Source organism: Thiovibrio sp. JS02 (assembly GCF_053485635.1).
Window position 1 is genome coordinate 1,652,947 of record NZ_CM130715.1, and the last position, 115,343, is coordinate 1,768,289.

97 protein-coding genes, 3 pseudogenes and 2 riboswitches (2 of these 102 only partly in view) are annotated in these 115,343 nt (G+C 60.8%); of the genes and pseudogenes, 36 read left to right on the forward strand and 64 right to left on the reverse strand.

Annotated elements, in window-relative coordinates; translation table 11 throughout:
* The 4 genes from mfd to recO form a co-directional block, all read left to right on the forward strand.
* Window positions 1-3,127: the 3' portion of a transcription-repair coupling factor gene (gene mfd, locus ACUUL3_RS07705; RefSeq protein ID WP_448556100.1), read on the forward strand. It extends 362 nt beyond the left edge of the window; only the last 3,127 of its 3,489 coding nucleotides appear in the window; its start codon lies beyond the left edge, outside the window; it ends in the stop codon at window positions 3,125-3,127.
* Window positions 3,128-3,196: 69 nt separating this feature from the next.
* Window positions 3,197-4,186 carry a peptidylprolyl isomerase gene (locus tag ACUUL3_RS07710; protein ID WP_448556102.1) on the forward strand — a complete coding sequence of 330 codons (990 nt, stop codon included), beginning with the start codon at window positions 3,197-3,199 and terminating at the stop codon, window positions 4,184-4,186.
* A 44-nt stretch (window positions 4,187-4,230) separates the two neighbouring features.
* Entirely contained in the window at window positions 4,231-5,385 is a 1,155-nt protein-coding gene (locus tag ACUUL3_RS07715) for a helix-turn-helix domain-containing protein (protein WP_448556104.1), read from the forward strand.
* A 12-nt stretch (window positions 5,386-5,397) separates the two neighbouring features.
* Entirely contained in the window at window positions 5,398-6,144 is a 747-nt protein-coding gene (gene recO, locus ACUUL3_RS07720; RefSeq protein ID WP_448556105.1) for a DNA repair protein RecO, read from the forward strand.
* A gap of 4 nt (window positions 6,145-6,148) precedes the next feature.
* Here recO and ACUUL3_RS07725 read toward each other — a convergent pair whose 3' ends face one another.
* The 8 genes from ACUUL3_RS07725 to ACUUL3_RS07760 all read right to left on the reverse strand — a co-directional run bounded on the left by ACUUL3_RS07725 (window position 6,149) and on the right by ACUUL3_RS07760 (window position 16,223).
* A complete protein-coding gene (locus tag ACUUL3_RS07725; protein ID WP_448556107.1) occupies window positions 6,149-6,727 on the reverse strand; it encodes a flavodoxin family protein in 579 nt (192 codons plus the stop codon).
* A gap of 191 nt (window positions 6,728-6,918) precedes the next feature.
* Window positions 6,919-8,310 (reverse strand): peptide-modifying radical SAM enzyme CbpB, encoded by a 1,392-nt coding sequence (cbpB, locus tag ACUUL3_RS07730; RefSeq protein WP_448556109.1) that lies wholly within the window; start codon window positions 8,308-8,310, stop codon window positions 6,919-6,921.
* On the reverse strand, window positions 8,310-8,438 hold the full coding sequence (locus ACUUL3_RS07735) for a hypothetical protein (protein WP_448556111.1): 129 nt from the start codon (window positions 8,436-8,438) through the stop codon (window positions 8,310-8,312). The genes cbpB and ACUUL3_RS07735 overlap by 1 nt, the downstream gene beginning before the upstream one ends.
* Before the next feature lie 135 nt (window positions 8,439-8,573).
* A riboswitch (cobalamin riboswitch) is annotated at window positions 8,574-8,711 on the reverse strand.
* A gap of 117 nt (window positions 8,712-8,828) precedes the next feature.
* A complete protein-coding gene (locus tag ACUUL3_RS07740) occupies window positions 8,829-11,303 on the reverse strand; it encodes a glycogen/starch/alpha-glucan phosphorylase (protein WP_448556113.1) in 2,475 nt (824 codons plus the stop codon).
* Between the two features lie 115 nt (window positions 11,304-11,418).
* Window positions 11,419-12,888, reverse strand: coding sequence for an HDIG domain-containing metalloprotein (locus ACUUL3_RS07745; protein WP_448556115.1), 1,470 nt, complete (start codon window positions 12,886-12,888; stop codon window positions 11,419-11,421).
* Complete coding sequence (locus ACUUL3_RS07750; RefSeq protein WP_448556117.1) at window positions 12,885-13,793, reverse strand: GTP cyclohydrolase, FolE2/MptA family; 909 nt, start codon at window positions 13,791-13,793, stop codon at window positions 12,885-12,887. Before ACUUL3_RS07750 ends, ACUUL3_RS07745 begins: the two co-directional genes overlap by 4 nt.
* On the reverse strand, window positions 13,790-14,593 hold the full coding sequence (locus ACUUL3_RS07755; protein ID WP_448556119.1) for a glycosyltransferase family 2 protein: 804 nt from the start codon (window positions 14,591-14,593) through the stop codon (window positions 13,790-13,792). The genes ACUUL3_RS07750 and ACUUL3_RS07755 overlap by 4 nt, the downstream gene beginning before the upstream one ends.
* A gap of 193 nt (window positions 14,594-14,786) precedes the next feature.
* The gene (locus ACUUL3_RS07760) at window positions 14,787-16,223 is read right to left on the reverse strand and encodes a tetrathionate reductase family octaheme c-type cytochrome (RefSeq protein WP_448556121.1); all 1,437 of its coding nucleotides are present in this window, start codon (window positions 16,221-16,223) and stop codon (window positions 14,787-14,789) included.
* 222 nt (window positions 16,224-16,445) lie between these two features.
* On the opposite strand from ACUUL3_RS07760, the gene ACUUL3_RS07765 reads away from it, so the two are divergent.
* On the forward strand, window positions 16,446-16,604 hold the full coding sequence (locus ACUUL3_RS07765) for a hypothetical protein (protein ID WP_448556122.1): 159 nt from the start codon (window positions 16,446-16,448) through the stop codon (window positions 16,602-16,604).
* Between the two features lie 71 nt (window positions 16,605-16,675).
* Here the strand turns inward: ACUUL3_RS07765 and ACUUL3_RS07770 are convergent, their stop codons facing one another.
* The 3 genes and pseudogenes from ACUUL3_RS07770 to ACUUL3_RS07780 all read right to left on the reverse strand — a co-directional run.
* Window positions 16,676-17,431, reverse strand: coding sequence for a hypothetical protein (locus tag ACUUL3_RS07770; RefSeq protein ID WP_448556124.1), 756 nt, complete (start codon window positions 17,429-17,431; stop codon window positions 16,676-16,678).
* Window positions 17,428-18,069, reverse strand: coding sequence for a RibD family protein (locus ACUUL3_RS07775; protein WP_448556126.1), 642 nt, complete (start codon window positions 18,067-18,069; stop codon window positions 17,428-17,430). The genes ACUUL3_RS07770 and ACUUL3_RS07775 overlap by 4 nt, the downstream gene beginning before the upstream one ends.
* A gap of 148 nt (window positions 18,070-18,217) precedes the next feature.
* Window positions 18,218-18,448: pseudogene (locus ACUUL3_RS07780) on the reverse strand (transposase); the annotation flags it as partial.
* Between the two features lie 560 nt (window positions 18,449-19,008).
* Between ACUUL3_RS07780 and ACUUL3_RS07785 the strand changes: the two are divergent.
* Complete coding sequence (locus ACUUL3_RS07785; RefSeq protein WP_448556128.1) at window positions 19,009-21,069, forward strand: c-type heme family protein; 2,061 nt, start codon at window positions 19,009-19,011, stop codon at window positions 21,067-21,069.
* Between the two features lie 23 nt (window positions 21,070-21,092).
* Here the strand turns inward: ACUUL3_RS07785 and ACUUL3_RS07790 are convergent, their stop codons facing one another.
* The gene (locus ACUUL3_RS07790; RefSeq protein WP_448556130.1) at window positions 21,093-21,875 is read right to left on the reverse strand and encodes an RluA family pseudouridine synthase; all 783 of its coding nucleotides are present in this window, start codon (window positions 21,873-21,875) and stop codon (window positions 21,093-21,095) included.
* 347 nt (window positions 21,876-22,222) lie between these two features.
* Between ACUUL3_RS07790 and ACUUL3_RS07795 the strand changes: the two genes are divergently transcribed.
* Both ACUUL3_RS07795 and ACUUL3_RS07800 read left to right on the forward strand, forming a co-directional pair.
* Entirely contained in the window at window positions 22,223-22,840 is a 618-nt protein-coding gene (locus ACUUL3_RS07795) for a 3'-5' exonuclease (protein ID WP_448556132.1), read from the forward strand.
* Window positions 22,837-23,070, forward strand: a complete 234-nt coding sequence (locus ACUUL3_RS07800) for a VF530 family protein (protein WP_448556134.1) — start codon at window positions 22,837-22,839, stop codon at window positions 23,068-23,070. Before ACUUL3_RS07795 ends, ACUUL3_RS07800 begins: the two co-directional genes overlap by 4 nt.
* On the opposite strand, the gene ACUUL3_RS07805 is transcribed toward ACUUL3_RS07800, so the two are convergent.
* From ACUUL3_RS07805 to ACUUL3_RS07840, 8 genes are read right to left on the reverse strand one after another with little or no spacing between them, the layout of a single operon-like run.
* Window positions 23,067-24,794 (reverse strand): complex I subunit 5 family protein, encoded by a 1,728-nt coding sequence (locus tag ACUUL3_RS07805; protein ID WP_448556136.1) that lies wholly within the window; start codon window positions 24,792-24,794, stop codon window positions 23,067-23,069. The genes ACUUL3_RS07800 and ACUUL3_RS07805 overlap by 4 nt on opposite strands.
* Window positions 24,791-26,287, reverse strand: coding sequence for a complex I subunit 5 family protein (locus tag ACUUL3_RS07810; protein ID WP_448556138.1), 1,497 nt, complete (start codon window positions 26,285-26,287; stop codon window positions 24,791-24,793). Before ACUUL3_RS07810 ends, ACUUL3_RS07805 begins: the two co-directional genes overlap by 4 nt.
* Window positions 26,284-27,786, reverse strand: coding sequence for a complex I subunit 5 family protein (locus ACUUL3_RS07815; RefSeq protein ID WP_448556140.1), 1,503 nt, complete (start codon window positions 27,784-27,786; stop codon window positions 26,284-26,286). Before ACUUL3_RS07815 ends, ACUUL3_RS07810 begins: the two co-directional genes overlap by 4 nt.
* Window positions 27,787-27,789: 3 nt before the next feature.
* Window positions 27,790-28,107, reverse strand: coding sequence for a cation:proton antiporter subunit C (locus ACUUL3_RS07820; RefSeq protein WP_448556141.1), 318 nt, complete (start codon window positions 28,105-28,107; stop codon window positions 27,790-27,792).
* A gap of 4 nt (window positions 28,108-28,111) precedes the next feature.
* Window positions 28,112-29,089 carry a hydrogenase subunit MbhD domain-containing protein gene (locus ACUUL3_RS07825; protein WP_448556143.1) on the reverse strand — a complete coding sequence of 326 codons (978 nt, stop codon included), beginning with the start codon at window positions 29,087-29,089 and terminating at the stop codon, window positions 28,112-28,114.
* Window positions 29,086-29,388, reverse strand: coding sequence for a monovalent cation/H(+) antiporter subunit G (gene mnhG, locus ACUUL3_RS07830; RefSeq protein ID WP_448556454.1), 303 nt, complete (start codon window positions 29,386-29,388; stop codon window positions 29,086-29,088). The genes ACUUL3_RS07825 and mnhG overlap by 4 nt, the downstream gene beginning before the upstream one ends.
* The gene (locus ACUUL3_RS07835) at window positions 29,378-29,665 is read right to left on the reverse strand and encodes a monovalent cation/H+ antiporter complex subunit F (protein WP_448556145.1); all 288 of its coding nucleotides are present in this window, start codon (window positions 29,663-29,665) and stop codon (window positions 29,378-29,380) included. Before ACUUL3_RS07835 ends, mnhG begins: the two co-directional genes overlap by 11 nt.
* Window positions 29,658-30,173, reverse strand: a complete 516-nt coding sequence (locus tag ACUUL3_RS07840) for a Na+/H+ antiporter subunit E (protein WP_448556147.1) — start codon at window positions 30,171-30,173, stop codon at window positions 29,658-29,660. The genes ACUUL3_RS07835 and ACUUL3_RS07840 overlap by 8 nt, the downstream gene beginning before the upstream one ends.
* 193 nt (window positions 30,174-30,366) lie before the next feature.
* Between ACUUL3_RS07840 and ACUUL3_RS07845 the strand changes: the two genes are divergently transcribed.
* Entirely contained in the window at window positions 30,367-32,028 is a 1,662-nt protein-coding gene (locus tag ACUUL3_RS07845) for a cation:proton antiporter domain-containing protein (RefSeq protein WP_448556149.1), read from the forward strand.
* Between the two features lie 143 nt (window positions 32,029-32,171).
* On the opposite strand, the gene ACUUL3_RS07850 is transcribed toward ACUUL3_RS07845, so the two are convergent.
* The 10 genes from ACUUL3_RS07850 to ACUUL3_RS07895 form a co-directional block, all read right to left on the reverse strand.
* The gene (locus ACUUL3_RS07850; RefSeq protein ID WP_448556151.1) at window positions 32,172-32,585 is read right to left on the reverse strand and encodes a MerR family transcriptional regulator; all 414 of its coding nucleotides are present in this window, start codon (window positions 32,583-32,585) and stop codon (window positions 32,172-32,174) included.
* Between the two features lie 155 nt (window positions 32,586-32,740).
* Window positions 32,741-33,727, reverse strand: a complete 987-nt coding sequence (locus tag ACUUL3_RS07855) for a tetratricopeptide repeat protein (protein ID WP_448556153.1) — start codon at window positions 33,725-33,727, stop codon at window positions 32,741-32,743.
* A gap of 268 nt (window positions 33,728-33,995) precedes the next feature.
* Window positions 33,996-35,438: a NapC/NirT family cytochrome c gene (locus ACUUL3_RS07860; RefSeq protein ID WP_448556154.1), complete on the reverse strand. Its 1,443-nt coding sequence runs from the start codon at window positions 35,436-35,438 to the stop codon at window positions 33,996-33,998.
* 119 nt (window positions 35,439-35,557) lie between these two features.
* Window positions 35,558-37,027: a NapC/NirT family cytochrome c gene (locus ACUUL3_RS07865; RefSeq protein ID WP_448556156.1), complete on the reverse strand. Its 1,470-nt coding sequence runs from the start codon at window positions 37,025-37,027 to the stop codon at window positions 35,558-35,560.
* 334 nt (window positions 37,028-37,361) lie between these two features.
* Window positions 37,362-39,215, reverse strand: a complete 1,854-nt coding sequence (ftsH, locus tag ACUUL3_RS07870) for an ATP-dependent zinc metalloprotease FtsH (protein ID WP_448556158.1) — start codon at window positions 39,213-39,215, stop codon at window positions 37,362-37,364.
* 343 nt (window positions 39,216-39,558) lie between these two features.
* A complete protein-coding gene (locus ACUUL3_RS07875; RefSeq protein WP_448556160.1) occupies window positions 39,559-39,774 on the reverse strand; it encodes a hypothetical protein in 216 nt (71 codons plus the stop codon).
* A gap of 379 nt (window positions 39,775-40,153) precedes the next feature.
* Window positions 40,154-41,389: an ABC transporter permease gene (locus ACUUL3_RS07880; RefSeq protein WP_448556456.1), complete on the reverse strand. Its 1,236-nt coding sequence runs from the start codon at window positions 41,387-41,389 to the stop codon at window positions 40,154-40,156.
* A gap of 18 nt (window positions 41,390-41,407) precedes the next feature.
* Entirely contained in the window at window positions 41,408-42,631 is a 1,224-nt protein-coding gene (locus tag ACUUL3_RS07885; protein WP_448556163.1) for an ABC transporter permease, read from the reverse strand.
* A 33-nt stretch (window positions 42,632-42,664) separates the two neighbouring features.
* Window positions 42,665-43,441, reverse strand: a complete 777-nt coding sequence (locus tag ACUUL3_RS07890; RefSeq protein ID WP_448556164.1) for an outer membrane lipoprotein-sorting protein — start codon at window positions 43,439-43,441, stop codon at window positions 42,665-42,667.
* On the reverse strand, window positions 43,438-45,678 hold the full coding sequence (locus ACUUL3_RS07895) for a peptidase U32 family protein (RefSeq protein ID WP_448556166.1): 2,241 nt from the start codon (window positions 45,676-45,678) through the stop codon (window positions 43,438-43,440). Before ACUUL3_RS07895 ends, ACUUL3_RS07890 begins: the two co-directional genes overlap by 4 nt.
* A gap of 115 nt (window positions 45,679-45,793) precedes the next feature.
* Window positions 45,794-45,868, forward strand: a riboswitch (cyclic di-GMP riboswitch).
* A gap of 73 nt (window positions 45,869-45,941) precedes the next feature.
* Here ACUUL3_RS07895 and ACUUL3_RS07900 point away from each other — a divergent pair.
* On the forward strand, window positions 45,942-46,526 hold the full coding sequence (locus ACUUL3_RS07900) for a hypothetical protein (RefSeq protein WP_448556167.1): 585 nt from the start codon (window positions 45,942-45,944) through the stop codon (window positions 46,524-46,526).
* A gap of 27 nt (window positions 46,527-46,553) precedes the next feature.
* Here ACUUL3_RS07900 and ACUUL3_RS07905 read toward each other — a convergent pair whose 3' ends face one another.
* The gene (locus tag ACUUL3_RS07905) at window positions 46,554-47,768 is read right to left on the reverse strand and encodes an IS256 family transposase (RefSeq protein WP_448550836.1); all 1,215 of its coding nucleotides are present in this window, start codon (window positions 47,766-47,768) and stop codon (window positions 46,554-46,556) included.
* Window positions 47,769-47,809: 41 nt separating this feature from the next.
* On the opposite strand from ACUUL3_RS07905, the gene ACUUL3_RS07910 reads away from it, so the two are divergent.
* The gene (locus tag ACUUL3_RS07910; protein ID WP_448556169.1) at window positions 47,810-50,911 is read left to right on the forward strand and encodes an RHS repeat-associated core domain-containing protein; all 3,102 of its coding nucleotides are present in this window, start codon (window positions 47,810-47,812) and stop codon (window positions 50,909-50,911) included.
* A gap of 275 nt (window positions 50,912-51,186) precedes the next feature.
* On the opposite strand, the pseudogene ACUUL3_RS07915 reads toward ACUUL3_RS07910, so the two are convergent.
* Window positions 51,187-51,327: pseudogene (locus tag ACUUL3_RS07915) on the reverse strand (IS481 family transposase); the annotation flags it as partial.
* Window positions 51,328-51,403: 76 nt separating this feature from the next.
* On the opposite strand from ACUUL3_RS07915, the gene ACUUL3_RS07920 reads away from it, so the two are divergent.
* Together ACUUL3_RS07920 and ACUUL3_RS07925 are read left to right on the forward strand one after the other, a co-directional pair.
* Window positions 51,404-52,393, forward strand: a complete 990-nt coding sequence (locus tag ACUUL3_RS07920; protein ID WP_448556171.1) for a transposase — start codon at window positions 51,404-51,406, stop codon at window positions 52,391-52,393.
* A 21-nt stretch (window positions 52,394-52,414) separates the two neighbouring features.
* A complete protein-coding gene (locus tag ACUUL3_RS07925; protein ID WP_448556173.1) occupies window positions 52,415-52,852 on the forward strand; it encodes an RHS repeat-associated core domain-containing protein in 438 nt (145 codons plus the stop codon).
* A gap of 417 nt (window positions 52,853-53,269) precedes the next feature.
* On the opposite strand, the pseudogene ACUUL3_RS07930 reads toward ACUUL3_RS07925, so the two are convergent.
* The 4 genes and pseudogenes from ACUUL3_RS07930 to ACUUL3_RS07945 all read right to left on the reverse strand — a co-directional run.
* Window positions 53,270-53,857: pseudogene (locus ACUUL3_RS07930) on the reverse strand (IS256 family transposase); the annotation flags it as partial.
* A gap of 115 nt (window positions 53,858-53,972) precedes the next feature.
* Window positions 53,973-54,629: a hypothetical protein gene (locus tag ACUUL3_RS07935; protein WP_448556175.1), complete on the reverse strand. Its 657-nt coding sequence runs from the start codon at window positions 54,627-54,629 to the stop codon at window positions 53,973-53,975.
* Between the two features lie 86 nt (window positions 54,630-54,715).
* Window positions 54,716-55,300, reverse strand: a complete 585-nt coding sequence (locus ACUUL3_RS07940; RefSeq protein ID WP_448556177.1) for a hypothetical protein — start codon at window positions 55,298-55,300, stop codon at window positions 54,716-54,718.
* A gap of 310 nt (window positions 55,301-55,610) precedes the next feature.
* Window positions 55,611-55,892 carry a hypothetical protein gene (locus ACUUL3_RS07945; protein ID WP_448556179.1) on the reverse strand — a complete coding sequence of 94 codons (282 nt, stop codon included), beginning with the start codon at window positions 55,890-55,892 and terminating at the stop codon, window positions 55,611-55,613.
* A gap of 82 nt (window positions 55,893-55,974) precedes the next feature.
* On the opposite strand from ACUUL3_RS07945, the gene ACUUL3_RS07950 reads away from it, so the two are divergent.
* From ACUUL3_RS07950 to ACUUL3_RS07975, 6 genes are all read left to right on the forward strand, one after another.
* Window positions 55,975-56,409 carry a CGGC domain-containing protein gene (locus ACUUL3_RS07950; RefSeq protein ID WP_448556181.1) on the forward strand — a complete coding sequence of 145 codons (435 nt, stop codon included), beginning with the start codon at window positions 55,975-55,977 and terminating at the stop codon, window positions 56,407-56,409.
* 145 nt (window positions 56,410-56,554) lie between these two features.
* A complete protein-coding gene (locus ACUUL3_RS07955) occupies window positions 56,555-56,980 on the forward strand; it encodes a hypothetical protein (protein WP_448556182.1) in 426 nt (141 codons plus the stop codon).
* Between the two features lie 94 nt (window positions 56,981-57,074).
* Window positions 57,075-57,908 carry a hypothetical protein gene (locus ACUUL3_RS07960; RefSeq protein ID WP_448556184.1) on the forward strand — a complete coding sequence of 278 codons (834 nt, stop codon included), beginning with the start codon at window positions 57,075-57,077 and terminating at the stop codon, window positions 57,906-57,908.
* 36 nt (window positions 57,909-57,944) lie between these two features.
* Window positions 57,945-60,542, forward strand: coding sequence for an ATP-binding protein (locus ACUUL3_RS07965; RefSeq protein ID WP_448556186.1), 2,598 nt, complete (start codon window positions 57,945-57,947; stop codon window positions 60,540-60,542).
* A gap of 45 nt (window positions 60,543-60,587) precedes the next feature.
* Window positions 60,588-61,079 carry an HAD family hydrolase gene (locus ACUUL3_RS07970; RefSeq protein WP_448556188.1) on the forward strand — a complete coding sequence of 164 codons (492 nt, stop codon included), beginning with the start codon at window positions 60,588-60,590 and terminating at the stop codon, window positions 61,077-61,079.
* 134 nt (window positions 61,080-61,213) lie between these two features.
* A complete protein-coding gene (locus ACUUL3_RS07975; RefSeq protein ID WP_448556190.1) occupies window positions 61,214-62,164 on the forward strand; it encodes a hypothetical protein in 951 nt (316 codons plus the stop codon).
* On the opposite strand, the gene ACUUL3_RS07980 is transcribed toward ACUUL3_RS07975, so the two are convergent.
* From ACUUL3_RS07980 to ACUUL3_RS08050, 15 genes are all read right to left on the reverse strand, one after another.
* Window positions 62,161-63,723 carry a DUF3369 domain-containing protein gene (locus ACUUL3_RS07980; protein ID WP_448556191.1) on the reverse strand — a complete coding sequence of 521 codons (1,563 nt, stop codon included), beginning with the start codon at window positions 63,721-63,723 and terminating at the stop codon, window positions 62,161-62,163. The genes ACUUL3_RS07975 and ACUUL3_RS07980 overlap by 4 nt on opposite strands.
* Window positions 63,724-63,833: 110 nt before the next feature.
* The gene (locus ACUUL3_RS07985) at window positions 63,834-65,771 is read right to left on the reverse strand and encodes a PAS domain-containing sensor histidine kinase (protein ID WP_448556193.1); all 1,938 of its coding nucleotides are present in this window, start codon (window positions 65,769-65,771) and stop codon (window positions 63,834-63,836) included.
* Between the two features lie 18 nt (window positions 65,772-65,789).
* Window positions 65,790-67,973: a TSCPD domain-containing protein gene (locus tag ACUUL3_RS07990; RefSeq protein ID WP_448556195.1), complete on the reverse strand. Its 2,184-nt coding sequence runs from the start codon at window positions 67,971-67,973 to the stop codon at window positions 65,790-65,792.
* Between the two features lie 288 nt (window positions 67,974-68,261).
* Entirely contained in the window at window positions 68,262-70,343 is a 2,082-nt protein-coding gene (locus ACUUL3_RS07995) for a PAS domain-containing sensor histidine kinase (RefSeq protein WP_448556197.1), read from the reverse strand.
* Entirely contained in the window at window positions 70,336-71,676 is a 1,341-nt protein-coding gene (gene der / locus ACUUL3_RS08000; protein WP_448556199.1) for a ribosome biogenesis GTPase Der, read from the reverse strand. The genes ACUUL3_RS07995 and der overlap by 8 nt, the downstream gene beginning before the upstream one ends.
* A 21-nt stretch (window positions 71,677-71,697) precedes the next feature.
* The gene (locus ACUUL3_RS08005; RefSeq protein WP_448556201.1) at window positions 71,698-72,726 is read right to left on the reverse strand and encodes an aminoglycoside phosphotransferase family protein; all 1,029 of its coding nucleotides are present in this window, start codon (window positions 72,724-72,726) and stop codon (window positions 71,698-71,700) included.
* 10 nt (window positions 72,727-72,736) lie between these two features.
* Window positions 72,737-73,633: a nucleotidyltransferase family protein gene (locus ACUUL3_RS08010; RefSeq protein WP_448556203.1), complete on the reverse strand. Its 897-nt coding sequence runs from the start codon at window positions 73,631-73,633 to the stop codon at window positions 72,737-72,739.
* Window positions 73,634-73,720: 87 nt separating this feature from the next.
* Window positions 73,721-74,560 carry an LpxI family protein gene (locus ACUUL3_RS08015; protein ID WP_448556205.1) on the reverse strand — a complete coding sequence of 280 codons (840 nt, stop codon included), beginning with the start codon at window positions 74,558-74,560 and terminating at the stop codon, window positions 73,721-73,723.
* Window positions 74,544-75,350, reverse strand: coding sequence for an acyl-ACP--UDP-N-acetylglucosamine O-acyltransferase (lpxA, locus tag ACUUL3_RS08020; protein WP_448556206.1), 807 nt, complete (start codon window positions 75,348-75,350; stop codon window positions 74,544-74,546). Before lpxA ends, ACUUL3_RS08015 begins: the two co-directional genes overlap by 17 nt.
* A gap of 68 nt (window positions 75,351-75,418) precedes the next feature.
* On the reverse strand, window positions 75,419-75,865 hold the full coding sequence (gene fabZ, locus ACUUL3_RS08025) for a 3-hydroxyacyl-ACP dehydratase FabZ (protein ID WP_448556208.1): 447 nt from the start codon (window positions 75,863-75,865) through the stop codon (window positions 75,419-75,421).
* 69 nt (window positions 75,866-75,934) lie between these two features.
* Window positions 75,935-76,999, reverse strand: coding sequence for a UDP-3-O-(3-hydroxymyristoyl)glucosamine N-acyltransferase (gene lpxD, locus ACUUL3_RS08030; protein WP_448556210.1), 1,065 nt, complete (start codon window positions 76,997-76,999; stop codon window positions 75,935-75,937).
* A gap of 161 nt (window positions 77,000-77,160) precedes the next feature.
* Window positions 77,161-77,445, reverse strand: a complete 285-nt coding sequence (locus ACUUL3_RS08035; protein WP_448556212.1) for an integration host factor subunit alpha — start codon at window positions 77,443-77,445, stop codon at window positions 77,161-77,163.
* Between the two features lie 59 nt (window positions 77,446-77,504).
* Window positions 77,505-78,797: a phosphopyruvate hydratase gene (gene eno, locus ACUUL3_RS08040; protein ID WP_448556214.1), complete on the reverse strand. Its 1,293-nt coding sequence runs from the start codon at window positions 78,795-78,797 to the stop codon at window positions 77,505-77,507.
* Between the two features lie 59 nt (window positions 78,798-78,856).
* A complete protein-coding gene (locus tag ACUUL3_RS08045; RefSeq protein WP_448556216.1) occupies window positions 78,857-80,068 on the reverse strand; it encodes a type II secretion system F family protein in 1,212 nt (403 codons plus the stop codon).
* 94 nt (window positions 80,069-80,162) lie between these two features.
* Entirely contained in the window at window positions 80,163-80,351 is a 189-nt protein-coding gene (locus tag ACUUL3_RS08050; protein ID WP_448556218.1) for a hypothetical protein, read from the reverse strand.
* 45 nt (window positions 80,352-80,396) lie between these two features.
* Between ACUUL3_RS08050 and ACUUL3_RS08055 the strand changes: the two genes are divergently transcribed.
* Entirely contained in the window at window positions 80,397-80,660 is a 264-nt protein-coding gene (locus ACUUL3_RS08055; RefSeq protein ID WP_448556219.1) for a PxxKW family cysteine-rich protein, read from the forward strand.
* A gap of 88 nt (window positions 80,661-80,748) precedes the next feature.
* Here the strand turns inward: ACUUL3_RS08055 and ACUUL3_RS08060 are convergent, their stop codons facing one another.
* On the reverse strand, window positions 80,749-81,291 hold the full coding sequence (locus tag ACUUL3_RS08060; RefSeq protein WP_448556221.1) for a hypothetical protein: 543 nt from the start codon (window positions 81,289-81,291) through the stop codon (window positions 80,749-80,751).
* A 62-nt stretch (window positions 81,292-81,353) separates the two neighbouring features.
* A complete protein-coding gene (locus ACUUL3_RS08065; RefSeq protein WP_448556223.1) occupies window positions 81,354-81,641 on the reverse strand; it encodes a transcriptional regulator in 288 nt (95 codons plus the stop codon).
* Between the two features lie 131 nt (window positions 81,642-81,772).
* Here ACUUL3_RS08065 and ACUUL3_RS08070 point away from each other — a divergent pair, with 131 nt between their 5' ends.
* The 3 genes from ACUUL3_RS08070 (at window position 81,773) to ACUUL3_RS08080 (ending at window position 85,939) form a co-directional block, all read left to right on the forward strand.
* Complete coding sequence (locus ACUUL3_RS08070; protein ID WP_448556225.1) at window positions 81,773-82,585, forward strand: AAA family ATPase; 813 nt, start codon at window positions 81,773-81,775, stop codon at window positions 82,583-82,585.
* A gap of 15 nt (window positions 82,586-82,600) precedes the next feature.
* Window positions 82,601-84,871, forward strand: a complete 2,271-nt coding sequence (locus tag ACUUL3_RS08075) for a VWA domain-containing protein (protein WP_448556227.1) — start codon at window positions 82,601-82,603, stop codon at window positions 84,869-84,871.
* A gap of 144 nt (window positions 84,872-85,015) precedes the next feature.
* Window positions 85,016-85,939 carry a hypothetical protein gene (locus ACUUL3_RS08080; RefSeq protein WP_448556229.1) on the forward strand — a complete coding sequence of 308 codons (924 nt, stop codon included), beginning with the start codon at window positions 85,016-85,018 and terminating at the stop codon, window positions 85,937-85,939.
* 86 nt (window positions 85,940-86,025) lie between these two features.
* Here ACUUL3_RS08080 and ACUUL3_RS08085 read toward each other — a convergent pair whose 3' ends face one another.
* Both ACUUL3_RS08085 and ACUUL3_RS08090 read right to left on the reverse strand, forming a co-directional pair.
* Window positions 86,026-86,742, reverse strand: a complete 717-nt coding sequence (locus ACUUL3_RS08085) for a Bax inhibitor-1/YccA family protein (protein ID WP_448556230.1) — start codon at window positions 86,740-86,742, stop codon at window positions 86,026-86,028.
* Between the two features lie 274 nt (window positions 86,743-87,016).
* Complete coding sequence (locus tag ACUUL3_RS08090; protein ID WP_448556231.1) at window positions 87,017-87,784, reverse strand: MBL fold metallo-hydrolase; 768 nt, start codon at window positions 87,782-87,784, stop codon at window positions 87,017-87,019.
* 256 nt (window positions 87,785-88,040) lie between these two features.
* Between ACUUL3_RS08090 and ACUUL3_RS08095 the strand changes: the two genes are divergently transcribed.
* From ACUUL3_RS08095 to ACUUL3_RS08140, 10 genes are all read left to right on the forward strand, one after another.
* Window positions 88,041-92,183, forward strand: a complete 4,143-nt coding sequence (locus ACUUL3_RS08095) for a DEAD/DEAH box helicase (RefSeq protein WP_448556233.1) — start codon at window positions 88,041-88,043, stop codon at window positions 92,181-92,183.
* Between the two features lie 211 nt (window positions 92,184-92,394).
* Window positions 92,395-93,300: a MotA/TolQ/ExbB proton channel family protein gene (locus ACUUL3_RS08100; protein WP_448556235.1), complete on the forward strand. Its 906-nt coding sequence runs from the start codon at window positions 92,395-92,397 to the stop codon at window positions 93,298-93,300.
* On the forward strand, window positions 93,297-94,187 hold the full coding sequence (locus ACUUL3_RS08105) for a flagellar motor protein MotB (protein WP_448556237.1): 891 nt from the start codon (window positions 93,297-93,299) through the stop codon (window positions 94,185-94,187). Before ACUUL3_RS08100 ends, ACUUL3_RS08105 begins: the two co-directional genes overlap by 4 nt.
* Window positions 94,188-94,298: 111 nt before the next feature.
* Entirely contained in the window at window positions 94,299-94,520 is a 222-nt protein-coding gene (locus ACUUL3_RS08110) for a two-CW domain-containing protein (protein WP_448556239.1), read from the forward strand.
* Between the two features lie 101 nt (window positions 94,521-94,621).
* Complete coding sequence (locus ACUUL3_RS08115; protein ID WP_448556240.1) at window positions 94,622-96,376, forward strand: carbon starvation CstA family protein; 1,755 nt, start codon at window positions 94,622-94,624, stop codon at window positions 96,374-96,376.
* 1 nt (window position 96,377) lies between these two features.
* On the forward strand, window positions 96,378-97,466 hold the full coding sequence (gene mutY / locus ACUUL3_RS08120) for an A/G-specific adenine glycosylase (RefSeq protein ID WP_448556242.1): 1,089 nt from the start codon (window positions 96,378-96,380) through the stop codon (window positions 97,464-97,466).
* Window positions 97,467-97,556: 90 nt separating this feature from the next.
* On the forward strand, window positions 97,557-98,303 hold the full coding sequence (locus tag ACUUL3_RS08125) for a GGDEF domain-containing protein (protein ID WP_448556243.1): 747 nt from the start codon (window positions 97,557-97,559) through the stop codon (window positions 98,301-98,303).
* A 146-nt stretch (window positions 98,304-98,449) separates the two neighbouring features.
* Window positions 98,450-99,172, forward strand: a complete 723-nt coding sequence (locus tag ACUUL3_RS08130; RefSeq protein ID WP_448556245.1) for a flagellar brake protein — start codon at window positions 98,450-98,452, stop codon at window positions 99,170-99,172.
* Between the two features lie 82 nt (window positions 99,173-99,254).
* Window positions 99,255-100,628, forward strand: coding sequence for a c-type heme family protein (locus tag ACUUL3_RS08135; RefSeq protein ID WP_448556247.1), 1,374 nt, complete (start codon window positions 99,255-99,257; stop codon window positions 100,626-100,628).
* Window positions 100,629-100,638: 10 nt separating this feature from the next.
* Window positions 100,639-103,284: a cation-translocating P-type ATPase gene (locus ACUUL3_RS08140; RefSeq protein ID WP_448556249.1), complete on the forward strand. Its 2,646-nt coding sequence runs from the start codon at window positions 100,639-100,641 to the stop codon at window positions 103,282-103,284.
* 18 nt (window positions 103,285-103,302) lie between these two features.
* Here the strand turns inward: ACUUL3_RS08140 and ACUUL3_RS08145 are convergent, their stop codons facing one another.
* The 7 genes from ACUUL3_RS08145 to ACUUL3_RS08175 all read right to left on the reverse strand — a co-directional run bounded on the left by ACUUL3_RS08145 (window position 103,303) and on the right by ACUUL3_RS08175 (window position 109,891).
* Complete coding sequence (locus ACUUL3_RS08145; RefSeq protein WP_448556251.1) at window positions 103,303-104,391, reverse strand: two-component system sensor histidine kinase NtrB; 1,089 nt, start codon at window positions 104,389-104,391, stop codon at window positions 103,303-103,305.
* A gap of 44 nt (window positions 104,392-104,435) precedes the next feature.
* On the reverse strand, window positions 104,436-104,864 hold the full coding sequence (locus ACUUL3_RS08150; RefSeq protein ID WP_448556252.1) for a hypothetical protein: 429 nt from the start codon (window positions 104,862-104,864) through the stop codon (window positions 104,436-104,438).
* Window positions 104,865-104,898: 34 nt separating this feature from the next.
* A complete protein-coding gene (gene floA, locus ACUUL3_RS08155; protein WP_448556254.1) occupies window positions 104,899-105,882 on the reverse strand; it encodes a flotillin-like protein FloA in 984 nt (327 codons plus the stop codon).
* Window positions 105,883-105,884: 2 nt separating this feature from the next.
* Window positions 105,885-106,373 (reverse strand): NfeD family protein, encoded by a 489-nt coding sequence (locus tag ACUUL3_RS08160; RefSeq protein WP_448556255.1) that lies wholly within the window; start codon window positions 106,371-106,373, stop codon window positions 105,885-105,887.
* The gene (locus tag ACUUL3_RS08165; RefSeq protein WP_448556257.1) at window positions 106,370-107,848 is read right to left on the reverse strand and encodes an NfeD family protein; all 1,479 of its coding nucleotides are present in this window, start codon (window positions 107,846-107,848) and stop codon (window positions 106,370-106,372) included. Before ACUUL3_RS08165 ends, ACUUL3_RS08160 begins: the two co-directional genes overlap by 4 nt.
* Window positions 107,849-108,164: 316 nt before the next feature.
* Entirely contained in the window at window positions 108,165-108,380 is a 216-nt protein-coding gene (locus tag ACUUL3_RS08170) for a hypothetical protein (RefSeq protein ID WP_448556259.1), read from the reverse strand.
* Between the two features lie 125 nt (window positions 108,381-108,505).
* Window positions 108,506-109,891, reverse strand: coding sequence for an integron integrase (locus ACUUL3_RS08175; protein WP_448556261.1), 1,386 nt, complete (start codon window positions 109,889-109,891; stop codon window positions 108,506-108,508).
* 133 nt (window positions 109,892-110,024) lie between these two features.
* Between ACUUL3_RS08175 and ACUUL3_RS08180 the strand changes: the two genes are divergently transcribed.
* Window positions 110,025-110,843, forward strand: coding sequence for a hypothetical protein (locus ACUUL3_RS08180; protein ID WP_448556263.1), 819 nt, complete (start codon window positions 110,025-110,027; stop codon window positions 110,841-110,843).
* A gap of 91 nt (window positions 110,844-110,934) precedes the next feature.
* Window positions 110,935-111,423, forward strand: coding sequence for a hypothetical protein (locus tag ACUUL3_RS08185; protein ID WP_448556265.1), 489 nt, complete (start codon window positions 110,935-110,937; stop codon window positions 111,421-111,423).
* Window positions 111,424-111,500: 77 nt separating this feature from the next.
* Here ACUUL3_RS08185 and ltrA read toward each other — a convergent pair whose 3' ends face one another.
* Window positions 111,501-112,850 (reverse strand): group II intron reverse transcriptase/maturase, encoded by a 1,350-nt coding sequence (ltrA, locus tag ACUUL3_RS08190; RefSeq protein WP_448553455.1) that lies wholly within the window; start codon window positions 112,848-112,850, stop codon window positions 111,501-111,503.
* Window positions 112,851-113,463: 613 nt separating this feature from the next.
* A complete protein-coding gene (locus ACUUL3_RS08195) occupies window positions 113,464-113,676 on the reverse strand; it encodes a hypothetical protein (RefSeq protein WP_448556267.1) in 213 nt (70 codons plus the stop codon).
* Between the two features lie 547 nt (window positions 113,677-114,223).
* On the opposite strand from ACUUL3_RS08195, the gene ACUUL3_RS08200 reads away from it, so the two are divergent.
* On the forward strand, window positions 114,224-115,343 hold the 5' portion of the coding sequence (locus ACUUL3_RS08200) for a transposase (RefSeq protein WP_448556268.1). It continues 284 nt past the right edge of the window; the window shows 1,120 of its 1,404 coding nt (coding positions 1-1,120); its start codon is at window positions 114,224-114,226; its stop codon lies off the right edge, out of view.

The window sequence follows — 115,343 nt, forward strand, 5'->3', positions numbered from 1 at the left end:
TTCCAGCCTTGCCGAACTGATCATCCGCGGCGAAGAAACAAGCCAGGAGGGGCTGGCGGCAAATCTTGCCGCCGCCGGCTATGAAGCAGCGGCCCTGGTCCAGTCCGTCGGCGAGTTCAGCATCCGGGGCGGGATCATGGATATCTTTCCGCCCGGCTTCGACGCGCCGGTACGGCTCGATTTTTTCGGAGACACCGTGGAATCGATCCGCAAATTCGACCCCATCAGCCAGCGCTCCATTGAAGAAGTCGAGGAGATTGTCCTGCTGCCGGTCAGCGACATCCTCTTCCCGCGAGAATCCCGGGATCTGGCGTTGCTGGTCGACCGTTTCCGCGCCTGCGCCGAGAAATTCGCCTGGGATGAGGAGCGCGGCGAGGCGATAATGGATCGTCTCGCCCGCAGACAGCGCTTTCCCGGCATTGAGTTCTTTCTCCCTCTTTTTTATGACACCCCACCCACCGTTCTCGACTACCTGCCGGAAAACACCCTGATCTTTCATTGGGCGCCCGGCGAAATCAAGAAAAGCCTCGATCTCTGCCGGGAGCGGATCAGCGCCAACCACGAAGAAGCGGTGGCGACGAAAACCCCGGCCCTGGCCCCGGAGGCGATCTTCCTGCCGGAAGCGGCGCTCAGGGAGAAGCTCGCCCCTTTTCAGCAGGCCCGCTTCTACGACTTCGCCCACCCGGACATGGAGGCGGGGGAAGGGCTGGAAATTTCCTGCGGCCCGCACACCCTGCTCAAGCAACAGCTGGAGCTGCAGCGGAAAAAACACGGCATGCTGCCGGAACTGGCCCGGCAGGTGCACGCTTGGCTCGCAGCCGGCGAGCAGGTGGCCTTCGCCTGCCGAACCCGGCGACATGCCGAACACCTTGCCGAGCTGTTGCGCCAGCACGACCTGCCGCTCACGGTTGCCGAGGCCCCGGCCTCCGAAGAAAGCCTGCCCGCGGGACGGCTTATCCTCTTCGACTCTCCGCTGAGCGCCGGCTTTGACCTGCCCGAGGCGAAACAGCACTGGTTGTCGGAAAGCGAGCTTTTCGGGGAAATGCGCCTGGGGGTCGGCAAAAAGAAGAAGGCAGCCAGAAGCCGGGCGGCCGTCAATTTTGAAGAACTCAACCCCGGTGATATCGTGGTGCACACCACCCATGGCCTCGGGGTCTACGAAGGCATCGTCAATCTGGTGCTGAACGGCCTGGCCAACGATTTCATCCAGCTCACCTACCGGGACGGCGACAAGCTCTATGTGCCGGTGGATCAGCTCAAGGTGATCAGCAAGTACAAAGGCCTGTCCGACACGGAACCGAAACTGGACAAGCTGGGCGGCAAGGCCTGGCAGACCAGGAGGGAAAAGGTCAAGGAGGAGGTCTGGAAGGTCGCCCAGGATCTGCTCAATCTTTATGCCCGCCGCTCTCTGGCGGAAGGCCACGCCTTTTCCGGACCCGACGAGATGTACCATGAGCTTGAGGAGTCCTTTCCCTATGACGAGACCCCAGGCCAGCTCAAGGCGATCACCGAGGTCCTCGACGATCTCACCTCGCCCCGGCCCATGGATCGCCTGGTCTGCGGCGACGTGGGCTACGGCAAGACAGAGGTCGCGGTGCGCGCCGCCTTCAAGGTGCTCACCGACGGTTTTCAGGTCGCCATCCTGGTTCCCACCACGGTTTTGGCCGAACAGCATGCCGCCACCTTCCGGGAACGGCTGCAGGGCTTCGCCGTCCGCACCGAGAGCCTGACCCGCTTCCGTTCGGCCGCGGAGCAGCGCCGGATCGTCCAGGATCTTGCCGCCGGCAGGATCGACATCATCATCGGCACCCACCGCCTCCTCTCCCAGGACGTGGTCTTCAGACGCCTGGGCCTGTTGATCATCGACGAGGAGCACCGCTTCGGGGTGGCGCATAAGGAAAAGCTCAAAAAACTGAAGACCAGGGTGGATGTCCTCACCCTCACCGCCACCCCGATCCCCCGCACCATGCAGCTCTCCCTGCTCGGCATCCGCGATCTCTCGGTGATCAGCTCCCCTCCCGAATATCGCCGGCCGGTGAAAACCTTTGTGGCCCGGGATGACGATCTGGTCGTCAAGGAGGCGGTGGTGCGGGAACTGCAACGGGGCGGCCAGGTTTTCCTGGTGCACAACCGGGTGCATTCCATCCAGGAAGTGGCGGCGAAGATCCATGCCCTGGTGCCGGAGGCGCGCCTTGCCGTGGCCCACGGCCAGATGCCTGGCAAGGCCCTGGAGGAGATCATGGTCAAATTCGTCAACCGGGAGGTTGATGTCCTCATCTGCACGACCATCATCGAATCCGGGCTCGACATCCCCAATGCCAACACCATCGTCATCACCCGGGCGGACCGGCTCGGGCTGGCCGAGATCTACCAGCTCCGCGGCCGGGTCGGCCGGGGCCGGGAGCAGGCATACGCCTATCTGCTTGTCCCCTCCCTGGACGGATTGTCCAAGGATGCCCAGCAACGATTGCGGGCCCTCATGGACTACAACGAGCTGGGCGGCGGCTTCAAGCTGGCCATGAGCGACCTGCAGATCCGCGGCGGCGGCAATATCCTGGGTATTTCCCAGAGCGGCAACATCGCGGCGGTGGGCTACGACCTCTACCTGGATCTGCTGCAGCAGACCGTCATGGACCTCAAGCACCGGGGCACGGCCGAGGCGCCGGCGGCCGAACAGATCGAGCCGGAAATCAACTTACGCATCTCCGCCTTCCTGCCCGAACGCTACATCCCGGCCACCGAACAGCGCTATGTCGCCTACCGCCGGCTCACCTCGGCGGAAAACGAGGACGAACTCCTCGACCTCAAGGATGAGTTCGCCGACCGCTACGGGCAGCTGCCCCCAGAGGCGGTAAATCTTTTCGAGGTCATGGCCTTGAAAACCCTTCTCCGCAGGCTGTGGATAACCCGTCTGGAGCAGGGACCGGCCAATCTTGTCTTCAGCTTCCATGAAAAAACCCCGGTCCGGCCCGAAAAAATCCTGAAAATGATCGAAAGCCACGGGAAGAAGGTGCGCTTCACTCCCGAGGCCAGACTGATCGTCGGCGGCGAATCGCACTCGGATCCGGCCCAAACCCTGCGCGACGCGCAAAAAATCCTCCTTTCACTCATGGAAGATGACAATTGAACAAGACTGTGGTAAAAAAGATGAGATATTCTTCGCCCTCTACAAAAAAATAAATATTATCAGAGGATTATGAATAAAATTAAAAAAATCTTTTCCAGTATCTTTCTGATCCCCTTCTTTTTGTTCACCCTGCTCACCCCTTCCTTTGCCGAAGCCGAACTTGTCGACCGCATCGTCGCCATCGTCAACGATGACGTCATAACCTTCTCCGATCTCAGTCGGGAAGGCGCGGCCCTGTTCCGGAAAATCACCCAGCAGGCGCCACCCGAGCAGGTGGAGACGGCCTTGCTCCAGGCCAGGGAAGAGATGCTCTCCAATCTCATCGACAAGCTCATCGTCGAGCAGCGCGCGGCGAAGATGGGTGTTTCCGTCGGCGACGCCGAGGTGGACGGCGCGATTGAGCGGATCATTGCCAGAAACAACATCACCCCGGAGAAATTCCGGCAGCAGATCGAACTGATGGGCACCACGGAACAGGATTACCGCGGCCTCATCAGAAATCAGATCCTGCAGGACCGGCTGGTGGACTACGAAATCCGTTCGCGGGTCGTGATAACCGAAGAGCGGATGAAGGAATATTACGAAAAACATTACGCGGATAAGACCAGGGATGAGGCCTACCACATTCTGCAGATGGGCTTCGCCTGGAAGGATGATTCCCCCGCAGCCAGGGCCGAGGCCAGGCAGCGCGCCGAGGAAGTGCGCGAACAGGCCGCCGGCGGCCAGGATTTCCGCACCCTGGCCCGGCAGCATTCCGAACTGCCTTCAGCCGCCGACGGCGGCGACATCGGGGTTTTCAAAAAGGAAGAACTGAACGCCGCCATGAAACAGAGCATCCTCAGCCTGCGGCCCGGCGAAATCAGCCCCATCGAAGAGACGCCGGCGGGCTACCAGTTCTTCAAGCTTCTTTCCGACCACGGCGATATCCGTCTGCAGGGCTCCTACGAATCGGTCAAGGAGGAGATCCGCAAACGTCTTTATGAAGAGGATCTCAACAACCAGTTTCAGAAATGGGTGAAAGAGCTCCGCGACGAGGCGTACATTAAAAAGATGCTGTGATCGGCCCGGATCGGCAAACCATCCACTGAGAGGGGAATGGCGTTATGACCCACCATGCAGAACAGACGGAAAACAGCCCGGGACCGGAAGCGCATCTTTCCAAGTCCGGCGAAACCCTGGGCAGTTATCTGAAAAAACACCGCCTGCGCCAGAGCAAGGATCTTGAACAGATCGCCAAGGAAACACGGATCCACGCTTCCACCCTGCTGGCCATCGAGGAAAACAACAAGAAGGCGCTGCCGGCCGAGGTGTTCACCCGGGGCTTCATCAAGATCTATGCCCAGTACCTCGGCGTCGATCCCAACGAGGCGCTCTCCTGGCACATCCAGCAGTCCGCCGGCGGCCCTCCCCCGGAAGAGAAGATCAATGCCCAGGAGGTTCTCTCCTCGGAAACCCTTGCCGAGTCGCCGGCCATACCGGCCAGCCGCTTCATAACCTATGCCCTCGTGGCGGCCTGCCTCATCCTGGTCGGCTACTGGCTGATAAACGCGTTCAACGGGGCAACGCCAACGGAGCAGGAAGTTCCGCCCCTGGTGAACAGAAGCCAGAGCCAGCCGCCCGCGCCACCGGTGGAAATCACCCCGCCCGCCGAGCAAGGCGTGGGCGCGGACGACGACGCCGAAACCATCCTGCCGGAAGGCGCCCTGACGCCGGCAGAGGAAAGCGCGCAGGCGCTCTCCTCCACCTTGCAGGATGCGGCCCCCCCTGCCCCGCTTGAAACCGCGGGCAAGGAGGGGCCAGCCGCCGCTCCGGAAAAAGCCCAGGCTGCCGGCGCCGATACCGGCAAGCCGCAATCCTCGCCGGCGGAAAAAAAGGTCGAGGAAAAACAGCCCGCCCCTGGCAAACCGGCAACCAGCGGAACGGAGTCGGAAAAGCAAGAGACCGGCAAGCCCGCCACCCAGGCGGCGGCAACGCCCGCCAAGAGCGCCGCAGCCTCTTCCGCAGCCCTGGCCGAGGCAACCTATGTCCTGGAGGCGGATTTTACCCTGACCACCTGGCTCAAAATCCAGATCGACGATGAAAAGCCCCGCTCCTTCACCTACCGTCCCGGCGACCATCCGGTCTGGCAGGCCAGGGAGAAGATCAATCTCTTCGTGGGTAACGCCGGCGGGGTTGCCCTCACCCTGAACAACAAAGCGCTGCCGCCCATGGGCAAACCCGGGAAAACCGCACGGCTCGTGATCCCCACCCAAAACTGATCCTTTCCGGCCATGCCCCAGCAGCGAAACCTGGCCGTGGTGCTCCAGGTCAAGGACCATGGCGATTCCGACAAGATCGTCATTCTCTACACCAGGGAACAGGGCAAAATCGCGGCGATCGCCAAGGGCGCCAAACGCAGCAAGAAACGATTCGTCAACAAACTCGAGCCGTTTTCCCTGCTCGCCACCCACCTCGCCCCCAGCCGCACCAGCTCCCTCATGCGCCTGGACGAGGCTGACCTCCTCGCCCCCTATCCGATTCTACGCGAAAGCTATCCGCAGTATATCGCCGCCTCCCTGCTCTGCGAACTGGTCCTCCACTGGACCCGCGAACACGACAGCGACGAAGAGCTGTTCGACCTGCTCACCTGGGCACTGGAAGGGCTGGCCGCCGGCGGGGACGGCCCACGCACGGTAATTTTTTTCCACATCAGGATGCTGGACATCCTCGGCTACCGGCCCTTTCTCTCCGGCTGCCTCGATTGCGGCAGCCTTGCCGCCGGGAACGGCCCTTACCGTTTCAGCCCCTTGCGCAACGGCCTGGTCTGCAGCCGTTGCGAGCCGCCATTTTCCGCAAGCTCCCTGCCCATCTCCATCCAGACCGTGCAACTGCTTCGCAGGGCCCAGGACCTTACCCAGGGCAAACTTGAACGTTTGCGGTTTTCGCAGGGAGCGCTCACCGAGGCCCTGGCCCTGCTCAAACGCTACGACAGCCACCTGCTGCAGCGCGAACTGCAGTCCTGGAACTTTCTTTGCTGAACCGTCAATCCCCTTTAATCCTGTGCAGCAGCCAGGCCATGTTCCTTCCCAGATCACGCATGGTTTTCATGCCCTCCTCGTCGCCCGCCACCTCGCCGGGCTCGCGGCCGATGCCGATATTCCAGTAGGAGGAGCCGACCACGATCATCTGGCCGATGAGAAAAAAGGCGTTCAAGGAATTGAACACCTGATAGGCGCCGGCCCGGCGCACCGCCACCACGCCGGCCCCCACCTTGCGTCGGAAAAGATCGCCATTGGCCCGGGAAACCATGCCGCAGCGTTCGATCAGGGCCTTCATTCCCGCGGAAACATCGGCGAAATAGGTGGGGGAGCCGAGGAGGATGCCGTCCGCCTCGATCATCTTCCGCAGGCAGTCGTTGATGATGTCGTTTTTCACGGCGCAACGGCTGTTCTTCTCCTTAAAGCACTTGTAGCAGGCAATGCAGCCGCCTGGCGCCTGGCCGGCCAGCTCGACCAGCTCGGTCTCCATCCCCTGGGCCGCGAGTTCCTCAAGCACGGTATTCAACAGCTTCGCGGTGTTCCCGCCCTTGCGGGCGCTTCCACTAAAGGCCACAACCTTCATAACGATCTCCCTCCTTGGTATTGACAAAAGCGCAAAAGCGGGCCGAGGCGGCCCGACGTCGGGGCAAGGCCACGGCCAGAAAATCTCTGCTCATTGTACCTCAAGAATACAAAGGGGAAACAGGAAAAGGCAAAAAAGGCCGATCATGTCCGAAGATGACCGGCCCCTTCACAACGGGTTTTCCAGACCGGTTATTTCCAGCAGTAGGAGACCTCGGTTTCCTCCTGCCAGGAATCCCAGAGAAAGGCCTCTTCCATGCCCCGGGCGATGACCCGGAAGGCATAGCGCACCTGCTCCTCGAAAAAACCGCAATAGGGACTCGGCGCATTGATGTCGCCGGCCAGCTTATAAATCTCCGCCGGACACGGCGCCCCGCAGAAGTGGCGGATGGCGCAGCCCGCGCAGGGCACGATCTTTTCCACCTTCCTGCCCGTCACGGCCAGAAAGGGCTTGCTGGCCAGAATCGTCTCCGGGCCATCGCTGAAGATATTGCCGCCGGCAAACTCCCGCATGCCGATGAACTCGCTGCAGGGCACCACCGATCCGTCCGCTGCCACGGCGAAAAAGCAGCGGCCGCCGCCGCAGGGCGAGATGTCGCACATGAGCCTGCGGCCGGTGGGCCCCACCACTCCGGCGAGAACATTGGCAAAATTGGCGATGACCACCTTTCGGCCCGTCTGCCCGTAGAGCTCCAGGGAACGGTCCAGGGCACGGAAGAAGGCATCAGCCAACTGCGCATTGTCCGGCTTCAATGCCAGGCCGCCTTTCCGGGTGCAGCGCACCGGGTTCAGCATGACCACCCTGACCCCGAGCCCATGGTAGAACTCCACCATCTCGCGCAAGGTATGGACATTCGCCGTGGTCACCGTGGTGATGACGTTGAGCGCCGGATAATCGACGAGCTTCCTGATCACTCCGACCACCCTGTCAAAATACCCGGCGCCCTGCCAGTTCTTCCTGGTGGCGTTGGCCACCTCGGCAGTGGGAGCGTCCAGGGAAAGGCCGATGCCCACCTGATGCTGCCTGAGAAAAGCTATGGCCGAATCATCGAGCAGGGTGCCGTTGGTCTGGATGCCGAAACGGAAGTCGTCCGCAAAAGCCGCGATCCCGGCAAACATCGCCTCCCTGGCCACCATGGGCTCGCTGCCGTGAAAAATAAGCTGGGGTTTTACCCCCGCCGGCAGGATCTTGTTAAAGTGGGCCTTTAAGGTGGCAAGAGCGGCAAACAAGCGCTCCTCGCCCATGTCGATGCCGTTTTTCCGCATCTCGTCCGGGAGGTAGCAGTAGCTGCAGTTGAGATTGCAGCGCTCGGTGGGGTTCAGGTACACGGCGGAGAGGGTGAGCCCGCCGCGCAGATGCGCCATCTCCCCGGCGAACTCGCCGGCCCTGGCGCGGAAATCCTCCACCAGGCCGCCGGCCAGGGCCTCCCCCAAATCGCCGCGCGCGACCAGGGCCCAATAGGCCGTGTCCGGTTCGACAACCGCGACCCGATCCGGGTCTCCTATTTCGAGAACGGAAAAATTCGGACCATAGCCGGTGTTGGCGAAACGCGACGCCTGATTGTGCTGTTCTGCCTGTCCCATCACTTGCCCGCGCCCTTGCCGTTGTTCTCCGCCTTCGGGGTGAGCAGGATGTAGTGGGAAAGACCGGTTCCCTGGCCGATCAGGTTGCAGCGCCGACGATAGGAAATAATTTCTTTTTTCTCTTTCATGACAAGCCTCCATGGCTGTTCGTGGTTTTCCCCCGCCGCCCCGGGCGAAGGGCATAAAAAAACCCGGAGCGGCCGCACAAAGGCCACTCCGGGTTCCGTTTCCATGAGAATACCCAGCAATACATCTCTCATCAGGTCTTCTGGCTCTCGGATCAGCTGCCGGCCGACGGCCTTCCCCCCGGAGTATGCTCCGGAAGTGACCGGGAATCTTCCCATGTCGACCAGCATCCCCGATTACAGCGGCGGGACCGCCACGGATTTACACCGTGTTCCGGGATGATGAAAAATGCGCACTTGAATTTTTTGCTATAAAACCCTTTCTCCGCGAACTTGTCAAGGCAGGGAAGAAGAAAAAGCTCTCAACCCGGGAACGCCGCGGCAAAGGCGGCCTCAATCAACCGGGATCCCCCAGATGTCCCGGGCATATTCCCTGATGGTCCTGTCGCTGGAGAATTTGCCCATCCGGGCCACGTTCAGGATGCTCTTCCGGGTCCAGGCGGCTTGATCGTGATAGAGTTGGCCCACCTCCTGCTGGCAGCGCAGATAATCCTCCAGATCGAGGAGCTGGAGGTAAGGGTCCTGCGGAGAAAGGAGGCTGTCCGCCAGGGGGGCGAAAAGAGCGGTATCGCCCTTGCTGAAGTAGCCGTTCTTGATGCTGTCCACCGTTCGTTTCACCTCCGGGTTGTCGCGGTGGACGTCGGCGGCGGTGCGCCTGGGGCTGCGGCGCGCCTCCTCGACCTGCTCGGCGGTCATCCCGAAGATGAAGATGTTTTCCGGACCCACCTCCTCCCTGATTTCGAGGTTCGCCCCGTCCAGGGTGCCGATGGTCAGGGCGCCGTTCAGGGAGAATTTCATGTTGCCGGTGCCGGAGGCCTCGGTGCCGGCGGTGGAGATCTGCTCGGAAAGCTCCGAGGCCGGGAAGATCTTCTCGGCCAGGGAAACCCCGTAGTTGGGGATGAAAACCACCTTGAGCCGGCCGGCCACCCTGGAATCGTTGTTCACCACCTCGGCCACGGAGTTGATCAGTTTGATCACCAGCTTGGCCTTCAGATACGAGGGCGCGGCCTTGCCGCCGAAGATCACGGTGCGGGAAGGAGAATCAGAGTCCTCCCCGCGGACGATGCGGTGATAGAGCGTGACGACATGCAGAATATTGAGCAGTTGCCGTTTATACTCATGGATGCGCTTGACCTGCACGTCAAAAAGGGTATTGGGGTCCACCGCCACTCCGCACTCCTTCCTGATGAAGGCGGCCAGGCGCTTTTTGTTGGCCAGCTTCACCCTGGCCCATTTTTTCTGAAAGCCCTTGTCGTCGGCATGGGCCTCAAGGCCGCGCAGATGGTAGAGATCGGTCACCCATTCACCGCCGATGGCGTTGGTGATGAGCCCGGCCAGGCCGGGATTGCACTTGAGCAGCCAGCGCCTCTGGGTGATGCCGTTGGTCTTGCAGTTGAAGCGGCCCGGGAAAAACTCGTGGAAATTCCTGAAAATCCTGGTCTTCAGAAGGTGGGTATGCAGCTCGGCCACCCCGTTGACGGAATGGCTGCCGACAATGGCCAGATGCGCCATACGCACCTTTTTCACCGGCGTTTCCTCGATGAGGGACATCTCCCGGAGCAGATCGGGGTTGCCGGGATGCCGGGCCGCCACCTCGTCGAGAAAGCGCCGGTTGATCTCGTAGATGATCTCGAGATGCCTGGGCAGCACCCGGCCCAGCAGATCCACCGGCCAGGTTTCCAGGGCCTCCGGCATCAGGGTGTGATTGGTGTACGCAAAGGTGTCGACGCAGATCCGCCAGGCCATGTCCCAGGCGAGGCATTCCTCGTCAAGCAGCAGACGCATCAGCTCGGGGATGGCGATGGCCGGGTGGGTGTCGTTGAGCTGGACCGCGATCTGGTCGGCAAAGGCGTTGAAGGTGTTGTTCTTCTTCTTGTAGCGGCGGAGGATGTCCTGAAAGGTCGCGGCCACGAAAAAGTATTGCTGCTTGAGGCGCAGCGTCTGTCCTTCCCTGATATCGTCCGAGGGATAGAGAACCTTGGAAATGGTCTCGGACTGCACCTTGCTCTGCACCGCGGTGATATAATCGCCGCGATTGAAAAAGGAGAGGTCAAGCTCGCGGGAGGCGCGCGCCGTCCAGAGCCGCATGTTGATCACGTAGTCGTTGTTGAATCCCGGCACCAGGACATCACAGGCCATGGCCATCACCTCGTCGGTGTCCACCCATTCGGTGCGGGTTCTCCCCAGATTGTCGGTGAATCGCTGCACCCGGCCGTAGAAATAAACCGGGTAGAGGTTCTGCGGCCGCTCGTATTCCCAGGGCGTGCCGTAGCGGAGCCAGTTGTCGGGATGCTCGACCTGAAAACCGTCGATGAGGCGCTGGTAAAAAAGACCGTATTCGTAACGGATTCCGTAGCCGTAGGCCGGGATCCCCAGGGTGGCCAGGGAGTCGAGAAAGCAGGCGGCAAGCCGGCCGAGGCCGCCGTTGCCCAGGGCGGCGTCCTCCTCCTCTTCCCGGACCTCTTCGAGATCGTAGCCCATCTGCTTCATGACCTCGCCCATCTCGTCGTAAAAGCCCAGGTTGATGAGGGAATTGCCCAGGGAGCGGCCGATGAGAAACTCCAGGGAAAGGTAGTAGACCCGTTTCCTGTTGTGCGCGTAATAGCCCTTCTGGGTGGCGATCCAGCGCTCGATCAGAAAATCGCGCAGGGTGTAGGCCAGCGATTTATAGACTTCCCTCGCCCCGGCCCGGAGCGGATCGCGGCCGAGAAAGCTGAGCATGTGGTGGTTGATGGTGTTGAGAAAATCGTTCTGGGTGAGCGACTTGAACAAGGTGCAATAAGGGCCTTTCGGGATCTTTTCTTTCATAGGGCCTGGCCGGTCTTGGTTGAGGTGAGCATGTCCAACAAACAGCGCGGGAAGCGAACGCGGGGGCATCACCTTTCCAGGGTACTCCGGGGCGGGAATGCGAGTCAAACTTATTTTATTCCCGTTTTTCCCCGTCCAGAAAGGCCCGCACCCAGGCAAGGGCCTGACTCCGCTCACGAACCTCCCCTTCCACCTGCGCCCGCTCAAGACCGTCGAGGATCTCCCGGAAGACCGGCCCGGGAGCCAGGGAAAACTCCCGGATCAGGTCATGGCCGCTGAGCAGCGGCGGCCGTGAGAAGAGCGGCTTGATGTGTTCCTCGTATACCCCGTTGACCTCGGCAAAAAGGTCGGCCAGGCGTTCCTCCATCCGTTCCGGCCGTCCCGGCCCCTGGCCGGCGAGGCTGTCGGCCATGGCCAGCAGGAAAAGCCCGGCCAGGTCATCCTCCGCAGCCTTGACCAGGCGCAGGCAGGCCTTCCGGGTGATGCCGGTCTTCAGGCGGGCGTTGCACAGGTGAAATGGCCACATGTGCAGATCGATCAGCCGCGTCACCCGCTGCCGATCGTCCCTGCGCCAGCGCAACCGTTCGGCAATGGCGGCGAAAAGCCCGGCGCCGGCCCGGTCGTGGTTGTAAAAGGTGATGCGCCCGGCAACGGTTTCATGGGTGGCGGGCTTGCCCACGTCATGAAAAAGCGCCGCCCACTTGAGGAGCACCCCGGTTCTCGGTTGCGCCAGGTATCGGGCGAAAAGCGGCCCCTGACCAGGGAAGAGGCCGGCCGGGTTCCCCAGCAGCTCCTCCATGCGGCGCAGGGCCTCGAGGTTGTGGGCAAAAACGTCGAGATGATGGCTGGCGGGCTGGCCCAGCCCCTCTCCGGCCCGAAGCTCCGGAAAAATCAGCCAGAGCAGGCCGCTTGCCGCCAGAGCGGCAACGGTGGCGGCAGCCCGCGCCGAGGCCATGATCAGGGCAAGCTCATAGGCGATCCGCTCCATGGCCGGCCGCAGGATAAGCTCCCTATGGCGGGCGATTTCGGTCAGGGTTCCGGGCTCGATGGCAAAAGCAAGGGTGGCGCTGAAGCGATAGGCGCGCAGGAGGCGCAACGGGTCGGCAAGCAGGCTGGCGGGCGAAGGGATGCGGATACGCCTCGCGGCAAGATCGGCCACCCCGCCGGCGGGATCGATGACGGCGAGGGAGGCCAGGCCGGGCTTTGCGCCGGAAACGGCGACGGCCAGGGCGTTGATGGTGAAATCGCGCTGGCCAAGGTCCTCTTCAATGCTGCCGCACCCGTTGCGAAAGGAGGAAAAATCGATGCTCAAGCCCTGCCAGACAACCCGGGCCACGTCTTCATCGGCGTCGAGGAGCACAAAGGTTCCCCCCAGATCCCTGGCCAGCTGCCGGGCGGCGGCCACTGCCCCGGAGGCGACGGTGAGGTCGAGATCGCAGGGAACCCTGCCCAGCAGCCAGTCGCGGACCGGCCCACCGGCAACATAGAGGCGGTTTGCCGGCATGCTCCGCGCCATGGCGCAAAGGGCCCGGCGCAGCGGCTCCGGATACTCCTCAAGAAAATCGCGGGGCAGCAAAGCGTTCATGGCGCTTCCGGCAGACAGGCGCGGATCTCGGCCAGGGTTGTCTGGAGGCGGCAGCAGACATCGTGGATGTGGATGCTCTCAAGGCTCAGGGACTCGATGATCACCGGCGTTTCCGCGGGCAGGCGGGGGCCGAAGTACAGGCCGGCCTGCCGGGCCACCTCCCGCACCGCATCCTCGGCAAACTGCGGAGCGGCGTGCGACTTGAAGACCAATTCCGCCTCATCGGGCCTCTTCAGCAGATCCTGCGTTACGTGCAGGGCCTTCTCCAGGCAGGCGCGGATCTCCTCCAGCTCCGGGGCGCGGGCGTCGGCGCCGATCTGCAATCTGGTGTGCGACCGCTGCGAATGGGTGGAAAGGGGGCAGGGGTCGCCGCCCGTCTTGTTGAAAAGCACCTGATTGTAGGCCTGGGTGCAGGGACAGGCGGTGATATGGTTGACCCCCACCCCGTAGAGCAGGGAGAGGGCGGACCCATCAGCCCCCGCCTTCAGACGCAGATCGACGCCGACCTCGATGGAATCGAGGGATTGCCGCTTGCTCGCCGTGGCGGTGCGCAGGAGCGGCAATTGGCCGCGCAGGCGCACCCTGCCCTGCTCCGCTCCCTGCCTGGCCAGCATCTCGCCGCCCAGGGCGAGGGCATACTCACGGAGATCGGCGAATTCCCGGGCATGGAGGCCGGTAATCACCTCTTCCAGCCGGGACATGTGGATGCCGCGCGCCAGGGCGCCCAAGCTCACTTCGAGCCTGGCGGCAAAGGGAATGGTCCCGGCGGGCAGGCGCACCCAGACGGTTTTGCCGCTGATGCCCACCTCGGGCAGCGGCATGGGGAAAGACGGCTTCTGCTGCGGAATGTCGAGGCAGCGTTTTATTGCCCGCGCATGCTCGGAAAGGGAAATATGCAGTGTCACACCAGATCCTCCTGACGCAATGACGAATACCATTCCTGTACCGTCCGCCAATCCGTTTCCTGCCGCCTGGTCCAGGCGGCCAGGGCCTTGAAGGAGGCGAGACCCTCCTCGGAAACCGAGGTGGCGGCAAGGCTGGCCTGAACCGCCGCAAGGGCACGGTCGAGCCGCCCGCCGCTTGCCTGGCTGCAGAGGCTGCCCGCATGGAGATAGCGGATGGTGATGGGGGCGGGGCCGCAGAACCCGAAGGGAAAGCGGTTGGCCAGCCGGATGAAAAAGGCCCAGTCCTCGCCCAGGACGGAGGCGGCAAAACCGCCGCAGGCAACAAAGGCTTCCCGGCGCAGGGCCAGGGCGGAGGGCAGGAGAAAACACCAGCGGGCAAGGGCTTCCAGGCAACGCCCTTCATGGCCCTTCCCTGCCTCGGGAATCAGGAACTCGCCGCCTGAGACCTCATCGATGGTCCGGCTCACCCCGTAGGCCACGGGATAACCGCGGGCCAGGGCGGCGAGCAGGGCGCCGGCATGGCCGGGCAGCCAGACGTCGTCGGAATCAAGAAACATGACAATCTCGCCGGAAGCGGCGGCCACCCCGGCGTTCCGGGCAGGACCGGGGCCGAGGCCGGGCAGGCGGAGCAGGCGGCAATCCGGAAAGCGCCGGGCAACAATGGCGCCGGTATTGTCCGTCGAGCCGTCGTCCACCACGATCAGTTCGGAAACCGGAGTATCCTGGCCGCAGACGCTGGCAATGGCCCGGCAAACCAGCTGGGCCCTGTTTCGCGTGGGAATGACGCAACTGATCCGCATGGCTTCAGATCCCTCCCTCTCAATAGTTTTGCCAAAAGCACGCGGGAATTCCCAGCTTTTTCGCAGCCGGAACGGCAATTAAAAATCAGCGCCCCATTCTCCTGAGCCAAAACAAGGGGAATAAGCACGAAAAAAAGCCCTCTTCCAAGGGAGGGAGGAAGAGGGCTTCGGGATGGTGCTTGACCAGAAAGGATTATTTCGTCCTGGCCGCGCCTTTTACTTTCATGGGATCACCAGCATAACCAAGCGCGGCCCAGTCCAGGCGGCCGCTCTTGCCATGGCAGTCGGCGCATTTCAGCGCGTCCTTGGCCGGGGCCACCATGTGATTGATGCGCCAGTACATGACGGTGGGGGCAAAATCGTGCTTGCCGCTGAAGGCAAGGCCTTTATGCTTGGCGCCGGCCGCGAGGGCCCGGGTCCAGTCAAAGCTCTTCCAGTAGGCCTCCTCGGCATCCGGGCCGGCCGGCCAGACCTTGGGGGCCAGGAAGTACTTGTACTCGGCATCATAGGGCTGCTTGCCCTTGTGCACCTTGAAGGGGTAGATCTTGGCGGTCATGTCCTTGATGTCGCCCACCGGGTAGTTGAACTCGGTCACCTTGCCCGGGTCGATCTTCTCGCCGAAGAGATAGGCGCCGGCCTTGCCGTTGTACCAGCGGTAGGTGGGCACCACGTTCTTGGCCCAGACAAAGTCGCCCTTCATCTTGTCGTAGCTGTGCGCCTTGTCCTCGCCGAATTCCTGATCCGGTTTCTTGATATCCTGGCCGGCGGTGGACCAGTCCCACTCGACCTTGGTGGGCTTGCCCTTGGCAAAGACCGGGATATGGCAGGTCTGACAGGCCACGGAAGCGGTGTGCTTGTTCAGGCGGTCGTTCTTATGGGGCTTGGCGTCATGGCACTGTTCGCAGGAGAGATGATTGGCGCCCTCCGGGGAAACCACCATGGCGTTGCCCTTGATCTGATGCTTCTCGGTGGTATGGCACTGCTGGCAGTTGAAGTTGAGGCCGTCCTTGGCCATGTGCACGTCGATCTCCTTGCTCGGATCGGCGATGGTGGAATCGATGTCGCCGTGCTTGACGTTGTTGCCGCCGCCGCCAAAGCCATGGCAGGCCACGCAGTTTGCCCGCTGCGGCTTGCCGACGCTCTTTGCCACGGCCACCAGATCAACCGGCTTCTCGTCCAGTTTTGGGTTGCCGGTATAGCCGAAGGGCATGCCCGCGCCCGGAGGCGCCTTCTTGTATTTGCCCGTGGTGTCATGGCAGACCAGGCAGTCCACCCTGGTCTTGTCGGTCATGTCAAAGCCGGCGTCCTTCCAGCCGTAGCTGATATGGCAGCTGGTGCAGCGGGGCCAGTTGCCGGAAACCGAGATGCAGAAATTGTTGATGGCATTGTTCTTGCCCATGGCCACCTTGCCCTTGCCGGCAACGTCCTGCTCGACGGCCCAGGTCCAGTGGGTGGTCTTCATCACGTCCATGGCCGCGTCCTCATGGCACTCCAGACATTTCTTGGTCACGTCCATGGGGGTGGCAAACGGGCCGGTAAGGTCCTTGTGGGCGTCATTGGCAAAAGCCTGCGCACTCACCATAAATGCGGAGGCAGCCACCAGGGCCGAAAGTACACTGTATTTCTTCATGCCTCTTCCTACTCCTTCTTTCGCTTAAAAATTAATAAAATATCCTTTCCCCTCCCTTTCCCGAACCCCGCTTCATCGATCCGGCCCTGTCCGGGCAACTTACCTGCGGCAACAAGTAAAGAACAGGACCGAAACAACGATGGCGATCATCCGGGAAAAGCGGTTGTGCAACGCAAGGTCAAACACAACTCGGCAAAGCTAAAGCAAGTTAGGTGCCACAAAATGAGGCAAAAAGAGAAGGAAGCGATCTGGCGGGAAAAATTACCGACCGGAGGACGAAAAATGCGTCGCCGATGGGGAGCAACCTACCTTGACGGCGCATTGCAAAAATCAGCACAACATCTTGATCTTAAAAAAGAAAAATGTGCAAAAATATCTTGAGCAGGCAAAGATCTTTGCAGGGGAAGCGCTGGCAGACAAGAGCGCAAAATGCGCGCAAGCAACCCGCCCGACTAAGGGCGGTTTCCGGGGGGAAAGCAGAGGGCGGCCTCCTTCACCCGGCCGGCCAAGCGATGTTCGAGATAGTCGGCAAGCCTTACGAGCATGTCGTCGAGATAACTGCCGATCTCCTTCTCCGTGGCCGTGGTCCTGGTCTGGCAGAAAAGGCACTTGCGCTCCCCGCCGCCGGTGGAGGGCAGGCCGAAATCCTCAAGCACATGCCGGGTGATCATCTGATCGTCGAACTCGTCATAGACCGGGAAGGCGGTGCGCACCCCGAAGCGGGAGGAAAACTCGGCCACCTTGCTCATGAAGACATCGGTCTGCTCCGGGTAATGGCCCTGTTTCTTGGTGTAGCCGGCCACCAGCAGGGGGACGAAATGCTCGATGCAGTAGAGAAGGGCCCGGGTGTGCATGCCGAGCTTGCAGGCCACGCAGACCAGATTCTTGCCGCCGTAGCGGGGCATGTAATCCTCGTAGACGTCGAGCCAGAGCCCCTGGAACAGCCTCCCCATGTCCAGCTCCACCATTTGGGCCGGGGGCACCTTTTCGGGCTCCGGCGCGTTGGCGATCAGGATCCGTCTCGCCACCTCGAAGCGGTTGCGGGGGAAATCGTGAAAACGACTCATGCCGTTCAGCATGTGCAGGAGGTGGATATGGGAGGGCTTGCCCATGCCCGGATGGGTGCCGGCGCTGGCCAGGGCATACAGGGCCAGGGAGTCGGTGCCGCCGGAATACAAAATCGCCAGTTCCTGCTTCTCCATGCTCATACCTCTTTCCGCACCCGGTAACGGGTAAAGATTTCGCCGCTCTCGGCAACCTCGCAGGACAGCAAATCCAGGTTCAGAAACGGATCGCCAAGCCCTGATTTGCCCACGCAAAAGAGAGGGGCCGCCTCGTCGCCGGAAAGCTTCGGGGCAATGGTGAGGAGCACCTCGTCCACCACGCCCTCCCAAAAACAGGCATGGTTGAGCCGCCCTCCCCCTTCGATAAGTAAAGATTCCACACCCAAGCCGGAGAGATGATCAAGGGCCGCCGCAATGGATAGCCCGCCAGGCCCTTCGGGCAAGGCCACCACCCGGCCGCGCCCGCCAAGAAGCACTGCAAGGCTCTCGGCAGCCTGCGCCGAAGTGAAGACCATGGGCGCTGGCCCCACGCTGAAAAGCCTTTTGCCGGCCACCGGAATATCCCCGGATCTGCTGATGACAGCCCGGATCCGCTTCTCAGGCAACAGCCCGCCCGGCCCGCGCATCTCCGGATCCCAAACCCGCAGGGTTTCCGCCCCCATGAGGCTAGCATCGGTTTCGGAGCGCATCTTCTCAAGGAAGGCCCGGTCCAATGGACCTCCGACAAGCCCCGGCCCGATCCGCCCGCAGACGGTGCTGGCTGCAATTACTGTTACCTTCAAAAATCCCTCATTTGCTCGACATTCCTGCTTTCGGGAGCCCCAAAAACAACTGACACTTACCTTATAATAAAGCCGTGGCAAAAAGAACATCAGGAAATGGGTGAGGAAGGGGGGCGTGTAAAGAATTTTGTGTAAATGTTTTTTGTGATCAAAATTCCGGCAGCCTGTCTTCAAACATGATGCTGAATTGATTCAGCGCCGATTTCCAGTTTTTGATCGGCATCGTCCATCGTTTCGAAATATTCGTCAGCGCCAGATAGAGCAGCTTGAACATCGACTCGTCATTCGGAAAAGAGCCCCGGTTCTTAGTGACCTTGCGCAGGGACATGTTCAACGATTCGATGGTGTTGGTCGTATAGATCACCCTGCGGATCTCCGGCAATTCCGGGGACATCCATGATAAGTAAAGTCAAGGGGAAAACGGAGATTTCCCACAACCTCGCGGAGTACTCCGGCGGCTTTATCTAAACTCGCGAACCCTTCAACCTTTCCGACCTTTTTTCTCTGTTCTTGTGGTCCGCCGGTCAGGCGACCAGACATCCATTTGCCGTCTTTGGGGAAATTCCCCATCAAAAAGGGGTCAAAAAGGGGTCAAGTCTTTGCTTGAAAAGGGGTCAAGTCTTTGCTTGACTCTTATCTCTCGAACTCGGTCCTGCACACCAACAAAATGTCTCTCTGCATCATCAACCAAGACGACGTGGTGCCGGGAAATTTCTGACAGGGATTTGCCACTGATCTGGACGCAGATTTCGCCGAAAAAATAATTCCGCAAATACCAGCTTTCCCTTGTTGCAAAAGCAAAGCCGGGCCGTTACGGTATTGGTATCCTCTGCGGCTCTGCTTCTTCGCAGGGAACAGGCTTCGGGCCGGCGCCCTTGAGTGACTCTCTTCCGCCGCCGACCCGGAAGGTCCGCCAACATTGCGCTAAGGATGTTCCGCATGGAATCCCCCACCCACCTCCCACGGCTTCTCCACGGACGCGGCGGCCCCTGGCGGTATCTCGCCTACGGGCTGATCATCGGGCTGCTCGCCAATCTGAGCGCCCTGATCAACCTCCTGCTCCATCCGGAAATTCCCTATCTGAGCGGCGCCAACGGCATCATCGGCGGCATCCTCGCCCTGCTGGCCGCCATCCTCTGTTTCCTGCTGGAAAGCCACATCCGCCGAACCGCCCTTTCCACCTCCCCGGCCCGGTTCGGCTTTTACCCGTGGATACTCGTGGTGTTCTGGACCGTGCTCGCCGGCGCCTCCCTGACCTGGTCCATCTACAACAAACACCAGGAAACCCTGGCCGTGGCCAAGAACGAGGCCAGGACCATCTTCGAGAAGGATCTCCTCTACTACCGCTGGGCCGCGAACCAGAACGGCGTCTTCGTGCCGGTTACCGAAACCACAGGCCCCAACCCCTATCTCAAGAATCTTTCCGACACCAGCGCGCTCACCGACTCCGGTAATGCCCTCACCCTGGTCAATCCCGAGTACATGATCCGCCAGGTGTACGAGATGAAGACCTCGGTCAACGACGCCCGGGGCCACATCACCAGCCTCGACCCGGTCCGGCCCGGCAATGCGGCGGACCCCTGGGAGGCCGAGGCGCTGCGGGCCTTTGAGGACGGTGAGCTTGAGGTTTCGGCCATTCAGGAGATGGACGGCCAGGAGTATTTTCGGCTCATGCGGCCGATGATCACCGAACAGGGCTGCCTCAAGTGCCATGCCGACCAGGGCTACGACGTGGGCGATATCCGGGGCGGCATCTGCGTTTCGGTGCCCATGACCCTGCTGAACGGCTTGATGCGCAAGGATATTCTCACCATGGGCCTGGCGCACGGCGCCCTCTGGCTGCTGGGCCTGCTCGGCATCCTTCTCGGCGCCTACCAGATCACCGGCTCCATCCGCGAAAAGGAACAGGCGGAAACGCGGCTCAGGGCCATCATCAACAACATGCTGGACGGCCTGATCACCATGGATGCCAACGGCACCATCGAATCGCTCAACGCCTCAGCCGCCGCCATGTTCGGCTACTATGCCGAGGAGGCGGTGGGTCGGCCGCTCAACTTCCTGATCCGCTTTTCCGTGACCACCACCGGCAAGGAGCTGCCCACCGCCCTGCGCGAGGCCATCGCCGCCGGTCGCCCCCTGCAAGGGCTGCGCAATGACGGCGATTCCTTTCCGGTGGCTGTCTCCTTAAGCGAGATGCGCCTCGACACCAGGCGGATCTTCATCATCATGGTCCGGGACATCACCGAGGAGGAGCAGCGGCGCAGCGAGGCCCTGCGGGCCGGGCAGCTGGCGGCCATCGGCGAACTGGCGGCCGGGGTCGCCCACGAGATCAACAACCCGGTAAACGGCATCATCAACTACAGCCAGGTACTTCTGGATGTTTCCGAAGACAACGGGGATCAGACCTTTCAGGATATCCTGAAGCGGATCATCCGCGAGGGCGAACGGGTGGCGGCCATTGTCAGCAACCTCCTCGCCTTTGCCCGGCAGCGCGACGAGATCGTCGGCGATGTCAACCTCAGGGTGGTGATCGACGACTGCGTCGCCCTGCTCCTCTACCAGCTCGACAAGGACCAGATCAAGCTGAGCGTGGATATCCCCGAGGATCTGCCCCTGCTCAAGGGCAACCCCCAGCAGCTGCATCAGGTCTTTCTCAATCTGCTCTCAAACTCCCGCTACGCCTTGAACCAGCGCTTCCCCGGCCATGATCCGGACAAGCGCATCGAGATCTCGAGCCGGGAGGTCAGCGTGGACGGGCGGCCCTTTATCCGCACCACGGTCACCGACCACGGCATCGGCATCCCCCAAGATCTCATCGACCGGATCTTCGATTCCCTCTTCACCACCAAGCCGCCCGGCGAGGGCACCGGCCTGGGACTGAGTATCAGCAAGGGGCTGGTCCGGGATCATGCCGGCCAGCTCACCCTGGAAAGCGTGCCCGGCGACCACACCGTGGCCATCGTCGACCTGCCGGCGGCCGCCAACGGCGAGCAGGGCTGAGGCCCGGCAGGAAGACAGCCAGGCTACGACAAGGTCCTGAGCAGCCTGGCGAAATCCTCGGGCATCCCGAGTTCAAAGTGCATCCGCCTGCCGCTGACGGGGTGGATGAAGGAAAGGGAGCGGGCGTGGAGGGCGAGCCTTTTGCAGGCCGGCTCGCGGTCGCCGTATTTTCTGTCCCCTGCCACCGGATGGCCCTTTTCCGCGAAATGCACCCGGATCTGGTGCTTGCGGCCGGTGAGGAGATGGATCTCCACCAGGCTGAAACCTTTCCTCTCCTGCAACACCCGGTAGGCGGTATGGGAGAGCTTGCCCTTGGCGGGGTCCGGTGTCGAATAGACCTTCCGGGCGGAGTTTTCGGCCAGAAAGGTGGAGATGGTCCCCTCCTTCGGGGTCAGGGCGCCGTGGACGATGGCCAGATAATGCTTCTCGCTCTGGTCCCAATGCTCCTGGAGGAACTTCTTGGCCTGTTCGCTCTTGGCAAAAACCAGGAGGCCGGAGGTGTCCTTGTCCAGACGGTGGACCACATAGACCCTGTGCCGCGACTTCGGATCGCCCTTGCGCACGTAATCATTGAGCAGATAATGGGCGGTTCTCTCCTTCTGCCGCTCGGTGCCGACGGTGAGCAGGCCGGCGGGCTTGGCGACCACGAGAATGTCCTTGTCCTCATGGAGGATCGGCAAGCCCCGCGGTTGCCGCTTGCCTCCCTCCGGCCGGTTGCCGAGCCGTTTTCCGTGTTCGGCCTTCCCGGCCTGTTTTTTTCTGGCCGGCCCGGCCTTGAGAAGCTGGTCCTGCAATGGGTTTCCCATGCTCTTTCCCTCGAAAGATTATGCCGCGGTCAGCACCGGCCTCCGGTTTTTTCCGGGTGCGGCTCTTTTCCCCTGCCCGGAACGGGCAGATTACCGCCCGCCATTTGACCATATTCACCATGGAATTCATAGGGATATGATGGAGGGGGAAGGGCCGGGCGTTTCCCCTTGAATAAGGCCCCTGCCGGGAAGGGCAAAAAACCATTGGCGCTGGCGCGGAAATATGACTACAAAGGCAACCATGGACCAACATCAGGAAATCATCGCCCAGGAGCAGGGGGATCTCCCCCGCTCCCCCGGGAAAACGACAATTCCGCATTCTTCATTCTGAATTCATTACAAAGGCCATGAAACACAACGATAGAGAACGGCCCGGCTTTGACCGGCCCATGACCAGGGAGGAGATCAACCTATGCCCCATCGGGAAATGGGAGGGGCCGATCCGGCTGATCCGGAACAGGGAGGAGCTGAGCGAAGCCCTGGAGCGGCTTGCCGGCGAGAGCCTGCTCGGCTTTGATACCGAAACCCGGCCCGCCTACACCAAGGGGGTGAGCTATCCCCCTTCCCTCCTGCAGCTGGCCGGCGCCGAGGAGGTGTTTATCTTCAGGCTCAAGCATCTGGGCCTGGCCGGGCCCCTGCGCGAACTCCTGGCCAATCCGGCCGTGACCAAGGCCGGGGTGAGCCTGGCCTACGATCTCCGCGAACTCGGCAAGCTCTCCTCCTTTACGCCGGCCGGATTCGCGGACCTTGGCCTGCTCGCCAGGAAGGCGGGGATCAAAAACCACGGCCTGCGGGGTCTGGCCGCGGTGCTCCTCGGCTTTCGCGTCAGCAAGGGAGCGCAGACCACCAACTGGGCCAAGGACGAGCTCACGCCCCAGCAGATCCGTTACGCGGCCACCGATGCCTGGGTGGGCCGCCAGCTCTATCTGAGCCTGGCCAAAATCATGGCAGCGGAGGCGCCATGAGCACGGAGCAAACGAACAACCCCCTGCACGGCGTCACCCTGGAGCTGATCCTCACCCGGCTGGTGGCGCATTACGGTTGGGAAAAACTGGGCGAGAAAATCGCGATCAACTGCTTCAGCAAGGAGCCTTCCCTCAAATCGAGCCTCAAGTTCCTGCGCAAAACGCCCTGGGCCAGGAAAAAGGTGGAGAGCCTCTATCTGCACACCCGGCTCCGCAAGGACATCCCCTAGCCAAGAAGGGAGATGAGCAGAATCAGGGCGAGGTAGCAGACCCCCACCACGCTCCAGCGCTTGAACACCCGCTCGTAATGGCCGAGGCGGCCGCTGATCCCCGCTGCCCCGGCGACGGCGGCGGCAAAAAGCCGTGTCGCCCCCAGCCGTTCCGGCGCCCCGGGCCGGAGCAGCCCCAGGCCCGGGACGAAAAGCCTGGCGACCCACGGCGAAACCCGCTCGAACAACCGCACGATATCGCCGGCCGGAATCCGCGGCCAACTCCGCAGCCAGCCTTTTTTCGCCAGAATCCGGCAGCCCCAGCCGATCGTCGCGCCCACCGCCACCGGCCAAAGACCGTGCAGGGCAAAAATTCCGGCCTGCTCCCCGACCCACAGCCAGGGCAGGAGGGGCAGGAGAAGCAGCAGGCCGGCCCAGACAAGGCCCAGCCCCAGAACCCCGCCCTCCTCTGTCGCCCGTCCTGCCCGGCAGAGGGCAAGGAAGCGGGCCATGAGCAGGGCGGTGCCCATTGCCGCTCCGGAAAGCAGGGGCGGCAGCAAAACCGGCCAGGGGGCGGGCAGCGGGGCGGCAAGCCCGGCAAGCCCATGCTTGGCAAGGGCGCCCGCGGTGAGAGGCAGGCCGGCCAGGGAAAGGGCGGGAAAAAGAAGACCCCCGAAAACCAGAAAGCGAGCCGGCCCCCGCGGCCTGACCCGCGCCATGACTCCGGCCCCCAGAAAGAGGGCGCCCTTGCTCAAGGCATGGTGCAGGCTGGCGAAGGCGAGCACCGTCAGGGCCGAAGACCAGGCCGGGGGAGCAAGCAGGCCGCAGCCAAGGCCCACGGTGAGCAGGCCCATCTGACTGATGCTCGAATAGGCCAAGACCGTCTTGGCCTCATCCTGGCACACCCCGACCACCACGGCGGCAAAGGCGGCAAAAAGCCCCAGGCCGAGCAGAATCGGACCCCATTCCGGCATGACCCCGCCGGCCAGGGGAAGAAAACGCAACCAGCCCAGGAGTCCCGCCTTGAGCATGGCCCCGCTTAAAACCGCGCTGGCCGGGGCCGGCGCCACCGGATGGGCCAGGGGCAGCCAGAAATGGAGAGGCAGGGCGCCGGCCTTGATCCCGAAGCTGATCAGCAGGAGGACGATGACTTGATCGGAGCCGGACGTCCCGCCCGGGCCGGCCAGCTTCAGGGTGCCGGCGTTGTCGGCCAGCATGGCCAGGGCCGCGAAGAGAAGCACCTCGCCCAGCACCGCCAGGGTCAGGTAGACCCGCCCCGCCCTTTTCGCCTCGGTATCGTTGCAGTGAACGACGAGGCCGTAGGCGGCAAAGCTCATCAGGCTGTAGAAGAGATAAAAGGAAAGCATGTCCTCGGCCAGGATCAGCCCCAGATTGCCGCACTGGCTGAGGAGAAAAAAGCCGGCGAACTGATCGAAGCGGCGGTCGCGGGCAAAATAGAAGAGTGCGTAGAGGCCGGCAACCAGCCAGAGCAGGCTGGTGAAGAGAAGAAATACCCGGCCCAGGGGGTCGATGCCGAAACTGCCGCCGAAAAAGACCCAGGCGATCTCCAGGGAATCGCCGGGGACAAGGAACAACGCGGCCAGAAACGCGGGCAGCGGCCCGATGGGGAAGAGCCAGAAGCGCGGCCGGCCGCCGAACCGGCAGAAAAAGACGATGGCGAGCAGACAGGGGAAAACGGTGCTTGCCGTCAGCAGGCAGTCTCCGAGGAGGGCGTGGGCGTTCATGGCAGATACTCCCGGTCGACAATGAGCCTGGCCCAGGCCAGGGGGCTAACGGGCGCATGGGCGAAAAGGCCGACCAGCAGGACGAGCAAAGCGGTGACAAGGGGCGGCAGCAACAGCATCCAGTGGGTTTCGAGCCGGCCCTGGGATTGGTCCGTCGGCCAGGGCTCCTCCTGCTCCTTGAACCAGGCCAGATAGACAACGGGCAGAAAGTAGGCGGCGTTCAGGACGGTGCCGGCCGCCAGAACCCAGATGAGCCAACCCTGCCCCACGGCCAGGGCGCCCGCCCCCAGATACCATTTGCTGACAAAGCCGGCCAGGGGCGGAATTCCGATCATGCCGAAGGCGGCAAGGGTGAAGGCGGCCATTGTCCAGGGCAGGCGGCGGGCCACCCCGGCCATCCCGCTGATTTTGTGCAAGCCCAGGGTTTCCGCCAGATTGCCGGCGCAGAAAAACAGGGTGATCTTCATCAGCCCCTGGTGGACCAGATGGACCAGGCCGCCCACCATGGCAAGCGGGTTGTCCAGGCTGGCGCCCAGGATCACGTAGGAGACCTGGCTCACCGTGGAAAAGGCCAGACGATGCTTGAGGTTGTCCTGACTCAGGGCCCGGAGCGAGCCGTAGACGATGGTCACGGCGGCAAGAACGGTCAGCGGCGTCAGCAGGCCCAGGTCGCCGGCCAGCCCGACCCCGTAGACATTGTGGATCAGACGGAAAAAGCCGAAGGCCCCGGCCTTGACCACGGCCACCGCATGCAGCAGGGCGCTCACCGGCGCCGGCGCCACCATGGCGGCGGGCAGCCAGCCGTGCAGGGGGACCAGGGCCGCTTTGACTCCAAGGCCCAGGACAAAGAGGGCGAAAATGCGGATCAGGGCTTCGCGGTGTTCGCCGGCCAGGGCCGCCACGGTTCCGGGCGCGGCAAAACTGATCTCCCCGGCCAGGACCGAGAGCCAGACCACGGCCAGGAGCAGCACCGCGCCGCCGGCCACGGTGAAGAGCAGGTAGCGGCGGCCGGCGGCCAGGGCCGCCGGGGTGCCGCGGTGGATGACCAAGGGATAGGTGGTGAAGGTGAGCAGCTCATAGAAAATGAAGAAGGTGAGGAGATTGCCGGCCAGGGCGATACCCACGGTGACGCTGACGCAGAGGCTGAAGAAGCCGAAAAACTGGCTGCGGTTGGGCGAATCCTCCAGGTAGCCGACGGCATAGAGGGTGGTGAGCAGCCAGAGCACCGCGGAAAGGGTGACAAAGAGCAAGCCCAGGGAATCAGCCCGCAGGACCAGATGCAGATCGCGGGCAAAGGGCAGGCTTGCCTCGAAATGCCGGCCCTGGGCCACGCCGATCAGGAGCAGCACCACCAGGCAGACCTTGAACAGGGCGCCGCCCAGGTTCAACACGATGCGCAGCCGGTGGTTCGCCTCCGGAACAAAGAAGATGACCAGACCCGGCACAAAGGAGCTGAGCGGAATCAGAACAAGGAGCAGGGTGGACGGGTTCATGGACCGCCCCCCGCCATGACGGCGGTTTCCCGGAGGAACAGGGCAAGGCCCGGAGCCAGAAAGCCGAGGCAGAGGGCGAGCAGGGCCAGGCCCATGGGAAGCCAGTGCAGAAGCCAGTGGCAGTCAGGTGCCACGGCCGTCCCCCCGCCCTCCCGGTTGAACCACGGTCTGATGAGCCGGTAGATATAGAAGGTGGTGAGCAGGCTGCCGCAGATGATTGCCAGGCCTGAAAACCAGGAGCCGCCTGCCACGGCAAGGGACAGCATGGACCACTTGGCGACGAAGCCGCCGCCGGGCGGCAGACCGATGAGGGAAAGGCCGGCCAGGGCCAGGGCAAAGGTGACGATGGGCAGCTGTCTGCGGGCCGGGGCCAGGCGACTGATCAGATCATGCCCCAGGCTCAGCCAGATGGTGCCGCTGGCGAGAAACATGGCCGCCTTGGCGCAGGCATGGGCGACCATGAAGAGAAGCAGGACGAAGAGGGCCTCGGCCGGCGAGGCGGCAAAGGCGGTCAGGGACAGGGCAATGGGCAGCAGACCGAGCTGGGCCACGGTGGAATAGGCCACCAGCATTTTAAGCCGCTGCTGCCGCAAGGCCTGGATGCTCCCCCAAAGCATGGCGCAAACTCCGAGGGCGGCCAGGAGCGAGGCCAGGCCCGGGTTGACCAGCGGGGCAAAGAGGCCGAACCAGAACCGCAGCACCAGAAAAAAACCGGCTTTGACCACCAGGGCGGAGAGCAGGGCGCTCACCGGCGCCATGGCGTTGGCATGGGCCGGCGGCAGCCAGAAGTGCAGGGGAAAGATGGCGGTTTTGAGGAGAAGTCCGACGATAATCAGGGCGAAGATGAAGCGGGCCGCGCCGCCCGGCACCAGGAGGCTGCGCAAGGCGACGAGATCGAGAACGCCGTAGGCGGCATAGAGCAGGGCTATCCCCAAAAGAAAGCAGAGGGAGCCCGCCATGCTGACCAGCAGATAGCGCATGGCCGCAAACCTGGCCGGGGCTTTGCCGGAGAGGGCGGTGAGGGCCACGCTGGCAAGGCCGATGAGCTCCAGGGAGACATACTGGTTGAAGATGTCGGCGGCCAGAAACAGGTTGTTGAGCCCGGCCCAGAGCAGAAACCAGAGGGGCCAGAAGAAACGGCGCTGCTCCGTGTGCAGGCCGCGGCGCTTCTTTTTTTTCAGGCGTTCGCCAAAATAGGCCTCGGCGTAGAGGGAGACCGCGGAGCCGACCACCGCCGTCATCATGAGCAGGATCAGGGCCGGACCGTCCACCGCCTGGTCGATGCCCAAAGGGGCGCCCCAACCACCGACGGCATGGCGGAAGGAACCGGTCGCGCAAAAGCGCCCGGCGAGGCCGGCCAGGCAAAGAAGCGCGCCGCCGCTGCCCGCCAGGGCCACGAAACGCAACCGACCCGGCAGGAGAAAACCGGCCAGTGCCGCGGCCAGGGGCAGGACGATGAGGCCCAGCTGCCAGGGGGCATGGAGGACGAATTCGGGCATGGCCTAGGCTCCTCTTCCCTTGTCCGCGTCTTCCGGGCCGCTCTCCTCCCTGCGCCCGCCCAGGATCGAACAGGCCAGGGCCAGGGCCAGGGCGGTGGTGCTCACCGCGATGACGATGCCGGTAAGGACCAGCGCCTGGGGCAGCGGATCGGCCCCGCCCTGCCTGCCGGCGTTGCCGGCGATGAAGATCAGGAAAACGCCGCTGCACATGATGTTGGCCGCGATGATCTTCCTGAGCGGATGCCACGCAACGAACAGGGCATGCAGCCCCATGCCGAAGAGGATGAGACCGGTCAGAGAGAACAGAAAGGCCGGATGCACCGTTTCAATCCCTCCCCTTTTCCCGGCCCGCCGGCAGCGCCTGCACGAAAAGGACAAAGAGACAGGCGGCGATGGAAATGACGGCCGCCGTCTCGATCAGGAAGATGCAGGCGCCGGCAAGATCTTCTGGATATTCGAGAAAATTCTTCCCCTGCCGCAGGGGCTGGCAGGCGCAAGCAAGAAAGACGGCCAGGCCCGCGCCCATGGCGAGCCGCCCCCCCCAGGCTGGCAGGGAAAAATAGGGAGCGCGCGCCTGGAGATAGAGGAGGATGCCGGAGGCGGCGAGCAACGCGCCGGCCTGAAAAGCGCCGCCGGGATGCTGACTGCCGACCCGGAGCAGATAACCGGCAAAGACCACCAGCAACGGGGTGATGAGACGCACAAAACCTTGGAAGATGGGGATGGCGAGCGGTCGGCTGATCCGGAGCGGCCCTGAGCGCATGGCCAGGACCCCGATGGCGGCGAGGAGCAGCACCGACATCTCAAGCAGGGTATCGTAGCCCCGGAAGTTGAGGAGCACGGCGGTTACCGGGTTTGCGACCCCGCTGGCCTCCAAGTGCTCCCGCACCTCGCCGGGCAGGGGGTGAAATCCCCCGGGCTCCGGCCAGAGAGCGCGGACGCCCGTGCCAAGCAGAAGCAGGAGCAACGCGGCAATCAGCCATTTCCCAGGGCCGGAGGGGCCGGGCCGGAAAAAAGGGCGCCGCCACGACCGTTCCTCAACCCCATCCAGTCTGCGCTCCTCCCCTGCCCCCGTTCGCATCCTCGTCAGGGCGGCAAGAAAGAGCGCGCCGGTGATTCCGGCCCCGACCGCGGCCTCGACCAGGGCCACGTCCACGGCGGCGAGCCGCGCCCAGAGCAGAGCCATGAGCAGGCCGAAAATCACATAAAAAACAATGGCCCGGAAGAGATCCGCGCTCCGGAGCAGCACCCAGGCCAAGGCGAGCAGACATGCGGCCAGAAGGCAATCGAGAACGGCGATCATGGCCGCCGCTCCCAGGGCGCGATTTTCTCCCGGTGCGCGGCCCGGGCGATGAGGTGGCAGACCGTGGCGCTGGCGATCAGGACCAGCGCCTCCACTAGGGCAAGCCTGGCCACCACCCGCCAGCTCTCGGCGGAAAGCATCAACCCGGCCACGATGAAACCCAGGCCGACATTGTCCGCCTTGGTCAGGGCGTGCAGGCGGGTGTAGACATCGGGAAAGCGCAGGAGGCCGATGGAGCCGGCGAGGAAAAAGAGCAGGCCGCAGCCGATGCAGACGAAGCCCAGGATCTCACGGAGCAGGGTCATGACTGTCCTCCTTCGGCAAGGAGTGGCGGCCCAGGGCCACAAAGGCCGAGGAGGTGATCGCGGCGAGAAAGGCCAGGAGCAGGGCCACGTCCAGCAGTGACTCCCTGCCAAGGGCCCGGGCCAGAAGAAGCAGGACGGCCACGCCGGCGCTGCCCAGGAGCTGGGCGCCCAGCATGCAGTCCGCCCGGCTGGGACCGCGCAGGACGCGGAGCAGGCCGAGGACAAAGGTTGCCAGCAGAACGAGGACGGCGGCGAGGATGCACTCAGTCATTTCCTGCTCCCTGCCGGGGCGAATCGAGGCCGAAAAGGCGGGCGATCCGGCCTTCCAGCACGGCCAGTTCCTGGCGGACCGGCCGCTCCGCGTCCAGGGTGTGGACAAGAATCTGCTCCGCGCCAAGATCAACGCTCAGGGTGCCGGGCAGGAGGCTGATGCAGTTGGCGAAAAAGACCCTGCTTCCTTCCGCTGCCAGGCGGAGAGGGTAGACAAGACAGGCCGGAGCCAGGGGAAGGGAGGGGCTCAAGGCCCGGCGGGCCACATCGATGCCGCCGCGCAGGGAGAGCAGGAGAAAAAAGGGCAGAAAACGCAGGAACCGGAAAAGAAACGGCAGGCTCAGGGAGGGGGCGCCGACAAGCCCGCCCACGGCCACGGCCGCCCCGACCACCACCAGGCCGAAGGGCCAGGAGGCCGGGACGCCGCCGGCGAGCAGCCACCAGAGCAGGGTCGGAACCACGGCCCGGCCAGCCAGCCGCTGCAGCTTCTCGGTCTTGTTCGCCATCATTCCCCCATACGCGATGATCGCGGATACGTTCCAGGACCATTATAGGCAAGGGGGGCGGCGAACTCCAGCAGGATGTTGCAATGGGGCCCATTTCCGCGCCTGCCGGCCAGGGGCGTCATTGACAGGGGGCGAGGATTCCACTACAAGATAATTTTCCGGAAAAATCGGAGCACACGCAGCAGGAGGGATTTCCATGGACTTCATGCAGACCGCCGCGTTCACCAACAGCATGTGGGTGGGCAGCGCCTTTCTCTTCGGCTTTCTCTTCCAGAGGATCAGCCTGCCGCCCATGCTCGGCTTTCTTCTCTCCGGCTTTCTCATGAACTTCCTGGGGCTGACCAACGGCTCCCTGGCCCTGGACCAGATCGCCGACCTGGGAATCATCATCCTCCTCTTCACCATCGGCCTAAAACTCGACCTCAAGGGCCTGGCCAGACCGGAGATCTGGGGCGGCGCCACCGTGCACGCCCTGGCCACCATCGCATTCCTCGCCCTTGCCATCATGGGGGGCGCCGCCCTGGGCCTGGCCCACCTCGCCGGACTCACCCTGCCCCAGGCCGCTCTGCTCGGCTTCGCCCTGAGCTTTTCCAGCACGGTCTTTGCCGTGAAGTTCCTGGAGGCCAAAGGCGAGGTCAACGCCATGCACGGCCGGACCGCCATCGGCATCCTCATCATGCAGGATCTGATGGCCGTCTTCTTTCTCACCATCTCCAAGGGGGAGTTCCCCTCGCCCCTGGCGCTGGGGCTGCCGCTCATCCTCTTCGCCCTCCGCCCCCTGCTCATGCACATCATCGACCACCTGGGTCACGGAGAGATGCTCCCCCTGGGCGGCCTCTTCATCGCCCTGGTCGTGGGCACCACCAGCTTTTCCCTGGTGGGTCTCAAGCCTGATCTCGGCGCCCTGCTCATCGGCATGCTGGTGGGCGCCCATGCCCGCTCCTACGAACTCTCCGCCTCGCTCTATGGCTTCAAAGATCTCTTCCTGGTCGGCTTTTTTTTCCAGATCGGCCTCACCGGCCTGCCCAACCTGGAGCATCTCGGGATCGCCTTGGGTCTCACCGCCCTGCTCACGGTGAAATCGGCGCTCTATTTCCTGGTGCTCACCCGCTTTCGCCTCAGGGCCAGAACCAGCATGCTCGCGATGGTAAACCTCGCCAACTACTCCGAATTCGGCCTGCTCGTCGCGGCCATCGCCTACAAGAAGGGCTGGCTCGGCCCGGACTGGCTGCTCATCGTCGCCCTCTCCCTCTCCTTCTCCTTTCTCCTGGCCGCGCCCATAAACAGCAAGGCGCACCTGCTCTACGACCGTCTGGCCCGGTTCCTCCACCGCTTTGAAACCAGAACCCGCCACCGGGACGACTTCCAGATTCCCCTGGGCTCGGCAGACACCCTGATCTTCGGGATGGGCCCCTTCGGGGCCATGGCCTACGACACGACCCGGCAGCGTCAGGGCGACAAGGTGCTGGCCGTTGATTACAACAAGGAGACGGTGCAGGCGCATATGCGGACCGGCCGCCGGGTGATTCTGGGCGATGCCACCGACTACGATTTCTGGCGCAAGATCGATCTGTCCAAAATCAGGATCATCATGCTGGCCATGAGCAACCATCAGGCAAACCTCCTGGCCATCAAGGAGATCAAATCCGCTGGCTTTGCAGGACCGGTCACCGCCGCGGCCCGCTTTGAGGATCAGCGCCAGGAACTGGAGGAGGCCGGCGCCACGGCGGCCTACAACATCTTCTCCGAGGCGGGCGCCGGCTATGCCGATCATGTCTGCAAAACCACCGGCCTGGTCTGCCGGAGCGGGTTTGTCGTTCCGGCGGCGCACATCCCAACCCTTGCCAGCGGAAAATAACGGTTCGCTGCGCGGAATTCCGCCAGCCGGCGGGATCTTCTTGGATTCTTTCTCGGAAAGCAGCCGGCGCCGGCCGCGGGCTCGCGGCGGCATCCCAGGCCGGAAAAGAGGCTGCGCGGCTGAAAGGAATCGGCAGGGCCGGATCAGATCCTGGTCGCCGCCGCCCGCTGCATCGCCTTGATATACACCTCGCATTCCGCGCACTGGTTCAGCTCGCGGGCGCAAGCGCTGGTGGCCCGCTGCCAGCACGGGACCGACTGGTCCATGAAGGCGGAACACCTCTCCCTGACCTCGGGCGGGCATTTACGGATCTCCCAGCACGGGGTCAGCTCCAGGAGCATCTTGATCCCGGGGATGCTGATGCCCTTTTCGTGGATGAGATCCCGGAGGCAACGCACCCATTCGATGTCGTCGTTGGAATAAAACCGTTTCGTTCCCTTGCGGGCGGGCTTGACCAGCCCTTCTTCCTCATAGATCCGCAGCGTCCTGGGATGCACGGAGAGGAGCTTGGCGGCGACGCTGATCGGATAGATTGCTTCCTTGCTGTCAAGAGCCATGGTTTCTCGGGTATCTGTTTCGTGGGCAAAGGTCACGCCGCGCGCACGCCCATGCGCGGCGTACGCGTGACTCCATCTCCAAATTCCTGCTGTTTCCAGCAGACCAAACACGGCTTGGGCCTGTCAACAAAAAAGCGGCCCAGCGAGAAAAGGGCTTACGGCGAAGCCTTTCCGGCCCCGGCAACCCGCAAGGTTTCGTAGGCCCTGCGATAGGAGTCGGCCGCGCCGGAAAACCGCTGCTGCGCTTCAAGAATCTGGCCGAGAGCGAAATGGATCCGCGCTTCCCCGGCGTTGCGCCGCGCAAGGTCCTCCACCGTGGCAATCGCCTCGGCCGCCTTGCCCTGCGCCGCCGTCAGCCGCGCCGCGCAAAGGCTGGCCCGCAGGCTCCGCGACTCAGCCGGCGCGTGTCCCAGCGCCTCGCCGGCCTTGTCGAGCCTGCCCTCGTCCAGATAAAGGCAACCCAGCTCCGTCCAGGCCTCGGCAAGATCGGGATTCGCGGCCAACGCCCGTTCCAGGGCCATAAACGCATCCTCGCTCCGTCCCCGTCGCATAAAGCCCTGGGCCTGATGCAGATAGAGATTGCCGTTTCTCTCCGCGAGAGAAACCTCCTTCTGCGCCGGATGCAATGCCGCCTCCACCTGGGCGCGGGTTTTCTCGCCGAGCATGATCGCCGTCTCCCCCTGCAGGCGCTCAACAAGATCGCGGCTGAAGCCAAGACCGGTGACAATGCGGCCATCGGCTCCGACAAGCAACAGCGAGGGAATGACATAGACCCCGATCCTGCCGTAGGCCTCCCCTTCCCGGTCGTGATAAACGGGCAGACTGGTGCCGGCGAGACGGATCACCTCGTCGACCACGGCCGCCTCGTCGCCCAGGACATCGACGGCCAGCATCGCCACTTGCCGGGAATCCCAGTAGGACTTCCGGCTCTCGATTTTCTTGAGAACACTCACCGCCCGCTCCTGCTGTTCCGGCAGATCCGCTCCCCAAAAAATCACGATGAAGGGCCGGCCTCTGCTTTGGCCGAGGTCAAGGGCGGTGCCGCTCCGGTGTTCGGACAGGCGGGCGGTCGGCAACGTCGCGCCCGGTTCCACGTTACGAAAGGGAAAGGCGGCGGCCTGGCCGCACAGGCACAGGAGCATGGCCGCCGCGACGGCAAAAATGCGCGGAAGAGGTACGCAAGGGGCAACAGAAATCATCCGGATCGTGATCCGTAATTGCGGAAGGTTACCGGGACAGAGAGAACAGTCCGCAATCTTTCTTCTCTCCCCGGAAATCAATCAACTGCGGCAGACCGGAAAAAGATACACCTCTTTGCCCGCGATGTCGACCGGGTATTGCTTGCCGCTGCCGGGCGCCCGATCCCGGCCCCCAAATGCGGGCCGGGGCCGGGCGCGGCAAAGACCGCTTTCAGGCCGGTTCATCGTGACAGAGTCCGCAATCCTGCGAGATCGCCTTGCCCTTGTCGTTCAGATGCTCTTCGTCATGGCAGCGCCAGCAGCCGTATCCCTCATCAGCCAGCTGATGACCGAGATGGCTGGGGTAGGTTCCCCAGTCGATCTTCATCTCCGGCCAGACATTGGCGAGATAGGTCTCCAGCAGATAATCGCCGGCGGCCCTGATCTCCTTTTCGTATTTATTCAGCTGCCCGGCTCCCCGCTTACCCTGCCGGGCAAGGAGGGCATCGACCATGGTTTTCTGCGCCTCATCCCGACTGGCGTAGGCTCTTGTCAGGACCGCGAGACTGTCTTCCCGGATGCCCGGAATGCGCGGGTCGATCCGCTTGCTGAGCAGGCCGAAGTCGACCCTTTCCTCGGGCATGTCGTAGACATGGGTCGGCCGGTTATGGCAGTCGATGCAATCCATCACCCGCCAGTCTCCGCCCTCCCCCGCCGCGGCAAGGTCTTCCTTGACAAACTCCTCCTCGCTGCCGTCCGGTCGCCGGACCTTGACCCGGGCAATCTTGGTGCGCTTCTCGTCCATGGCCTGGTAGCGGACCTCGACGTTCTTGCTCACATGCCAGTGGATCCCCTCAAAGGCGTCGGTCTGGGGATTGCGGCCGCCGATATGCAGGGCGATTTCGGTCTTCTCCGCATCGTTCTGGTTGGCATTGCTGAAAGAGGTGAAGGTCTTCACCCGCTTGCCATGGAACTTCTCAGGCCAGTGGCACTGTTCGCAGGTATCACGGGCCGGGCGCAGATGGTGCACCGGCGCCGGAATCGGCCGGTTGAAGCTGCCGGTCATCACCGCCGCCACCTGCCGCAATCCGGAAATCTTCGCCTGCACGAACCATTCGGCCCCCGGTCCGATATGGCACTCGACGCATTTCACCCGCGCATGCGGCGAACGCTGGTAGGCGGTATATTCGGGCGCCATCACCTGATGGCAGACAACTCCGCAGAAATAGGGGGAATCGGTAAAATGGTACCCCTCGTAGCCCACCACGCCCAGGATGGCGAAATTGATTACGGTCAGGGCGATAAAGATAATGACATAACGGCGATGCCGGTGATCGCTCAGGTTGATCTTCAGATGCTCCATGGCAATGCCGTACTTGTGCCATTGCCGGCGACGCAGAAGGGCGGCAATGGGGATGATGGCAAGCCCGGTGATCATGCCGCCGGGCAGAATCATATAGGTGACGATGGCGGCATAGGGATTATCAACCAGACCCAGGGCATCGATGAGCATGCCGATCAGCATCAGGGTAATGCTGATCGTGGTGATGGCCACCCCCATCAATCCCAACGGTGTCCGCCACATGCCGCGGATGATGTGTTCCCAGGCGCTGCGCTGGTGCTCCGGCTCCTCGGTCTCCGCCGCCGGATTTTGCTTTGTTTCCTGATCAGACATGAATCACTCTCCTCCTTTCCTTTCCTGAGCTTCTCAATCACAACGGGAAAGAGACTCCCCTCTCCCTCCACAAACTTTCTCACCCTCCGCGGGGCAAATGGCGTTTTCCGGTTGCCGCCCTATTTTGCCCTTTGCGCATTTCGCGCCGCCCCCTGCAGCAGTCCGATAACGTCCGGCGCCGGCTCCGCCTCGGCCAGGATGACGTGACAGGCATCACAGGCCGCGGTGATCGTTTCACCGCTCGCGCTGGTATGACGGCCGTCGTGGCAGCGGAAACAGCCGGAATTATCCCGATGGCCGATGAAGTTGCGATAGGTCGACCAGTCGACCCGCATGGCCGGAAAAACATTTTCCCGATAGGCCTGAAAAACCCCGGCCGTGGCCTGGCGCAGCGCATCCTGCCTTGCCGCGAAGATCTTCGGATAATGCTCCTTGTACCACGCCCCCAGGTGATCGCCGATCCCGGCAAGGGCGGCCTCGTTGGATGCGTATTCCCGCCGGAGCGCCTCCAGGCCGGCCTTTTTGATATAGGGCAGCGTGGAGGGGATCAGGCCGACAAGCAACTTCTGATCAAGGGCCTCCTCCGGAGTGAGAAAAACATGGGTCGGCCGGTTATGGCAGTCGATGCAGTCCATCACCCGCGTCTCTTCCGGCCCCTGGCCGTCTGCGGCGGCCCCTGCCACGGAATACACGGTCTCGCTGCCATCCTCCCTGCGCAACCGCACCTGGCTAATCACCTCCCGATTCCGGTCCCCGGCGAGGTATGAAACCGTATTCCGCGGCGACACATGCCAATGGATGCCCTGGGCCTTGCGCCCGCGGTAGCCGCCGGAACCGACCTTCATCAAGAGGACGGTCTGCACGTGGGTATTGTTTTCGTCGGCGAGAAACCGGTCTTTGACATAGAGTTTGTCGCCGTGGAACTTGTCGGGACGGTGACATTCCTCGCAGATCTCGCGGCCTGGCCGGAGATTGCTGATCGGCGCGGTTATCGGCCGGCTGTAGGTGTTGAAGGCGACCGCGACTATCTGTTTGATGCCGGAGAGCTTGGCGCGGGCCGACCACGGCTTTCCGGTGCCGAGATGACATTGGGCGCAGGAGACCTGCGAGTGGGGAGAATTGCGAAAGGCGGTGTACTGGGGTTCCATGACCGTATGGCAGAACAGGCCGCAGAATGCCACCGAGTTGGTGTAGCGGATGCTGCTGTAGGAAATGAGGCCGACCAGAAAAAGGACGGCGCAGGCAAGGCCGACGGCCAGGAAAAGCAGGCTTCTGACCCGGCTGAACCGTCCCGGCAGGGTGAACTGCTCCCTGAGGTATTCATAGGTGAACAGGCCGATGTCTTCGCCGTCCCGCCGCAGCAGCAGGCCGACCGCCACCAGCAGCAGGCCGATGACGAAGAGCGGGGCCAGGACAACATAGTTGATGAAGCCGAAATAGGGATTCCTGGCCACTCCGGTCACGTCGAGAAGGGTCAGCACCACCAGAACGGGCAAGGTGACTCCGCAGACGACGACGCCTGTCACCGCAAGGCGGCTCTGCGCTATCCTCTTGGCCAAATTTTTCAAAAAATCTCGGAGTTCCGCCATATGCCGGGCCATTTGATTGGAAGGATTCCGCAACGCTGCCGTTGCCAGGATTTCGCCCACTCTTTATCGTAAACTACCCCGAACCCGCCACTTGATCAATATAAAAATATAACAATTACAAATAGATACATATAATTTCAAGATGTCAGCATTCGCGTCACGAATGACTGGCAGGATTGTGGGGCATGCAAAATTAGCGGGATCATGACAATCGCGACTGTCATGATGAGCAGGCGCAAACATCCAGGGCTGCCGACGCAGGGGGGGGCGGCATGGCAGGAGGGAAGCCGGAGGGGAGAGAGGGAGAAAGTCCGATACAGGTGGTGCCGAGGCTTCAGTTCTCGGGGGGCAGGCAGTGCGCGCGCTCGGCCCCGCCCGCTTGGACGGCGACCTTGGCCAGCTGTTTTTGGCGGGAACAACGAAGGATTATCTCCATTTCCTCGCGGTCCAGGGTTTCCGTCAGCAGCAACGCCTCGGCCAGATCGCGCAACGCCGCTTCCTCGCGCCGAAGGACGGCCGCCGCTTCGGCATAACAGCCCGCCACCAGTTTCTTGACCTCAAGATCGATGAGGCTCGCCGTTTCTTCGCTGTAGACGACGATGCCGGGCTGGGCGCCGAGAAAACCCTCCTCTCCCCTGGCATAGGCCAGAGGCCCCACCACCTCGCTCATACCCCAGCGGCAGACCATGTTGGTGGCGATTTCCGAGGCCCGCAGCAGATCCTCTTCAGCCCCGGTGGTCTGCTGGCCGAGGGCGATCTCCTCGGCGGCGCGGCCGCCCATGAGAATGGTGAGCCGACAAAGAAGATACTCCCTGGCATAAGCGTGCCGGTCATTGAGCGGCATCTGCTGGGTATGGCCCATTGCCCTGCCCCGGGGAATGATGGATATCTTGAGAAGGGGATCCGCGTTGGGCAGAATCCTGGCAAGGATGGCGTGGCCGGCCTCGTGATAGGCCATACTCAAGCGGTCGGCCTCGCTGATCACCAGGCCCTTGCGCTCGGCCCCCATGAGGATGCGATCCTTGGCCGCCTCGAAGTCGCTGGTCTCGATATGCTCCTTGTCCAGCCGGGCGGCGGTCAGGGCTGCCTCATTGACCAGATTGGCCAGCTGGGCGCCGGTGAACCCGGGGGTGGTGCGGGCGATCTCTTCAAGATTGACATCGCCGGCCAGGGTCACCTTCCGGGTGTGGACTTCGAGGATCCTGGTCCGGCCCTTGACGTCCGGCGGCAACAGGGTGACCCGGCGGTCAAAGCGCCCGGGCCTGAGCAGCGCCGCGTCGAGAATGTCCGGCCGGTTGGTGGCGGCAATGACGATAATGTTGTCCTCCTGACCAAAGCCGTCCATTTCGACCAGAAGGGCATTCAGGGTCTGGGCCCGCTCCTCAAGGCCCCCCACGGCGCCGGCGCCGCCGCGATGGCCGCCCACCGCGTCGATTTCATCGATGAAGATGATACAGGGCGTTTTCTTCTTCGCCTCCTTGAACAGGTCCCGCACCCGGGAAGCGCCGACGCCGACAAACATCTCGACAAAATCGGAGCCGCTGATGCTGAAAAAGGGAACGCCCGCCTCACCGGCGATGGCCCGGGCGAGCAGGGTCTTGCCGGTGCCAGGAGGGCCGGCCAGCAGCACGCCCTTGGGAATCGTCGCTCCCAGCTTGCTGTATTTTTTAGGCCGCTGAAGAAAATCGACGATCTCGAGCAGCTCCTCCTTCACCTCGGGAATGCCGGCCACATCCCGGAAGGTGACCTGCCTGTCGCCGCCGGCAAAGACAATGGCCTTTTTTCTGGCGAAATCAGACTCCTCCTCGGCTGCCACGTTCATTTTCTGATGGAGAAGCCAGAGAATCGCGATGAAGATCAGGGGCAGGGTGATGGTGAGAACATTGATCACCAGGGGGGAACGGTCCGGTTCGACGGTCACCTGAATATGCTTTTCGAGCATATGCGGCAGGAGAGCGCCCACATCGGGGGCAAAGGCGGCGGAACGGCGGCCGGCACTGTCGGTGATGGCGATTTCACTGCCGCGGATGTGAACGGCGGCAACATCGCCGCTGTCCAGGGAGGCGAGAAAACTGTTGTAACTGATGATCGGCAATCTGTTTTCAAGCCACCAGAAAAAGGAGCCCAGGCAGCCGAGGAACAGGACAAGTACACATACATACAACAGCCCGCGAGGCGCACCGCGCATCAGATCCTCCCCGAAACCATGCCTGAAGACGGAGTAAACCGTTCATTGTTCATTGCCAATTCCCTGGCAATACCGCCGTATGCAAAGGGACCTGATAAACCATACATGAAAAAGGCCCGGGCGCGCAAGTAAAGGCGCGAACCCGAGCCGCGATCCCGAAGGAACAATTGGCTTTCCGCCACATCGGCACGGAAACGAACAAGACCGGACAAAGGGCAAGTTGCCACAACACCATGGCGAAGTGGCCCGCATACCACCTCGCCATGGCAGATCGTTCGGCATTTTTTTCCGGCGCCTGCCCTCGCCCGGGGCGATTCGACAATCCCGGCTGGAGCGCTGCCGATTACAACATGCCCACCGCCTGGAACCAACCCTGGACCAGGGCGAGCGGCCCATTGCTGACCATGGCGCTGACCAGACAGGCAACGGACCACAAGCCGATCACCGCCGAGGCCACTCCCACGGTGCCCAGGAAATTCCTGGCGACCTGGGTATCAACCGCGCTGTGCGCCTTTGCCTGGGTACGGGTCTTTGTTTTCACCATGCTGGAAAGTTTCATGATCTTCCTCCCTGATTTTTTTTTACGGTATTCACGACGCTCTTTCAGCCAAACCATTTACCTTAAAAATATGGCTGTCCGCCGCAAAAGTCAATATTATTTTTTAATAATTTCAAATAGTTACATGCAAACCAAGACTGTCAGCATTACCTGCCGCCGACATTGTCCGCATTGCGGAACCGCGAAGAAACCGGAATGCTGCCAACCCAGACTGTCAGCGGCAACCGTTCCCGCCGAAACCGGCGTCTGCCTTGTTTTGGAGTGAAAAGGCAAATGGGAGAGACGACTGAAAGAGGACAACGGACAGGACTTCACGAAACGAGAAGACACGGGGCGCGGACATGACCACCCTGGCGGGAATGTTCCGGAATCCCTTTCACTAGCCCCGCTTCAGATTCTCCACCGGCACGGTGCGGCCGGCCTTAATGGCCGGGAAGATCCCGGCCAGCATGGTCAGGGAAAAAACCGCCGCCCCGATGGCAAGCGCGCTCTGCCAATAGAGCTTGAACTTCATCACCGGGTCAACCAGCACCCCGCCGGCGCTGTAATCCTCACCGATCTGGGCGCTGAAATCGATGCCCACCCGGGTCATGTAGGCGAACCAGGGCAGGGTGATCACCATGCCCAGAAACAGGCCGACCAGTCCGATCCAGCAGGACTCCAGGAGAACGAGACGGACGATCCCGCCCGGACTCATGCCGATGGCCAGCATGATCCCGAAATCACGGCGCCGTTCCATGACGCTCATCAGCAGGGTGTTCATGATGCCGGCGGCAATGACCAGGCCGACGAGAAGCTGCAGCAGGTAGTTGAACAAGCGGTCCACGGTGATGAGACCGGCCAGGTCCGCCTGGGTCTCCTGCCAGGTGCGTACGGCCAGATCGGGCATGCCGGCAAAAACCCCGGCCAGTTTGGCCTGCACTCCGGCGGCGCGGCGGTGATCGGCGAGAAAAATCGCCACCAGGGAGGCGGCCGCCGGTTCATAGGCGAGGACGTTTCGCACCAGGGCAAGGGGCAGGAGCACCAGGCTGCCGTCCACCGCTTCGTCGCCGGTGGTAAAGATGCCGCGCACCCGGCTGATCTCGCTGACCAATTCGCCGTTCTTGTCGGTCAGGGTAAAGATCAGTTTCTTGCCCAGACGCAGGTTGAGCTTTTCCGCCATCTTGCTGCCCACCAGTACCCCGTGGGCGTCGCTGGCGCTGAAACAGGCGCCGGCGACGATGTTGCGGAGGAAAATATTTTCGGCCGGCCCCTCCTCTCCCGGGTCGATGGCGATGAAGGTGCCGCCCTGGCTCTTCGCGCCGCTGGCAAACATGGCCTGTCCCATGATCCGGATGCGGGCGGCGGTAACCTCCGGGATTTGCAGGGCTGCCTGCCGCACGGCACGGGCATCGACAAGCCGCCTGTCCAGGGTGGGGGTCTCGTTGTAGCCAGGATGCTGCACGGTAATATGGCCCAGGCCCATACGGGCGCTGGTGTTGATCATGGAGCTGTAGGAATAATCGGCGGAAGCGGTGAAGGTCACGGCGAGCAGCACGCCGAAGGCCACGGAAAAGGCGGTGATCAGGGTGCGGCGCCTGTTGCGCATCAGGGTCCGCCATGCCATTTTGCCCATCTGCACGATTCCCCTCCCCTAGCGATGGTAAATGGCGGCAAGGGGCCTGAGGAGCGCCGCCTTGCCGGCCGGATAGAGAATGGCCAGACCCGCGATCAGATAGAGGAAGAGCACGGGCAACAGCACGCTGTCGGCAGTGACCACGCAGTACCATTTGGCGTCAAAGGCGATGCCGGCAATGGTGGAGGAGGCCTCGACAAAGCTCGAAAAATCGATGGGATGGGTGCTGAAGTAGAGGGAAAAAGGCAGGCCAGCCGCCAGGGCCAGCAGCACGGCAACCGTGACCTGAATGGCGCTTTCCGCCACGATCAGGGCAAAGAGGCCCCAGGGGGAAAAACCCAGGGCCTTCATCACCCCGAACTCGGGGATGCGCTCAAAAACGTTCATCATCTGGGCATTCAGGGTGAGGATGCCCACGGCCACGTAAGTGATGAGGAGCATGATCACCAGGGAGATATCGCTCATGGCGAAAAGCCGGGCCAGCACCGGTTGCAGCTCCTTCCAGTTCCTCACCTCATAATCGGGCAGCAGCCGGGCCAGCCGGGCGGTGGCCGCCTCCAGATCCTCGCCGGGATCGAGCCGCTTCACCACCAGCTGGTGCGCCCCGGCCGGCACCAGCATCAGGCTGCGAAAGGCCTCGGCGGTGAGAAAAAAGCCGCCGCGGTCCACCCCCTCGCCCACCGACTTCAGGATGCCGCGCACAAAAAAAAGCTCGTTGGCCGTGGAGCCGTCCGCCGCCTGGGCGACCAGCACCATCTCGTCCCCCACCCCCACCCCGAGGATCCTGGCCAATTTTTTGCCGATGACCACCCCGTCCTGTTCGTGCCGGTCCAGCCATTGCCCCTGCCAGACATGCCGGGGAAGCGAGGTAAGCCGCGGCTCCAGGTCAAGGTCAACCCCGCGCAGCTGCACGCCGCTCGATGCATTGCCCGCCGCGGCCAGCCCGCCCCCGTAAAGGCGGGGAGCCGCGCTGAAGCCGGCCTCGGCAAGAGCGGCAAGAATCGCCTCGACATTCTCGACGCGACCGTAAAGATCAGGATCGTTGCGATAGCCGCGCGCATGGATCTGCAGCTCGCCCAGGTCCATGCCCACCGCGTTCCGTTCCATGGCGGCCAGCCAGCCGGCCAGGAGGCTGGCGTAGAAGATCATGATGGCGCCGGCAAAGGCCATGGCCCCGATGGTGATCCAGGTCCGGGCGGGCGCCCGGTTGCAATTCTTGAGGGCAAAGGAAAGGATATTCACGTTTTCCCCCGGAAAAGACCATCCCCCCTTTCCCTAACGCCGCCGCAGTTCCAGCAGGGAGAAGAAGGAGTCGGGCAGGGCAAGATCAAAACGGAGCGACTCATAAACAAGCTCGGTGAACTCGCCGGGCTTGTCGGCGGGCACCACCCTGAGCACGGCGGGCAGGCGGCGGCCGCCCATCTCCTTTATATCATGGAAGACAATGGTTCTGGCCAGGATATTATCGTCATCAAAGTAGGAGGCGATGATCGGCAGGTGCTCGCCCGCGGTCACCGCCATGACGATCCTGCCCCAGACCACGGCGGCGTCCGGGTGGGGAGCAAGGGTGAACTCGATGATCTCCCGGCCGGCGCGCTCGCCCCGGAAGGTGATCGCCGGCGTATAATCGTCGGACAGCCGAGACTCCTTCACCAGATCATCGTTGGTGAAATGGCTGCCCATCCAGGAGCCCATCATCATGCTGGAGGTGAGGCGGATGGTGCGGTCGGTCTTGGGCAGATAGGTGTACATGGTGTTGCCGCTCTTGAGGCTGGCCGTGTCCTTTTCCTTGAGGGGCGAGATGATGCGGACCAGGGATTTGTCCTTGCCCTTGGACCAGGTTTCCATGACCAGGGTGCGCGTATAGTTGGCGGTCCGCACCTGCATCCGCACCAGCCCCTTGGAGGCGGTGGCCCGCCAGAGATCGTCGATCTCGCGGAGGATGGCCCGGGCCTCGGCGTCAGCGGTTGGCCCCGCCGCCGCCGGGCCTATCAGACAAACGAGCAGGAGCAGACCGGAAAAGAGGCGCACCGCCATACGCAGCAGGCTCACAGCAGCTTCCCCTGGTAGTTGAAGGTGGATTGCCTCCTGCCGCGCATGGCCCCGCTCAGTTGCTTGAAGATTGCGACCAGCTCTTCGTTGCGGGGCTTGAGATTGGAGAGATCGAGCACCGCGAAGGCCACTCCCCGGCCGGCAAGCTCGCCGGTCTGGGGCAGAAGGGAAAAGGGCTGCTCAGCCACGGCGATGGTCTGGCCCCAGCGCTGCTTGAGGATGAGCCCTTCGCCCTTGGGGCTCAGGAGCGGCGTCTCATACTTGAAAAAACTCGGCGCCAGGCGGGCGGTGAAGAGCGGCGGCCTGGCGTAGACGGTCATCCCCACCGGGATGGCGGTTTTGTGGCCGAAAAAACTGAAGAGGTTGTCGCGGTCGGTTTCGATGGCCAGCTGGCAGCCGGAAACTCCCAGGTTGGCAAGGGCCTGCGCGCTGAAACCGTTCAAGACATTGACGGTATAATCGGCAAAAAGCAGCGGCTGGCCGGCGGCGGCCTGCCCTCCCCGTCCGCCCTTGCCCCGCGGAAGATGGCCCTTCTCATTCGGCCCGGCAGAAACCGGCTTGGCAAAGAAAAGCCTCTGGCCGACATGGGCGATCTGCCAGGTGTTGTAGCCACTCCTGCGCAGGCGGTCGATGGCCTCTTCGTAAAAGGGCAGATCCGCCTCCAGAATCACCGGCGGCAATGCCCAGACCAGGCGGCGCTGATAAGGAATGAGCCGCTTCTGGTTGCGTTGCAGCTGCGCCATGGTTTCCCGGCAGAGGGTGATGATCAGCCGGGAGGGCGTTGCTGGAAATTGCAGTTTCAACAGCTCCAGGTCATCGATCCTGAGCCACCACTCCAGGGGGAACTGCGGCGCAGGCCCGCCGCCCCGCCGGCCCTGGCCACGCTCCTTACCCGCGCGCTCATCCCTGACCTTGGCCCTCACCGGGTTTTTCAGCGGGGTCTGCAGATTGTGCATCACCTGGCTGATCCGGCGCGGATCAACCAGAGCCGCCATCTTTTTCACAAAGCGACCCGGCTGGATCTCCTTGCTGCTCTGCTGGCGGCGTTCCCCCACATCCACCTTGAAGAGGCTGTCCCCTTTCTCGGTGCCCGGCGGCAGCTCAAGCTGCACATGGCTTCCGGCCACCGCCTTTTCCACCTGCTGCCTGCCCTGCCAGATCGTCTTCAGGGTAAAGGCCTGACGCTCGCCGGAGGTCTCCTGGTGCAGGCGCAACCGGTCGCCAGTGCGGATGGTTTCCTTGAGGCCGAGATGAGCGCGGCCGCCGACCACCTTGTCGATCTTACCCAGAAACAGGCCGATGTTGCCCGAGTGCTGCGGTACGATGAGATCCTCCGGCTGCGCCTTGAGAAAATAGCCGCAGGATGCCTTGCGGCCCATGGCCTGCTCGAGAAGATCCCCTGCCTCGGCAAGAGCGGCCGAATCCTCGGGCGCATCCAGGGCCAGCCGGTAGGCCTTCACCACCGAGGCCACGTACTGGGCGCTGCGCATCCGGCCCTCGATCTTGAGCGAGGTGACCCCGGCCTGCCGGAGTCGCGACAAGAGCGGCAGGCCGGAGAGGTCATTCATGGAAAAGAGATAACCGGCGGAAGCCCCAGGCCCCTTACCCTTGCCGGCCCAGGTATAGCGCCGGCGGCAGGGTTGTACGCAGCGGCCGCGCAGGCCGCTCTTGCCGCCCAGATAACTGCTGAACAGACACAGGCCGGAATAGGCAAAACAGAGGGCGCCATGCACGAAAACCTCGATCTCCACCGGGCATTGGCGGTGAATGCGGCTGATCTCCTCGATGGTCATCTCCCTGGCCAGCACCACCCGACGAAAGCCCATTTCGCTGAACTGCCTCACATTCATGGAGTTGTGCGCTCCCATCAGCGTACTGGCATGGAGGCGCAACCTGGGAAAGAACCTGCGGGCCAGGTGATAGATGCCGAGATCCTGGACGATGAGGGCGTCGGCGTCAAGCGCCTCAAGGGCGGCCAGGATCTCCACGGCCTTGGGAATCTCATCCTCCTTCATCAGGCTGTTCATGGCCAGATAGACCCTAACCCGGTTTTTGTGGGCATGGTCGAGCATGGCCGCCACTTCGGCCAGGGAAAAATGCTTGGCCAGGGCCCGGGCATTGAAAGCGGGGGCGCCGATGTAGACGGCATCGGCGCCGGCCGCCACCGCGGCCTCAAAGGCCTCGATGGTGCCGGCAGGGGCCAGAAGTTCCATTATTTGCGACGGAAGAGTTTGCATGCCCCTTTATACCGCTTTTCAGCCCCTCTTTCACGGGCTCTTTCGATTCATGGGGAAAATAAAACCCTAACACATTTTTCTCTTGACCTGACATTTTAATTCCCTTACCCTGGCAAAACGATAAAGGCAAACCCGGAGCGATCCGGGGACGCAAAGCCACGGGCCACACGCTGGTAGCCGGGTTGCCGAACGGGGGAGGAATAAAAATTGTAAGCCCGTCTTCGGCCTGAAGACGGGCTTTTTTTATCCTTGGAGGAGGGATAATGAAACGCAAACTGATCTCGTTTGCCCTCATGCTGCTCTGCATGAAAGGGCTCGCAAGCACTGCAAGTGCCGCCACTGGAACCGTCACTTTGACGTCCCACCAAAACGGATCCTTGCTCTACCTGCCAAAGTACATAAGGGTTTCCGGCACCTTTATCCTGACCGAAGACTTAACTCCCAGCGGTTATTGGCGGCTGGACAACTACTGCCAGGGGGGGACCGGCAACTACCGGGGCGACGCTTTTACCAGAAGTTCTTATATGAACACAACCCAGGCGGGCGGGGATTATGCCAAGCTTTACTGGTCCGTTGACGACGGCACCAGGCGCCAAATCGGCAGAGTTTACATCTCCGCCTATGGGCCTTCGGATCTCGGCAAGGAACAGAATTTCAGCTTCCTCCTTGATCCAAAGGCCTATGAGCTTGGTGCGCCGCATGTGTTGAAGATTTACCTGCAGGATATCTTTGGCTACAAGTGCGTTAACAACTCGGGGTATGGCATGAATCAGGGGTATGGAGAGACCATTGCCGAGCAGACCCTGACCTTTGTTTATGGTGAGCCCCCCCCGGCAGTGGGCGTGTAAAGAATTTTGTGTAAATGTTTTTTGTGATCAAAATTCCGGCAGCCTGTCTTCAAACATGATGCTGAATTGATTCAGCGCCGATTTCCAGTTTTTGATCGGCATCGTCCATCGTTTCGAAATATTCGTCAGCGCCAGATAGAGCAGCTTGAACATCGACTCGTCATTCGGAAAAGAGCCCCGGTTCTTAGTGACCTTGCGCAGGGACATGTTCAACGATTCGATGGTGTTGGTCGTATAGATCACCCTGCGGATCTCCGGAGGATAGGCAAAATACGGGATGATTCGCTGCCAGTTGTTCTGCCAGGACTGACTTATCCGAGGATGGGTAGCATCCCATTTTTCCCCGAAGCTGATCAGGTTTGCCTCGGCCTGTTCTACGGTCGGGGCGCTGTAAATCTCCTTCAGGTCGTCCGCCATTTCCTTGCGCTGTTTCCAGGAAACGAAATTCAGGCTGTGCCGCACCAGGTGCACGATGCATAACTGGACCTGGGCGGCGGGGTACGCCGCTTCGATGGCCTCCGGAAAACCCTTGAGCCCATCGACACAGGCGATCAGGATATCCTTCACGCCCCGATTTTTCAGCTCGGTCAGGATGGCCAACCAGAACTTGGCGCCCTCGGTCTCGGCGGCCCACATGCCGAGAACCTCCTTCACCCCAGTCATCGTCACGGCAATCGCCAGGTAGACGGCCTTCTTGATGATCTGGCCGTTGTGCTTGACCCTGATCCGCACCGCATCCAGATAGACGATGGGGTAAACATCTTCCAATGGCCGGTTCTGCCAGAGCCGGACCTCTTCCGTGACGGCGTCGGTCACTTGGGAGATCAGGGTCGGTGAAATCTCAACGCCGTAAATCTCCTCCAGATGGCTCTGGATATCACGGGTGGTCATCCCACGGGCATACATGGAGATGATCTTGTCATCAAACCCCTTGAAGCGGGTCTCTCCCTTGGGAACGATGATCGGCTCGAAGGAGCCGTTCCGGTCACGGGGAACCGCGACGTCAATCTCGCCAAAATCTCCCTTGAGCTTTTTCTTGTAGCTGCCGTTTCTGGAGTTGCCGCTGTTTTTCCCAGCCGGAGCGTTCCGGGGATAGCCGAGGTGATCGGTTATCTCGGCCTGCATGGCCCGCTCCAGCAGGGCCTTGGTCAGTTGTTTCAGTATGCCGTTCTCGCCGATCAGGTCTTCCGGCTTTTTGTAATCCGCAATCAATTGGTCAAGCAATTCTTTGGAAATGGCCATATCTCTCTCCTTGGTTGGGGGCGAACTTTTCTACCCCCGGAATGGCCATTTACACAATCCTTTTTACACCCTCGGACAAGAACAACAATACTATTTCACTCGTCTACAACGCCGGCAAGCTCGCCATGCTCACCGGCCCCAACGGCGAGGAGCTTGCCTTTGCCACGGACTCGGCAGGCCGCATCACCGCCTTGAACACGGCCGGCAAAACCACCAGCCTCGCCTACGACAGCAACAACAACCTCACCTCCATCAGCGATGCCGCAGGCCAGACCACCACCTACAGCTACGACAGCACCCATAACCGCATCGCCAAGACCAACCCGGCAGGCGAGACCAGCAGCTATACCTATGACGACAAGGATCGGATCGTCGCCACCGTCAACAGCGCGGGCGAAACCCGAGGCATCAAGTATGTGAGCGCCACGGTCACCAGATTTATCGACCCGGCCGGCAATGCCACCGAGTACACCATCGACGACAAGCAGAACATCACCCAGAAAAAGGACGCGGCCGGCAACATCACCAGCAACACCTGGGACGATGCCGGCAACAAAACCTCTATGACCGACGCCTCGGGCACGGTGAGCATGACCTACGACAGCAATGGCAACATGCTCTCCCGCACCGACCAGATGGGCCAGATCAGCAGCTATACCTACAACCAGCAGGGCCAGGTCACCAGCCTCACCAACCCTGAGGGGCTTGTCACCACCTTTGCCTACGATGCAAACGGCAACCTCATTGCCATGACCGACGCCCTGGGCAACACCACCGGCTATACCTACGACGGCCAGGGCCATATCGTCACCATCACCGACGCCTTGGGCAGGGTGACCAGCCTCGGCTACGACAGCCAGGGCAATATCGCCTCCTTCACCGACCCGGCAGGCACTGTCACCACCTTTGTCCATGATGCCGACGGCAATATGATCGCCATGACCGATGCCTTAGGCAACACCACCACCTTCAGCTATGATGCCTTGAACCGCATGCTCGCCATGACCGATCCCAAGGGCCAGACCACGAGCTTCCAGTACGATGCCCTGGGCAACCGGGTGGCAGTGACCGACGCCAACGGCAACCAGACCCGCTACCAGTACGACCACAACCAGAGGGTCACCAGCATCATCGATGCCCTGAGCCAGGTAACCGGCATCGCCTACCTGGCCGGCAGCAAGACCCTGCCGCAATCCCTCACCGACGCCAAGGGCCAGGTCACCAGCTTCAGCTACGACAGCCTGGGCCGCCTTGCTCAGGAGACCGATCCCCTGGGCCGGAAGACCACCTATCAGTACGATGCCAAGGGCAACCTGATCGCCCGCACCGACAGCAAGGGCAACACCATCACCTACAGCTACGACGCCCTGGGCAGGCTTACGCAAAAGCTCTTTCCGGACGGCGGCAGCGAGGCCTTCACTTATGATGCTTCAGGCCGCCTCACCTATGCCGCCAACGAACATATCGGCTATGCCATGACCTACGATGCCCTGGGCAGGCTCATCACCATCACCGACTCCAACAAGCGCACCATCACCTACGAGTACGACAAGCTCGGCAACCGCACCAAGATGATCATGCCCGACGGCGAGAAGGTTGCCTACACCTACGACAACGTGGGTCGCCTGGCCAAGATCGATTCTTTTCTGGACGCTTTCGCCTTCAGCTACGACAGCCTGGGACGCCGCACCGGCCTTGACTTCCCCAACGGTGTAACCACCGGCTACAGCTACGATCCCGTAGGCCTGCTCACCGAGATCATCACCAAAGGCGGCCGCCACGGCGAGGTGCTGGGCTCCTTCAGCTACAGCCACGATGCGGTGGGCAACCGCCTGAGCAAGACCATGACGGGCGGCCAAGGCTTTGGCTTCGGTCATCACGACCATCGTAATGATGCAGAGCGCTTTGACTACACATACGATGCCGTCTACCAGCTCATCGAGGCGCAGGCTGTAAGGGAAGGCAGGCATCATGAAAGGGAGATCCGCCATCAATCAGAGGACTATACCTACGATGCGGTGGGCAACCGGGTAACCGGCCCGCTCTGGAACGACATGTACACCCACAACGCGGCCAACCAGCTGCTTACAAGCAAACGCTACCTTTACAGCTACGATGCCAACGGCAACCTGATCGCCAAGGAGAAGGATCATGGCCGGGAGCGGGACAGCTGGACCTACGAGTACGACTACGAGAACCGGCTGGTCAAGGCAATCCGGGCGGAGCGGGACGGGATCAAGACCGTCTCCTTCAAGTACGATCCCTTTGGCCGCAGGATCGAGAAAAAGGTGGAGGAGGTCGAGGACGGCCGGCTTGAGAGCAAGACCTACGCCTATGTCTACGACAACGAGGACATCATCCTGGAGATCAAAAGCGGCGGCAAGGATGAGGATGGCGATAACGACGGCGGCCGCAAGGGCGGCTGGCTGAAGCACTGGCAAAAACGGGTTGCAAAGCCCGCGATCAGCCGCTTTGTGCACGGCCCGGGCATTGACGAGCCCCTGGCCATGGAACAGAAGGGCAGGACCTTTTTCTACCATGCCGACGGCCTGGGCAGCATCGTAAGCCTTACCGATGCCAAGGGCCATGTGGTACAATCCTACCAATACGACTCCTTCGGCAACATGCAGCACCACGGCGGCGAGGTGAAGCAGCCCTATGCCTACACCGCCAGGGAGTGGGATCAGGAGACCGGGTTGTACTTCTACCGGGCTAGGTATTATGATCCCCAGGTGGGGAGGTTTATCTCCAAGGATCCCATTGGGTTTAATGGGGGGATAAATGTTTATGCGTATGTTAAAAATAATCCTACAAATTACGTTGATCCATTGGGTTTGATTTCCTCTGAAGAAGAATTTTTTATGGAATTAGATAAAACTTTTGCCCCTGTGATAGAGGGGATGAACGATGCATTTGATCAAGCCATAGAAGGCATATCTGCCATTCTTCCTTATGCTGTTGGTCTTGGCACGACAGCTTGTACAGGCAATCCTACGTTAGGGACTACAGCAACGTGGATAACGGAAAATGCATTATCTTTCGCCGAAGATGGCACAATATCACCAGACTTCATATTTGGAACAACTGACAATCCAGGAATTGCGAATGCCCCTACTCACAAATTCGACTTTAAAAACAAATGAACATAAAAGATATAGCAATTGTCACATTATTGATAATAATAATCCCAATTATTCCTTCTCTTTTATACACAAAGCTTAGAAAAAAATTGGGAAACACCTACTTTATACTGTTAATGCTATTACTAACTGGACTATTTATATATATAGTTCAGTATATTTCAAAATAAACAACTACTCCAATAGGGAAAAAATAAATGAAAAAGTGGACAGATCTATTTTCTGTCTGTACAGAGATAGTATTCACCTGACACTGCCGCCCTTGGCTGGGTGATGGATTACGCAGCTTTTTTTGTTTCCAGTTTTTTCTGTTTTTCGTTCTTTGGCAACTCGTCAGTAAAAGCCTGGCACGGGGTGCGGCCGTTCATGTTGCGGCCCTGGTGCGTACGTTCCGTATTGTAGATTTTGAGGTAAGCATCGGTAGCCAAAAAACTGGGGAGATGGGGTCAAATCTTTATCCTTGACACTACTCCTCCCCTCCTCTAGCATCTTGGTATGGCACGACCTCTTCGCATCGAATATCCAGGCGCGCTTTATCACGTTACCAACCGGGGCAATGAGCGCAAACCCATCTTCAAGGACGACACGGACCGGCAGGAGTTCTTAGAACTCCTCGCCCGCTCCCTGGCCATATACTCGGTCAAGCTCTACAGCTTTGTCCTGATGAGCAACCATTTTCATCTGCTGGTGGAGACCCCCTTGGGGAATCTCAGCCAGTTCATGCGCCACTTCAACATCAGCTACACCTCGGCCTTCAATCGACGCCACCGCCGGTCCGGCCATCTCTACCAGGGAAGATACAAGAGCTTTCTGGTGGATGGGGATGCGTACCTCTCCATGGTATCCCGCTATATCCATCTGAACCCGGTTAAGATCGGCAGCAACACGAATAAGCCGCTCGCCGAGCAGCTCGATATCCTTTGGGCCTACAAATGGAGCAGCCTGCCGGGATTTGTCTCTCTAAACAAACGATGGCCGTTCGTGGATTACCCGGTGATCCTCGCGGAGTTCGGCGGCGACACCGCCACCGGGCGAACGAAATACAAAAAGCAGATTGCCGCAGATCTGGCGGAAGGCCTGCCGGTGAAGGAACGGATCGTCGGGCAGAGCCTCTTGGGCAGCGATGATTTTGTGCAACGGATCAAAAACACATATCTTGATGCGGCAACGGCCCGGGAGCAACCAGCTCTTGCCAAAGTGCGAAAATATCTGGCCCAGGACGTTATCCTGGATGGGATCTGCAAGGTGACGGAAAAAAACAGGAAAGAGATATTGCATACCACAGGGCCGTTGCGCCAGATGGCCATGGATCTGCTCTACCGGTTGGGCGGGATGAAGAATCCTGAGATCGGGAGGCTGATGAGGGTGGATTACAGCACCGTCAGCCAGGGAAGAAAGCGATTTTGGCAACGGCTTGATAGGGATAAGCAGCTGCAAACCATATACGGCAAAGTGGAAGCGCTACTGTCAAGGATAAAGATTTGACCCCCAACCACCTTCGGCAACATGCAGCACCACGGCAACGAGGTGAAGCAGCCCTATGCCTATACCGCCAGGGAGTGGGATCAGGAGACCGGGTTATATTTTTACCGGGCAAGGTATTATGATCCGCAGGTCGGGAGGTTTATAAGCAAGGATCCGATTGGGTTTGAGGGAGGGGTTAATGCTTATGCGTATGTCAAAGGAAACCCGGTTAATGCGGTTGATCCCAGAGGACTCAAAGATACAGTAACGGAGTATTGGGAAAAAACATGTGGCAAGTTGCCGTCAGCTAGGGACCGTTGTGAATGCAGATGTCAAATCGCCACAGATTTTAATGGTTGTCTTGAGAGGTGTACGGATTGCTTCTCCTCAAGCAAACTCTCTTCTAAAGATTTATGCATGTGTCAGTGTAAGGCATTAGGAGGAAATGAAAACTGTGAATGTGTTTGTGGTGGCAAGTAAAATTAGATACATTGTGATGAAGAACAGTTACGTCATTCTTTTTCTTTTGGTTATCACGAGTTGTTCAACAATACTCCATGATGATAGACTGGTAGGGATATTTGTATCAGACAAACAGGAAACTTTAACATACCTCAAGAAAACAGGAAATTATACACAAGAACACCTAGATCGCATCAGTCAGTTACTGGGAAAGATGAAAATCACCTACCATAACAATAATATTGCAATTATTGAAATGGATGGAGAGAATAGAAAAGAAAAATTTATAGTTGTCGAGGTATTACCAGATCATACAACTGTAGAGTTTAACCAATCAAATCAATACAAAATATTATTTGAAGACGATGGATATTGGATAATAGGTGGTATTATGCCGCCTCCATATATGGAAAAATTCAAAAAGATTGAGTGAAACCCAGTCATCGTCACGGCAATCGCCAGGTAGACGGCCTTCTTGATGATCTGGCCGTTGTGCTTGACCCTGATCCGCACCGCATCCAGATAGACGATGGGGTAAACATCTTCCAATGGCCGGTTCTGCCAGAGCCGGACCTCTTCCGTGACGGCGTCGGTCACTTGGGAGATCAGGGTCGGTGAAATCTCAACGCCGTAAATCTCCTCCAGATGGCTCTGGATATCACGGGTGGTCATCCCACGGGCATACATGGAGATGATCTTGTCATCAAACCCCTTGAAGCGGGTCTCTCCCTTGGGAACGATGATCGGCTCGAAGGAGCCGTTCCGGTCACGGGGAACCGCGACGTCAATCTCGCCAAAATCTCCCTTGAGCTTTTTCTTGTAGCTGCCGTTTCTGGAGTTGCCGCTGTTTTTCCCAGCCGGAGCGTTCCGGGGATAGCCGAGGTGATCGGTTATCTCGGCCTGCATGGCCCGCTCCAGCAGGGCCTTGGTCAGTTGTTTCAGTATGCCGTTCTCGCCGATCAGGTCTTCCGGCTTTTTGTAATCCGCAATCAATTGGTCAAGCAATTCTTTGGAAATGGCCATATCTCTCTCCTTGGTTGGGGGCGAACTTTTCTACCCCCGGAATGGCCATTTACACAATCCTTTTTACACCCTCCTGATTTGCATTGTGTGCTCCTTGATGCTACGCTGCCGAGGGTTACCCCTCCCCCAGTATTTCCATCAATTCAAGCATACGAGGGTTGCTTTCAAGTCGCCCCTGCATACTTTGCCGAATTTTTTCACTGTTTTCGTTGTCGAGCAGCACTTTCTTGTAATAGTCGGCCGGCGAATTGACTCCATTTTCCTCCAGGGCTTCACGATAATAGGTGCGCAAGGAATTTGTGTATTCCGAGATTTCCGCTTCAAACTGCCTGGAGAATTCATCCTTTGCCAACCTGCTCTGATGGTCGGGGTCATTATGGAGATAATTTTTGATCTGTCGCCGATCCTCGTTCGACAGCGAGTTGTCTTGGGTCAACCCTTCGACCATATTCCAAAAACCATGATCTACCCAAGGGCTTACGACCAAGGCGTCAGGTACATAATCGCCAAACCAGGAGGGAAGCGAAAAGGCCTCCAGAGGGAGTGCCGCATCAGTAAAGGCGCCATTGGTTTGACCGGAAATATTTTTTCCCCGGCCATCAAGCCCGGTTCCGGCCTTTTCCGCCATCAACCTGCCTTCCTCAGAAATCTTCAGCGTATATGCCGCTGAAGATTGGGGTGCCGCCGGCACAGCAACCGACATTGAGGCCGCGCCCTGGATATATGATTCCCACCCTGCTCTCCCCGCCGACTGGACAGTTGCAATACTCATCTTCAAACCTCCTAACCGATTAACGCATTAACGCGACAGCGGAACCACCCGCAGAGGCATTCCATCCTGGTTTCGGCCGATACGGCTCAGGCGTAGGTGGCCGAAGTATCCAGCAGGCCGTGGCTGAATGCAAAATTCACCTGAGCGTCATGGCCGCCTTCAAATAAAGAGCCATAGCGGCCAACGGCCTGCTGGGCATTTTGAGCGTATGCTTCGGCAAATTCCTGGTGCTTTTTAGCCGCTTCCAGCAGACCTGCGCTGGCGGACATCCTTCTGAAGGTATTAGCCAGTTCCTCGTCGGCATTGACTGCCTCGGCCAATGCCTGCGCTTTGTCCTCAGCGCCCGACACGAGAATCTTGCCGTCATAATCAACACTGAGCTGCATCTCCGTATCGGCATTGATTCCCAGCGCACTGTACAGCCCCTTCATTTTCTCTTCGACAAGACGGGCATCTTCGCGGAGTCGAGCCTCAATGTCGGCGAGAGAAATACTTCCGCCATTGGGGGTCTTGCCAATCAGGGCCGACACCGTGCGGCCGGCCTGGGAAATCGTAATTCTGTCCCCCATGCCGGCAACCTCCCGGCCTGCGCCTTGCGTTTGTTCCGCCTTGGTCGCTTGTATATTTCCTGTCGCGGCCAGAAAACCCGTACTCTTCACAGGTGTAATCATCTTTGCCTCCCCCTCATGTGGGCCTGAACAAACTGTTGATGTGTAAAATACTTCATTTGCTGCATGCAAAAGATATACCAAGCCAACAAAGAGTTGCCGCATGCTGTTTTTCAAGCGTAAGCAAGCGACTATAGGGAAATCCATTTGCCTGAACATTCGGAGAGCCACGGGAATTTTATGCAGCCTTCTCTAGCTGACCGGAAAATAGTGGGTATCGCAGAGAGCATGCGGGGAAATTTTTTCCGACCACTCACCCACAGCAAACGGCAGGCTATGCCGCCAGGGGGTAGGAGTTACGTGGACAGTATATTTAATTGGCTTGCCGCACCATGTCACCCGGCGGGGAAATCGCCGCCAGCAGACTTTCTTCTGCGATGACGACCATCGGGAATACCTCGACCTGATGGCCCAATGATGCGGCAAATGTGGCGTGCAGACCTGGGCCTGGTACCTGATGCCCAACCATGCGCACCTGATCGCACGTTGCCTGTGCCCTTGTAGGCGGTGCGGTCGGAATGTTTCGTTCTACTATTTTGGAATAATGGCTTGGCCTGATTTTCCGCTGCGCAAGATAGAAAAAGGCTGTTCTCAACCATTTCCTTGATGGTAAAATCTACTGCATCGCCCAGGAGCAAAGTGCTCGGCCCGGAATTAAAAAATCACAAGGAGTGGCCATGGCCAGAATCGGCATACTTACCTGCTCAAACGCCACGCAGGATCTGGGATGTTCCTCGGTAAGCTGCCTTGCCGACTTCAGGAAACGCAAAGGCGCCTTTGCGCGCTATCCCCAGGAGGAAAAGCTTACCCTGGTCGGCATCATCAACTGCCCGGGATGCCCCACCCTGACCGGCCCGGACAAACTGCTGACAAGGATACGCTCCTTAACCGAGTTCAGGGTTGACGCCATCCATTTTACGTACTGCATGAAGGCCTTGTGCCCATTCAAGGAAAAATACCGGAAGGCTCTTGAGGAGCGCTTTCCTGACCTGGAAATTGTCATCGGCACCCACGAAGAGCATGTAACTCCGGAAGAATACCGGGAACGAGTCAAAAAACTCTTCTCTCAGCCCTGGAAATCGATGACCGATGTCATCCTGGACCGGGACTGACACCCGACGCGGCCCGCGGGCAGGGCGCGACCCGGCTTTGTCCGATGCCCGGGAACGCACACAAACTGTTTGACAATGGAGCGGGTTCTGGCAAAGTAATGGAGTCAGGGCTCGGAAACAGCCGACCAGAAATAACGGGGGGACCATGCAGCAAGACAGCGCAGCCGGCAACAAACGCGAAGAAAACCCACAAACGCTCCTGAATGGCCGCGAATCCCCCGTCCTGCTCATGCAGGCGGAGCCAAGACAGGTCGTAACCGCCAATGCAGAGGCGTGCGCATTATTCGCCAAGGATCTGGCAAAAATTGAAGGGCATAGAGGAGGCCAGGTTTTCGACTGCCTCCACTCGTTTAGCGAAGCCGGTTGCGGCAAGGACCCCAACTGCGAGAATTGCAAAATCAAAGCCGCGGTGCTGGAAACCTTTGCAAGCGGACAGGCGCGGGCCGGGATCGAGACAGTTCTCGATATAAAAAAGCAAAACGCCGTCATTCCCTATGCGATGCGGGTAGCAACGGAAAAAACCGGTGATTTTGTCCTGTTGACCATTGAGCGATACGAGAAAAAAACCTGACCCCCTCCCCGGCGCCGCACCTGGAAATTCCGCGCTATTTTTTCGCGAAAACGCGGAATCGGACACCCAACCCCCGCATAGTGGCGAAAATACCATGGATGAAGACAAGAAAAGCTACAAGGTGCAACTCACCATCGCGATCATCGGCCTGATCGGCGCACTGGCGACCGCCATCTTCGGCAACTGGGACAAGCTTTTTCCCGTTGACACGCCGGCCTCGCCACCCCGGGCGGCGAGGGACATCCGCGGGGAGCAGAAGCTCGCCGAAAACCGGCAGGAGGAGCCCTTCGAGGTAACCGTCTACTATTTCCCCAACCGGAAAGAACATGCCTACGCCTTAAGCAATTTCCTGACCCACCAAGGCCATCTGGTCAACCTGCAGCCGGCCTCCACCTTCCCTCCCCTGGAAAAGGAACGGCTGACTCCCACCTACCTCTTTTTTAATCCGGATGAGCACACCCGCGCATTGGCATTAAAAATGACGATGGAGAAAAATCTCGGCCACGTCATCAACGCCTACAGATCCGAGCCGCCCATGAACGCGCTCTCCGTGCGGCTGGTCCTCACCGAGGCCGAGACCGGCGGCACGGTCCCGCCGGACCGCGCCGAACCACGGGGCGAAGGACCGTTCCAGATAACCGTCTACTATTTTCCCGGCCGCAAGGATGACGCCTACGACCTGAGCAATTTCCTGACCAAACAGGGGCATCTGGTCAATCTGCAGCCGGCTTCCACCTATGCGCCCCTGGAAAAGGAGCGCTTCACCCCAAGTTACATATTTTTCGAAAAGGCCGGCTTTTCCCAGGTGATGGCCATGAAGGCGGTGATGGAAAAGAACGTCGGCCACGCGATAAACGCCTACGAATCCGAGCGCACCGGCAACCCCCTGGAGATGCGGCTGGTTCTCACCGAGGCCGAGGAACGATGACCGCGGCCCGGGAGCGGGAGAAGGCGACAGGGATGAATGCACTCCGGTAATACCAACGAGCTTGTCATGGCCATCAGCAGAAAGATTTTCCTCTCCTTGTCACGGAAGTTCCCCGGCTTGCCGGCAATCCTGATCCTGCCGTTTCTGCTCCCCGCCGCCGCCATTGCCGACCCTCCCCGGGAGCGGCCGCTGGTTCCGGCGGAAATCGATCCGGCCCCGAGCGGCCTCGATTCCGACGGCCCCCTCCCCCACCCTGCCGGCCCCCGCAAGATCAGGGTCGGCCTCTATGAAAACAAACCCAAGATCTTCAGCGACGAAAACGGGCGGGCTTCCGGCATCTTCGTGGGCATTCTCGACGCCATCGCGCAGGAAGAGCACTGGGAAGTGACCTATGTACCGTGCAAATGGCACGAATGTCTCGCAGACCTTGAAAAGGGCCGCCTCGACCTGATACCGGATGTCGCCTTTTCCCAGGAACGGGACCTTCGATTCGATTTTCACCAGGAAGCGGTCCTCGATAGCTGGTCGCAGGTCTATGCGACCGGCCAAAAGCCGGTGGAACGCTGGGCCGACCTGAACGGGCGGCGGGTCGCCCTGCTCAAGGATTCGATTCAGCGCGCGGCCCTGGGGCAGATGATGAACGGGCTCGGCTACGACATTGCCATGGTCGAGACGGACTCCTATGAAAAAGCCTTTGCCCTTGCGGCCGACGGCGCTGTCGACGCGGTTGTCGCGAACCACTTTTTCGGACACTGCTATTACCAGGAGTACGGGCTGAAAATGACGGCCATCGTTTTCAATCCGGCCTCGTTGTATTTTGCCACCGACCAGGATGCCAACCCCGATCTGCTGGCGGCCATCGACCGCGGCCTGCGGGCGATGAAATCCGAAGCCGGCTCCGTGTATTACAGGGAGTTGGCCCGCTGGCTGGAGCGGCCGCCCAGGCCGGTGGTGCCGCGCTATCTCCTTTGGCTGATCGGCGGAACCACCGGCCTGCTCGCCCTGGCGTCCGGGGCGATTTTCCTGCTTCGCCGGCAGGTGAAGAGCAGAACCAGACATTTGCTCCGCGCCAATGAAACGTTGCGCGAAAGCGAAGAAAAATTCCGCAGCCTTTTCCAGAACCATCCGGTGGTCAAGCTCATCATCGATCCCGAGAACGGCAGGATCGTTGAAGCAAACAGGGCGGCGGTCGATTTTTACGGCTGGCCCGCGGAACAGCTGCGGCGGCTGCGGCTCCAGGACCTCGATCCCCCTGCCGCCGGTCAGGTCGAAGCGGAAATGGCAAAGGCAAGGACCGGGCAGCGCTTTCATTTCGAGTTTCGCCACCGGCTGGCCGACGGCTCGCTCAGGGACGTGGAGGTGCTGGCCGGCAGGATCGAGATCAGGGGCAAGATGCTGCTCCATACCATCATCCGCGACATCACCGACCACCGCAAACTGGAGGAGCAATACCGCCAGGCCCAGAAAATGGAGGCCGTGGGCAGACTGGCCGGCGGAGTGGCCCATGATTACAACAATATCCTCAGCGTCATCATCGGCTACGCCGAACTGGCCCTGGAGAAGACCGGGCCCGCAGATCCGTTGCGGGCGGATTTGCAGGAGATCCACACCGCGGCCATACGCTCAAGGGATATCACCCGGCAGCTGCTGGCCTTTGCCCGCAAGGAGACCATCGCGCCGGTGCTGCTCGACCTGAACGCGGCGGTGGCAGGCCTGCTCAACATTCTCCGGCGCCTCATCGGGGAAGACATCGACCTGGACTGGCGGCCCGGCCCCGGGCTGTGGCCGGTTCTGCTGGACCCCTCCCAACTCGATCAGATCCTGGCCAACCTGTGCGTCAACGCCCGGGACGCCATCGCCGACGTGGGCAGGATCACCATCGAAACGGGGACGGTTACCTTCGACGCCTCGTATTGCGCCGACCATGCAGGGTTTGTCCCGGGTGATTTCGTGCTGCTGGCGGTGAGCGACAACGGCTGCGGCATGGATCGCGGTACCCTGGACAAGATTTTCGAGCCGTTTTTCACCACCAAATGCGCAAAAAACGGCACCGGCCTGGGGCTGGCCACCGTCTACGGCATCGTCAAGCAGAACAACGGGTTCATCAATGTCTACAGCGAGCCGGGCCAAGGCACCACCTTCAGGATCTATCTGCCCGGCCAAACCGGCGAAATGTCCAGGGAACCGCTGCTCGCGGTCGAGACGTGCCAGGCGGGCAACGGCGAAACCCTGCTGGTGGTGGAGGACGATATCGCGATCCTCGGACTGGTCGAAAAAATGCTCACCAAACTCAACTACAGGGTTTTGCCCGCCGGCACCCCCTCCGAAGCGCTGCTGTCCGCCGAGGCGCACGGCAGCGAGATCTCCCTGCTGCTCACCGATGTGGTGCTGCCGGAGATGAACGGCCGGGAACTGGCGGAAAAACTGAAATCCCTCTGCCCCGGGGTCAAGTGTCTGTTCATGTCCGGCTATACCGCCAACGTCATCGTGCACAGGGGCGTGCTGGACAAGGGTATCCATTTTATCCAGAAACCATTCTCGGGCAAGGATCTGGCCGACAAGATCAGGGCCGTGCTCGCGGAGAGCGCGGACCCCATCCGAGAAAAGGAAGGAGACCCTGAAGGCGCGGATTAGACGGAGACGCCGCCACGACCCGCACGGCCAATGGACGGAAAGCGCATGAAAACCCTGCATTATCTCTTTGACTGGGGCAACACCCTGATGGCGGTCCTTCCCGGCTACGCAGGGCCCATGTGCGACTGGCCCGAGGTTGCCGCCATGCCCGAGGCAGTGCCCACCCTGCAACGGTTGAGCCGCGTGGTTCCCTGCCACCTCGCCACCAATGCCGGGGATTCCGATGAAGCCCGGATCCGGGCGGCGCTGGCCAGGGTCGGCCTGGACAGGTACATCAGCAACATCTATTGCCTTGGCAAAACCGGCTCCCCGAAGCCCGAGCCGGCGTTTTTCGCCTTCATCCGCAACCATCTGCGGGTGGAACCCTCCTCCCTGCTCATGGTCGGAGACAGCCTGCACGACGACGTGCTCGGCGCCCAACAATGCGGCCTGCGGGCAATCTGGTACAATCCCGGCAAGGCCCCGGTCCCCGAGGGCGTGATGGCCATCGACACCCTGGGCAGGCTCGTCCGGAGCCCCGCGGACGCCCGTCCTTGACTCCCGGTCGGGCCGGAACCCTCCAACTTTTCATTGACAAAGCAGCCCCTTTTTTTCATAGAGTCAGGCAGTGGCAATCCTCCCCATCCCTGAACCGCCCGGCCCCGACCGGCCAAGACCGCGAGAAACCAGCCATGCCGCCAGCCTACCGTTCGAGCCTCATCAATCTGCAGAACATCGATTTTCAGGATACCAGCAACTCCCTGGCCCCGGAAGGCGCCCTCGCCCCCTCGGCGCGACTCATGGAATCGGTCCGGCGGGCGGGCATCCTCCATCCGCCCATCCTCAAGGAAGAGGAAACCGCCATGCTGCGGATCGTTGCCGGCCGCAGGCGCCTGCTGGCCGCCCAGCAGACCCTCCGGGCAAGCTCCTGCGTCTGCCTTGTCCTGCCCGCGGAGGCCACGGCGGCGGAAACCCTGGCCGTGAGCCTGGAAGACACCCTGCTCCGCGGCGAGGTAAGCGTGATCGAGCAGGCGATCTTTTTTGCCAAGATGCTTGAGCAGGCCGGCGAGGCCGCTGCCTGCGCCTTTCTGCCGGCAATCGGCCTCGAACCCCACCCGGTGAACATGCGAAAGCTCCTCAGACTCCTCGACCTTGAGGAGCACCTGCTCCTTGCCCTGCATCAGGGCTTTCTCCACGACGGGGTGGCCAGGGAGCTTCTGAACTGCAGCTTCACCGACCGCATGTCGCTTTTTGAGGTGATGGATCTTTTGAAACTGAGCGTCAGCAACCAAAAGAAGCTCACCGCGGGCTGCCGGGAGCTGGCCGCCCGCACGGGCGGCTCGGTGATGGCTATTCTCGGCCAGAAGGCGGTGCGGGAGATTATTGAACAGCCGGAGATGAACGTGCCGCAGAAAGCCGCCAGGCTCATGCAGTGGCTGGGCGAGCAGCGCTACCCGCGGCTCTATGAGGCGGAGCTCGACTTCCGCCACTTTGCCGCCTCGCTGAGGCTGCCCCAGGGCGCAAGCCTCAGCCACTCGCCCTCCTTTGAGCAGGATCGGCTGGAACTCATCCTCCCCTTCAGGGACCGGGAGGAGCTGGCCGGGGTCTGGCCGGAAATGCGCCGGGCCCTCATGGGCGACTAACCGGCCAGGCTGTTTTTGATGGAAAGGATCTGCTTGAAGTTGGCGAGAAAGATATCCACCAGCACCGGATCGAAATGGCGACCGCGCTCCTTGCGGAACAGGGCGAGAATGTCCTCCATCTCCCAGGCCTTCCGGTAGCTGCGGTCGTTGCAGAGGGCGTCGAAAACATCGGCGATGGCGGTGATCCGCGCGCTGATATGGATATCCTCCCCTTTAAGCCCCTTGGGATAGCCGCTGCCGTCAAACTTTTCGTGGTGCTGCACCGCGATGACGATGGCGGTCCTGATGATCTCCCGGTCGGAAAGCCCCAGCATCTCCTGGGCCCGCAGGGTATGGCTCTTCATGATCTCGAACTCTTCGCTGGTCAGGGGGCCGGGCTTGTTGAGGATGGCGTCGGGGATGGCAACCTTACCGATGTCATGCATGGAGGCGGCCAGGCGGATGGTCTCCGCTTCCCGCTGGCTCAAGCCGTACCTGTCGGCCAGCAGCCGGCAGTATTCCGCCACCCGCTGTACATGGTTGCCGGTCTCCACCGAGCGCATCTCGGCAAGCTCCCCCAGGGTATAGATGATCTCCTTCTGGGTGCCTTCGATCTCCTGGTTGAGAAGCACGTTTTCATAGGCGACCTGCACGTTGCCGCAGAAGACCTCGATCATTTTCCGGTCCATCTCGCTCAACTCCCGCCAGCCCTCGAGGTAGATGACCGTCTCCTCTCCCCCTTCGCTGCAGAAATATCCGACATAGCGGTTCTCCCGGCAGATGGACCGCTTCTCCGCCGCCACCAGGGCGACATCGGCAAGGACCGCCGGCGGCAGGCTGTTCTGCGCCTCGGCGTCGATATAGGGCTCGTAGCTGCCGGTGGCGGCAAGAACCTTGAGGTTGCCCCGGACGTTGCGCACCGCCAGCCCCGAGGTCTGGCAGTAAAGGGCGTTCTCGCTTAGATGGAGGATGGAAACCAGCTGGGTCAGCACCCCGCAGGCCAGATTCTTGATGGAGCGCAATTTGCAGATATAGGTGGCCGCGTCGATGATCTTTTCAAGGCCGCGGCGGTTGGCGTCGATGGTGAGGATATCCCGGTAGGAGCGCAGGGAGGCCACCATGGTGGTGAAGAGCTTTTCCGCGGTGAGTTCGGTCTTTTCCTTGTAATCGTTGATGTCGTAGTCGACGATGACCCTTTCGGCCGGGGCCTGACCGGGCTGGCCGGTGCGGAGGATGATGCGCACAAAGGCATTCTTGAGGGTTTCCCTGATGTGGCGCACCACCTCGAGGCCGGCGTCGTTCTTCTCCATGACCACGTCGAGCAGGACAATGGCCGTATCGGGATGCTCGGCAATGAGCTGTTTCGCCTCTGCGCCGCTGTAGGCATGCAGCAGGGACAACCCTTTGTTCTCGTAGAAGAAATCCTTGAGAACCAGCTTGGTGACGGCGTGGACCTCCTCCTCGTCGTCGACAATCATTACCTTCCAGCTCTTTGCCGGGCCGGCCGGCCGGGCAGGCCCCGGTGACTGGGGGGGCTCGCCGCCCTCCGGCTCGTCGGCAAAGACAAGCTCATCATTCATGATATCTTGCCTCAACAGGATCTTGAAAAAAGCCTCTCCGGCTTTCCTCAATCACGCGCGCGCGGGAGTGAACTCTCCGCGCAGGCAGTCGCAAAGCTGGTCCGCTCATTTCAGCCGGGGATCACCGCCGGAAAAACGAGGACAAAGGAGGCGCCGCCCCCCGGCCTGCTTTCGCACTTGATCGCCCCCCACAATTTTTGGGTGACGATGTTATATACAATATGCAGCCCCAAACCGCTTCCCCCTTTTTCGCGGTTTGTCGTGAAAAACGGATCAAAGACATGGCGCACCTCCTCTTCGTGCATGCCCTTGCCGTCGTCGCTGTAACGGAAGTGCACGTTGCCCCCGCTGAGGGCGACGTCGAAGCGCAGGCAACCGGCCTCGCCCTCGCGGTAGGCATGGGTGATGGAGTTGGTGATGAAGTTTGTGACGATCTGGGAAATGGCGCCGGGGTAGCTGTTGAGGGCCAAATCCGCCGGGCAGTTGATCTCCAGGCGGTGCGGGGTGTTTTTCAGGATGGGCCTCAGGCTCAGGCAGACCTCCTCCAGATATTCCGCGAGGAGAAAAGTCCTCCTGCCCTCCCCGGACTGGTCGATGGCCACCTGCTTGAAGCTCCTGATCAGGGCCGCGGCCCGGTTCAGGTTGGAAAGGATCAGCTTGGCCGACTCCTGGCTCACTTCGAGATACCCAGCCAGGTCGCTCCGTTTCATGCGTCCCTCCGCGTGGAGAGCGGCAATGGCCCGGGTCTCCTTGGCCAGATACGAAGCAGCCGTAACGCCGACTCCGACCGGGGTGTTGATCTCGTGGGCCACTCCGGCCACCAGATCGCCCAGGGCCGCCATCTTTTCCGAATGGACCAGCTGCGCCTGGGTCTGTTCGAGCTGCCCCAGGGTTTCCCGCAGTTCCTGATTGGCGGCGTTCATGCGGGCCGTCCGCTCGGCGACCCGCTGCTCCAGGGTATCGGTAAGCTCAAGGAGATCGTGCTCCGCCTGTTTGCGCAGGGTGATGTCCTCGAAGACCACCACGGTGCCGACCACCCGCCCCCGCTCCTCAATGGGGGAGCAGAGGAACTCCACCGGGAAGACCGTGCCGTCCTTCCTGCCGAAGTACCCTTCTCCGGCCCGCTTCATCTTGCCGCTGGTGTATGCCCGGCAGACCGGGCACTCCTCCCCGGAATAGCCCGCGCCATCCCGGCGGACATGGTGGCGGAAGTCATGCAGGCCGTTGCCGATCAGCTCGTCCTCCCGAAAGCCCAGCATGTGCTGGGCCGCGAGGTTGACAAAGGTGACGCGGCCCGCGTCGTCCACCCCGTAGATGCCCTCGCCGGCGGAGTTCAGGATCAGCTCGTACTGGCGATGCAGTCGGGCCAGCTCCTCCTCGGCGGCGTTGCGCTCGCTCACCTCGTTGCGCAGCAGCCGGTTCGCCTCCTCAAGATCGGCGGTACGGGCGAGCACCCGGGCCTCCAGTTCATCCTGGGCCGCGGCAAGCTGTTCTTCCGTGGCGAGCCGCAGGCCGATCTCCCGTTCCAGCGGGATGATAGCCAGCCGTTTCAGGGTATACCAGGCGGCAATTCCGGCGATGGCCGTGAGCAGGCAGGAGGCAAGACCCAGCTGCCAGCGCAGTTTGCGAAGAAGTTCCTCCACCGCCAGGGAGGAGGCGGTAAGCTTCAGGGTCAGCAGTTCCTTGTCCTGAAAGGAAACCTTCCGCTCGACCCGGAAGGTCTCCCCGCTCGCGACCGGCCGCTGCAAGGAAAGAAGCTCGCCGCCCGAGGGCAGAACGGCGGCAAGCCGGACCACCTCGGGATGCTCGTCGCCCCACTGGCTCAAAAAACGGCTTATCCGGAGATGGTCGTTGGCCAACAGGGGATCGCGCAGGGAGAGCGAAATGAGCTGCAGGTCGCGGCGGATCTGGTTTTCGGCCTCGGCGAGGAGAAAATCGCGCTGGTGCCTGGCGATGAGAATGTCCGTCAGGATCAGGAAAAGCAACAAGACGGCCATCAGAGAGATGACCGCCTTGTTGTATTTGCCCCGTTGCCGAGCCGGTTGCATGAAAAGGATCTTCCGCCCTTAACAGGAAGAGTAGCCGCAGCTCACGCACTGGTTGCAGCCGCCGCTGCGGCGCAGGCTCAGCTTGCCGCAGGCCGGGCAGGAGGAGTAGGAGGAAGGCTCGACATAGGGTTCCGGATCGGCATCCACCTCGTTTTCCGCGCTCTTGTCAAGCACCTTGGCAAGAGCGGCCGGGATGGAGTAGACCCTGCCCAGGGAGCCGCTGATCCAGGCGCCGTCCGAGGAGATATCCTCCAGAGTGCGGGCGATTTTGCCGACCAGCCGGTAATCGTGCTGCAGGGCCACGGAGATCACCCGGCCCAGGGCCTCGCTCATCCCGTGCAGGGTCGAGCCGGACTTGGTGGTGTTCAAAAACACCTCGCGGACATGGCCCTGCTTGCCCTTGTTGGCCGTGATGTAGAGCGGCGCCGGCCCGCGGAACTTGTAGGTACTGCCGCTGCGCACGTCGAGATCGCAAAACTCGCAGATCGTCTCGGCCTTGCCGGCATGGTCGCTCAGGACGCCCTCCATGGAAGAATCGCGGAACATGGTGATGCCCTTGAGGTTGCTCTTGCGGGCGTACTGGAGGATCTTCTTGATTTCAGGCACCGTGGTGTCGGCGGGCAGGTTGATGGTTTTCGAAACCGCGGTGTGGTTGAAGGCCTGGCACGCTTCGAGGATCCTGATCTGCTGATAGGGCTCGATCTTGTGCGCGGTCTGCCCGGCGACCCATTCGAGCTTCTCCTCGTCGTACTGGTAGAACTCCAGGGGGACCAGGGTGAACTCCTTCCAGGAATCGTCCACATCCTTCACCTTCCGGCGCTGGATCATGGAGAAGTAGGGCTCGACCCCGGTGCAGGAGACCCGCATCAGCTGGGAAATGGAGCCGGTGGGGGCCTGGGAGGTGGTCACCGAGTTGTAGAGGCCGCCGAGCTTGCGCAGGGTGGCGAAAAGACTGCCGGTCCGCTTGAGCCATTTCTCCTTGTCGGGCATGTCCGATTCGATGAAGGCGATGGCCTCGCTGTCGATCTTATCGACATAGCTCATGTTCCATTCCTGGGGGGTGAGCTTTTTCTTCTTGCCTTCGTTCCTGACGAACTCGCCGTAGTCGAGGCTGCCCTGCATGGACCCGAGCATCAGGGCGAGCTGGGTGGCCTTGGCGAAAAGCGGCGCCTCATGCTCGTCGGCATAGGAGACATCAAAGTGGTTCATGGCGTAATGCAGGCCGGTAAAACCGATGCCGATGGGCCTGAACTTCAGGGTATTCTTCCTGATCCGCTCGATGGGCGGGAAGCCCCCCAGTTCGAGGATCTCGTTGCCGGCGATGGCGGCAAGCCTCGCCGCCTCGAAAACCTGATCAAGATATTTGCCCTTGTCGTCGGCAAGACACTTGGGCAGGCAGACGGTGAGGAGATTGCAGGCGGTGTCCTTGGTGGAGAGATACTCGCCGCAGGGATTGGAATAGACCGGGTTGTGTTTGGCCGGCACCGGAGTGTTGGCCAGGCTCTTGGCGGTGAAGAGCAGGCCGGGATCGCCGGACTTCCAGATGTATTCCGCGACCAGATCGACCATCTCCTCGTTGTCCCAAAACTTCTCGTCGGTGACATTGAGGGAGACATTGCAGCCGGTGTACTGGCCGGGATTGTCGCCCTTGAAGGTGACGAACTCCTTCACGTCCCTGATGTCCCAGTCGGCCTGGATCATCAGGGCGCCGCGACGTTTGCCGCCCTGGCTGATGCGGGCGGAAAGGTGGGAAAAGCCCTTGGCAAAGGAGACCGGACCTGAGGCAAGGCCCTGGCCGTTGTCGACGATGGTGCCCTTGGGGCGGATCTTGGTCACGTCGATGCCGCCGCCGCCCGCATGCTGAAAGATGCTGACCAGATCGCGCTCCATGGCGAAAATGGCCTCGGTGGAATCCTCGACGTCGCCCAGGGGATAGCAGGAGTAGTAGCCTGCCCGCCGGGTATAGGGGTTGCCGCCGTTCATCAGAAAGGGGGTGGCGGTGATGATCCTGCCGTGCACAAGGGCCTTGCCGACCTCGGGATGCTTGAACTGCTTGCTGACCCTGAGCAGCACCTGGGTCATGTCCTTCTCCATGGGAACACCGGTCTTGTTGTTGCGGACCGCATATCTGGCCTGCACCAGATATTCCTCAAAGCGTTCCCATTCCTTCAACGCATCGTCAAAGCTGATTGGCAATTCCATCGCTTACACCTCGGGGAAAAAGTCTTGATTGGTACGGAATAAAACGGAAGGCCGCGAAAAACACCGTGTTTTTGCAGCCTGCGGACGAGACAGGATGTATCGTCAATTTTCATCCATTGGCACATTTGCAGTTGTGAAAAAGGTCGCGGGACGGACTTTTTTCATGCCATGCAAGATATGGCGCACCAGCAACAGGTGCGACCACAAGATGTTGTGTAATGATACATAAAGAGCAGGATCTCTGAAACACTTTTTTTCAGAAAAAAACAGAGGGGGAAAAGGGCACGTTCAGACGCGGACTTGCCGCTGGGAAAGGGGGAGCTGGATGATAAAAATGGAGCCCTCGCCGGGCCGGCTTTTGGCGGTGATCATCCCGCCGTGCCGGGCAACGATTTTCTCGCAGGTGGTGAGTCCCACCCCGGAACCCTCATGCGCCCGGGCGCTGTCCAGCCGCACAAAGGGCCGAAAGATCCGGGCGGACTCCTCCTTGCTGAAGCCGATGCCGTTGTCCCGCACCGTTATCTCGCAGAGGTTGCCCGGCAGGGTCCTGCTGCGCACCTCCACCAGGGGGGGAATATCTTTTTTGCTGTACTTCAGGGCATTGCTGATGAGATTTTGAAAGAGCTGCCGCATCTGGGTGGGATTGCATTCGACGGCATGCAGCGCGCCCACCGTGATCGTTCCCTGACTCCGATGGATTCTCTCCTCAAGGTCGGCAAGCACCTCGGCGAGCAACCGATCGAGGGCCACGACGGCAAAAGGCTGCTCGGCGCTGTCGACCCTGGCAAGCTGCAGGATATCGTTCACCAGCACCTGAAGCTGGCGGGCGGCCTTGACAATCCGCCGGAGGTACTCTTCCGCCATGGAATCGAGATTGTCCCGGCACCTTGCCAGCAGGCGCTCGGCAAAGGCGACGATGAGAAGAAGCGGCTCCTTCATGTCGTGGGAGGCCACCTGGGCAAACTGCTCCAGCTCGGCATTGGAACGGCTCAGGCTCGCGGTCAGCCTTTCCAGGGCCTGCTGGGCCTGCTGCCGCTCCGCCACCTCCAGGAGCAGCTGTTCGTTGACCAGCTTCAGTTCCAGGGTTCTTTCGTCCACCAGCTCCTCCAGCCAGCTCCGGTATTCCGCCAGCTCCCCTTCGATCCTGACGAGCTTGCTGACATCGGAGAGCACCCCGTCCGCATACTCGCCTGCCCGCGAGTAGCGGGTAGGCCTCGCCCGATCGTGTACCCAGATCCAGGCCCCGTTTTTCCGGCGCAGCCGGTAGCGGAGATTCAGCTCCTTGCCTTTGAGAAAGAGCTGGGCATACCGCGCCCGCACCATCTCCCGGTCGTCGGCATGGATATTGGCGAATCTGCTTTTGCCCAACAGTTCCGCCGCTTCGTAGCCGCTGATTTTTTTGATGTTGTGGCCCAGAAAGAGGATGTTTCCGTCCCGGTCCGCCCGCCAGACAACATCGGGAACGTTTTCGATCAGGGTGCGGAACTTCTCTTCGCTCTCCTGCAGGGCCTGCTCCACCCTTTTCTGCTCGCTGATATCCTGGATGATGACAATGCCGCCGGGGAACTCGCCGCTCAGGTAGCCCAGGGAGGTTCCGTTGACCAGGACGGTTCTGGGCTGCCCTTTGACACTGATGGCAAGCTCGATATTGGAAAAGGAGGTGTGATTGACAAGGGCGTCTTCCAGGGGGCAGGCGCCGCAGATCTCCTGGCCCAGCACCTGGCTGCAGGATTTCCCGAGCAGGGTCTCGCGCCGCACCTTGAAAAAATCCTCAAAGGCGGTGTTCACATCGAGGAAACAGAGACGCTGGTCAATGATGAAGGCAGGCTCGCCCATCTTGTAAAAAATGGTGGCGTAGCGCCGTTTCTCGTTCAGGATAAAGTGTTTCGCCTCCCGCAACCTGAGCTGGAAGGAGTTGGCGTCATCCCTGAGCCAGCGGACCGCGGCCGCCTGTTCCAGATGGTCGAAAAAAACGGCGAGCCCCTGCCGCAACGGCGGAGATTCCTCCGGATTCTGGGCAATCCTGTCGAGGGAAACGAAAAGGGCGCGGCGGAGGCATTTCAGGAGCGGAAAAAAAACGGCAAAGGAGGTCTCCTTCCGCCGGAATGAGGAGACGGCGGCAAGGCCGAGTTCGGTACAGACTTCGGCGGAGGGCCCGCGGGCGGAGTGCCGGCCGTCGTCCTTCGGAAACTCCGCGAGAAAGATGGCGAGACTTTCGACAAGCCGGGGCAGCCAAAAGCGCCACAACCCTTCCTGCCGGGCAAGGTGCCAGCCGTATCCACTTTGCTCCGCAACGGCTGCCAGGAGGGCGAAAGCCTCCTCGTCGTCGCGCAACAATCTGAGATACCGGCCGAGCAACCCTTCATCCATATTGTTTTCGCTGCCTTTCCTTCAGTAATATCCGGATGGGGATCTTGTCCAGCTTGAGACCGGCCCGAAACTGGTTCACCAGATACCGGTGGTAGGAGAAATGCACCCCCTTGGGGTAATTGGCGAAAATCACAAAGGTGGGCGGCTTGGAAGAAATCTGGGTCGTGTAGTAGAGCTTGAGCCTGCGCCCCTTGTGCATGGGCGGATTATGCCCCTCCATGGCCGCCTGCAGGATCCGGTTGAGCTGGCCGGTGGTGAAGGAGCTGCTGTACTGCCGGTAGATCTTCAGCACCGTGGGCAGCAGATTCTTGATCCCGGCGCCGGTCAGGGCGCTCACGGTGAGGACCGGCGCGTACTCGACAAAGCCGGTGGCCCGGCTCACCTCTTCGAGCACCTGCTTCTGCCGCTTGGTGTCGCCCTTGAGCAGGTCCCATTTGTTGACGAGGATCAGGCAGGCCCGACCGCGCTCAAAGGCATAGCCCAGCACCTTGGTGTCCTGCTCGGTGACCCCTTCGTCGGCGTCGATGATGATCAGAACCACATCGCAGCGCTCCAGGGCGCCGAGGGCCTGCATGACGCTGAACTTCTCCAGTTTTTCCTGCACCTTGCCCTTGCGCCGGATCCCGGCCGTATCGATGAGCAGGTAATGCTGCTGGCCCACCGTGATCAGGGAATCCACCGAATCCCTGGTGGTGCCGGGCACATCGGAAACCACCATGCGCTCTTCGCCGACCAGCCGGTTGATCATGGAAGATTTGCCCACGTTGGGACGGCCCAGGCAGGCGATGGCGATGGTGTCCGCGGGCAGCTCCTCCGCCGCCGGGAACACGGGGAGTTCGGCCAGCAAGGAGGCGAAAAAGGTCTTCACCCCATAGCCGTGCGAGGCGGAGATGGGCCAGAGCCTGTCCACGCCGAGTTCGTAAAAGGGCGGCACCAGCTGCTGCTCAAGCTCCGGGCTGTCCACCTTGTTGACCAGGAAATAGACCGGCTTCTCGCTGCGGCGCAGGTGGTCCGCCACCTCGTGATCCTCGGGCATCAGGCCTTCCTTGCCGTCCAGCAGGAAGAGGATCACGTCCGCCTCGCGCATGGCCTGCATGGTCTGCTCGCGGATCAGGCCGGCCATCATCTCGTTTTTGTCGCTTTCAAGGCCGCCGGTATCGACGAGGATGAAGACCTTTTCCTCCAGGGTCACCTGTTCGTAGTGGCGGTCCCGGGTCACCCCGGGGGTGGGGTCGACAATGGCCTTCTTGTTCCTGGCGAATCTGTTGAACAGGCTCGATTTGCCGACATTGGGACGGCCGACCAGAGCCACGATGGGATAGCGTGTCTGCATGTTTACCTGAATTGTTGACTGCTAAAGTTGCAGGGAATTTCCTACCTGTTCCACCACCCCGCGCAACAGAGGGAAATCCCTGCCCTGCGGCGCGGTGAGGTGCTCATAAAGGGTACGGCTGGCAGGCACGATGAACTGCCGGAAAAACGCTTTCCCCCTGTTTTTGGAAAGAAAGGCAAAGGCCCCGAGGATCTGCAGATTGCGCTGCAGCGCCATGTAGTAATATCCCTCAATGAATCGTGCCCGGTCAAGGGGAATATGGCCGGCCAGGGCGTCGAGATACCAGGAGAACACCTGCTGCCGCAAGGCGTCCGGCAGTCCCACGTAGGGATCGATGAGCAGGGAAGCCAGGTCGTAGCCCAAAGGCCCGAGCCGCGCCCCCTGATAATCGATGATCCGGATTCCATCCGCATGGACCATGAGGTTGCGGGACTGAAAATCCCGGTGCAGCACATAGTCGGCGGGCTCACGGGCCGCCCGCCCGGCAAGGCGGACAAATTCGGCGGACAGGCCGCCGGGGACCGTCAGGCCGAGGAACTCCTCGCAGAGCGCCTTCTGAAAATAGCCCGACTCCCGGGCGAGCATCAACTCCGCGTCATAGCGGGGCGTGTCGTAGCACCAGGCCGGGTCAAAGCCATGGCGGGCCTCGGTCTGCAAATGGGCCAGGGCGGAAACCGCCTGCCGGTAATACCGCGCCACCACCGGGGCGGAGACCCCCTCCTGCCGGACCAGATCATGGAGCTTGCGGTCGCCCAGATCCTCGAAGAGGATGAGGCCGCTTGCCGGGGCAAAGCCGTAGATTCGCGGCACCGCGACGCCCTGTTGCCGGAAATGGTTGCCCAGGTCACGGGCGGCCACGGCCTCGGCCATCCCCTGCGGGTGGTCGAGGTTGGGCAGCACGGCCAGGAGAGAAACCCCGCCGGCGCTCAGACGGCAGAACCTGCGGTCCGAGCCGTCACCGGCCATCCTGCCGACGACCCGGAACTCCTTGTCGAGCCCCTGGGCCACGAGAAGCGCCCGCAGCTCTTTTTCCTCTTGCGCGTTGAACACGGAATCGCCCCTAAGTGATGATGGTATCGCGGAAAACGCCGCCGGCCGGCACCTCGGCCCCGTCCCAGACCACCACCCGGCTCAGGGAAGCGTTGGCCCCGACCCGCGCCCGGCTGCCGACGGCGACCCAGTCGTTGAAGGCCACACCCTCCCCCACCTGCGCCCGCGGGCTCAGGAAAAAAGGGCCGGCCCCGTTCCAGGCGAGATGTGGCAGCAGCCGGCGGCCGGAGAGAAGCCCGGCATGCAGCTCCAGATAATCCTGGGGGGTGCCCATGTCGGTCCAGTAATGGCCGCGGACCACCTGGGCCTGAATCCGGCCGCCGGCGGCGAGCAGGGCCTGGTAGCAGTCGATGATGTTGAAGAACACTCCCTGCGGAATCAGGGCAAGCACCGCCGGATCGATCACCTGGATGCCGGTGAAGGCGAGAAGCCGTTCGCCTTTTTGGGCGTCAGCCTGGCGGGCAAAGCCAAGGATCCGGTCCCGGCCGTCGACCAGGACATTGTTGAAGCGAGGGCAGTCGTGGAGCACCATGGAGACCTGGGCGTCCGAGGCCAGATGCGCCCGATGGATGCCGCCAAGGTCAAGATCGTGGACAATGTCGCCGTTGACCGCCAGAAAGGGGGTGTCGCCGAAGTGGGGTTGCGCAAGGCGCAGGCCGCCGCCGGTGCCGAGCTCAAGTGTTTCCAGCTGGACAAAAACCTCGGCCCGGCCGACGCAGAAATCGGCAATCTGCTCCCGCAGATGGTGGGCGTTGACCACAATCCGTTCCGCTCCGCAGCTCTTGAGCTGGGCAAGGGTGTGGCCGAGCAGGGGCGTGTCGAGCAGGGGAAAAAGCGGTTTAGGTCGCTTGATGGTGTAGGGACGCAGCCTGGTTCCCAAACCGGCGGCCAAGACCATGGCATTCATAGACGAAACATCCTGAAAAAAATAGTGTTCAGAACCGGGCCGCCTTCCGGCCAGGAAAGACTCCCTGAAAAGAGAACAGCGGCAAGCCTAGAAGGAAAGCGTGCCGTCGGGCTGCTCTTCCACCCCGATCACGACGATGCCCGCCTGATCCGCCTTTGCCAACACGGCCTCACGGTCAAAGAGCAGGGCCTGCCCGGTTTCCACGGCCAGCACCGCCGCTTTGACCCCGGCCATGGTCTCGATGGTTTTCACGCCGATGGCCGGCAGGTCGAAACGGAAATCCTGCTTGGGCTTCTTCAGCTTGACCACCACGGTCTTTTCCTTGCCCAGGCCGCCGCCCCGGGCAATGGCCGCGTCGGTGCCCTCGATGGCCTCGACGGCCAGGACGGTCCGATCGCGGACCACCACGCACTGGCCGATATCAAGGGCGCCGATGGCGCGGGCGGTGCGCCAGCCGAAACGGATGTCCTCCACCTGCTCGGCGGAAGGCTTCCTTCTGCTCAAAATTCCCTTCGGAAAGAGCAGCTCCGCAAGATAGAGGGTCGAGGGCAAAACCCTGATCCCCTCTTTTTCAAGCGCCGCGGCCACGGCCCGCAGGATCGCGTCGTCCTGGCGAACGTCGATTTTGTTCCAAAGGGTGAGCCCCTTGAAATCCGGCCAGACATCCTTGAAGATCCGTGTCTTGGTGATGGTGCCCAGAAAAACCGTTTCGGAAACCCCATGCTCCCTGAAAAAGGAGATGATCCTGCCCAGCTGGCCCAGCTTGACCCAGCAGAAACGATCGGCGATCTCCTCAAGCTCCGGCCAGGACTCACCCTGATGGGCGACGATCACCACCAGGCGTCCCGCCTTTTTCGCGGCCTCGGCGAACAACTTCGGAAACTGACCGCCGCCGGCGATGATTCCGATGCTACTCTTCGTCGTCATCACCGGCCATGCGGACGACGCTGCGGTTCGAGGTCTTGAAAAAGTTCACCAGCTTGGCGACCGGCTCGCAATCCGGGATCTCGTCCAGGGCCTTGCTCAACGCTTCCTGGAGCAGCAACTCCGGGGTCCGGAAGATGATCCGGTAGGCCTGCATCAGCTTCTTGATGGTCTCGGCGTCAAACCCTGCCCGTCTGAGGCCGATGCGGTTGATGCCGGTCACCCGCATCTGGTTCCTGATCCCGGCCATGATCACGTAGGGCGGCACGTCCTTGCTCACCCCGGACATGCCGCCGATGTATGCGTAGTCGCCGATGCGGGTGAACTGATGCACGGCGGTGAGCCCGCCGATGATCACCCTTTCCCCGATCTCGACATGGCCGCCCAGGGTGGCGGCGTTCGCCATGATCACGTGGTTGGCCACGATGCAGTCATGGGCGATGTGGGTATAGGCCATGAGCAGGTTGCCGCTGCCCACGGTGGTGACCCCGTGGCCGCCCGGGGTGCCGCGATGGATGGAGACATATTCGCGGATCTGGTTGTCGTCGCCGACGACAAGGCGGGTATCTTCGTTATGGTACTTCAGATCCTGGGGCGGGCCGCCGATGTTGGTAAAGGAGCCGATGGTGTTGCGCTCGCCGATGGTGGTATGGCCGGTCACCACCGCGTGGGGGCAGATAACGCAGTCCGCGCCGATCACCACCCCCTTTTCGATGACGGCATAGGGGCCGACCGTGGTGGATGGATGCACCGTCGCGCCAGGGTCCACGACTGCAGTAGGATGTATGTTCATGGGATATTCGCTTTGTTGATTTTTTTTCAGGGGAACAACGGATCAGCTTTCGGCATGACCGCGGATTTTCAACCGAAGGTGGCCATCAGCTCGGCCTCGCAGACAAGCTTGCCGTCGACAAAGGCCTTGCCGCCCATCTTCCAGAACCTCGTCTTGCGCTTGGTCACGGTGAGCTCATAATGGAGCTGGTCGCCGGGCACCACCCGCTGCCGGAACTTCACCTCGTCGATGCCGGCGAAATAGACCAGCTTGTTCGCCACCGCCTCGGGATCGGTGAGATAGGCCAGGATCGCCCCGACCTGCGCCATGCCTTCCAGGATCAGCACCCCCGGCATCACCGGCTGCCCGGGGAAATGCCCCTGGAAAAAATTCTCGTTCATGGTCACGTTCTTGTAGCCGTTGATGGACTCGCCGGGGGTGATGCCGGTGATGCGGTCCACCATGAGAAAGGGATAGCGGTGGGGCAGGATCTTTAAAATCTCGAGAATATCAAGTTGCTTCAGTTCCGAACTCATGGGTTCTCCTCGCTCATTGTTCAGGCAGCGCCGGCAGGCCGGGTCCGCCCAGGTCCGTCGGCCCTCTTCTCAGCCCTTGTCGCCGGAAGGCTCTTCCTCCGGGTGCCGGCTCAGCGCCGCCACCCTCTTTTTCAGTTCCCGGATCTCCTTCACCAGTTCCGGCAGTTTTGCATAGGCGGCGCTGGCGCGCAACCAGGTTTTATGGGGAATCGCCGGAATCCCCGCGACAACGGTGCCGGGCTCCAGATCGTTGTGCACCCCGGACTTGGCCGCGACCATCACCCGGTCGCCGAGATGAACATGCCCGCCTATCCCCACCTGACCGCCCATCACCACGCCGTTGCCGGTGGTGGTGCTGCCGGCGATGCCGACCTGCGCGACCAGAAAAGAGCCCTCGCCGATCACCACGTTGTGGCCGAGCTGGACGAGGTTGTCGATCTTGGTGCCCTGCTTGACCCGGGTTCTTCCGAAGGTGGCCCGGTCGATGGTGGTGTTGGCGCCGATTTCCACATCGTCGTCGATCTGCACTATCCCCACCTGCGGCCGTTTCAGATGGCGGCCCCGCTCGTCGGTGGCGTAGCCGAAGCCGTCGCTGCCGATGACCGCGCCGGCGTGGATGATGACCCTGTTGCCGATGAGGCATTTATTATAGATCGTCACATTGGCATGCAGCACCACATCGTCGCCGATCACCACATCGTCGTAGAGAACCGCGCCGGGCTGGATGATCACCCGCCGGCCGATCCGGACCCGGTTGCCGATGGCGACCAGAGGGCCGATGGATACCTCCTCGCTGATCTCGCAATCGCGGCCGACAACGGCCCGGCCATCAATGCCGGCGGCGACAAAGGGCTCCTCAAGAAAAAAGGTGTGGAGCCGGGCCACGGCAAGATAGGGATTTTTCACCCGGATGGCGGGCAGCGGCACGTCCTTGACGGCAAGGGGGACGATGAGGGCGGCAGCGGCGCAGCCGGCCAGAGCCGCGGCCCGCTTTGCGTCCACGACAAAGGAGATATCGCCGGGCCCAGCACCGTCAAGATCGGCGACCCCGGAAATCAGCAGTTCCGGATCGCCGGCAAGTTCGCCGCCGACCATGGCGGCCAGCTCGACAAGTTTTTTCTTCTCTCCGACCATACAACCCTCCCGGAAAACCTTTTGCCGCCGGGGAGCCCCCCCCGTCACGGCAAACCAAGGAAAAAAAAGACGGGTTGTCTCCTCTTGTCAAGGAAAAACAACCCGTCTCAAGACACTTAAGGCAGCATCTCTTGCATGTACGAAGCGCCTTGGCGCCGCCGTTACTCTCCGTTGATCCTGGAACGGAGTATCCCTGACGGCTTAAAGGTGACCACCTTGCGCGCGTCGAGAATCAACTCATCGCCGGTCTGGGGGTTACGGCCCCGCCTGGCGTTTTTTTCCTTCACGTTGAACTTGCCGAAGCCGCTGATCAACAAATCCTCGCCGTTGCGCAGACAATCCTTGGCAATGCGCAGGAAGGCTTCGACGGTTTCCGCGGCCTGCGCCTTGGTGAAGTTATGATTCTGATAAACCTTCTGGACCAGATCCGCTTTTGTCAGGGTCATGGGGCACCCTCCTTTCTATTCTAATAAGGTGATAACCTTGTCCAAATATCCAATAATTGTCAAGAGATATATTTAAGGGCCGCCTTACCCGCATACCTGGCGGCCGCTCCCAGCTCATCCTCGATGCGCAGCAATTGGTTGTACTTGGCGACCCGGTCGGTGCGGGAAGGTGCCCCGGTTTTGATCTGACCGGTGTTCAAGGCAACGCTGAGGTCGGCGATGGTGGTATCCTCGGTTTCGCCGGAACGGTGGGAAATAACCGAGGTGTAGCCGGCCCGGTGCGCCATCTCCACGGCGTCGATGGTTTCGGTCACCGTACCGATCTGATTCAGTTTGATCAGGATGGAGTTGGCCACGTCCTCCTTGATGCCCTTGGCCAGGATCCTGGTGTTGGTGACAAAGACATCGTCGGCAACCAGCTGCACCTTGTTGCCCAGCTTCTTGGTCAGCTTCTTCCAGCCGGCCCAGTCGCCTTCGGCAAGGCCGTCCTCGATGGAAACCAGGGGGTATTTCTTCACCCAGTTCTCATAAAAGGCGATCAGTTCATCGGCGGACTTGTTTGGCTTCTTTTCCGCCGCGAGCACATAGCATTTCTTTTTGGCGTCATAGAGCTCGCTGGCGGCGACGTCCACGGCGATGTGGATATCCTTGCCCGGCTTGTAACCGGCCTTGACGATGGCCTCAAGCAGCGAATCCATGGCCTCTTCGTTGGAACGCAGGTTGGGGGCGAAACCGCCCTCGTCGCCCACCGCGGTCTGATGGCCGGCCTTTTTCAAAACCGCCTTCAGGCTATGAAAGGTTTCCACCCCCATGCGGAGCGCTTCGGAAAAGGAAGTGGCGCCGGCGGGCATGACCATGAACTCCTGGATGTCGACATTGTTGTCGGCATGGGCGCCGCCGTTCAAGACATTCATCATCGGCACCGGCAGCACCTTGCCGTTGACGCCGCCCAGGTAGCTGTAGAGCGGCAGGCCGACTTCCTCGGCCGAGGCCCGGGCCACGGCCATGGAAACCCCGAGAATGGCATTGGCGCCAAGGCTTTTCTTGTTCTCGGTGCCGTCAAGCAACAGCATGGCATGGTCGATGATCACCTGCTGGGTGGATTCCAGGCCGACGATGCCCGGTCCGATCTTCTCGTTGACATTGGCCACCGCCTGCAATACGCCCTTGCCCAGATACCGCTTCTTCTTGGTATCGCGCAGCTCCAGGGCTTCACGGGTGCCGGTGGAGGCGCCGGAGGGCACCAGGGCGCGCCCCATGACCCCGGAATCCAGAAACACTTCGACCTCGACCGTGGGATTGCCCCTGGAATCCAGCACTTCCCGCCCCAAAACACCAATTATCTCTCCCATCTACGCCTCCACATCAGTTTAAATTCAAGAAAAACACTTTTGAATGAAATAGGTTGCCTTCAGCCACCAACCGCGCCGGCCATACTGAAGATCGGCAGATACATGGCCACGACCAGACCGCCGATCATGCCGCCCAGAAAGACCATCATCAGAGGCTCGATGGCCGCGGTCAGATTCTCCACGGCCTGATCCACCTCCTCGTCGTAAAAGTCGGCGATCTTGGTGAGCATGACATCAAGGGCGCCGGTGGACTCGCCGACATTGATCATCTGCACCACCATGCCGGGGAAAACTCCGGTTTCCTCAAGGGGTTCGGCAATGGCCCGGCCTTCGCTGATGCTGTCCGTCACCCGGAAGACCGCCTGCTCGATCACCTTGTTGCCGGCGGTGCGCGCCACGACATTGAGGGATTCCAGGATGGGTACGCCGCTCTGCAGCATGGTGCCCAGGGTCCTGGTGAACTTGGCCACCGCCACCCGGCGGAGCAGGGTGCCGACGATGGGCAGCTGCAAGAGCAGGCGGTCGATCTGCATGCGCCCCTTTTCGGTCTTGTAGATCTTCTTGATCGCATAAATCACGGCAAAGATCGCGCCGACCATGTAATGAAAATTCCCCTTCACGAATTCGCTCATGTTCACCACCATCTGGGTGGGCGCCGGCAGGGCGGAACCGAAATCCTTGAACATGGATTGAAAGACCGGCACGACGAAGATGAGCATGACCGCCAGGACCACGAAGGAGATGCAGATGCAGATGATGGGGTAGGTCATGGCGCCCTTGACCTTTTTCTTGAGCGCCATGTTCTTTTCCATGAAGGTGGCGAGACGGTTCAGGATGGTGTCGAGAATACCGCCGACCTCGCCCGCCTCCACCATGTTGCAGTAGAGATTGTCAAAGACCGTGACATGCTTCTTCATGGCGTCGGCAAAGGTGGTGCCGGTTTCGACATCGGTGCGGATCTCGCGCATGACCTTTTTAAAGGTCGGGTTCTCCATCTGCTCGCCGAGGATCTCAAGGCTCTGCACCAGGGGCAGGCCGGCGTCGATCATGGTGGAAAGCTGCCGGGTGAAGATGACCACATCCTTGCCGGTCACCTTGGGTTTGAAAAAATCGATATTCTCAAACATGTCCTTGGGCGCTTCCTTGACCAAGGAGGGGGTGATTCTCATCTTCTTCAGATAGGAGAGCGCCATGGCTTCGTTGGGCATCTCGATCTTGCCCTTGCGCTTTTCCCCGTAGGAATTTACTCCCTTCCAGACATAAAACGGCATAGCCCCTCACCTCATTTTCTGAATTGAATCAATACCTTTTTACTTATATATCAAGATTTTCCTAAAAACAATAGATAGATAGCGTTATTTCTCTTTAAAAATCATCCGGCTGTTTTTTTTCATCCCCTGCCCGCCGGGCGCCGCACCCGGGCAGGATGCGGCCTCCTCTTTTTTTATTGACACCAGGGGGTGAATCATTTAAATAAACTGCTTCTCTGCTATGCTCATTCGGCCCGCAGTTCATCGGAATGGCCGGAGGCGAAAAACCAATAACGGCACTCATGCATGCGCAAGGCTCCTGGCATGAGATTGTATAAGGAGGTTGAAAATGGCCAAGGCAGCACAAGATCCCATGACGAAATATAGCAGCGGCGAGTTCCAGCAAATTGACGAAAAATGCGAGGGCTGCGAACGCACCATTCAGGTGGAGTCGGCTAAATATTGCACCGCCTACACTGTTCCGCAGGCAAAGTGGCGCCTGGGCATCTGCAATTTCGCCACCCACGTCAAGCCGGAAATCGCGACCTCCACCATCAAGATCAACCCGCTGAAGGCATCCAAGCGCGCCGCCGCCAAGGGCAAGAAAAAGTAATCCTCTTCCCCGCCTAAAAAAAAGCCGAAGCCCCGTCTTTACCAGGCGGGGCTTTTTTTTATCCGCGCTGCCGGCACGATCGTCACCCTCATTGCACGACCGCCTTCGGATAGAGGGCGCTGAGCAGCTTTTCATCCTCCTTGATCTCCTTGAACCGCTCATAGGCATCCCTGAAATGCCCAGGCCGCAACGGATCCGCGTAGACCTTTGCCGCGGCCTCGGCCAGAAGCGCCTCCGAACAGTCGTAGACAGCCTGGAAGACCTTGTCGATGACCAACTGCGGCGCCTTTTCATAGGGCGGCGGGGCCTTGGTTATGGCGATGACCGCCTGCTGGAGGGTCGGAGCGGCAAGGAGCCTGAAAAGCTTCGGCGTATCGTAGATGTCCGCGGCGGCGAGCATCCTGTCGATGATGATCGCGTCAAGGGTCATCAGCCGGCTGCGGATACTTTCCAGATGGCCGTCCCCCTCCGGCTCCATGAGCAGATTGATATAGGGGGTGACCTCCTGGGCGGTCAGGGTTCCTTTCCTGAACGCGGCCTCAAGCCAGCGTATCTGCATTTCCGGACTGCGGGCGACAAAAGGCAGATATTTCTCATACCATTTCTTTTTCTTCACAACGTCCTTCGCCATAGCACCTCACCAAACTCCTTGGCAATCGCGGGAGACCAGGCCCGGAAAACCCGCCCCACTGACTATTCCACCCGAAAGAGCGGCTCCTCGATATAGGTTCCCTTGCAACGCGGGCAGTGGCCCGGCTTCACGAGCCGCTGCCGCTTGATAAACTTGAAACCGCAATCCCTGCAGCGGGCAGGGATCACCGTCAACCTTTCCCTGCCGTGCTGCAGCGACCTCCGGATATGGGCAAGATGCGCATACACCTCTTTTTCGCCGATCCGTATTAAACCAGAAATTTCCTTGGCGGACAACGGCCCTTGCGCGGAAAGCAGGTTCAGGATCATTTGCCGGGCGGTTTGACTCATGGGCAACTCCTTTATCCCTCATTATCCTTACTCCCTAGCCGGCGGCAAGGTATTTTCGCCGGCCCGGAAATTTCCGTTTGCCTCGGGGCCCATCGCGCCTTACTGTATTTTTGCAGAGCAAGGAGGCAATAATGCGCGGAAAAGAACTGAAGATCGAAGAGCATCTCATCGTCGAAAAGCCTTTTTACCTCGAACAGGGAGAAGAGCTTGCCATCGCCCGGGCGGCCTACCGCAACGGCCTGCCCATTTTACTGAAAGGGCCGACCGGCTGCGGAAAAACCCGTTTCATGCAACGGCTGGCCTGGGAACTGCGGCGGCCCCTGATCACGGTCTCCTGCCATGACGATCTTTCCACCAGCGATCTGGTCGGCCGCTATCTCATCAAGGGCGGGGAGGCGGTCTGGGCCGACGGCCCCCTCACCAAGGCGGTGCGGAACGGCGCCATCTGTTATCTCGACGAAATCGTCGAGGCCCGCAAGGACACCACCGTGGTGATCCACCCCCTTGCCGACGACCGGCGGGAGCTGCCCATCGAAAAGCTTGGCGAACTCCTGACCGCGCCGCCGGAGTTCATGATGGCCATCTCCTACAACCCCGGGTACCAGAGTGTGCTCAAGGACCTGAAGCAGTCCACCCGACAACGCTTTGTCTCCCTGGAATTCAGGTATCCGCCCAGCGACCTGGAAGCCGCCATCGTCAAGGAGGAATCCGGTCTTGACCAGGAAAGCGCGGAACGACTGGTGCGCCTGGCCGGCATGACCAGGAGCCTCAAGGACTCCGGCCTTCAGGAAGGGGCCAGCACCCGGCTTTTGATCCATGCGGGCAAACTGATCAAAAGCGGCATCGACGAACGCACCGCCTGCCGGGCCACCATTACGGAAACCCTCACCGACGACCACGAGATGCTGGCCGCCATCGAGGAAATGGTCAGCTCCCTCTTTTAAAAACGGTTGCCACCCTTGCCCAGGACCGATCTCAAAAAACGTTTTGCCGAGGCAGTGTTTCCGGACATTCTCAGCGACTGGGAAATCGAGGAACTGCTCGAACCGCTCCTTGCCCTGCCGGAAGCGCATCTTGCCGAGACCCTCCGCCAGGTCAAGGTCATCTGGCCGGTGAGTCACGCCCTCTGCGGCAACTTCCTGCACCGGGTGGAAAACGGCCTGCGTTGCCTGGAACCGGCCCAGCTTGCCGAGTGGGTGAAGGCCGTTCTCGCCGCCTACGAGGATGGCGGTCTGCTTGCCGCGCAACGCCTGCTCGAAAACGTGGAAGACAATTTTCTCTGCCGGCTCCGCGGCGAGTCCGCGGCCCGTTTCCCGACGGCGGCAAAAAGCCTCACCCCTTATGCCTGCGGCCTTTTCGGCCACCCGGTCGAACTGGTTTCCGGGGCGGAGGTCTATACCGACACCGAAAAAATCATCCTCCCTCCCGAAATAAACCTTTTCCCGAAACAGAGGGACAATTTCCTTCTCTACAAGCTCACCATCTCCTTTCAGTGGGCCTTTGCCCGCCTCGGCACCTTTCGGGCAACCCTTGCCGACGATTCCCCCATCGTCACCGCCCTGAAGCAGCGCCACCGGAGACGGATCGTCGCCGCCGGGCCCTGGCTTTCCGACTTTTTCCAACTCTTTCCCCGGCCGGAAACCGCGGCCCGGCTCTACCATCTGTCCGAAACCGCCCGGGCCGCCGCCTTTCTCCGCGACATGCTGCCCGGCCTCATGCGCCAGTGCCTTCCCCTCCTGGCCCTGCTGAGAGAGGCGCTTCCCGGAAACGCGGACAGCCGCATCGACGGCCTGCAAAACCGCATTCTCGCCCCGGACCGGGAGGCAATGGCCGCGGCGGAGAGCGCCGCGGATTCCCTCCGCTTTCTGGCCGAAACCTATGACCACTGCATTGACGGGGAAGACCGCCTGCCCGCCCTTCCCTTCCAGGGCGTGTTGCGGTTAAACGAGGTGCAGGCCGTACGGCGGAAAAGGCGGGAGGAGGCAAAGGCGAAGTTCATCAGGGCTCTGGCGCCGCTGGTGGCGGCGGCAAGCAGGGAAACCGGCCATGAGGAGGGCGAGAGGAGCGAGGCAAGGATGCCGAAGCTTGCCGCGGATCAGGCCCAGGCCCTCCTCATCCCCCCGGAGCAGCAAAAAAAAGAGCCCGGAATCACGCCGGTTTCCGAACAGGAAACCGGCACCTTCATCACCGTCGACGACCTGCCGCTTCCCCTGCCCAAAGACCTGCGGCAGCTCGCCCGGGAGATCATGGACGATCTAGGCCACATCCCGTCCCAGTATATCAGCAGCGCCATGAATTTGAGCGGCCGGGCCATTGCCAGGGGCGCCCCTCCGCCCGGGCCGGGGGGCGAGGCCTTGAGCGGCGTCAACGTTTACGACGAGTGGGACTACCGGCGCATGGATTTTCGCAAGAACTGGTGCTCCCTGCGGCTCAAGGACATCCCGCCGACCAGGGGAACCTTCATCGGCGCCACCCTGGCCAAATACAAAGGCCATCTCTTAAGGCTCAGGCGCCAGTTCGAGATGATGCGCACCCAGGAACGTTTCATGAAAAGACAGAAGGAAGGGGACGACATCGATCTGGACGCCCTCACCGAATCCCTGGCCGACCTCAAAGCCGGCCTGCCGCCCTCGGAAAATCTCTTCATCAGGCTCGCCCGCGAACAACGGAGCATTGCCGCCCTTTTCCTCATCGACATGTCCTCCTCCACCGAAGGCTGGGTCAGCACCGCCATCAAGGAATCCCTGGTCCTGCTTTGCGAGGCCCTGGGCGCCCTCGGCGACGCTTACGGCATTTACGGCTTTTCCGGCATGCGCCGGACCCGCGCCGAACTCTTCCACATCAAACATCTCAACGAACCTTACAACGATGAGGTCAAGGGCCGGATCGCCGCGATCAGCCCCCAGGAATACACGCGCATGGGACCTCCCATCCGCCACCTCAGCGGGATTCTCGCGGAAAGCGAGGCGAAGATCCGGCTGCTCATCACCCTTTCCGACGGCAAGCCGGAAGACTATGACGATTACAAAGGGGATTACGCCATCGAGGACACCCGCCACGCCCTGATCGAGGCGAAGGCGCGGGGCATCCACCCCTTCTGCATCACCATCGACAGGCAGGCCCACGATTACATCGCCCACATGTACGGAGAGGTGAATTACATCTTTATCAACGACGTGAAAAAACTGCCCAACCGGATTCCGGAGATTTACCGCAGCCTCACCTCATGACCGGGAACATCGTAAATTCCGAGCGTTTTCATGCAGTAAGCCCGGGCGCCCCTCCTCTTTTCATTTGACCTTCGCGGTTAGGCACGCTAGACTGAGTTGTCTTTACGTCTGTTTTTCCGCAAAATAACCCATGGATACGACAAAATGAGCCAACCAGAAAAACGCGCGGTCAAGGAAAAAACCTCCCTCCCCCTGATCATCGGCATAGCGGTGCTTGTCGGCCTGGGCCTTCTCGCGGGGTGGTATTTCTTTCAGACTCCGACCCGGGGCCCTGTCATTGAAGTTGCCGAGCAAGCTCCGCCGCCCGCTGTTTCCGAAAGCGCGCCTTCGATCCCGGAGATGGCATCCGCCCCGGGCCAGGCCGCCCCGGTTGTTGCCACGCCCACCGCGGAAAAGCCCAAAGATCCCTGCGAGCTGATCAGTGCCGAAATCAACGCCATCTTTACCTCCCTGGACGGGCGGGATTACATTGCCGCCCGCAAACTGAAAGATGGCAGCCACGCCCATTTCAGCAAAGTGGCGGAAAAACTCCTCGCCACGCCGCCGGTGATCAGCGGGGAAACGGACAGCCTCTACTCCATCCTCAACAACACCGCCCACTTCTACCGCACCCTCCGCAAGGACGACTTCTTCCTGCTCAAGGAGATCCTGGAAAAAGAGAGCGACTCCCTGGAAGCGAACCTGGCGACCTTTTACCGCTGGACCGAGCTTGCCCCGAAATGCGACACGACCACCATCCTCATCAGATTGCCCCTGCCGGCCCTCTATGAGTATGCCGGCTTTTTCCTTCACACCCTGGGCGGCCAGTCCTACCTCTTTCGCCGCGAATCACGGCTGCGGCTGCTGGTGAAATATTATTCCATCCTCATCCTCGACCGGGCCAACGACGCCTCCCTGAACCGGCACGGCCTCGATATCAGACCCTCCATCGATTCGCTGCTCACGGACATGAAAACCGCCGGCAACCTCGCCGGCCGTGACGACTACGAGACAAAGTTGATCCTGCTCCAGGACAAATATCTGCAGCAGTACGGCGAGAAAAAATCGGCCGCCCCGTCGCTGCGCTGACCCCCTCGGGTTTCCAATAAAAAATCCGGCGCGGAACAACGGTTCCGGCCGGATTTTTTATTGGAAACAGTCTGGCTGACGCCTGTTCAGCGCCGATCGCCCAAAAAGCGCAGGAGGTGAATGAAGAGGTTCACGAAATCAAGATAGAGGGCGAGCGCCCCCATGATCGCCCCCTTCTGGATTGCCGCCTGGCCGCTTTGCATGATGCCGCCAGAGCCGATCCGCAGAATCTTCTGCACGTCATAGGCGGCAAGGCCGGTGAAGACGATGACGCCGATTCCGGAAACGACCCAGGAAACCATGGCGCTGCCAAGGAAAAGGTTGACCACCGAGGCGATGATCATGCCGATGAGCCCCATGAAAAGAAAGGAACCCATGCCGGTCAGATCCTTTTTGGTCACGGTTCCGTAAACCGCCACGGACACGAACATGCCGCCCGCCACGAAAAAGGTTGCGGCCACCGAGGTGCCTGTATAGAGGAGGAGGATGGCGGAAAGGGTCAGGCCGTTCAGCAGCGAATACAGCAGAAAGAGATTGGTCGCCGCCCTGGCGCTCATCCGCTCAACGCGGGCGGAGAGATAAAACACCAGCCCCAGCTCGCCGAAGATCAGGCCGTAAAAGAAAAACTTGTTGCCGAAGATGATCTGCTGAAGCAGAGGGGTGTTGACCACCAGAAAGGCGCTCAGGCCGGTGAGGCCAAGACCTACGGCCATCCAGTTGAAAACCTTTGCCAGAAAAAGGGTGGCGGCCTGGCTGCCGGACTGCTCCAGGGTCATGGTTCTGTTTTGTTCGCTTCCGTACATATCTTCTCCTTGTCTTTCAATTTGTTGGCGCGCCAAAGTATCTCCATTGTAATCATGGCAAAAAAAGAAGCAAGCCCATTCACGGCGAAGCCGAGCGGATAATGGGGAAGGAGCGGCGGCAGAGGATGTGTCGCCGGATTTCGCCGGGCCTGGAAGAGGCAGGGAATTCGGGAGGTTGGCCAAAGCGTCCTTGACCGACCACTGGTTGCCAAAGACCTTTTCCAGGCCATTTGATTCCGGCAGGAGCCATTTTTTCGCGGCCGGCCAGGCCCCATCACAGCTCCAGCCGCGCCCCCGGCTCGGGCAGCAGGATCGTCAGGGCCGGATCATGGGCGGAAAGCTCCGCCATCCCGGCTTTTGCCCGCGCCCGCTCATGATGGGCGACATGGACCAGGGCCAGCATCTTCGCCCCGGCCCGCCCGGCGAAACGTACGCTCGCCCCGACACTGCCATGGTTGGGCGTTTCCTCTTCCGCCCGGTACGCCTCCTGCACGACAAGATCGCAGCCAGTGGCCAGCTTCAGGCTTTCCGGGGTCGGCCTGCCATCGCCGCTGTAGTAGAGGGACTTGCCGCCCGCGCTCAACCGGAGGGCAAGGGCAGACTGCGGGTGCTCGACGCGGGCGAACCGCCAGGAGCATCCTGCCGCCGGAAACGACGGCAAATCAGGAGCCGCAGTCAGGTATTGCAACGGAAACTGAAGCCTTGACCCGAAAGCGGGATAGGCGAGATCCAGGGCCAGCTCCACCTTCTCCCGCAATCCGGCCGGCCCGACCATCAGGAGCGGTTTCGTCCGCCCCATCTCCCAGAAACGCAGAAGCAGCAAGGGCAGACCGAAAAAGTGATCCCCGTGGAAATGGGAAATCCAGAGGGCGTCGAGCTGATCCGCCAGGGGATAATCAAGAAAATAGCGATGGGGGGTGGTAAATCCGCAGTCAAGTAGGATATAATGTGTATTGGCCCCGCTCCTCGCCGCGACCAGCAGCGAGGTGTTGAAACAGACCGGGTCGCAGGCCTCGCCAACCCCTAAAAAATGGATCTTCACCGCCAACCCTCCCCATTGTCCCTGAACCCCATGCAGACCATCCTCCCATGAACAGCGTCATTCTTTCCCGTCCGCGACGCGGAACCAGGAACAGGGGGGCGGCCAGCAAACAGCATCTACCCTCCAGGTGCGGAAAATGCAAGGGCCTTTTGCCCATGACGCAGTCCGTGCTTCCCGCCGAGCGTTCCGACCGGACCACCGGCCAGGCCGTCGAAGGGGCAGACCTGCCGATGCCGTCCGGACTTTCCTTTCGCCCATGACCACTTTCCAGGAAAAAAACGCGCTGCCGCGGGAAGAGGATCTTCACCCCCTGCCGCCTTTGTCCCGTCTTGTTCTCCATGCCTGCGCCCTCATCGGTGAACCGCAGAGCAGGGATGCGCTCCTGGCCTTTCTTCTCCGCCCCGAGATGCGGGAGGCCATCCGTCCCGCGCAAAAGGCGGACCTGGAGGAGAGCCTCAACCGCCTGCTGGCCGATGATTTCCTGCGCAAAGACCTTCTCGTCCCGCCGGCCCTCCAGGAAGTCGTCGCCAGACAGGCCATGGAGCAGGCATACTTTCTCCCCCTCGTCGCCGCCTGCAAAAAGGCCTTCCCCGCCCTGGGCCCCGACGAAAATACCGATCTGGATGCCCTGTGGCAGCGGACAATCCGCGACCTGCGCCTTGCCCTCTATCTGCTCGACGAAACCGCCTATACGCGAAATCTTCTCCGCCTGCTGGAGATGCAGGAGCAGTTTCCCCGCCGTTTCCCGGAAAACCCCATGCTCAGACTCTGCGGCCTCCCCTTTGCCGCCCCCTGGTTCAAGCGCCTGCCCCTCCATATCCAGTTTTATGCCTTGAACCAGATCTTCATCAACGGCCTCCTCCAGCTCGGGGAACCACGCCTGCCCACGGCCTATCTTGAAGACAAGGAATTTCTCGCCTCCCTGCCGGCGGGCCAGCGCGACCCCTTTTACTATCTGCTCATCTCCGAACTGCTCCTCCGCGGCGATGACGCCCTGGCCAGCGCCCATCTCGACGCACTGGCCGCATCCGGTTCCCCCCTGGGCCTGCGGGGCTGGCGGGAATTCATGGCGGGAAACAACCGGCAGGCCATCGAATCCTATGAGACGGACCTTGCCCAGATCAGGAAGGGCAACCAGAACGAGCAGGCCTATTTCACCGGCATAGAGGGATTTTTTTACCTGCTGGCCCTGCTGAAGGACGGCAGTTACCTGAGACATGCCGCGATCAAGAAAGCGGTTGCCGATGTTGAGGCACTGCAGCCGCACAACCCTTTTCTTCCGGCCTACGCCCTGCTCCTTGCCGTGGTGGCCGCCAAGGAAAACCGGCTCGACCTGGCCCGGGAACGCCTGCTCGCGGCCCGGCAACTCTCCCGGCCGCACAGCATCACCATCCTGGTCTGGGCCCTTGCCTCCTACTGGATCGAAGGAAAACCGGCCGACCAACTGCTGCCGCAACTCAGGATTTTTCAGAAAAAAGCCGCCCGCCACGGCTATTGCCGGCTGGCTGAGGAATACGCAACCCTTCTCGGCCTGGCCTCTGGAAAAACCAAGGCCGCCGAACCGGCGCCGGAATCCCTCGCCTCGGCGGTCAAACCGGAGGAGCAGTGGCAGCGGGCGCTGCGGGCCCTCAATTTCACCTCGGGCCCGGCCCAGGCCCAGACGCGCGCGGAACAGCAGTACCGCCTGGCCTGGTTGCTTGCCCATGAGAAAACGACCCGGAACATCGCCATCCTGCCCAAGGTCCAATCGCTTTCGGCCAGACAGCTCTGGACCAAGGGAAGGGCCATCGCCCTGCGCAAGCTGTTTCGGAAGAAACGCCCCGCGTTCTTAAGCCTGCAGGATGTGCAGGTATCCGAAACCATAGAGGAACTCCGGGACAGCCGCGGGGTTTTTTACCAGTTTGCCACCACCCGCGCCATGCACGCCCTCATCGGCCACCCCCACGTCTTTCTCGCCGAGTCCCCCAGGACACCGGTGGAAATCCTCAAGGGCGAGCCGGAACTCCGGGTGGACCAGCAGGAGGATTCCCTCCATGTGCGGTTTTATCCTCCCCTGGCTCCGGAGGAGATCACGATCATCCGGGAGACGCCGGTGCGGTTCAAGGTGTACCCCATCGGCGAGGAGCACCGGCGGGTCGCCCTGATCATCGGCGACGAAGGCCTGCGCGTACCCGTTACCGGCAGGGAGGAGCTGTTCGCCACCCTGGGAAACATCTCCTCCTTCATGACCGTGCACTCCACCATCGACGGCAGATCCGCCGGCATTGACGAGGTAACGGCGGACTCCCGCATCCACATGCAGCTTCTTCCCTACGGCACCGGCTTCCGGCTCGCCATGCTGGTCAAACCCCTGCACCCGGAGGGCCCCTACCAGAAACCGGGGGAAGGGCCAAAAACCATCATCGCCCAGCTCAAAGACAAACGGGTGCAGACGAAACGCGATCTCAACCTGGAAGAGGAAAACGCCCGCTCTGTCGAGGAATCATGCCCCATGCTCGTCGCCGCCCCGGACCTTGAACGCGAATGGATCCTGCAGGATCCCGAGGAATGCCTGCAGCTCCTCCTCGAACTGCAGGCCCTGCCGGAGAGCGTGCTCATCGAGTGGCCGGAGGGAGAAAAACTCACCGTAAGCCCGCCGGCGGAGCTGAACCAGATCCTGCTCAACATCAGGGAGCACAACAACTGGTTCGAGATGAGCGGCAGCCTGAAACTCGACGACTCCCTGGTCCTGGACATGCGCAAGCTCCTGGATCTTGCCCAGACCACCGCAAGCCGCTTCATCCCCCTGGGGCACGGCCACTTTCTCACCCTCTCCCGGGAACTGCGCAGACGGCTTGACGAGATCGCCGCCTTCAGCGAGTTCCGCAAGAACAGCATACGCCTCCATCCGCTCGCCGCCCTGGCCCTGGAGGATTTCACCAGCGGGGTGGGCAGACTTGAGGTGGATGCGCGCTGGCGGGAACAGGAAAGGCGCCTTGCCGAGGCCCAGGAATACGAACCACTGCTTCCCTCCACCTTCAAGGCCCAGCTCCGCGATTATCAGCTGGTGGGCTTTCAGTGGCTGGCCCGTCTGGCCGGCTGGGGGGTGGGCGCCTGCCTGGCGGACGACATGGGCCTCGGCAAGACCGTGCAGGCCCTGGCCCTGATCCTGGACCGGGCCAGCCGGGGGCCGACCCTGGTGGTGGCTCCCACCTCGGTCTGCCCCAACTGGCAGGAGGAGGCGAACCGCTTCGCGCCCACCCTCAATGTGATCATGTTCGGCGGCCGCTACCGCAAGGAGCTGGTCAGCGAACTCAAGCCCTTTGACCTCATGATCGCAAGCTACGGTCTGCTCCAGCAGGAAACCACCCTGCTCGCCACGCAGAACTGGCAGACCATCGTCCTCGACGAAGCGCAGGCCATCAAGAACTTCATCACCAAACGCTCCCGGGCCGCCATGCAGCTGCAAGGGGAGTTCAAGATGCTCACCACCGGCACCCCCATTGAAAATCATCTCCCGGAACTCTGGACCCTCTTCCAGTTCATCAACCCGGGGCTGCTGGGCTCCCTGAACCAGTTCAGCCAACGCTTCGCCATCCCCATCGAACGACACAACGACCCCGAGGCCAAGCGAAGGCTGAAGCGGCTGATCAACCCCTTTATCCTGCGCCGCCTCAAAGCACAGGTCCTGGAGGAGCTGCCGGCGCGCACGGAGATTCTTCTCCAGGTGGAAATGGAGGAAAAGGAGGCGGCCTTCTATGCCGCCCTGCGCCAGCAGGCCCTGGAAAAACTCCAGCACGGCGGCGGCCCGCCCGGCAAACGCTCTCTCCAGATCCTGGCCGAGATCATGCGCCTGCGAAGGGCCTGCTGCAACCCGCGCCTCATTGTCCCGGAAACCGACATTCCCAGCGCCAAGCTGGCCCTCTTTGCCAAACTGGTCTCGGAACTGCGGGAAAACGGCCACAAGGCCCTGGTCTTCAGCCAGTTTGTCGACCATCTCGCCCTGATCCGCGCCCATCTCGACCGGGAAGGCTTTTCCTACCAGTACATGGACGGCAATACGCCGAGCCGGGACCGGCAGCAGCAGGTGCAGGCGTTTCAGGCGGGCAGGGGCGATCTCTTTCTCATCAGCCTCAAGGCCGGCGGCCTGGGCCTGAACCTGACCGCCGCCGACTATGTCATCCACATGGATCCCTGGTGGAACCCGGCCGTGGAAGACCAGGCCTCGGACCGGGCCCACCGCATCGGCCAACAGCACCCGGTCACCATCTACCGCCTGGTGGCGAAAAACACCATCGAGGAAAAGATCGTCCAGCTACATCAGGAAAAAAGGGATCTGGCGGAAAGCCTGCTGGAAGGGAGCGACGTGATCCGGGCGGTGAACTCCGCCGAACTGCTGCGCCTGCTCCGGGAAAGCTGAAGGAGCCAGGTCCATCGCCTTTTTGCCGGCCTCCGGCCGGAGAGGCGGGAGAATTTCTTCCGGCCCGGGCTCAAGCCCTGCCTTGACTCTGCCGATAAAACACGAAAGACCGTCGACGGCCACTGTTCCGACGGCCTCACAGACACGCGCGAACCAGCGACCCGACCCGGAAGGGGCGGGACAAGAACCACCAAGCATACAAGGGCTGGCCATGAAGAGCAGCAGCACCCGTTTTGCCGATTACGCAACCATTGTTGGCCTTCTCGGCGCCGGCGCGGTCGTCGCCTCGGTGCTTTACGCCGGCAGCACCGCCGCCATCTTCATGAACCTGCAATCCTTTCTCCTGGTCTTTGTCGGCAGCACCTTCGTGGTGCTGATCAAATTCAACAGCCGTCAGTTCCGCCGGGCCTGGCTCATCGCCTTCCACGCCTTTTTCATGCGGCAGGAAAGCCCGCATGAGATCATCGACACCATCATCGGCCTGCAGAAACGGGCGCGGGTTCACGGCCTGCTCGCCCTGGAGACCGAAGGCATCGCCCATCCCTTCCTGAGACAGGGCGTCAAGTATGTGGTGGACAACATCAATCCCGCCATCATCAAGAACACCCTGAGCAAGGAGATCTTCCACACCCTGGAACGCCATCAGTCCGGCGCCAAGGTCTTTCGGGCCCTGGCCGACGTCAGTCCGGCCATGGGCATGATCGGCACCCTCATCGGCCTGGTGCAGATGCTGGCGGCCATGGACAATCCGGATCACGTGGGCCCGGCCATGGCGGTCGCCCTGCTCACCACCCTGTACGGCGCCGTGATGTCCCACATGCTCGCCACCCCCATCGCCGACAAACTGCTCCTGCGCAGCCAGGAAGAACACCTGATCAAGATGCTCATCGCCGATGGCGTCCTCGGCATCCAGCAGGGGCTGCACCCCTATGTGCTCGAAGAAATACTCCTCGCCTACCTGCCCGGTTCCCAGCGGGTGGGCGGCCGCTGGAAGGCCAGATCCGGCTGCGGGGAGAACATGCCGCAGAACGACATCCTGACGGGCGGCCAGTTCCGGCCGTTCGCCGAAGCCGGCAAACCGCCGGCCCTGAACGCCCAGGACGAGACAGCCCCATGACCCCCACCCCGCCCACCTCCGCGCCAGCCGACGGGCAGACGCCGGCCGGCGGCCCCATGCAGGAAAGCGGTCCCGGCCCGGAGACGACTCCGGCCGATGCCGGGCAGGAGGTCGAATTCTTCGGTCTGGAATTCGACTATCAGAACCTGCAAAACCCCTTCAGCGAAGAGGCGCATGGCAAGTCCCCGGCCTGGATCCTCACCTTTGCCGACATGATGACCCTGCTGCTCTGTTTCTTTATTCTCCTCTTCACCATCTCCCGGGTCGATCTGGCCAAATTCCGGGAGGTCGCCATGGCCATGACCAGCGCCCTGGGCGGCAAGAACATCATCTATGTACCGGTGGAGGGCGGCGGCAAGGAGATCATCGGCGCCGAGGAGGCCGACCTCACACCGAAGCTCAGAAAAACCATCATGGACGCCGAGCGGCTCAGGGCCGCCCTGAGCGGGGAGATAGACCGGCGGATCCTCGACGTCGTGGTCTCCGAGCAGCTCATCATCATCCAGATTCTGCAGCACGGCACCTTTGAACCCGGCCGCGCCGACCTGCACCCGGCTTTCCTGATCACCGCCCGGAAAATCAGGGATGCCCTGGTCGAGATCCCCGGCGACATCACCATTGCCGGCCATACCGACAATCTGCCCGTCAGCGGCGGCATGTTCCGCTCCAACTGGGAGCTTGCCGGCGCCCGGGCCTATTCGGTGATGCACGAGCTGCTCAGGGGAAAGGTGCTGCCCGACGACCGCTTTGTCCTCAAGGGCTATGGCGCAACGCAGCCGCGGGTTCCCAATTCCTCCGAGGCGAACCGGGAAAAAAACCGCCGGGTGGAGATCATCATCGACCAGCGCGGAATCAAGGACAGAGCCGACCTCATCGCCATGCGTTGAACCGCGCCCGCGCCGGTCAGCACCCATGGCTCCGTAATCTTCCCGTATTGCCGATCTCTTCCCTTTCCGGTAAGAATGCGGGGCAAACCCTTGACGGCAGGAGGCAAGCCCATGCATTGCTGGGAATTTCACAAGTGCGGAAAACAGAAAAAAGGCTGCCCGGCCTTTCCCGGCTCCGGCAAAAACTGCGCCCTGGTGGCCGGCACCATCGGCTCCGGCCAACCCCTTTTCACCTTCGGCCAAAAGGAGGAACGCTGCCGGCAATGCGCGTTTTTCCGGAGCAAGCACTACGCCGAAGAATATGAACCCGACATAGCGCATGAGCCCTTTTAAGCCCGCCGCCGCCCCTCTTGCGCCTTGCTCAATCCCGCCCCGCCGATTATAGTGAGCCCGAAACCCGCTTTTCCCCTAATCCGCCCCGAGGAATTCCGGCCGTGAACTCCCTGCTTTTGGCCACAGGCTGCCTGGTCGCCTATCTTGCCGCCTACCATACCTACGGCCGCTATCTGGCCAGGAAAATATTCCGCCTCGATGACGGCAGGCAGACCCCGGCCCATCGCCTGCGGGATGGAGTCGACTTCATCCCCACCGGCAAGGACGTGCTCTTCGGCCACCATTTCACCTCCATCGCCGGCACCGGCCCCATTGTCGGCCCGGCCATCGGCGTGATCTGGGGTTGGCTGCCCGCCCTGCTCTGGGTGCTGTTCGGGCCCATCGTCATCGGCGCGGTCCACGATCTCGGCAGCCTGGTCGTTTCCATCCGCCATGAAGGGAAATCCATCGCCGAGGTGATCGGCAAAACCATTTCTCCCCGGGTGCGCCATCTCTTTTTCGCCGTGATTTTCCTTGAGCTCTGGATAGTGATCGCCATTTTCGCCCTGATCATCGCCCTGCTCTTTACCATGTATCCCAAGTCGGTGCTGGCGATCTGGCTGGAGGTGCCCATCGCCCTTCTCGTCGGCGTCCTGGTCCGCCGGAAAGGCAATCTTCTCCTGCCCCTCTCCATCGCCGGGGTCATCCTGATGTACCTGACGGTCTGGCTGGGCAGCCATCTGCCCCTCACCATGCCCTCTCTCCTCGGCATGAACCCGGTGCTGATCTGGATGCTCATTCTCTTTGCCTACGCGGCGGCAGCCTCCGTCCTGCCGGTGGATCTTCTCCTCCAGCCCCGCGATTACCTCAATTCACACCAGCTCCTCATCGCCATGGGCCTCTTGGCCCTTGGCCTGCTCGTCGCCCAGCCGCCCATGGCCGCGCCCGCCTATGTCCCCTCGCCGGCCGGCGCGCCGTCCCTCTGGCCCTTCCTCTTCGTCATCATCGCCTGCGGCGCGGTTTCCGGCTTCCATTCGGTGGTCAGCTCCGGCACCAGCTCAAAACAGCTCAACCGGGAATCAGACGCCCAGTTTGTCGGCTACGGCTCCATGCTGGTCGAAGGCGGCCTCGCCGTCCTGGTCATCATCGCCTGCACCGCCGGCCTGGGCATGGGCGTGCTGGAAAACGGCGTCCTCCTCACCGGGCCTGCCGCCTATGAAAATCACTACGCCTCCTGGGCAAGCGCCCAGGGACTCGGAGCCAACCTCGCCGCCTTCATCGAGGGCGCGGCCAACATGATCAGCGCCCTGGGCCTGCCCCGCGCCCTGGCGGTCACCACCATGGGGGTCTTCATCGTCTCCTTTGCCGCCACCACCCTGGACAGCGCCGCCCGCATCCAGCGCTACGTGGTCAGCGAGCTTGCCGAGGCCGGCAATCTCCCCGCCCTTGGCGGAAGGTGGCCTGCCACCGCCATCGCCATCGGCAGTGCCATGGCCCTGGCCTTCTATTCCGGCGACGGCCAGGGCGCCATGGCGCTCTGGCCCATTTTCGGCGCCATCAACCAATTGCTGGCCGGCCTCGCCCTCCTGGCCATAACCGCCTATCTGGCCCATGGCCGGCGGCCGCTCTGGTTCACCTTTCCGCCCCTTGCCTTCATGGTCACCGTCACCTCCTGGGCCATGCTGGGCAACATCGGCGATCTGCTCGCCAAGGAGAGTCTTTTCCTGGCCGCGCTGAGCGCCGCCATTCTCTGCCTGCAGGCGATGGTTCTGGGAGAATCCCTGCTGGTGATGTGGAAACGCCGGCCGCGAACGCAGCCGCTGGTGGCGGCAAGCGAGGGGAAAGAGATGCCCCCGGCGCCGCTCAGGGAAGAATAACATGCAGCCCGAGGCCGCCGCGGCCCTGCAGGAAGCGCTGCTTGCCTGGTTTTCCGAAAACGGCCGGGACCTGCCCTGGCGGCGGCGGTATCTTCCCTACCACATCTGGCTCTCGGAAATCATGCTCCAGCAAACCCAGATGGAGCGGGTGGTCGTCTACTTCCGCCGCTGGCTCGAAACCTTTCCCGATATCGCCAGCCTGGCCGCGGCCGACGAGCAGGAGGTCCTGCGCCTGTGGGAGGGCCTGGGGTACTACTCCCGGGCCCGCAACCTCCTGAAAACCGCGGCGCTCATCCACCGCGAGCACGGGGGCCGCCTGCCGGAGGATCACGCCGCCCTCCTCCGGCTGCCGGGCATCGGCCGCTACACCGCCGGCGCGATCATGAGTCTGGCCTTCAACCGCCACTACCCCCTGGTCGACGCCAACGTGGAGCGCCTCTTCGCCCGGCTCTTCAACCTCGACCGCCCGGTGAAGGAGAAAGACATCCAGGCCTCCATCTGGCAGCTGGCCGAGGCCCTGATCCCCCGGGGCAAGGCGCGCTGGTTCAACCAGGGCCTCATGGAGCTCGGCGCCCTGATCTGCCGGCCCCGCGCGCCGAAATGCGGCGAATGCCCGCTCCGGCCCCATTGCCTGGCCTTCCGCCTGCGCCTGGTCGAAAAAAGACCGGTGCCGGGCAAGGCCAGGGAAATCATTCCCATCCACATGGTCACCGGCGTGCTCATCCACCGCGGCAGGATCTTTATCCAGAAGCGCCTGGCCGACGATGTCTGGCCCAACCTCTGGGAATTTCCCGGCGGCGCCCTGGAAGAGGGGGAATCTCCGGAGGAGGCCCTGGCCCGTGAGTATCTGGAGGAAACCGGCTTCGCCATCCGGGCGACCGAAAAAATCACCATTATCAAACACAGCTACACCAGATACCGGATCACCCTGCACTGCTATTATTGCTCCCTTGCCGGCAACGCCGGCGCGCCGGTGCTCAGCGCGGCCCAGGAATCCCGCTGGGTCAGGCCCGGCGAGCTTGCCGACTTCGCCTTTCCCTCCCCGCACCGCCGCCTGATCGATGGCCTGGCCGAGGAAAACCCGGGCTGAACCTGCCGCCAACCGCTTTACATCGCTGCCGCCCTTTGCTAGAGTGTATCAGCAGGCTGCGGGAAGGTGTGTTTACGGAAAGAGGGAGCGATGGACAAGAGGATAATACGGCTGCTGATCTATCTGACCATCATCTTGGTCATGGCCAATATCAGCCCTCTCATCGATCTCTATTTTCATCCCCAGATCCCTTACCTGGACACCGAACACCTGCTGGTGGGCGGCATCACCTCGGGAATCACGGTGATCCTCATCAGCCTGCTCATCTCCTATGCCAACCGCATGAGCAGGATCGCGGCGGAGATGCAGCAGCTCAACAGGACGCTGCGCGAACAGACCAGCCGGGACAGCCTGACCGGCCTGCACAATCACCGCTATTTCCAGGAAATGCTCCGCCATGAGTTCCATTTGAGCCAACGCCACAAAACCGATCTCTCCTGCATGATGCTCGACCTGGACCGCTTCAAGGATGTCAACGACAGCTGTGGTCATCCCTTCGGCGACATGGTCTTGAAAAACACCGCGGCCCAGATTCTCCAGGAAGCCCGGAAAACCGACACGGTTGCCAGATACGGCGGCGAGGAGTTCGCCATCCTCCTGCCCAATACCGATATCGACGGGGCCCGGCGCATTGCCGAACGTATCCGCGCCAGGGCGGAACATTTCGTCCACCAGGACCAGACCTGTTCCATGCGGGTTACCATAAGCATCGGCCTCGCCTCGGTGGCGGCCAACAAACCGGAAAAACCCGAGTATCTTCTCACCTTTGCCGACCAGGCCCTGTATCAGGCCAAGGACGCCGGCCGCAACAGGGTGCTGATCTCCCAGGAGGCCTGAGCAGGGCGCGGCCCCGGCAAAAAATACAGAGTCCCCCTTATTGTCTGCCTGGGGAATTCCCCGTAACCTTTCAAAAAACAAAAGCGAATCAAAACAACCCCATACCCTGAGCCGCGAGACGATTTCCGGACAACTGAAAAAGGGCCATGCAAAAAAGACCCCCCCTCCCGGGCTGGCAGAACATCGGCGCAGGCTATGAAAGCTCCACCTCCAGGGAGCTCATCGAACAAACGGTCGGACGCCTCATCGAAAAACGCCTGCCCGTCTTTCTCGCCTCGCCGGGCTACCAGTCCGGCCTCACCCTTCTCCTCGAAACAGGGGAAAATGAGCTTCTCATCGACAAGCCCCGCAACTGGCGCCCCTGCCCCAGGGTCCGTGTCATCTTCAAAGACGAGACAAAGATTTCCCACCATTTCGATGTCCGCATTCTGGCCACCGCCGACACCACCCTGCATGCCGCGCCGCCCGACGAGATTTTCCGCCTGCAGCGCCGGGCCAGCTACCGGGTGGCCGCCCCCCAGGGCTGCAAGGTTTCCTTCCGCAGCAACGGCACGCACTTTTCCGGCTTCACCGTGAAAAACATCAGCGCCGGCGGCATGCTCTTCTGCGGCAAAAACCCCGTTGACCTCGCCCGTTCCTCCCTGCTGGACATCGCCCTCTTCATCCCGGCCAAAGACGATACCGCCCTTGCCGGAGGCCTGGAAAAAACCATCCGCCGCGGCGAGGTGGTGCGTTCCTTCCGGGACAAACAGCACGGCCTCAACTGCTACGGCGTCTCCTTCCTGACAGGCCCCAGGGAGGAGGATGACCTGGCGCGCTACATCCGCCAGCGCGAACGGGAACTGCTCAGCAAAGGGGTGGCCGACTAACGACCCTGGCCTAAAAATGCTTTGACCCCTTTCCCCCTGCGGTGCGATAATGCTTTCATCCGCGCAGAGAGAGGGAGTGAGCATGTCCGACGCCAGCCAGCCGAAAACCGTGACCGACGCCTCTTGGCGCATTGAACGGTATTCCCTCATTGTCGCCTCGCTCCTGACCTGCCTCGTCGGCCTGTCCGCATTCTGGTACGCCTCCCATTACAATCGGGAAATCGACGAAATCGCCTTTGCCGAGGCAAAGGCGTATTTCAACCGGGACGTGGCCTTAAGGCAGTGGAGCGCCACCCATGGCGGCGTTTATGTGCCGGTAAGCGAGCGGACCCGCCCCAACCCCTTTCTCGGCCATGTGCCCGAACGGGATATCAACACTCCCTCCGGCAAGGCGCTTACCCTGATGAACCCGGCCTACATGGTCAGGCAGCTCAACGAGGACTTCAGCAAAAATTACGGCATAGGCGGGCATATCACCAGCCTGAAGCCCCTGCGCCCGGAAAACCGGCCCGACCCGTGGGAGAAATCGGTGCTGGAAAAGTTCCAGACAGGCCTTACGGAATTCCATGAGTTCACCGAGATCGGGGGCAAGCCGTTCCTGCGCCTCATGAAGCCGATTTATGTCGAAAAAGGCTGCCTCAAATGCCATGGCCACCAGGGATACACGGTGGGGGAGGTCCGCGGCGGAGTCAGCGTCTCCCTGCCCATGGAGACCTTGAACCAACACCGGCGCTACTCCCTGCGCGCCTCCTCTCTCGGCCATGCCGCCATCTGGCTCCTGGGTCTCCTGGGCATATTCTTCTGCCGGGACAAGATCCTCCGTTTTGAAAAGGCCCGCAGCGAAGCCGAGCGGAACTTAAAGGAAAGCGAGGAAAAACACCGCCTCATCGTGGAAAATCAGGCCGACCTGATCGTGAAAATCGACCCGCAGCTGCGGTTCACCTTTGTCAGCCCCTCCTACCTCGCCACCTTTGCCAAACAGGAGGCGGAACTCCTCGGCACAAACCTTTTCCCCCTCATTCACGAGGATGACCGGGAAAGGGTGCGCGATTCCCTGGCGGAAATCTTCTCACCGCCCTACGCCGCGAACCACGAGGAAAGAGCCTTGACCGCCGCTGGCTGGCGCTGGTTCCACTGGTCCGCCAAGGCCTTTGTCGACGGAGACGGCGAAGTGCGGGAGATCGTCAGCGTCGGCCGGGACATCACGGTCCGGAAGGAGCTGGAGGCGGAAAGGGAAAAGCTCATCGGCGAACTCAGCCAGGCCCTGGAAAAGGTGAAGGTTCTGAGCGGCATGCTGCCCATCTGCGCCACCTGTAAGAAGATCCGCGACGACCGGGGCTACTGGCAGCAGCTCGAAACCTTTATCCATCACCATTCCGACGCCACCTTCACCCACGGCATCTGCCCGGACTGCGCGCAAAAAGAGCTGGACAAGCTCAAGGATTACGACCGGTAAGCCGGCGGCCATGGAATATTACCAGCAGAGCCCGGAAAGTGTCTTTGCCCGATTGCGTACGCAGGCCAGGGGGCTTTCCCCGGAGGAAGCCGGACGCAGGCTGGTCGAACACGGCGCCAACGCCATCGCCGTGGAAGCCGGCATCAATCCCCTCCTGCTTTTTCTCGGCCAGTTCAAGAACTTCATCATCTATGTCCTGCTCTTTGCCGTGGCCTTTGCCCTGCTGATCGGCGAGTATCTCGATTCCCTGATCATCCTGGCGATCCTGCTCGCCAACGCCTGCATCGGGTTTTTCCAGGAGCTGAGCGCGCACCGCTCGCTGGAAGCGCTGAAAAAACTCTCGGCAATCCGCGCCACCGTCATCCGCGACGGCCGGCGCGCCATCATCGATGCCCGGGAGCTTGTGCCGGGCGATCTCATCCAGGTCGAGGCCGGGGACAAGGTGCCGGCCGACGCCAGGCTCGTCGAAGCGGTGCGGCTCAAGGTGGAAGAGGCGGCGCTCACCGGCGAGAGCGTGCCGGCGGAAAAAAACGCCGCCGCCATCAACAGCGAGGTCCAGCTCGGCGACCGCCGCAACATGCTCTTTTCCTCGACTTCGGTGGTCACCGGCAACGGCACCGCCGTGGTGGTGGCGACGGGCATGGCTACGGAGATCGGCAAGATCAGCAGGCTGGTCAGCGAGGCCGAGGAGGGGATGACCCCTCTCCAGAAAAGGCTGCACCTCTTCGGCAAAAAGCTCGGCGCCGTGATCATCGCCATCTGCGTTCTGATCTTCTTTCTCTTTGCCCTGCGGGAATACCTGGACAACGGCGGCATCAGCCGGGAACTCTTCATCGCCTTTATCTTCATCGCCATCAGCCTGGCCGTGGCCGCCGTCCCCACCGCCCTGCCGGCCGTGGTCAACATCGCCCTCAGCATCGGGGTAAAACGGCTGCTTGCCAAAAAGGCCCTGGTCCGCCGGCTCTCCTCGGTGGAAACCCTTGGCAGCTGCGATGTGATCTGCACCGACAAAACCGGCACCCTTACGGAAAACCAGATGACCGTCCGCCACGCCTGGACCCTGGCCGGGGAGGCGGCCTTGTCCGGCAGCGGCTACTCCCCGGCAGGCGAGCTTTCCCGGCCGTTGGCGCCCCTGCTCTTCACGGTGGGGATCATCTGCAACAACGCGAGTCTTGTCGAGAAGGACGGTCTCTGGCAGGTCATCGGCGATCCGACGGAAGGCGCTCTCCTCGCGGCGGCGGCCAAGGCGGGTGTTGCCGCGAGATCCGACCGCCTCGACGAGATCCCCTTTGACTCGACCCGCAAGATGATGAGCGTGCTCGGCCGAAGCGAAGGGGAAATGACCATGTACTGCAAGGGGGCGCCCGGCCATCTCCTTGCCTGCTGCGGCATGGCGCAGGTCAACGGCGAGGTGGTGCCGCTCACCGACGACCTGCGCCGTTTCATCGAGGAGCAAAACGACGTCTATGCCGGCAGGGCCCTGCGGGTGCTGGGCTTTGCCTATAAACCGGTGGCGGGCAGGGAAGAATTCAGGGAGGAGGATCTGATCTTCGTCGGCCTCCAGGCCATGATCGACCCACCCCGCCTCGATGTGCTCGAATCCCTGAAAAGAACCAAGGAGGCCGGGATCAGGGTCATCATGATCACCGGCGATTACCAGGCGACCGCCAAGGCCATCGGCGCCGAACTTGGCATCGAAGGAGCCCTCCGCGACGGCGCCACCCTCGACGGAATGAGCGAGGACGAACTGATCGCGGCCCTGCGCGACAACACCAATATCTTTGCCAGGGTGATCCCGGAACACAAGCAGCGGATCGTCACCGCCCTGCAGCGCATGGGGCACACGGTGGCCATGACCGGGGACGGGGTGAACGACGCGCCGGCCTTGAAGAAGGCGGACATCGGCGTGGCGGTGGGCAGCGGCACCGAGGTGGCCAAGGAGGCGGCGGATTTCGTCCTCCTGGATGACAGCTTCAGCCACATCGTCAACGCCATCGAGGAAGGCAGGGGCATCTACGACAACATCCAGAAATCGATCATGCTGCTGCTTTCCGGAAACTTGGGCGAGGTGCTGATCATCTTTCTCGCCGCCATCCTCGACATGAACCTGCCCCTTACCGCCATCCTCCTGCTCTGGATCAACATGGTCACCGACGGCGCCCCGGCCCTGGCCTACACCGTGGACCCGTACGGCCGCGACATCATGCGCCGCCGGCCGAAACCCAGGGACGAAAACATCCTGCCCGGCCCCAAACTCGCCCTGATCGCGGTGCTGGGCACGGTGGGCGCCTTCTTTGCCCTGGGGCTCTTCGCCATGTTCGGGGGGAGAGTGGACGACGCGGAGGAACTGATGCGGGGCCAGACCATGGTCTTCAACTTCGTGGTGCTCTACGAGGTGATCCTGATCTTCGTGATCAGAAAATCCTATCAGGTTCCCTTCTTTTCCAACAAATGGGTCTGGGCGGCCGCGCTTTTCTCCGGCCTGCTCCAGGCCGTTCTCATGTACACGCCCCTGCGTTTCGTTTTCAGGATCAGCGCCCTGACCATGCCGGAGATCACCGCCCTTGGGGCGGCCGGCCTCTTCTTTTACATGGCCAGCATACTCTACCACTCCCTGGCCGACCTGAAACGCAACGAGAGAGGAAGGCGGGCCTGAAGAAGAGGAAAGGGGAAATCATTTCTTGATGAGATAGATGCCGATGATGGCGGCGGTGCCCTTGCCTTCCTCGCTCTCGATCACGAAGGAGCAGCCGGGATGATCCTCGATGATGCGTTTGGAGATGCTCAGTCCCAGGCCGGTGCCCTGCTCCTTGGTGGTGAAAAAGGGGGAAAACATCCGCTTCTTGATCTCCTCCGGGATCCCCTCGCCCGTGTCGGTGACCAGCACCTCGACCAGGGGTTCCCGCATCCTGGTGCTCACCACCACCTTGCCGCCGGGGAAACTCGCCTCGATGCCGTTTTTCACCAGATTCAGGAGGACCTGCTTCATCTTCTCCCGGTCCACCTCGACCACCACGTCGGCCGCGGCGTCCAGGGTCACCTCGATGCCGTTTTTCTCGCAGCCGGCATGTGATTGCGCCAGGTCGACCACCTCCCTGAGCAGATCGTTGAGGGAGACGGCCGCCATCTTGAGCTGTTGCAGCTTGTAGAGATCCCGGAGACCGGCCAGCAGATTCTCCAGCCGGTTCACCTCGTCGACGATGATGGTCAGCTTGGCCAGATCCTTCTCGTCGGTGGCCTTGCGCAAGAGCTGCCTGGCAAAGCCGCCGATCATGATGAGGGGGTTCTTGATCTCGTGGTTGATCTCGGCGATGGCCGTGCCCAGGGCGGCCAGCCGCTCGTTCTGGATCAGGCGGGCCTGGAGGCTCTTGGTGTCGGTGAGATCCCGGATCAGGCCGGTGAAGTAATATCTGCCGTTCAACCGCGCCTTGGAAAAGGAGATGGCCGCGGGCAGGATGCCGCCGTCCTTGCGGGTTATCTGTACCTCGCTCTCATGGCCGATCATCCTCGCCTCGCCGGTGGCCACATAACGGGCGACCGCCTCCTGGTGCCCGGCCCGGCAGGAAGGGCTCAAGATCTCGGCCAGATCCCGGCCCATCACCTCCTCGCGGCGGTAGCCGAAAAGACACTCCGCCGCCTTGTTGAAGAAAATCACCCTGGAGTCCTCGTCGATGGTGACAAAGGCCTCGTTGGTGTTCTCCACCGCGTTTTTAAGAATGATGTAGCGTTCCCGGTCTTCCGCAGACAGTCCCTGTTCCGTCATAACCGCACCTTCCCCATGCGCCCGGCGCTTGCCCGGGGCTCCATTCATTCCTTGCGCAGGCTCACCGGCTTGCCGAGAATCTCCGCCCAGATCACCGCCTGCTGCAAACGCTTCCGGACCGCCGGCCTGGCCGGGGCGGGCGCCGTGGCGACGACCGCCGTCGCCTTCTTCGCCGGCCTGGCCCGGCTTTCGCCTTCCTCGGCCGGGATCAGCACCCGCCCGGCCTGCCGGGCAGGGCGCGGCCGCCCGCCCTCCGCCTCCTTGCCTTGCCGGCCTGCGGGTACGGGCAACGGCGGCGGGGTCCGCCCCGCAAGGAGAAGACGGAGAAGGTCGGCGGCATTGAGGGGCGGCTGTCCTGCCCCGGCCTCCTGCTGCTCGGCCTCCTCCGTCGGCACCGCCTTCTGGGCCTTGCTGATGACCTTCCAGATGAGATAGATGACGATGAGCGGAAAAATATTTTCCCAAAAACCCATTTATTCCCCCTCCTGCTTCAGGCAAGGAAAAAACTCAGTCATTCCTGGGCTTCTCCCCCTGCGCGGGCGCGGCGATGGCGCTGCGCATCTCGGTGTCGGCCATGACATTCTTCATCTTGTAATAATCCATGATCCCCAGGTTCCCTTCCCGAAAGGCCTCGGCCATGGCCAGGGGAATCTCCGCTTCGGCCTCCACCACCTTGGCCCGCATCTCCTCCACCCGGGCCTTCATCTCCTGCTCGACGGCAAAGGCCATGGCCCGCCGCTCCTCGGCCTTGGCCTGGGCGATCTTCTTGTCCGCCTCGGCCCGGTCCGTTTCCAGCTCGGCGCCGATGTTCTTGCCGACATCGACATCGGCGATGTCGATGGAAAGAATCTCATAGGCCGTGCCGGCATCAAGACCCTTCTCCAGCACCCTTTTCGAGATAAGGTCGGGGTTTTCCAGCACATGCTTGTGGGACTCGGCCGAACCGATGGTGGTGACGATGCCCTCGCCCACCCGGGCCAGCACCGTCTCCTCGCCGGCGCCGCCGACCAGACGGTCGATGTTGGCGCGCACCGTCACCCGGGAAATGGCCTTCAGCTGGATGCCGTCCTTGGCCATGGCCGCCACCAGCGGCGTCTCGATGACCTTGGGGTTGACGCTCATCTGCACCGCCTCAAGCACGTTGCGCCCGGCCAGGTCGATGGCCGCGGCCCGCTTGAAGTTCAACTCGATATTGGCCTTGTCCGCGGCAATGAGCGCCTGCACCACCCGCAGGACGTTGCCGCCGGCCAGGTAGTGGGATTCCAGGTCGTCGGTGGAAATCACCAGCCCGGCCTTGGCCGCCATGATCTTGCTTTCCACGATCAGCTTGGGCGGCACCTTCCGGAAGCGCATGAAGACAATACTGAGCAGGTTGACCCTGGCCCCGGAAACCAGGGCCTGCACCCACAACGACAGGGCGGAGCCGACAAAGTAGAGAAGAACGATAAAGGCAATGACTACCGCGACAACCATGATCTGGGCCAATTCCATGCTCAATCCCCCTGATGTGCTTTTGCTCTGACGATTATCTGATTACCGGTCACGGCGATGACCTTGACTTGCGTATCCTTTTCAAGAAACTCCCCGCGGCTCACCACATCGAGACGGCGACCGGAGAAGATGGCGGCCCCGGCCGGCCGCAGGGGAGTAACGGTCCTTCCCTCCAGGCCGAGAAAATCGGCAAGCTCCGGGGCCTGCGAACTGACGCCGTCCTCCCGTTTCAATTCGGCGCGCAGGGTCATCGGCGAACGGGCCAGCAGTCTGAAGCATGCCACCACCAGCACCGGAATCAGGACAAGATCGAGGCCCACCAGAAGCAGCCCCGGCCCCTGCCCGAACTGGCCGAAGACCAGATGGAGCGAATAGGCGAAAACCCCCATGGCCAGCAGGGAGAGCAGGCCGCCGGATGGCAGGATCACCTCGGCGAAGACCACCACCATGCCGATCAGCTGCAGGCTGAGCGGCAGGACAAGCCCCTTCACGGCCCCTCCCTCCGCACCACCACCACGTTGCCCCGCAGGGCCGAGACCACCAGGGGGCTCCCCTTTTCGATGAACTCCCCTTCGGTGACCACGTCGATAACCGTTTCGCCAATCCGCATCTTGCCCGCCGGCCGGAGCGGGGTCTGGGCCAGCCCGCGGCTGCCCGCGGCCACCCCCGCCCTTTCCGTGGAATCGGCATGGGAATCGGCCAGGTCCGAGGCGAGGTACGGGCCTGCCACCACCCCGGCCAGGCGGGGCAGCAGGTAGCGGAGAAAGAGCATGGCGGAGAGGAAGGCGAAAACAAAGGAGCCCAGGACCACGGAAATATTGGCGAGCAGGATCTCCTTCTGCCAGGGTTGCGCCGGATCGGGCAGGACAAAGTCCTGAAAGGAGAGGATCAGGCCGAGGCAGATGGCGAAGATTCCGGCGAGCCCGGCAATGCCGAAACCGGGCAGGACGAAGATCTCCATGGCCAGGAGGACGACGCCCAGGAGGATGAGCAGCAGTTCGGTATGGCCGGCAAGGCCCATGAGGTACTGGTTGAAGAGGACCAGCCCCAGGCAGAAGAGGCCGACGATCCCCGGCAGGCCGAAGCCGGGCGCCTTGTATTCGATATAGAGGGCGGCCAGGCCGATCATGACGAGAACGGGGGCGATGGCGGTGATGAAGCGGCCCAGGGTTTCCGACCAGTTCTGCTCCTGGCGGATCAGCGTATAGTCGCCGATGGCCATCCCGGCCAGCAGCTCCTCGATGTTTTCGGCGGTGGCCGAGGAAAAGCCCAGGGTCAGGGCCTCTTCATTATCCATGGTCAGGAGGGCGCCTTTGGCCACCACGGTCTTTTTTTCCCGCACCGTCTTCTTCTCGGCCTCGGAAAGCTCGTTGTACTCGGAGGCTTCGAGATAGCGAACCCTGCCGTCCTGGACAATCCTCAGCACCTCCATCTCGGCGGTGACCATGGCCTCGGCCAGCCGCTCCGGGTAGCCGTTTTTCCGGGCCAGGGTCCGGAACTTGGCCCGCAGCGGCGACTGGAATTTTTCCCCGAGCATCTTGGGACCGTCCTGGGCAAAGGTGATGGGCGCGCAGTCGCCGATGGTGGAGTGCGGTTTCATGACCAGGCGGTTGCAGGCCAGGGCGATGAGGGCGCCGGCGGAGATGGCCTTGGTCTGCACGTACGCCACCGTGCTGCGCGGGGCGGCGGCAAGCAGGATGTCGACAATGGCGAGGGCCGAATCGACCCGGCCGCCAAAGGTGTCCAGCTCCAGAACGATGAGGGCCTTGTCGTTGTTCCTGCTCTCGGCAAGGCAGCGCTCGATATAGGCGGCCATGCCCGGCTCCACGTCCCCGGAAACCGGGATGAGGTAAACCGGGCGCGCCTCCCCGCCGGCGGAGGCGGCGCCGGAAAAAAACGCGCAGAGCAGGAGCAGCAGGCAAAAGAGCCGGCGGCGCCGCGGGAAGAAAGAGGAAGCCTGTTTCATGGCGGGCGGATACACCTTGGAGAGTAAAAAAGGAGGGGGCAACCGCCCACTCCGACAATAAAAAATTATGCCACAGCGTTCCGGCGCTATCCATCTTTTTTTCTCCGCCCGGAGAGACGCCGGGGCGGGAAGGCAAAAAAAATGTCCGCCCCGTGGGGTGACGGGACGGACATTTTCCTGGGAAGGAAGTAATGCTGTCAGGAACGGTTCCTGACTTTGGGGAGCAATGGCATATCGGTATTTATACCGATATTAAGTATGTAATTAAATCTTGCCGCGCTGTCAAGGAGGAAAACAGGGCGGGGTGAAAATCCGCCTACCCCTTCACCGGGATGCCGCGTTTCTTGAGATCGGCCAGCACCGACAGGATCTGCTCCCTGTTGCAGTCGTCAATCTGGTAGACGTTTTTCATGCCGTCCAGAAAGTGGATGGTGAAGTGGCCGGCGTCGTTGACCTCGCCGCTGCGGATATGATCCTGGTCAAGCCAGGGCCGCAATTCTTCCATAAAGTCGTGCAGGCTGCATTTTTTCATGACACACCTCCGGGAGTGATTGTATCCGTGCTCACCTTTCATTCTAGGCACAAGGCGGCAGCCCGGTCAAGTGGCCCGATTCGTCATTTTTCAGGAAGGCGGAAAGCTCCAGGAAACCGGGCCAATCAGCGCAGCCCGTCCAGGGGGCTGACCACCCCGCGGCCGCCGCGGTTGAGCACGTGGGTGTAAATCATGGTGGTGGAGACGTCGGCGTGGCCCAAAAGCTCCTGCACCGTACGGATATCGTAGCCGTTTTCCAGAAGGTGGGTGGCAAAGGAATGCCGCAGGGCGTGGCAGTTGACCCGTTTGGGGATTCCAGCCGCCAAGGCTGCCGACTTGATGGCACCCTGCAACACGCTCTCATGCAGATGATGCCGCATCACCTGGCCGTCAAACACGCTCAGACGAGTGGCCGGAAACACGTACTGCCAGCCCCACTCATAAGCTGCCTTGGGATACTTGCGGGCCAGGGCCTCAGGAATATAGACCCGGCCGTGCCCCCTGGCCAGATCGCCTTCATGGATCTTTTTCACCTCGGCTAAATGCAGCTTGATGTCCTGTAGATACCGGGCGGGCAACAGTGTCACTCTGTCCTTGTCTCCCTTGCCGCGCCGCACAATGAGTTCTTGCCGATCAAAATCCAGATCCATCACCCGCAGCCGCATACACTCCATCAGGCGCAGGCCGCTCCCGTACATCAAACCGGCCATTAGCAGATGAACGCCGGAAAGTTTTTCTAGCAGCCGTTGGACCTCGGAAATACTGAGCACCACCGGCAGCCGTTTTGCTCTCTTTGCCTGAACAAAGGCTCCCAGATCCCCAAAAGGACGGCCAAGAACCTGATCAAAAAAAACCACCAGGGCATTGAGTGCTTGCTTCTGAGTTGAGGCCGCCACCTTCCGGTCTCTGGCCAGATGCTCCAAAAACAGGCGAACCTCCCTTGCCCCGCAAGAACCGAGTGTACGCTCGCTGTGAAATACGAGGAATCTGTTGATCCAGCCATCGTATGACTTTTCTGTTCGCAATGAGTAATGTTTTAACCGGGCGCTGTTGTGAAAAAGACCGAGCAAATCGGCGCGTACTGCATAGTTTTTTTTTGCCAAGAAGGCCGGCTCGAGTTGGGGCGCCATAACAGGATTCCCAGAAGCCTCTGCCTCCTGCCCCTCCCCAGCAGCAGAGGCAACAACTGTGACCAACTCCTGCCAAGCGTTTGCCCAGGGGAGTTGCAACTGTTTCTGTGCCAAAAGCCGCAAAGCTTCTGAAGCCTGAGCAACCTGCCAATCCTGCCGCTTTTCTTGTTCCTGCAACTGAATAAGAAAATCATTCATCTGCTGCGGGGTTATCTGGCTGGGCTCACCAACAATGCCGCGTAAAAATTTCTGCGCCCAACGCACATACCACTGCCTTTGCTTGACAGGCACATCGGCGACAACCAGCAATTTTTCATACGACTTCCAATCCATAAAATCCTGACTGTTTTTTTGATTGACGAACGGAGGATTATTATCCATATTCTTTTATTATCACGCAATTAGCAACGAAAAAAATATTACGCAGTACGGGCCAATATTGTGATATACCGTCACCTGTATATAAGCATATTAACCCGTCCGGCATAGCACACTGTTATGGTTTGGAGGTAAAATGAAAAAGGTTGTAGTTTTGCTCATGCTATTTCTAATTTCCGGTTGTGCTACGACGTTTGATAGAGTGGATTTCAAATATTCGAATTTGGCTCACATGGATATAAAAGATGCATTTGTTAATTTTGATAATACCGATCCTGAAAAGCTTATTTTCGCCTTAAGCGAGGCATTTAGATCAAAATCATATGAAATCATTGATAGGAAAAAATTAGATTTTTATTACGTTGAAACACCATCATGCGGAAAATGCGCTGAAGCTGATCGTGAAATATTCCAGCAAGAATTTTCAGCCTATCAGGCAAATTCTTTTCCTATGTATACGTCCATTGATAGAGAGCTTCCCTATGTAAGTCGGGGGATTACACCTCAATGTAAAAAACTCGAAACATTGAGACAATCGGGAGTTAACAGCTGGTACCTAGAGGTTGAGATCCCACAGGGAGACTTTTCTACGAACGTATCAATCCCTGATGTCAATTCATTTTTTCTATTCAATGGTTCTTCAAACCCAATAACAGCATACAGTCTTAAAAACAAAACTCAAACCGTATCTACAAATTTTGCATCAAGGCTGTATATTTGGGCATGGGAAGATCCAGGAACCAATAAAACGATAGTATATCTTGAAGCAAAGCCAATTAACGGACAGATAGTTGCAAAGCCCGGTAACGGAATTGGTTATTCATGGTGGAAGCAAGCCAATGGTTATACAGAATTTAAATTAGTGAAGCATTATGTCTTGCTTTTACAGGAGTTGAAACGAGCTGAAAATATACTGAAAAAGATAGACGTAGAAAAAAACTCTACTGGGATATAACCCAGTTTTTAAACATATCCGTGGTATTAATTACGGCGATAAAAAGCCACCGCGCCTTATACCGGCGGTTATGGGGTCCTGGAGGCAATAAGTGGAATATAGTCTACAATTCAGTCAGCGACTTATAGACGCTGCGGAATCATTTCTTGGTAAAGACAATGTGGATGATGAAACCGGTAGAGCTGTTTTGTACCTAAGTTTGCTATCATGCGAAATTTCATTAAAAGCTCTTCTTGAACAAGCGGGCTACTCAACCAAAGAATTGAAAAAGAGATCACATGATTTTTCTGGTTTGATTAAGGATCTCTGTTTTTGTGATCTTGAAGGAACTGGTGTTGCTGGATCACAGCCTTGCACGGGCGCCAGACTACTTTCGCAGGTAGTTGATGCAAACATAGGAAATGGAACTGTAGGAGCACTCTTGAAATGTGAGCAACAAGGCGCATCAAAATATCCCAATGAAATTCGTTATGGTGAATTGGTTCAACATTTTTCTCCTATATTGATGCTGCGTTGCGCGTCTAAAGTCTGTGAATGGGGTAGAAACAATATCACTAAAATGAAGAGAAGAACACCATAATCGGGTAAGGAGGAGGTTCTCCCTCCCCCTCCCCACACCACCTAGCAAGCGGGTCCGCACTAGGCGGTTCCCAAGAGTTACCGGGCCGTAGCCGGGCTATTTCCAGTCCCCCCTTGAGGGGGATAATGGATTCTCACCCACAGGTCTTTCACCGACAACAGACCTTGATCCTTCAGCCATTTGTTGGTCATCCCCGATTGGGTCGCCAGGGTTTTGGCGAGTCTGTATGGCCCCTTGCGGCTCAGGCCGATGGAGATGGCCAGCCGCAGGTTGGTGCCGAGCCTTGTCAATTCGCGGACCTTGGTTCGGCACCTCCGCCATTGCTTGATGTAGCACATGCGCAGCCGCCTTCGCAGCCAGTGATCTAGTTCCGGTATCGGCCGGTAATACTTGACGATCCCGAAATAGCCCATCCAGCCGCGAAGGTATTCCGCCAGTTTGGCGTAACGGTATGCCATGGAGACTCCCCAACTCCGACCGGTCAGCTTCCGCACCCGCCGCTTGAACTCGGCGAAGGCTTTGTCCGACCAGCGAATGGCGGCACCCTTGAAGGTAAAACCGAGGAAGGTGATCCCGTCGGTCGGGGCCACCTTGCTCTTCTCCCGGTTGATCGAGAGCTTGAGCCGTTTGTCGAGGAAGCGGCAGATGCTCGCCATTACCCGCTCTCCCGCCCGCCGACTTTTCACCAACACGACAAAGTCGTCGGCGTAACGGGCAAAGCGGTGCCCCCGCTTTTCCAGCTCTTTGTCCAGATCATCCAGAAGGATGTTGGCCAGCAGCGGCGACAACGGACCGCCTTGGGGCACCCCTTTGCGAGTGCTCTGAAGGCGGCCGTCGATCACCACCCCGGCCCGCAGATACTTGCCGATCAAGTGCAGAACCCGCTTGTCGCGGATTCTCCGGCCGACCCGACACATCAGGGCGTCATGGTCCACAGTGTCGAAAAACTTCGACAGGTCGGCGTCCACGGCCACGCGATACCCCTTGCAGATATGGTCGCGCACCCGGTAGACGGCGTCGTGGGCCGAACGCCCCGGCCGGAAGCCGAAGCTAGCCTCCGAAAAGTGCGGGTCGAAGATCGGCAGCAGCACCTGCGCCACGGCCTGTTGGATCAGCCGGTCGAGAACGGTTGGGATACCCAGCGGACGGCTGCCGCCCGTGGGTTTTGGTATTTCCACCCGTTTGACCGGCGAGGGATGATAGGAACCCGCCAGAAGCGAAGACCGGATCGTTTCCCAATGCTCACGGGCAAAGGCCATGAAATCGGAGATGGGCATATCATCTATGCCCGGCGCTCCCTTGTTGGCCTTCACCCGTTCCCATGCCTTGAGCATGTTCTCTCGGGACAATATCCGTTCCAGCAGGTCCTGTTTGGGAGCCGGTTTCCCGCCAACGCGCCGGCCAGCCGCTTCCCCGGTCAGGTTCATTGCGGTGGACGAGCTTGACAGGCCTTCTCCCTTCTCTGGGTTCGGTCCTTCGTTCGCGGGAGGCGAACTACTATGACCTCTGCTGACTCCTGCCCGATCTTCCTCCGTGTTGCCACCAAGGACGCTGTCCAGTGTCAACTGGACCGCCTGCCGGGCAGGCCTCCCCGGATAAGTTCGTGATCTTTCGCTACACAACCGCGGCATTTACCCTATCTCCGCAAACCCTGGGCTTCGTCATGTTGTGCTGACTTACCCGGAAACTGGGCCTTATATGCCATTTCTGTTCGTCGGCTCATAGCTTTGCACTCCGGCTTCCTTCAGACGAGCCCTCGCGAGATCGCCCTTGCCTTCGGCTAGTACTTTCGCTACCATCACATGATAGCAGCAGGGTTCAGGTACAGGGGACTTGCACCCCATAAGATCACGCCCATGCCGGGCGTACACCATTTGCTCCACCGGATTCGGGCCAAAAAGCGGCCCTCTCCGGTGAGCAATTCGTTATGCGATTAAAAAAGGGCCATCGAACCGAGCAAAGCGAGCATGGTTAAAATAGCCGGCCACTGCCGCCGCTAGCTCGTAGGAACGGCTTCAGCGGCAGCAACCGGCATAGAAATTAAAGAAAGCCTTTGTCTTTAAGAAAGTCGCCAAGGGCAATACAGACAACTGCATTAAGGGAAACACCGTAAAAGGCCGCGCAATCCTTCATTTTCTGGGAAAGATGCTCAGGTAAACGCAAGGTGGTAGAACAAAGCTCAGGGGAAACAACAGGTGGAACAGAAACAGGCGGAACAGCCGCCCCGACGATCTTGTTTTTTTTCTTCTTCATGACAGCCTCATATTGAATCAGAGATTAACGGATACACCAATATAAGATTATCAAGAAACCAATTTGACATCAATATGAAATGAATAGGCTACTTGAGGCCCCCATGTTATTCGGGTCTGGGTGCCTTAATTCGGAATCAAAATGATGTAACGGGGAAAACAAGAAAAAACGAGAGGAAAGATAGAAAAATCAGCAAGATAAGGTCAATTTACGCGACACGGGGAAACCTGTCAACGAAAAATCTTCCGCCAGGGCCAGCCTTATGGACGGACGACCGGGACTCCAGGTTTTCGCCCGGCGCCGCCCATCGGCACCCCTGGCGGGAAAAATACGAGAAAAAGCGCATAACACGACGCTTCACTTGACGCCGAGAAAGCACGGCACCTTATCGGGCAAACCCGCCAGCGGCGCAAGTGAGCTTAACGTTGAGCCTGTAGAAAAACTCAACTCATTGTAATTTCGACTTTATTTGTGTGCGTGATCACTGTACAATGACTGCGATATCCCGGAACACAACCGCTTAACTTTAGCACAAGGGTATTGCATCATGGCCCGCTACAAACCTTACTCCTACGCCCAAGGAAAGTTCATCCCCGTCCACTTTGCCAAGCAGATTTTACCCGGCACCTTCGAGTACTCCCTGAACCACCTCATCGACCACGAACTTGACCTGTCCCTGTTCGACGCCCGCTTCGGCAACGACCAGACCGGCGCCACCGCCTACGATCCCCGGATTCTTTTGAAAATCGTGCTCTACGCCTACTCGCGGGGCATTGTCTCCAGCCGGAAGATCGAGCAGGCCTGCCGGGAAAACGTGGTCTTCATGGCGCTCTCCGCCGACACCCGGCCCCATTTCACCACCATTGCCGATTTCATCTCCTCCATGGACAAGGAGATCATCCACCTGTTCCGGGATGTGCTGCTGGTCTGCGACGACCTTGGCCTGATCGGCAAGGAGATGTTCGCCATCGACGGCTGCAAGATACCTTCGAATGCCAGTAAGGAATGGAGCGGCACCAGGGCGGATTTCGAGAAAAAGGCGGCCAAGCTTGAAAAGGCCATAGCCCACATCATCACCACCCACCGGGAGCAGGACCACAGGCAGACGGACAAGGATATCGTTGCCAGGGAAGAACAGTATGTGGAAACCCTGCGGAAACGGGCCAGCAAAATCAGGGAATGGCTGAAAGATCACGATGATAAGCCCGGGAAAACCGGCAAGCCGAAGAAGAGCAACATCACGGACAACGAGTCGGCCAAGATGAAGACCTCCCATGGGGTGATCCAGGGCTATGACGGGGTGACCACCGTGGACGGCAAGCACCAGATCATCGTGCATGCCGAGGCGTTCGGTGAGGCCCAGGAGCATGATCTGCTCATGCCCATGGTGGAGGCAACCAGGGAAAACTTCCAGGCCATCGGCAAGAATGAGGATGTTTTCACGGAAACCAAGCTCTCGGCGGACAGCGGCTTCCACACGGAAGAGAACATGAAGATGCTGTTTACCGGCGAGGTGGACGCCTATGTGGCGGACAACCTTTTCCGGAAGCGTGACCCGCGTTTTGTGGATGCGGACCGCTACCGGGAGCGGCATCGGAAGGAACGGGCCAAATTGACTGGCCGGAAAGAGCTATTCTCCACCGCCGACTTCGTGTTTCCGGAGGACT

Excerpts from the sequence above, each read along its gene's own strand:
- ACUUL3_RS08105 (WP_448556237.1), top strand. The coding sequence starts at position 93,297 with ATGACCCCCACCCCGCCCACCTCCGCGCCAGCCGACGGGCAGACGCCG.
- ACUUL3_RS08050 (WP_448556218.1), bottom strand. The coding sequence starts at position 80,351 with ATGAGTGCCGTTATTGGTTTTTCGCCTCCGGCCATTCCGATGAACTGC.
- ACUUL3_RS07985 (WP_448556193.1), bottom strand. The coding sequence starts at position 65,771 with ATGCAACCGGCTCGGCAACGGGGCAAATACAACAAGGCGGTCATCTCT.
- recO (WP_448556105.1), top strand. The coding sequence starts at position 5,398 with ATGCCCCAGCAGCGAAACCTGGCCGTGGTGCTCCAGGTCAAGGACCAT.
- ACUUL3_RS07725 (WP_448556107.1), bottom strand. The coding sequence starts at position 6,727 with ATGAAGGTTGTGGCCTTTAGTGGAAGCGCCCGCAAGGGCGGGAACACC.
- ACUUL3_RS07955 (WP_448556182.1), top strand. The coding sequence starts at position 56,555 with ATGCAGCAAGACAGCGCAGCCGGCAACAAACGCGAAGAAAACCCACAA.
- ACUUL3_RS07895 (WP_448556166.1), bottom strand. The coding sequence starts at position 45,678 with ATGCAAACTCTTCCGTCGCAAATAATGGAACTTCTGGCCCCTGCCGGC.
- ACUUL3_RS08085 (WP_448556230.1), bottom strand. The coding sequence starts at position 86,742 with ATGTACGGAAGCGAACAAAACAGAACCATGACCCTGGAGCAGTCCGGC.
- ACUUL3_RS07835 (WP_448556145.1), bottom strand. The coding sequence starts at position 29,665 with ATGACTGAGTGCATCCTCGCCGCCGTCCTCGTTCTGCTGGCAACCTTT.
- ACUUL3_RS07910 (WP_448556169.1), top strand. The coding sequence starts at position 47,810 with ATGGCCATTTACACAATCCTTTTTACACCCTCGGACAAGAACAACAAT.
- ACUUL3_RS07760 (WP_448556121.1), bottom strand. The coding sequence starts at position 16,223 with ATGAAGAAATACAGTGTACTTTCGGCCCTGGTGGCTGCCTCCGCATTT.
- ACUUL3_RS07900 (WP_448556167.1), top strand. The coding sequence starts at position 45,942 with ATGAAACGCAAACTGATCTCGTTTGCCCTCATGCTGCTCTGCATGAAA.
- ACUUL3_RS08080 (WP_448556229.1), top strand. The coding sequence starts at position 85,016 with ATGAGCCAACCAGAAAAACGCGCGGTCAAGGAAAAAACCTCCCTCCCC.
- floA (WP_448556254.1), bottom strand. The coding sequence starts at position 105,882 with ATGGAATTGGCCCAGATCATGGTTGTCGCGGTAGTCATTGCCTTTATC.
- ACUUL3_RS07875 (WP_448556160.1), bottom strand. The coding sequence starts at position 39,774 with ATGAAACTTTCCAGCATGGTGAAAACAAAGACCCGTACCCAGGCAAAG.
- ACUUL3_RS07950 (WP_448556181.1), top strand. The coding sequence starts at position 55,975 with ATGGCCAGAATCGGCATACTTACCTGCTCAAACGCCACGCAGGATCTG.
- ACUUL3_RS08110 (WP_448556239.1), top strand. The coding sequence starts at position 94,299 with ATGCATTGCTGGGAATTTCACAAGTGCGGAAAACAGAAAAAAGGCTGC.
- der (WP_448556199.1), bottom strand. The coding sequence starts at position 71,676 with ATGCAGACACGCTATCCCATCGTGGCTCTGGTCGGCCGTCCCAATGTC.
- ACUUL3_RS08095 (WP_448556233.1), top strand. The coding sequence starts at position 88,041 with ATGACCACTTTCCAGGAAAAAAACGCGCTGCCGCGGGAAGAGGATCTT.
- ACUUL3_RS07845 (WP_448556149.1), top strand. The coding sequence starts at position 30,367 with ATGGACTTCATGCAGACCGCCGCGTTCACCAACAGCATGTGGGTGGGC.
- ACUUL3_RS08175 (WP_448556261.1), bottom strand. The coding sequence starts at position 109,891 with ATGGATAATAATCCTCCGTTCGTCAATCAAAAAAACAGTCAGGATTTT.
- ACUUL3_RS07815 (WP_448556140.1), bottom strand. The coding sequence starts at position 27,786 with ATGCCCGAATTCGTCCTCCATGCCCCCTGGCAGCTGGGCCTCATCGTC.
- ACUUL3_RS07960 (WP_448556184.1), top strand. The coding sequence starts at position 57,075 with ATGGATGAAGACAAGAAAAGCTACAAGGTGCAACTCACCATCGCGATC.
- fabZ (WP_448556208.1), bottom strand. The coding sequence starts at position 75,865 with ATGAGTTCGGAACTGAAGCAACTTGATATTCTCGAGATTTTAAAGATC.
- ACUUL3_RS08170 (WP_448556259.1), bottom strand. The coding sequence starts at position 108,380 with ATGAAAAAATGCAGCCTGCACGACTTTATGGAAGAATTGCGGCCCTGG.
- ACUUL3_RS08130 (WP_448556245.1), top strand. The coding sequence starts at position 98,450 with ATGCAAAAAAGACCCCCCCTCCCGGGCTGGCAGAACATCGGCGCAGGC.
- ACUUL3_RS08055 (WP_448556219.1), top strand. The coding sequence starts at position 80,397 with ATGGCCAAGGCAGCACAAGATCCCATGACGAAATATAGCAGCGGCGAG.
- ACUUL3_RS07850 (WP_448556151.1), bottom strand. The coding sequence starts at position 32,585 with ATGGCTCTTGACAGCAAGGAAGCAATCTATCCGATCAGCGTCGCCGCC.
- ACUUL3_RS08165 (WP_448556257.1), bottom strand. The coding sequence starts at position 107,848 with ATGAAACAGGCTTCCTCTTTCTTCCCGCGGCGCCGCCGGCTCTTTTGC.
- ACUUL3_RS07840 (WP_448556147.1), bottom strand. The coding sequence starts at position 30,173 with ATGATGGCGAACAAGACCGAGAAGCTGCAGCGGCTGGCTGGCCGGGCC.
- ACUUL3_RS08195 (WP_448556267.1), bottom strand. The coding sequence starts at position 113,676 with ATGAAGAAGAAAAAAAACAAGATCGTCGGGGCGGCTGTTCCGCCTGTT.
- ACUUL3_RS07855 (WP_448556153.1), bottom strand. The coding sequence starts at position 33,727 with ATGCTCCTGTGCCTGTGCGGCCAGGCCGCCGCCTTTCCCTTTCGTAAC.
- ACUUL3_RS08180 (WP_448556263.1), top strand. The coding sequence starts at position 110,025 with ATGAAAAAGGTTGTAGTTTTGCTCATGCTATTTCTAATTTCCGGTTGT.
- ACUUL3_RS07925 (WP_448556173.1), top strand. The coding sequence starts at position 52,415 with ATGCAGCACCACGGCAACGAGGTGAAGCAGCCCTATGCCTATACCGCC.
- ACUUL3_RS07970 (WP_448556188.1), top strand. The coding sequence starts at position 60,588 with ATGAAAACCCTGCATTATCTCTTTGACTGGGGCAACACCCTGATGGCG.
- ACUUL3_RS07785 (WP_448556128.1), top strand. The coding sequence starts at position 19,009 with ATGGAATCCCCCACCCACCTCCCACGGCTTCTCCACGGACGCGGCGGC.
- ACUUL3_RS07980 (WP_448556191.1), bottom strand. The coding sequence starts at position 63,723 with ATGAATGATGAGCTTGTCTTTGCCGACGAGCCGGAGGGCGGCGAGCCC.
- mutY (WP_448556242.1), top strand. The coding sequence starts at position 96,378 with ATGCAGCCCGAGGCCGCCGCGGCCCTGCAGGAAGCGCTGCTTGCCTGG.
- ACUUL3_RS07940 (WP_448556177.1), bottom strand. The coding sequence starts at position 55,300 with ATGATTACACCTGTGAAGAGTACGGGTTTTCTGGCCGCGACAGGAAAT.
- ACUUL3_RS07795 (WP_448556132.1), top strand. The coding sequence starts at position 22,223 with ATGAAACACAACGATAGAGAACGGCCCGGCTTTGACCGGCCCATGACC.
- ACUUL3_RS07825 (WP_448556143.1), bottom strand. The coding sequence starts at position 29,089 with ATGATCGCCGTTCTCGATTGCCTTCTGGCCGCATGTCTGCTCGCCTTG.
- ACUUL3_RS07810 (WP_448556138.1), bottom strand. The coding sequence starts at position 26,287 with ATGAACCCGTCCACCCTGCTCCTTGTTCTGATTCCGCTCAGCTCCTTT.
- ACUUL3_RS07740 (WP_448556113.1), bottom strand. The coding sequence starts at position 11,303 with ATGAAAGAAAAGATCCCGAAAGGCCCTTATTGCACCTTGTTCAAGTCG.
- ACUUL3_RS08060 (WP_448556221.1), bottom strand. The coding sequence starts at position 81,291 with ATGGCGAAGGACGTTGTGAAGAAAAAGAAATGGTATGAGAAATATCTG.
- ACUUL3_RS07765 (WP_448556122.1), top strand. The coding sequence starts at position 16,446 with ATGAGGCAAAAAGAGAAGGAAGCGATCTGGCGGGAAAAATTACCGACC.
- ACUUL3_RS07710 (WP_448556102.1), top strand. The coding sequence starts at position 3,197 with ATGAATAAAATTAAAAAAATCTTTTCCAGTATCTTTCTGATCCCCTTC.
- ACUUL3_RS07935 (WP_448556175.1), bottom strand. The coding sequence starts at position 54,629 with ATGAGTATTGCAACTGTCCAGTCGGCGGGGAGAGCAGGGTGGGAATCA.
- ACUUL3_RS08140 (WP_448556249.1), top strand. The coding sequence starts at position 100,639 with ATGGAATATTACCAGCAGAGCCCGGAAAGTGTCTTTGCCCGATTGCGT.
- ACUUL3_RS07790 (WP_448556130.1), bottom strand. The coding sequence starts at position 21,875 with ATGGGAAACCCATTGCAGGACCAGCTTCTCAAGGCCGGGCCGGCCAGA.
- ACUUL3_RS07800 (WP_448556134.1), top strand. The coding sequence starts at position 22,837 with ATGAGCACGGAGCAAACGAACAACCCCCTGCACGGCGTCACCCTGGAG.
- ACUUL3_RS07995 (WP_448556197.1), bottom strand. The coding sequence starts at position 70,343 with ATGGATGAAGGGTTGCTCGGCCGGTATCTCAGATTGTTGCGCGACGAC.
- ACUUL3_RS07965 (WP_448556186.1), top strand. The coding sequence starts at position 57,945 with ATGCACTCCGGTAATACCAACGAGCTTGTCATGGCCATCAGCAGAAAG.
- ACUUL3_RS07865 (WP_448556156.1), bottom strand. The coding sequence starts at position 37,027 with ATGGCGGAACTCCGAGATTTTTTGAAAAATTTGGCCAAGAGGATAGCG.
- ACUUL3_RS08045 (WP_448556216.1), bottom strand. The coding sequence starts at position 80,068 with ATGCCGTTTTATGTCTGGAAGGGAGTAAATTCCTACGGGGAAAAGCGC.
- ACUUL3_RS07990 (WP_448556195.1), bottom strand. The coding sequence starts at position 67,973 with ATGGAATTGCCAATCAGCTTTGACGATGCGTTGAAGGAATGGGAACGC.
- ACUUL3_RS07860 (WP_448556154.1), bottom strand. The coding sequence starts at position 35,438 with ATGTCTGATCAGGAAACAAAGCAAAATCCGGCGGCGGAGACCGAGGAG.
- ACUUL3_RS07920 (WP_448556171.1), top strand. The coding sequence starts at position 51,404 with ATGGCACGACCTCTTCGCATCGAATATCCAGGCGCGCTTTATCACGTT.
- ACUUL3_RS07755 (WP_448556119.1), bottom strand. The coding sequence starts at position 14,593 with ATGCGGATCAGTTGCGTCATTCCCACGCGAAACAGGGCCCAGCTGGTT.
- ACUUL3_RS07715 (WP_448556104.1), top strand. The coding sequence starts at position 4,231 with ATGACCCACCATGCAGAACAGACGGAAAACAGCCCGGGACCGGAAGCG.
- ACUUL3_RS08035 (WP_448556212.1), bottom strand. The coding sequence starts at position 77,445 with ATGACCCTGACAAAAGCGGATCTGGTCCAGAAGGTTTATCAGAATCAT.
- ACUUL3_RS08145 (WP_448556251.1), bottom strand. The coding sequence starts at position 104,391 with ATGACGGAACAGGGACTGTCTGCGGAAGACCGGGAACGCTACATCATT.
- eno (WP_448556214.1), bottom strand. The coding sequence starts at position 78,797 with ATGGGAGAGATAATTGGTGTTTTGGGGCGGGAAGTGCTGGATTCCAGG.
- ACUUL3_RS08100 (WP_448556235.1), top strand. The coding sequence starts at position 92,395 with ATGAAGAGCAGCAGCACCCGTTTTGCCGATTACGCAACCATTGTTGGC.
- ACUUL3_RS07880 (WP_448556456.1), bottom strand. The coding sequence starts at position 41,389 with ATGGGCAAAATGGCATGGCGGACCCTGATGCGCAACAGGCGCCGCACC.
- lpxD (WP_448556210.1), bottom strand. The coding sequence starts at position 76,999 with ATGGTCGGAGAGAAGAAAAAACTTGTCGAGCTGGCCGCCATGGTCGGC.
- ACUUL3_RS07770 (WP_448556124.1), bottom strand. The coding sequence starts at position 17,431 with ATGAGCATGGAGAAGCAGGAACTGGCGATTTTGTATTCCGGCGGCACC.
- ACUUL3_RS07905 (WP_448550836.1), bottom strand. The coding sequence starts at position 47,768 with ATGGCCATTTCCAAAGAATTGCTTGACCAATTGATTGCGGATTACAAA.
- ACUUL3_RS08065 (WP_448556223.1), bottom strand. The coding sequence starts at position 81,641 with ATGAGTCAAACCGCCCGGCAAATGATCCTGAACCTGCTTTCCGCGCAA.
- cbpB (WP_448556109.1), bottom strand. The coding sequence starts at position 8,310 with ATGGGACAGGCAGAACAGCACAATCAGGCGTCGCGTTTCGCCAACACC.
- ltrA (WP_448553455.1), bottom strand. The coding sequence starts at position 112,850 with ATGAACCTGACCGGGGAAGCGGCTGGCCGGCGCGTTGGCGGGAAACCG.
- ACUUL3_RS08010 (WP_448556203.1), bottom strand. The coding sequence starts at position 73,633 with ATGAATGCCATGGTCTTGGCCGCCGGTTTGGGAACCAGGCTGCGTCCC.
- ACUUL3_RS08125 (WP_448556243.1), top strand. The coding sequence starts at position 97,557 with ATGGACAAGAGGATAATACGGCTGCTGATCTATCTGACCATCATCTTG.
- ftsH (WP_448556158.1), bottom strand. The coding sequence starts at position 39,215 with ATGCGCGGTGCGCCTCGCGGGCTGTTGTATGTATGTGTACTTGTCCTG.
- ACUUL3_RS07805 (WP_448556136.1), bottom strand. The coding sequence starts at position 24,794 with ATGAACGCCCACGCCCTCCTCGGAGACTGCCTGCTGACGGCAAGCACC.
- ACUUL3_RS08150 (WP_448556252.1), bottom strand. The coding sequence starts at position 104,864 with ATGGGTTTTTGGGAAAATATTTTTCCGCTCATCGTCATCTATCTCATC.
- ACUUL3_RS08135 (WP_448556247.1), top strand. The coding sequence starts at position 99,255 with ATGTCCGACGCCAGCCAGCCGAAAACCGTGACCGACGCCTCTTGGCGC.
- ACUUL3_RS07735 (WP_448556111.1), bottom strand. The coding sequence starts at position 8,438 with ATGAAAGAGAAAAAAGAAATTATTTCCTATCGTCGGCGCTGCAACCTG.
- ACUUL3_RS07745 (WP_448556115.1), bottom strand. The coding sequence starts at position 12,888 with ATGAACGCTTTGCTGCCCCGCGATTTTCTTGAGGAGTATCCGGAGCCG.
- ACUUL3_RS08015 (WP_448556205.1), bottom strand. The coding sequence starts at position 74,560 with ATGACGACGAAGAGTAGCATCGGAATCATCGCCGGCGGCGGTCAGTTT.
- ACUUL3_RS07975 (WP_448556190.1), top strand. The coding sequence starts at position 61,214 with ATGCCGCCAGCCTACCGTTCGAGCCTCATCAATCTGCAGAACATCGAT.
- lpxA (WP_448556206.1), bottom strand. The coding sequence starts at position 75,350 with ATGAACATACATCCTACTGCAGTCGTGGACCCTGGCGCGACGGTGCAT.
- ACUUL3_RS08070 (WP_448556225.1), top strand. The coding sequence starts at position 81,773 with ATGCGCGGAAAAGAACTGAAGATCGAAGAGCATCTCATCGTCGAAAAG.